Raw genomic sequence first — 115343 nt, forward strand, 5'->3', positions numbered from 1 at the left:
TGGAAGCATCACCGTATGTGAGCTCTTTTACCAAACCTGATTCCCGGAACACACGCAAATTGTTATATACTGTCGCTACGCTCATGTTAGGAAATTTCCCTTCCAGAGCTTTATATATATCGTCCGCTGTTGGATGAGCCATAGAGTTAACGAGATATTCCAGAATCGCATGACGTTGAGGAGTAATGCGAACTCCGGTTTCCTTCAACGTTTCTAAGGCTTCTTTTAGTTCATGTGCAGCCATCCGTCATGCACCTCTCTTCTAAAAAAAATTCTTACATTGTAATGTTTATAATTAGTGTAACTCTTCCTACGATAATTTGTCAATTGATATCAGGGTAAAAGTAAGCATAAGCTCATAGAGATTTACTTTTCCGACATATCTTTGAGGGTTTGAAGCGCTTCGGCTACATGGTCCTTTACTTTTACCTTTCTCCATTCTTTAATGACCCGGCCTTCTTTATCAATTAAAAAAGTGGAACGCTCGATTCCCATATACTCTTTTCCGAAGTTTTTCTTCAGCTTCCACACATCAAACGCTTCTGCCAGCTTATGCTCGTCATCAACAAGAAGCCGAAATGGCAGGTTATGCTTCTCTTTAAATTTTCCGTGTTTTTCCTGGCTGTCCGGGCTGACGCCGATAATGACGGCATCCAGTTCGGCGAAGCTTTCGTGACTGTCCCGAAAATCGCATGCTTCAGTTGTACATCCCGGTGTCATGTCTTTTGGATAAAAATAAAGCACGATGTACTTTCCTTTATAATCCGATAATTTTACTGTTTCCCCATGATCGCCTTTTAACTCAAGATCAGGCGCTTTTTGTCCGATTTCTATAGTCATTACGTTACCTCCGGATGTTTTTTTATTAAGCGTATCCAATTCTTGTCCAGATTACAACCATCTCAGCTGAATCTGAAGCCCGAAGCCATTGTTCTTGTTCGGAAGCATGCTACAATAGAAAGGACGCATGGAGATATAGGAGGTTTTTATTCTTGCATACAAAATCAATTGAACTTCACAATGAGGCATTACAGCACATTGTCGGCGGTGTAAACAGCCCGTCTAGATCATATAAAGCAGTCGGCGGCGGTTCTCCTGTTGCAATGGAGAAAGCAAGCGGCGCTTATTTTTGGGATGTGGACGGCAACAAATACATCGATTATTTAGCGGCGTACGGTCCGATTATTACAGGACATGCCCACCCGCATATTACAGAAGCGATTAAAAAAGCGGCAGAGAACGGTGTATTGTATGGAACACCAACGAAACATGAGGTTACATTTGCAAAGATGCTCAAAGAAGCCATTCCCGCTATGGACAAAGTAAGATTCGTCAATTCGGGAACAGAAGCCGTTATGACGACCATCCGCGTGGCTCGCGCATATACAGGCCGGACAAAAATCATTAAATTTGCGGGCTGCTATCACGGGCATTCGGACCTTGTGCTTGTCGCCGCAGGCTCCGGCCCGTCTACTCTCGGCACACCAGACTCAGCCGGTGTACCGAAAAGCATTGCAAACGAAGTGATCACAGTTCCATTTAATGATATCGATAGCTATAAAGCGGCTCTTGATAAATGGGGCAGTGAAATCGCGGCGGTTCTCGTTGAACCGATTGTCGGCAACTTCGGTATCGTCGAGCCGAAAAAGGGCTTCTTAGAAAAAGTAAATGAATTGACACACAATGCAGGCGCTCTCGTTATTTACGATGAAGTCATTACGGCTTTCCGCTTTATGTATGGCGGCGCGCAGGATCTCTTACAGGTGAAACCGGATTTAACAGCACTCGGAAAAATTATCGGCGGCGGACTTCCAATTGGCGCCTATGGCGGCAAACAAGAAATCATGGAGCAGGTAGCTCCGCTAGGGCCTGCTTATCAGGCAGGAACAATGGCAGGGAACCCCGCTTCCATCCTATCAGGCATCGCTTGTCTGGAAGTGCTCAAAGAGGAAGGCGTGTATGAAAAGCTTGATCACCTTGGCGCTATGCTGGAGGAAGGCATATTACAGCATGCAGAAACACACGGCATCACGATTACTGTCAACCGGTTAAAAGGCGCACTCACGGTTTATTTCTCTGATGAGAAAGTCGAAAATTACGAGCAGGCTGAACGTAGTGACGGAGAAACGTTCGCGACGTTTTTCAAACTGATGCTGGAACGCGGAATTAATTTAGCACCTTCTAAATATGAAGCCTGGTTTATTACAACAGCACATACAGAGCAGGATATTAAAGACACGCTTGCAGCGGTCGAGGATGCTTTTAAACACCTTAAAAACTAGAATCAGACAACTTGGACAGGAGCATTGAGCTCCTGTTTTTTTATGGATTCAAACAGTGTGTAAGATTTTGGTCTTTTTCTAGAAAAATAGCTTGAATATTTGTGTTGATCCCTGTATATTACTTAATTGTTTAGCAAATAAACTTACCGGGAATTTTAAGGATTAGCCATTTGCTATGTTACACAATTTACTATAGAAAGGAATGCACGCACAAACCAATGAAACTTGGTGCCCGCATTTTCAAAACCGGGATTGCGATTACACTTGCCCTTTATTTGGCTTCGTGGATCGGGCTTCCCGCGCCGATTTTCGCTGGGATTGCAGCGATATTTGCGATCCAGCCGTCGATTTACCGCTCTTTTCTCATTATTATTGACCAGGTTCAGGCAAATATCATCGGAGCTGTGATTGCCACAGTGTTCGGCCTTATTTTCGGACCCAGCCCGATTATGATCGGGTTAACAGCAGTTATTGTCATTACAATCATGCTGAAACTTAAAATTGAACATACAATTTCGATTGCTCTTGTAACAGTTATTGCGATTTTAGAATCCGCCGGTGACGACTTTTTAATGTTCGCGCTGATCAGAACAAGCACTGTGATCTTAGGGGTGCTTTCTTCCTTTATCGTCAACCTTGTGTTTTTGCCTCCTAAGTACGAAACAAAGCTGATTCATAATACCGTCGAAAACACCGAAGAAATTATGAAGTGGATAAGGCTGTCCATGCGGCAGTCAACAGAGCATTCGATTTTGAAAGAGGATATTGAAAAACTGAAAGAAAAAATGATCAAGCTTGATCAGACATATCTGCTATATAAAGAAGAGAGAAGCTACTTTAAGAAAACGACTTATGTAAAATCAAGAAAGCTTGTCTTGTTCAGACAGGCCATTATTACTGCAAATCGGGCGCTTGATACATTGAAGAAACTGCATCGTTTGGAAAACGAGATCTATCATATGCCGGAAGAGTTTCAGGAAACACTGACTGAAGAGCTTGATTACCTGCTTTACTGGCATGAACTGATTTTGATGAGGTTTGTCGGCAAAATCAAGCCGCATGATGACGCAGATGAAGAAGGCATTCGATATAAGCAGCTTTTAACAAAGTCATTTTTAAAAAATCAGCAGAATACGGATGAGGAGCTTATTGATTACAACATGCTTAATATTATGGCAAGTGCCGTTGAATATCGCGAGCAGCTTGAACATTTGGAAACACTTATCACAAGCTTTCAAACGTATCATCCGAAAGACTGCGAAATAGAAACAGAAGAGTAACCCGGTTAAACAGCCGGGTTTTTTTATATACAAAAAAATCTTATATCCTTCGTTAAAAGGATATAAGATTGATGTTTTAGTTCAAATTTTGAATGGTAAATAAGTGCTTGTACTGGCTCTCATAGTCCATGAGTTCATCATGGGTTCCGATTTCAATGATTGTGCCGTTTTCCATGACAACAATCTTATCCGCATGGGTGATTGTCGATAAACGGTGGGCGACAACAAAAGTTGTTCTATCCTTCGCCAGTTTGTCCATCGCTTCTTGAATGTAATGCTCACTTTCCAAATCCAGAGCTGATGTAGCTTCATCTAAAATGAGGAGCGGTGGATTTTTCAGGAATACCCGCGCAATTGAGATCCGCTGCTTTTGTCCGCCTGAAAGCTTAACGCCTCGTTCTCCCACCCGGGTCTCATATCCTTCTGGAAAGCTCATGATAAATTCATGGGCATTTGCAGCTTTGGCGGCTTCGATTATCTCTTCAAGTGTGGCATCAGGCTTGCCGATCGCGATATTTTCCCGAATCGTTTCACTAAATAAAAAGGTATCCTGAAGCACCATACCAACCTGGTTGCGAAGGCTCCTTGCTTCATAATCGCGAATATCCGTCCCATCAATCAGCAGTCTGCCGCTTGTTACATCATAAAATCTTGGGATCAGGCTGACGAGCGTTGATTTTCCTCCTCCGCTCATGCCGACGAGAGCTACAGTTTCTCCTCTATTTACTTTTAAGGATACATCATGAAGAATATTTTCTTTGTCCTTCTCATATTGAAACGAAACGTTTTGAAACTCCACTCCTCCGCGAATCTGATCGGCCTTTATCGCATTTGGTTTGTCAGTGAGTTCATAGGGCTCGTCAATAAATTCAAACACCCTGTCCATTGATGCGATTGACTGTGTCAAAGTTGTAGAGGAATTGATCAGCCTTCTAACAGGGTTGTACATTCTGTCAATATATCCGACAAATGCGACCATTGTTCCGACTGTCAGCGGTCCATTAATGACAAAATACCCGGCGCACGCTATGACGATGAGCGGCGCCAAATCTGTAATGGTATTGACCACCGCAAAGGTTTTGGCGTTCCAATTCGTGTGGCGGATGGCTTTATCTAAGAAATGGCTGTTTTTCTCATTAAATTGAGCCTGTTCATGATCTTCTATCGCAAAGCTTCTGATGACAGGCATGCCTTGAATGCGTTCGTGCAAATGCCCCTGCACTTGAGCAAGAGCCTGTGAGCGCTCCCTTGTCAGCTTTCGTAAACGGCCGTAAAAATACTTCACTGAGATTCCGTATAATGGGAATAATACGATAGAGATCAGCGTTAATTTAACGTCCAGTGTGAGCATGATAGAGATTACAATCAAAATCGTCAGCATATCGAGCCATATATTCATCAGCCCTGTGATGACGAAATCCTTTGTTTGTTCTACATCATTAATCACTCGGGAAATGACTTCCCCTGTTCTTGTATTCGCGTAAAAACGAAGGCTCAGTTTTTGTATATGGTCAAACAGCTTAGCTCTTATATCAAAAAGCACCTTGCTGGCAGTCCACTGGGCAAAATATTGCCGATAATATTCAACAGGCGGGCGCAAAATTAAAAATAAGGCGAACATGATCGCCATAATCGTGAACAATGACGTGGTTTTGTCACTGGCCGTACCGCCTCCTTGAATAATGTCGTCAACTACGTACTTCAGAAGCAATGGGAGAGCAAGCGGAATGGAGAATTTTACGATCCCGATTAACACTGTAACGAAAATTTGCTTCTTATAAGGTTTGACGAATTGCATGTAGCGTTTCATAACCCCCACGTTGATTCCCCCTCTCTCTTTATCATGATGTGTGTAAGCCCATGTGAAAAACCTGTTGTACCCCGCAACAGGTTTTTACGTAACCATTATTTTGTATAGCGCAAATACCGTTCATACCACATATCGACAAACTCGGGCGCAAACGGTCCCTGACGCTGGTGAATCCAATGGAGCAGCGTATTTAAGTAGTCTCTTAAAATACTGTCGATTTCTTTTGGATAATTCATGGCTTTCCGATGATCATCATATTCGTCTTCATCGAGAATATTGTAGGTCATGTCAGGAAAAACCTTAACATCTAAGTCATAATCAATATATTTAATTGCTTCGCCATCATAGGCAAACGGAGAACTGATGTTGCAATAATAATGAACCCCGTCTTCCCTCAGCATCCCGATGACATTAAACCATTGTCTTGCGTGAAAATAACAGATTGCGGGCTCTCTGGTTATCCATGTCCGGCCGTCTGATTCGGTTACCATCGTCCGGTCATTGGCTCCGATGACACACATTTCTGTACTTTTTAAGATTGTTGTCTCATTCCAAATTCTATGAATCAGCCCGTTGTGCTTATAGCTGTGAATTTGAATGGTTTCTCCTTCCTTGGGATAGCCCATATTTCTCCCCTACTTTCTATAAAGCCCTACAGTTAGTATGTCCAAATTTGCTTACCGACAACGTCTTTTACCTATTATAACGTTACAAATTGAAAAATGAAAATAAAAGAGCCATTCCGGCCGGGGAATGGCACATTCCTGCACTACACAAAGGAAGACGGCTTTTCTGAGCTGCGATATGAACGAATGACCTGCTCTGTCTGCTTTTGAAACATATCCTGTATATCGGCAAGGTGTTTCCGTTTTACCGCAATTTCAGCCTGAATCCCACGCAGCCTTGCATCCCTTTCCAAATGCCGGAGTTCCGCCTCAATTTGTTTGCAGCGGTCGAGCTCTGATTGGAGATCGAGAAGCTTATCCATCGTTTTCATCTGTTCACTTACCAGCTTTTCAAATTCCGTCATCGGTTCCTCCTTCAGCCTGATGAAAGTATAAACGTTTCCTCCTTTAATCATTTCGATCTCCATAAAGCAAACCCTTTGACTCATTCTGTAGACCTTCCACAAGTTTTGTCGTTTTTCAAACAGAAAAAAGCACTTCCACCCGAAGATGAAGTGCTTTTTTCTGTTTCAGTGATTAGCTGTTTTGTTGTTTGTTTTGTTCAGCAGATTGGTTTTGCTGTCTTACCTGCTGTACGTCAGTTTCACTAGCGAATTCAGTGCCGAATTGACCTTGTTGTCCAGCTGATTGCTGGTTTTGTTTTCTGACTTGCTGAGCGTTTGTTTCGCTAGCAAATTCAGTGCCAAATTGACCTTGACCAGCAGCTGATTGTTGGTTTTGTTTTCTAACTTGTTGAGCGTTTGTTTTGCTGAAGTTATTTGAGTTAGCCATTGTTATCACCTCCACGGTCATTAGAATGTGCAGGTGATCGTATAGCTATTCCTCTTTTTTAAAAATTTTTAAACCAGCAGTGAGCGTCCGCCGTCAACGATAATTGTCTGTCCGCGGATCATGTCAGCCTTGGAAGACACTAGAAACTCAACAGTATCAACCATGTCTTTAATTTCGACCATGCGTCCCGCCGGCGTGTTTTGGCGCGCATCCTCAAGCAGATCTTCTCTATTCGGGAAGTGTTTCAGCGCATCTGTGTCGATCGCTCCGCCTGAAACAGCATTGACGATAATTTGTTTTGGTGAAAGCTCAACCGCAAGATAACGGGTTAAAGCCTCTAACGCTGCTTTTGATACACCGACCGTGGTGTAGTTTTCAAGATAGCGGATAGAGCCTAATGAACTGATGCTGACAATATGCCCGCCTCCGTTCTTCTCCATTAGCTTTGCAGCTTCCTGAGCGCAGAAAAGCAATGCTTTCGCATTAATGTTCATCGTCCAGTCCCAGTGTGTTTCTTCTAATTCCATGACAGGTCTTAGTACTCCTGAAGCGGCATTATTGACAAAAACATCAAGTCTGCCGAACGTTTCATCAATTTGCTGAAACATTTCTTTGATTTTTGCAGGCTGTCCTACGTTTGCTTTTACGACAAGCACTTTAACGCCAAGTTTTTCGATTTCTTCCGCTGTTTCTAATGCTGCTTTTTTGCTGCGTGCATAGTTAATGACGATGTTATAGCCGTTCTCAGCAAGTCTGATCGCGGCCGCTTTTCCGACACCGCGGCTGCTTCCTGTTACGAGTGCACATTTATTTTGTTCCATTTTTCCTCATCTCCTTGTAGCGTATAGTTCTTTTATTTCCACAAACAATAATGGCAAGAACTTTAAAGGGGGTCTTCTGTTATGTATGTCGGACGTGATATGAGCGAATTGAACATGGTTTCCAAAAAAGATTGGAAGAACAGTGAACTCGCTTATTTTCATCATGCCTTTCAGCAAATTATGCCTTATTTGAACGAAGAAGGCCAATCAAAATACCGGGAATTAACGCAAGAAATTGAAGCGCGCGGCGGAATGAAGCGCAATGAAGCGGACTACAGCCACGGCACGCGCGTCTCTTACGATTAAGAATGGTTTACGGAGCAGCCGAGATAGCGGCTGCTTCTACTGCCATCTTCCAGATTTTTTGATGTGACACCGGGAACGCAAATTGTTCGAGCTCTTCTTTCGTTACTATTTTCAGCTCGCTGGTATCCGACACTTGTTTTACTTTACCGAAAAACACTGAAATATTCCATACCAGGTGGGTGAAAACATGCTCGACTACACCTTGCAGATCACTGATATCAGCTTGTATTCCATATTCGTTTTCTAAGAAAGCAATGAGCTGTTCACGCTCAGTTTTGATCCCTTTTTGTGTTTCAAGATTAGGGAATTCCCACAGGTTGGCGAGCAAACCTTTAGACGGCCGTTTGTGGATATACACTTGTCCGTCTTCATCAGTCAGTACGATCGCAGCCATGGTTTTGATCCCGGGCTTTTTCTTTTTGCTTTTTACCGGAAGCTCCCGTTCAGTGCCTTCTTCAAATGCTGAGCAATGCTGCTGAACCGGGCATAGCAGGCATGAGGGTGATTTTGGCGTACAGATCAAGGCTCCAAGCTCCATCAAGCCCTGATTAAATTCAGATGGTTTTTCTTTGGAAATAAAAGCTCGTATGGCGTCTTCAAAGATCGTTCTTGTTTTTGGTTTGGCAATATCATCCCAAATAGAAAGAATTCTGGACATGACACGCATCACATTTCCGTCAACCGCGGGAATGGGTTTATTGTAGGCAATGCTGAGCACCGCTCCCTTTGTATAAGGGCCGACGCCTTTTAACCCGCCAAAATCTTTCTCGTCTGGAGGGACAATGCCGCCGTATTCCTGTTTCACTTCTTTTACCGCGCTTTGCAGATTTCTGACTCGCGAATAATAGCCGAGCCCTTCCCATGCTTTCAGCACCTTTTCTTCATCAGCATCAGCGAGCGCTTCCACTGTCGGGAATTGTTCCACAAACCGGAGAAAGTAAGGAATCACTGTCTCTACTCTCGTTTGCTGTAGCATCACTTCAGATACCCACACCTTATAAGGATCTTGGTCCTCTCTCCACGGCAAAACGCGCTGCTCTCGTTCAAACCATGAGATTAAATCATCGCGAAATTGCTGTATGTCTTTTTGTTTTAATTTGTCTTCAAGTACGTTCATATGTGTTTCTCCCCAGTCTTTCGCGCCCCGCTTTTCTTTAGACTGTTTTTTGTTGTACACTAAGGGCACAGTACGATAATATGTTACATTAAATAGTAATAAAGAAAAAGCGGAAACATATGAGAACGATTGAATCAGTTTAAAAATTGGGTATATGAAAATGGGGAATTTCTTACAAAGTGAATGTGCAGGATCATCCTGCAAGGAGGTCACCTATGGATACGGGCACACATGTCGTTATGGGCATCGCACTGGGCGGTATTGCGACGCTTGATCCTGTTGTCGGATCAGATCCGGCAATGGCTCACGCTGTTATGATCGCAACGCTTGCGGGCTCTCAGGCTCCGGATATTGATACTGTGTTAAAGCTTAAAAACAATGCTGTTTATATAAGGAATCACAGAGGATTTACCCATTCAATTCCCGCCGTTTTGTTTTGGTCTGTCATCATCCCGGCGATTCTGTATTTATTTTATCCTCAGGCCGATTTTCTGCACCTGTGGCTGTGGACACTGCTGGCAGTCGTTCTGCATGTCTTTGTTGATATATTCAACGCCTATGGAACACAAGCCATTCGTCCGTTTTCGAAAAAATGGGTTGCGCTCGGGCTGATTAATACGTTTGATCCGTTTATTTTTATCAGCCATCTGGCAGCTATTGCGATTTGGTATGCAGGCGGGAGTCCCGGCATCACGTTTCTCAGCTTATATATCATATTGGCAGGCTACTACTTGGTGCGCCTGATCATGCAGCTGAGAATTAAACGGAAGCTTCATGAGATGATTCATGATGAGATCGAAAGCATTATTATTTCTCCAACGATGAAATTCAGGCAATGGCGAATCGCAGTGACGACAGCACATGCTTTCTATGTAGGAAGAAGCATGGAAGGACATGTCGTGATTCTGGATACATTTAATCGGGTGCCTGTTCCTGAAACCGATGTAATGCATGCGGCAAAGCAGGATGATAACATCGCGGCGTTTCTGTCCTTTTCTCCGGTTTACCGGTGGGAAGTGGATACGTTTAAAGATCATTATGAGGTGAGATTTATCGACCTGCGCTATCGGAGCAAAGGCCATTATCCGTTTGTCGCAATTGTTCACATCGGCCATGATCTCACGATTCGTTCGTCCTATACGGGATGGATATTCAGCGAAGAAAAACTTCAGAAAAAATTAAAGCTCGGCTCTATATAGAGCCGGGCTTTTTACGTCTTATATAGAAAACAGCAAGCAGCAGACTGACAAGAGATATGAGCGCCGATATTTTGAAGTATGGCGGATAGTAAGTCAGCTCAATGTGATTGTCTCCCTTTTGCGCCTTGAAGCCTATAAAAGCATAATCCGCTTTTTCGATCTTCTGTGTTTTTCCGTTGATCTTCAGCTCCCAGCCTTTTTCATATGGGATCGGAAGCATGATGTACTGGTCTTTTGACAGATGATATGCAAAGGTCAGTCGATTTTTGTTCCAATTCAGTTTGTCTGCTGTCTCTGTTTTATTTTGCATTACAGCGTTTTTCAGCGTTTGGTAATTTTCTTCATAGAGCGCTATGTTTCTCAGCTCATAGGTTCCTTTCGGAAGATGGATTGAGATATGTCCTGATTTAGGCACTCTTACCGTTATATTATTTACTCCGGTTTTATATATCGATTTGTTCGATTTCCTTGTTGTGACATAATCATTTACCTTTAACGTAAATCCTTTGTCTTTTGCTTTGCTTTTCAAATAAAAGCTGACATAGTAGTCTCCCGGAGCGGATGATGGCTGTTTCGGGGTGATGATCAGCTCTCCTCCGTTTTCTCCAGTTACGGTTAGCAGCCCGTTTTGATACTGGGCTTGTTTTGCGGTAATGTCCGACTTGGTGATCAAATTGGACGGTTTTGGTGTCTGCTCCGTTTTTCCTGATGGATCTTTTAATATGATTCCTTTCAGCATCGCCTGTTCTTTCGCAAGAGCGGGCAATCGGTCCAGCTCACTTTCGCTGTATATGGCATCGGCTGTTTTGACGAATGGAAGCATGTACTGATTCTCATAAACTGCATAATGCTCTGTTTCTAAATGCTTTTTGAAGCCGTACGGGACGCTGGCTTCGTTTGTTTTTTCGGTCATATAATATTTGCCGTAAAGCAGGCTGTATAAATTCGCCCTGTCTCCCAATGACGCGTAACGGCTAACGCTTTCCCTGCCCATATCGATACTTAAATCATTCCAATAGAAGGCCAGCAGATCTTTGTTTAAAATGCTGGAATACGCGCTGAAGCCATTAAACCCGTAAATGATTGGCGTATTATTGCGGACCCCGTTCATCCAGTCGATTCTCATGAGCGGATCATCGTCTTCCTTCTGTAAACGTCTAATGAGCTCAGATGATTCCCGCCCTCTGTATTCCTCACTTGTAAGATATTCTTTTGTCACACTGTCCAAATCGCCGCCTTCTGAGAGTGCGTATTTTTGATAGGAGTTGGCGACAAACAGTGAAGAAAGAATGATTATACCGTACACAGCCATTTTTGCCCGTTTTTTCGCAAAAGCTGCAGCAAACAAGGCTGCGATTGTCATGAGTAAGAGCAATAGAATACTTTCATTCGCAGGCTTCCATATATCGAGCTTATACCTTTGAATATGATACAAGTAAAGAAGCAGGACGACAGCTGCGGCCGGGAGCAGTTCTTTCCGTTTCAAATCAGACAGCTGTGACAAACCAGCCGCAGCTGCTCCCGCAATGGTAAAGGCCAGAACATATTCAAACCGGTTTTGCGGGGCGGAAAAGCCGTTAAAGACGCTTGCCGCATACGGACTGAAATGAAAAAGAATAAACAGCAGGCTCAATCCGGCAAAGAGACGAAACACACGGTTTTTGTAAAAAGAAATAATAAACAAAAACAGCAGAAAAGCGGCCGGCACAATGATGATCCGGCTCGAAAATAAGATATTATCATCGAAATTGAGCCACTCTATTTTCTGGCTGTATGGAGGGCGCAGGTTGTTTAAATAACCGTATACCACCGGCACAAACGCCGCCGCACTGATGCCAAAAGAAATGAAGCCTGAAACCAGAAATAATCTGATTTGAATCCATCTTTTCTCTTCATGTGGTTCCAAACGGATCAGCCATCTGAACAGCACATAGATTCCGATGAATATAAGGTTTATGTATGCAAAGTAAAAATTATTGATTAACGTCAGCGAACACGCAACGATAAACCACGCCGGGCGCCGCTCTCTAATAATTTTTTCTGCGCCAAGCACAAGCAGCGGAAGCCAAACCATTGTATCGGTAAAAAATTCCCAATATGCTTCGTGACGGAAATAAATAATTGAGACGCCGTATAACACAGCTCCCGTGAACGATGCCGCCCTGTGCTTGAGAAGATAATGAAAAACAGAAGCGGACGTAAAGATGATCAAACTCAATTTGAAAATACTGATAAAAACAGCTGACTCAGCCCAAAAAAGCGTATCCGCTTCTCCGATCAGCTGGACGGCTTGAAGCAGCCAAACAGCGGCGGACGCAGCAAGAAAAAGAAAAGAAGCAGAAAAATAATAGCCGAGTTGACTGAATGTGCCGCCGCCAAGTCCGAATGAATAATTGTAGAAAAGATTCCCGTTTGTATATTGGTCAAATAATAATTTTTTAAATACGATCATTTGCGCAAGCCCGTCACCCGGACCTGTCATATACCTGCCTTCCGCCCATTCTTTCACAAAAAAAGCGTGTGCCAGAACGGACACCAGCAAACTGGCCGCATAGATCATGATATGTTTTCTTTTCATATGAATTCTCCAGTCTTGCTTTTAAGATAATAGACACGCAAAAAAAGCACTGCCAATGGCGCTTGGTATTTTCAGTGCATTTTTGTCAGACGCCGCATGCTTTTTAATTCGTTCGTTTCAGGCAGGTCTTTGTTCGGGATATTCGCTTCTTTGATCAAATAATGCGGGCGTTTTTTTGTTTCATAATAGATTCGGCCGATATATTCGCCTATAATTCCGAGGCTTAACAGCTGTACTCCGCCAAGAAATAACACTGCTGAGATAATGGTAAAATACCCAGGCACAGAAATACCGTTAGTCAGAATTTTAACGAATGTGGCAATGATATAAATGATGGAAAGCAGCAGGATGAAAATGCCTGTATAAAAACATAATCTCAGCGGCTTATGATTAAATGAAACGACGCCGTCCATTCCGTAGTTAAACAGACTGCTGAACGACCATTTGGAGGTGCCGTTTTTTCGTTCGACATTTTCATAAAATACAATTTTCTGATCAAAGCCAATCCAGCAAAAAAGGCCTTTTGAAAAGCGGTTTCCTTCGCTCAGCTTCAAAAGTGCATTCACAGCTTGGCGGCTTAACAATCTGAAGTCACCGACACCGTCACGCAAATCGACTTCCACCGCTTTATTAATGAACTTGTAATACATAGATGATAAGAGTGAGCGGACAAAGCTGTCCCCTTTTCTGTTCCTTTGGGCAATGACTTGGTCATACCCTTCTTCGTAGCCTTTGATAAATTCCTTCAGCAAATATGTCGGATGCTGCAGATCGGCATCCATTACAATAACCGCCTCGCCCTGAACATGCTCAAAGCCCGCCAAAATTGCGGCTTCTTTTCCAAAGTTTCGAGAAAAAGATATATATTTTACCCGGCTGCACGTCGCTGCCAAGTCTTTGATCTGCTGAAGCGTGTCATCAACACTTCCGTCGTTTATGAAGAATATTTCATAGTCATAATGAATGTTTTTAAATTCCTTTTTTAAAGATTCATGAATGAGTTTGACATTATACCCTTCATTGTAAGACGGGATAATAATCGAGATTAATCCTTGCTTCATTAAGGCACCTTCTTTTTATTATTCTTTTTAAGTATTGCCTTAGGGGAGTTTTACACAAATCTTCAGTAAGGCTATTCCTTTTTTTAAAGTCGTTTAAACCTGTTTTTTGTTACAATTTTATGGTGACATTCATGATTTTTAATGTTATTTTGTCATGTTTAAAACAGACTATGAAAAAAACGCACAGAAAAAGTCTGCCATTATGACAGACGGATGGAGAGAAATTTTGGCTTATTGGTTCTTAAGATATTCCAAAATCAGCTGATTGACGATGGCTGGCTTTTCGTGGTTAATCCAATGGGAAGCTTCATCAACAAAGATGAGATGTCCATTCGGGCAATGCCTTTCCGTCTCTTTCGCAAGCTTTCTGCTCAAAAAACGGTCTTCCATTCCCCAGATCATTCGGTAAGGTACTGTTTCGTAAGAAGGTTTCTCTGCCAAGCTTCCTTTTCTGATGGCTCTGTACCAGTTCAGCATAGCTGTCAGCGCGCCCGGCTGTTTCCACGCTTCTTTGTATCTGCTGACATCCTCGGATGTAAAAAGCGCGGGACGGTCGGATAATCCAATCGCTTTATCTAATGTTTCATAATCATTTTCCCTTAGTGATGTCTCCGGTATATCGGGGAGCTGGAAGTATGCGATATACGAGCTTTTCAGCCATTGCGGCGGATAAAGCGGCGTTACGGTTTTCATGACGTGCGGGTGCGGGATATTGATCGCGATCAGTTTTTCAAGATATTCCGGGCATGTGGAAGCCAAATGCCATGCAACAGCCCCTCCCCAGTCATGCCCGATGACAATTGCTTTTTCATCAGTGAATTGCGTAATAAGCCCGATGATATCATCTCTTAATGTATCAATCCGATACGAATCAATTCCTTCCGGTTTGTCACTGAGATTGTAGCCCCGCTGATCAGGAGCAATGACCCGGTAACCCGCATCAACAAGCGGTTTGATTTGATTTTTCCAGCCGTACCAAAACTCAGGAAATCCATGGAGCAGGACAATTAACGGGCCATCTTCCGGTCCTGCGGCTGCAACGTGGAGCGTGATTCCGTTCGTATTGACAAACTGGCATTTAACTCCGTCCACTTCTATCTCCTCCTTGACTGTGCGTCATGATTTTCAGCCTTTTCTCCGTCAGCATAAATGTTACGGCACAGGCGGCAATCAGCAGGATAAGCTGAAGAATAAACAAGTTTGATCCCAGCAGCAAACCCATTCCCGCAATCACCAAGCCTGACAGGATCATTAATGATGCACTGTAACGGTTCGCTTCATTCCATAATCTTTGATCTGACATTGATCGTCTCGTTCTGTATCCGTACACACTGTTGATCGATTTGGGAGGAAACAGTTTGATCAGTATGCCCGCAATGATCATAAGCCCTCCGCCGACTAAACCCGTCATATCATCATCTCCTTTCTCATTGTTACGTGCAGAAAGGAGAAATGTTTCATGCATAGGCAAAAAGACAAGCCTCGGCCTGCCTTTTTATCGCATTTGTAAATCCTTTGTGTGAATATAGCCTTTAACTCCGCCATAATCGACGAACGCCCAAGTGAAGTCAAATCCTCCATTTTCACTGAATCCCCACCCAAGTATTGTCACCTCTGTTCCAGATGAGAGCTGTTTAGCTTTTCCATTTTCGGGCGTCGGTGCATAGAAGGCTGTCTGTTTCATTGTTTTCGCTTGGCTTGCGGTTTTCATTAAAAAGTGGGTTGAAATATACGCTTTTTTTCCTTTGAAATGAATTTGAGCCCAATCGGCATTTACAAATCCATAGACTTTTACTTTTTGTTCTGATGATACAGTGCCGAGAATGTCACCTTTATGATTTGGCTCAGTCCGGACATTCAGCTTTCCTGTTTTTATGATGTAAGAATCGGATGATGGCATGCTGACAGATATGTCGTGAAGGGGCGCAGCTTTTGCTGCGGGAGCGGAATGAAGTGCTGTCAAACCCAGTCCTGCGGCAGCTGTTAAAGCGAGCATTACTTGTTTCTTTTTCATATAAAGCTCCTCCTCGCATTTTGACAAGATATTAGTGGTATTCCCTGATTGACAGGCTGGTGAAACATGTTTTGTTTATGATTTCTTCCTGTTAAGGTAATTTTAAGAAAATGAAAAAACCTGCCGGTCGTTAACGGCAGGTTTTTAATGCAAAAGGCCTCTGCTTTGATTTAAGTAATCATTCACGTCGTTACGGGAGCTTTGAAAAAGGTGGAGCTGGCCGCCATAGTTTTCAATCCATTGTGTGACGATTTTTTCAGTCATTTTTTCACCTTGATAGGCGTGTCCGGCTTTTGCATAGGTTGCTTCGAAATCGCTCCATAACAATTCCACCCACGTTTTTGCCTGTATATAGCTGATCATCTCGTTCTTTTCCAGAAGCAGATTAGTCAGTTTCTCAATGTACATATTCATGTGTGCAGTCTCCTTTCTTCAGGAAAAAAATAACGCTTTATTACGTGGTGTTCTCCATATACTAACCTTACGTCTTCATCTTGAAAGACGCAACTTTTTGATCTCGAACCTAGGGGGATATGACATGGTCCGAAATAAAGAAAAAGGATTTCCTTACGAAAACGAAAACAAATTTCAGGGTGAACCGAGAGCAAAGGACGACTATGCTTCAAAGCGTGCTGACGGATCTATCAATCAGCATCCTCAAGAAAGAATGAGAGCCTCAGGCAAACGGTAAAGAAGAACAGCTGCATACACTGCAGCTGTTTTTACCCTTTATTGACTTGATATTCGTAGACGCTTTTCTTTTCTGATAAGTGTGCGAAGGTAGAAAGCACAAGTCCGCATGCAGTCATAAGCGCACCTCCTGCAAACAGCCAGGAATAAGAGCCTGTTCCGTTTAAAATCATTCCCCCGATCCATGCACCAAGGGCATTGGCAAGGTTAAATGCTGATACGCTGACAGCTGCGGCAATGGTTGTGCCGCCCTCAGATGAGGAAATGACCTTTGTTTGCAGAAGAGGCGGCGTGCCGAATGCGCATGCCCCGAATAGGAACGTTGCCACAATGGCTGCAGCCGGGTAAATGGTGATGTAAGGAAATACAGCCAGAACACCGATTAAACCGATCATTACGCCGATCATCGTCCGAGTCAGCAAAGGCAGCGGTACTTTTCCCGCAAAGAAATTCCCGGCAACGCCTCCCAATCCATACGCAAAGAGAGCACCTGTAATGCCAACCGTGCTGAATCCGGCTGAATGCCTCAAAATGGGTTCGATAAAGGTGTAGGCGATAAAGACACCGGAATAGCCTAAAATGGTAATCGCGAAGGAAAACAGCACTTGTTTGTGTTTAAAAACCCCCCACTCATTCATAAGCATTGGGATCACCTTTGGTTTTCTGTTCGGCACTGCAGCCATAAGGCCTAAAAATCCGATGACACCAAGTGCCGTAATGATGGAAAACACCGCTCTCCAATTCAGGACATCTCCAAGATAAGAGCCGAATGGAACACCAAGCATTAGAGCCACTGTCAGTCCGCCGTTCATTGAAGCAGCAGCTGCAGCACGCTTTTCCGGCGGAACCATTTCACTTGCGAATACCATGGCAATCGCGAAGAAAGCGCCGTGTATGGATGCAGATAAAATTCTTGAAATGGCCAATACCGTAAAATTCGGCGCCAGTGCGCTCATCAGGTTTGAAAGGATAAATATCGCCATCAGCCCAAGAAGCACAGGCTTTCTCGGAAGCTTGACGGAAATGATGGTGACGAGCGGTCCTGTCAAACAAACGCTTGCCGCATAAGCCGTGACAAGAAGCCCTGCTGATGAAACTTGTATTTGAAAGTCATTGGCAATCGACGTCAAAATACCCATCACCGCGTATTCTGTATAGCCGATTGAAAATGTACAAATCATAAGAACAAATATAATAAATTTTACAGATGGGTTTTTGATACTCAACGTCATCGCCTCCTTTGATTTTAAAAAACAACGAGTTTCATCTTAAAAGATTTTTCAAGTGAATTCAATGATTTTTTCTTTAAGAAGTCATGTAAATGTGCTGCAAACAAAAAGAGGCTGATCATCAGCCTCCTGTTACGCTTTATTCTTTTTCTTTCAATACTGAGATTGGCAGCGCTTCCTCTTGCTGAGGGGAAGAGGTCCTGTATCCCCATGCGAAAACGCCATTTAAATAACTGATAGTAAACTGGTCCTCAGTGTCCTCTATACGATATGTTTCTCCCGGTGAGTAATCTTCCGGGTTCAGCAAATATGCTTTTGCCATCGTAATTTTCCGTTCGAGCACTGCCAGTTCGTTTATGATTCCATGCTGTTCGGCTTTTCTTGCTTTTTCAGAAAGTAATGCGATTTCGGTATTGAGTTCGTGCGGTGTCATTTGACTGTATCGTTTCTCCATTTTTTCAGCTACTCCTCTTCCTGCAGAAATTGCTCGATTAAATCGAGTGAGAATCCTTTGCGGAATAAAAATTGTTTGACCTTCATGGCGCTTTCATATGAGCCGTCGTAGCGGTATTTTCTAAACGCTTTTTCCGCGTGAAGGCGCAGCGCTTCTTTCTCTGTGTCTTCATCATTTTCATATTCAATCTGATCCATCGCCGCGCTGATAACATCAAATGAGAAGCCCTTGCGCTGAAGCTGCAGCTGGGCGCGCTGTTTGAGTTCTTTCGTCGAAAGCTTTTTATCTTTTTTGAGAAGCTTTTCAACATGCTTGACCGCTTCCCTCGTCTGATCTTCAAAGGAAAAGGAACTTAGCGCCTCCTTAATTGTATCGTCATCAATTCCCTTCGCCCTTAGCTCTCTGAACAAAACATCAGGGCCTTTTCCGTTTGTTTTTTTGTGAGTGCTGACATAGGCTGCGGCAAATTCCTGGTCGTTTAAGTACTTGTAATCGTTAAGCCTATGGATGACTTCCGCAATGACGGGGGGCGAGGTTTCTTTTTTCTTTAAGTGCTCCTCGACCTCTTTCGTCGACCGCATTCGATAGGATAAAAAGTCAAGCGCACGGTTGAAGCCTTTCTTCACTTCATCGCCGTATTGAATCTCAATGATGTCAAGATCATCGAGTTCTTTTCCCTTCTTGAGCTCAAATTTCACGAGCACATCCGCGTCCACGCTGAAGGCGTATTTATCATCCAGAAAAATATTGAAGCGTTCCGTATTCTTTTTTTGCGTTGATATTTTTGTAATAAACGGCATCTTAATCTCCCTTCTCTGGCCTGAAACGCGTTTTCTTTTATTACAATGAGGTAAAGTATATTTATTAGAACGATGAGGAGAGATGTTCATGAATATCGCAATGACGGGCGGAACCGGTTTTCTCGGCCAGCATCTGACAGGCGTTCTTATCCGCCAGGGACACCATGTTTATATTTTATCAAGAAACGCAAGGGAAACTGAACAAAAAAATATGACATATGTCCAATGGCTGACGGAAGGAGCCGCCCCGGAGCAGGAACTTCCTCATATTGATGTCTGGATAAACCTTGCGGGAAAATCGATTTTTGGCCGCTGGACAGAAAAAACGAAGCAGCACATTCTCTCCAGCCGTATCAATGCGACGCGTGAAGTGCAGCGGCTTATTCAGAAACAGAAGGAGAAGCCGAAGACATTGATCCAAGCCAGTGCCGTGGGTATTTACGGCACAAGCCTAGAGAAAACTTTCACAGAGGATTCTGCAACGTCAGATGAGGATTTTCTCAGCCATACTGCACACCTGTGGGAAAAGGAAGGACAGCATATTGAAGCGATGGGCATCAGGACGGTTTATGCAAGATTTGGCGTGATGCTTGGAGAAAAAGGCGCTCTACCGCTTATGGTTCTCCCCTATAAGTTTCTGGCCGGCGGAACGATCGGAACGGGAAGGCAGTGGCTGTCATGGATTCATGTCGAGGATGCGGCCCAGATGATCCGATATGCGGTGGAAAACGCCGGCATCTCAGGCCCAATGAATGTCACCGCGCCCAATCCTGTGGACATGAAGCAATTCGGAAAAGCGATTGCACGGGTGAAGCACCGCCCGCACTGGCTCCCCGTCCCGGAATTCTTTTTATCAAAAGCATTGGGTGAAATGAGTCTTTTGATTGTGAAAGGACAGCGCGCTCTTCCTAAAAAAGCGATAACCTCTGGATTTCGTTTTACATATTCGGATCTTGAATTTGCACTCTCACAGCTGATAGCGGACCGAAAGACTGTATAAAAACAGCAGGAAGCGTCAAACTTAAGAATAACATGGTTGAAGGAGGTCCTTTTTATGGAAAAAAAGAGGGAGAAGCATCAGCAAGGCGCCAACCTGAAAAAAATGCAGGAAGTTCTTTATTCAGGCGAATTTAAAAAAGCGGAAAAAGCTGCTAAGCGGAAGTAGGAATACATAGCCCCTTAAAACCAAATACTATATTTGTTTGATATCACTTTTTAGGGGGAATTTGATATGGGCAGAAATCATATCCACAAAAACCGTGATAAAAACAAACAAAAGCTTCCACAAGTTCCCGATGCATTAAAAAGGGAAACTGACGGCGTTTACGAAGAATATTCAACCGAGCTTGCTGATGCAGATGACCGCGAAGCGCAAGAGCGTGCGAAAGCAGCCGACAACAGAGCGAAAAAGAAATCTCGTTAATGAAAAACCCCTTGTCTCCGTTTGAGACAAGGGGCTTTTTACATTTCAGTGAACCGGTCGCGGATCGGTGTGCGTTTTTTCACTTCCGGCGCCTCGTCAGGATAACCTGTTTGTATGATGGCGGCGAAACGCTCATTATCCTGCAAACCAAAGGCCTGATGGACTTCTTTGTCATAAAGGATTTTTCCGCTTTTCCAAACCATGCCGATTCCTTTTTCGCAAGCAAGAAGCTGAAGATTTTGAATCAACGAGCTTGTTGCCGCAAAATCGTCGTCCCGCGCTCTTTCGTTTTCATCTTCCTGAAACACGACGAGGAGAAATCCCGGAACGCGCCCAAGTGTGTTTTTGAAATTTTGAAGCTTTTCCTCTGTCATATCCGGCTTGGATTTCTTAGAGAACGCTGCAAATGTATTGATGAGGTTCGCTTTACCTGTCTCACTGGAAACGTAAATAAATCTCCATGGCTCTGTCACTCTGTGATTTGGCGCATATTTTGCCGTTTCAAGCATGTCAAGAATGACTGCTGAAGGTACTGGCTCTTGTTTAAACTTTCGAATCGATCTTCTGCTGCGTATGATGTCCCGCAGTACTGAATGCTGATGTATTTGTTCGGTTTGAGGCATACCGTCTCACCTTCCTATGCAATTGAAAATGATTATCATTTCATAATGATAACGGAAAGTGCATCTTTTTGTAAACCATCATCCGTATTAGATTTTAAGAATACGGGTTTCTGAGTAAACGGCTGTTCCTGTCATGTTCACTTTCACATGGCCGCCGGCTTCGTTCATTTTGATCTCCACTTTTCCGTCTTTTCCAATTTCCTGCCCTTGTTCAATGATAAATTTATACTGCTTGGCATTGCCATATTGTTTCATATAAGCCCCCATCACGCCGGATGCTGTGCCAGTCACGGGGTCTTCAATCGTTCCCGAATACGGGGATGAAAAGTGGCGTCCGTGCAGGTCGCTGTCGGGATGGACGGTTTCAAAGGTAAACGGATGGACTGAAGCTTTTGGCAGATCAACTAACACTTCCGGAAATTGTTTGTTATCTGGCACCATTTTTTTGGAAGCCTCCAATGATTTAAGCGGAACGATGGCTGTCCATATGCCAGTGCTGCCAAACACAATCGGAAGGTCTTCATGAAAATCCTCTTCGGTGATACCCAGTGCGTCCGCAAGTTTTTTCCGATCGCCTGTAAATGGTTTGAATTGCGGAGAGGCCTGTTCAAGCGTGATATGAATACGGCCATCTTTTTCAGAAATCTTCACAGGCAGGATACCCGCTTTCGTTTGGATGCTGTACGTTTTACCGCTCTCCAGCATTCCTTTCTCACATAATGCGTAAAGAGAAGCAACTGTCGCATGACCGCACAAATTCATTTCGTGTCCAGGTGTAAAGTAACGGAGTTCAAGATCGGCCGACTCGCTTTTTCGGATAAAGGAAGTTTCTGAATACCCGGCACGCTCAGCTATGATCTGCATCTCGTCTTCCGTATAATCGTCTCCCTGCAAAACGACGCCTGCAGGGTTTCCTTTGCCGGGACTGCTTGTAAATGCTTCATATTTTAATACCTCTGCTTCTTTCATTCATCTGCCGCCCTTTCTTTATCAATGTCTCTGTCAGTATAGCAAAAATAATTACGAATCTTCAGTCATTATCAAAAAAACCCATTTTCTTTTTTAAGAAAATGGGTGTAACGATCAAGAATTTCTTGTTTTATAGAGCAAATAAATAAAATAAGGTGCGCCGATAGCCGCTGTAAAGACGCCGGCCGGCACTTCCACCGGGGCAAATAAGGTTCTGCCGACGATATCAGCTGTTAAAACGAGCAGAGCTCCAATAAGTGCCGACGCTGGGAGCAGGGCGCCATAAGATGAGCCGACAAGCCGTCTTGCAATATGGGGCGCCATCAGCCCGACAAAACCGATTGTGCCGGCAACTGAAACTGCACAACCAGTAAGAGCCGTACTCAAAAGGAGCAAGAAAAAACGATTTCGCTGCACAGCGCTTCCTGCACCCGCCGCAATATCTTCACCCAGCACCTGTATATTCATATTTTTTAGCGCGACAAAACAAATGAATAAGAGAATGACAGATAAGATAATAGCTATTTTTACATGCTGCCAGTTTGACCCATAAACTGACCCAGTGATATATACATTGGCTTGTGATGCCCGGTAAATCGGACCTTTGATCATCAGCAGGGTAGTCATCGCCTGCGCCGACATTGAAAATCCGATTCCGATAAGCACCAGCCGAAATGTGGAGGCGCCATTTTTGTATGCCAGTAAATAGACGATGAGCCCGACAGCCGATGCGCCGATAAATGCTGCTGCTGGAAGCCATGACAGACTGATCGTAAGTGAACTGCTGCGGTCTGAGAAGAACATCATTAAAAGCACGACCGCTACTGCCGCTCCTCCTGTTATTCCGATAATATCCGGAGATGCGAGAGGGTTTCTGACGAGCCCCTGCAATATCGCGCCTGCCGCTGCCAAGCAGACACCGGCGCATAAAGCCGTCAAAATTCTTGGCATGCGGAACGACATGATCATCAGTTCATCCAGCTTGGAACCTGCACCAAAGAATGTTTTTGCTACATCCCAGGGAGGAATAAACCTTTGTCCGAGACCAGCGCTTATGATGAGTACAGCAGCTGTTAACCCCAGTAAAACCAAAAAGACGATCCATGCTTTCTTTTCAGCCGCAGTAACGCCAAAACGAAGTTTCATAGCTTCGCCCCCCTTCTTGCTATGTACACAAACACAGGCATTCCGATGATGGCGGTCATGACCCCGACAGGAACTTCCTGAGGCATAATGATATATCGCGCACCGATATCCGCGCAAACAAGCAAAATGGCACCCAAAACAGCGGAAAATGGCAGAACCCAGCGATAATCATTACCAACGACAAAGCGGGCAAAATGCGGAATAATGATGCCGATAAAAGAAATCGGCCCGGCAATGGCGACAGCGGACCCTGCAAGCATGACAACACAAAGCGCCATCACAAATTTTAACAGGCCTGTTTTTTGGCCGAGTCCTTTTGCCACATCTTCTCCCATAACGAGGAGATTAATTTTTTGGCCGAGAAAGAAGCAGATTACCAGCGCTGCCGCTGCATATGGAAACATCGTCATCAACAGATCCAGACTCCGGCCCTGCACAGAGCCAGTCAGCCAAAAAAGCACCTGGGCAAGCTCGAGTTCGTTGACAGACAGCAAGCCCTGTGTCAGAGAAGAAAACATGGCTGCCATGGCAGCTCCCGCCAGCGTCAGTTTGATTGGCGTCAGCCCTTCCCTCCCAAGCGAGCCTGCTGCATAGACGATCGCGGCGGTAAATGCTGCCCCCAGAAACGAGCTCCATACTAATGCCTGAGGTGACTGAATATGCAGAAAAAACGATCCGGCAACAATAAAAAAACCTGCACCGGCGTTAATCCCGAAAATCCCCGGTGACGCAAGCGGATTTTTTGTGAGCGCCTGCATGAGAGCGCCTGCGGCTGCAAGCGAGGCGCCGACGACTGTCGCAACCAAAGCGCGCGGAAGCCTGACATCCTTGATGATGACATGCTCATTTGTTCCGTTGAAGGAAGTAAACGCCTGATAGACCTGTCTCCATGACGTACCTGTATAGCCATACACGACGCTTGCGCAGACAGCCGCCAGTAAAATGAAAATCAGACATACTAACACAATCCATTTTGAAGATGCCTTTTTGCAGATCATGATCTAATTCTCCTAGTTATTCACTATGTAATGTTTGTTTTTGAGAATAATCCTCAATTAGGGATTGACACTCTTAACACTGCTTATTATGATCTAAATGATAATGAATTTCAATATTGGGAGGAAAAAGATGAAAAAGCATATCAGCATGCTATTCGTATTTTTAATGGCCGTTATGGTACTTTCTGCCTGTAATAGTTCAGAAAGTTCAAGCAACAGCGAGGGGTCAAGCAGCAAAACAAGAACGGTCAAACATGCAATGGGGACATCAGACAACATCCCCGCCAATCCAAAACGGATTGTTGTTTTAACTAATGAAGGAACAGAGGCGCTCTTAGCGCTTGGCATTAAGCCGGTCGGAGCCGTAAAGTCATGGAAGGGCGACCCGTGGTATGACTATCTGAAAGATGACATGAAAGGTGTTAAAAACGTCGGTCTTGAAACGGAACCGAATGTGGAAGCCATCGCAGAATTAAAGCCTGATTTGATTATTGGAAACAAAGTGCGCCAGGAAAAAATTTATGATCAGTTAAATGCGATTGCGCCGACTGTTTTCGCTGAATCTTTGGCCGGGAACTGGAAGGATAACCTGACTCTATACGCCAACGCGGTGAATAAGGCGGATAAAGGCAAGGAAGTCATTGCCGATTTTGATAAACGCGTTTCTGATTTAAAAAACAAGCTGGGCGACCAGACTAACAAAACAGTTTCAGTCGTACGCTTTTTATCCGGTGAATCAAGAATCTATTATACCGATTCATTCTCAGGGATTATTTTAGACCAGCTTGGCTTCAAACGCCCTGAAAAACAAGTAGAACTGTTCAAGAAACAAAAGGACCAATTTACGTTCTCAACCGACAGTAAAGAATCTATTCCTGATATGGATGCTGATGTGCTGTTTTATTTCACTTATAAAGCCGATAATGCAAAGGAAAATGAAAAATGGGCCAATCAGTGGACAAGCAGTTCACTATGGAAAAACCTAAAGGCCGTGAAATCAGGTAATGCACATGAAGTCGATGACGTCGTGTGGACAACCGCAGGCGGAATTAAAGCCGCAAACTACCTGCTTGATGATATTGAAACCTACTTCTTAAAAACGAAATAAAAAAAAGACTCCGTCTTATTAGACGGAGTCTTTTTTGCTTTTGCCAATCAGACGTGTAACGAGGAACATGGTGACAGAAAGAGATCTGTTTTTCCGATACGCCAAGTATTTCCCTCGCCACTCCGGTTTGTATTTTTCTTTAAAGGCTCTTAGGCCGCTGAAGCTGTACATGTATCTGACATTATTAAAAATGACAGCAGCAAACCTTTCGGACCAGAAGGATGTAAAGGCAGTGCCGACATTGGCCAAGGGTGCCATCCCCATATTAAATGACGTGCAGCCCTCTTCCTTTGCCCATAAAAACATACGGATAAACAATGCGTCCATAATGCCATTTGGAGCGTCGCCGCGATAGCGCATCAGATCAACCGATATCTCTCCTTCCTGGTACATCGGCATGACATTTGCGAATGCAACGATCTCTCCTTCTGCATTTTTCATATAGGCGATCGGCGCTTTCTGTAAATAGGAAGGATCAAAAAATCCGAGCGAGAATCCCTTCTCTTTTTTCGAGCCGAGCCATTCGTCTGAGATTTGCTTCAGCTCCTCCAAAAACGCATCAGAAAATGGGGGATGATCCACATGGAAAGTATACTCCTCCCGCTCAAAGCGGTTATTGATTGCCCGAAGGCCGGCTTTTTTCTTCCCAGTCAAGGTAAATGTATTTAAATCTACATATGCTTCCTCGCCAAGTTTAAAGAAGTTGTAGCCAAAATCGTGATACAGCGCCATGTCCTCTCGTTCAATTTGATAGAACAAAACACTGAATCCCTTCTGATGCGCTTCGTTCAGAAATTCTTCCAGCACGAGCGGGAATGATTCTCTTTGGCCAGACGGATCGCCGAGCACGACCAGCCTTCTGGCGATTTTCCCAAACAGAAGCAGTGCATTCCCATCACTAGAAAAATAAAACCGCTTATCTCCAAGAAAACCAAGATGGCTCAGCGCGTTGCCGCCTTTTTCATTGAGAAACGCAGTAAGACGCTCAGGGTCAGCTTTCTCTCCGATCGGTTTCGTTCTCTTATGATAGACCACTGTAAATATCAAGAAGAACAGCGGCACAATAATGATCGCCATGATGGTTGCATGTGTAATATGCGAGGTGCTGTGGACGAAATATTCGTGACGCAGCACCTTCTTCATCCGGTCCCAAATAAAGCCCGCGATCAGATTGTAGTTAAAGAGCGCCACAGTAAACAGCGCCACAGCGAATATCAATTGTCCCAGTGTATAGGATGCCTGTTCGCGGACAAATTGTTTTTTCAATAGCACAAGCAATACGATAATCATCGGCAGTACGAATATCGCGCTGATGTTAAGCCCTTTTAAAAAGCTGAACACAAAGCCGCCGACAAGCGCTGTAATGGCCATCGTATAGGAACGTTTTGTCCGTTTATAAAGCTCGATCGGCAAAATCAGCAGAATGAGCGCTGAGCTTAAGGACAGACCGTTGAACAGCAAAAGCGCCGGGCGCGGAATGTGCGGTATAACCGTCAGCCTGTCAATCGGCAAGGAAACTGAGGCCAGGACAATCAGACCTGCTACGAACACAATAAGGGAAAGCGAGCCTTGCAAAATTCTCACTAATACCGCACGCTGAACAACAAGCAGAACGTTTGTCGTCTCAATTGCCGGTGCGATGCGCGGGTTCGTTTCGAGCCGCTTCATTGTATTTTCCGTCAGGTCGCCTGCGGCAAAGAACAGTCCTAAGATAAATGGGATAAATGAATAGGCGAGCCTGTACAACACAATAGAAGTAACGATGGCCTCCTGATGATAGCCAAGCTGCTCCATCCCCAGCAAAAATAAAAGGTCAAACGAGCCGAAGCCGCCCGGCACGAGGCTGATCATTCCTCCGATCGCCGCAATGACGAACACCCCGAACACATACCTGATATCTGCATGAATGCCCATAGCGAACAAAGCAAAATAGATGACGGTCCCGGCCATGAGCCATTCAACAACTGAAGCTCCAATATATGCGAAAATCGGATTTTTCACTTTATCCGCATTCTCTTCGTCCCCAGCTTTGCGGTCTTTTATTTTGGACACCGCCAAAGACAGCGGCAATATCAGCGCAAAACCGATAACGACCGCCCATAGCCAAGGCTTTTCATGAATCACTTCATCCACTGGCAGCACTCTCGCAGCGACGAAAATGCTGAAAACAGATAATCCGAGCAGCATAGATGATGTGAGCCAAGCGATTCCTTTCACGAGTGCCTTATGGTCTTTCGTATGCTCCTTATAGAACATCATTCTTAACCCGACTCCGGCTAAACCGCCGAATCCCAGCACATTATTAAATGAGTTGGCGATCCAGGAAACCCTGAATACTTTTCCATTTGTGATCGATAGGCGCAGTGAGTATTTCAGGACGTAATCATACAGCGACATGGCCGCAACAGCCAGCAAGCCAATCAACACAAGCATGAATAAGTCCGTTCGTTCCAGTCCGTTGATGACCATGAGCGTACGTTTGAATGACAGATTTGTCAGTTCTTTTTTCGATTGATAAATAACAAATAGCAAAACAGCAATAGGAAAAACGATTTTTAATATTGATATAGCATTCTTTTTAATCAGCAATGGTCTCTCCAATCATATTCTAGTTCGATCCTCTCCCCCAATAATCTCCAACTCATTATACACTACCGTTATTTTTCGAACAAAGTCCCGCATGCGGTTTCTGCTCACTTTCTTTCAGGAGTGAAAATCGAGTAATATGGTAAGAGGAGTGAATGATGAGGAAGTGATGAAATGGAATATAATTTACACGATACAACAGTATTAAACGAAAACATTCTTTCATCGGAGGAACGGGAAATATGGGTGCTCTATATGAAAGTCTTAACTTCCGCCGGGCTCGGTGATGTGTCCGAGTGGATGAAGCTGGATATGAGCATGCCGCAAATGAAGGTGCTGATGCTATTAAACAACCATGGAACATTAAAAGTGAGCGACATTGCTGAAAAAATGGGGGCTTCCCTGTCCAATACAACTGGGCTGCTTGACCGGCTTGAAAAATCAGGATTTGTCAAACGCTCACATTCTGAAGAGGACCGCCGCTCTGTAGTTGTTCAGTTGACAGAGAATGCGAAAAATATTTTCCGGGGTTTGTATGAAAAAGGCCACCTGAAATTGAAGCGTTCATTAGAGCTGCTGTCCCCTGAAGAAAAACAGGCTGTTTCCGAAGGGCTGTCTATCCTTTCAAGAGCATTAGAGAAAGCAAAAAAAGAATAAATCTGTAAGTCTGTCATCCGCAAACTGCGGGAGCAGGCTTTTTTTATTTGACATTTAGTTCATTTAAAATGAATAATATACTTTGAGTGAACAAAAAGGGGGTTGATAAATATGTCTGAAGCATTAACAGAGCAGAAAAGCCAAAAGTGGGCGATCAGCCTGTTTACGATTGGTGTGTTTATGGCTGCGCTGGATAACGGAATTATTTCAGCTGCTTTAACAACGATAAACGAGTCGTTTGCCGTTTCACCTTCCTGGGGATCATGGGGCATTACCCTTTATACGCTAGGTCTTAGCGTCAGTGTGCCAATCGTCGGAAAGCTTTCCGACCGCTACGGCAGAAAAAAACTCTTTCTCATTGAGGTTTGCCTGTTCGGATTTGGTTCTTTGCTTGTTGCTTTGAGCCAAAGCTTCCCGCTCTTTCTGATATCGCGGCTGATTCAGGCGCTTGGAGGCGGCGGGATTTTCATCATCGGCAGCTCTCACATTCTCGCGACCCTCCCAAAGGAAAAACAGGGGAAGGCCCTTGGGCTGCTTGGCGCAATGAACGGGATGGCCGCTGTGCTCGGGCCAAATATCGGAAGCTTTCTGCTTGATTGGACCGGGTCTTGGCATTGGCTATTTTTGATTAATTTGCCGATTGCCGTGCTATTGGTTGTACTCGGCGCATATTTTATCGCGGAAACAAAAGCACCTGAAGCTAAGCGCCTCGATGCGGCCGGAATCTTCCTTCTATCACTGTCGATTTTAGCCGTGATGTACGGCATGACGAACCTTGATGGGGCAAATCTCTTACACAGCTTGGGGAATCCGGAGGTTTATGGATGTATTATTTTTGGCATACTTTGTTTTGCAGCGCTTATCTCGTATGAAAAGAGAGTTGAAATGCGAGGAGGCGATCCGATTTTGGCGTATTCTCTGCTGCGAAACCATATGTTTCAGCGCACGCTTATCATCGGTTTGTTATCCGGGGGGCTCTTGGCGGCAGTCATTTTTATCCCGTCATATGTCGAACAGTATTTGGGTGTCCCTGCCGCAAAAGCAGGCTATTGGATGACACCGCTTGCGTTGGCTTCCGGAATCGGCGCTTGGCTTGGCGGAGCGCTTACCGACAAAAAAGGTCCTGTAAAAACCGTTATTCTTTCGGGAATCATCTCATGTGCGGGGTTTGCTTTATTTCCGCTCTGGGTGACGGAAAAATGGGAGTTTGTGATCGCAAGTGTGGCAGCTGGGATCGGTTTTGGCTTTCTGTTAGGCGCTCCGCTGAACGTCCTTGTATCAGAAGCGGCAAAAACAAATAAGGGTACAGCTCTTGGCACGCTTTCATTAGTAAGGCAAATTGGACTGACCTTGGCGCCTACTCTTTATGCAGGTTTTATCACAGCCGGGTTTGACCAAATAGGTGATGAGATCAGCAGCCGCTTATCGGACAGCGGATATTCAGAAAAGGCGATGCAGATGATTCCGGAGATCGACAGTTCTGATGTTTCTTCTTTACAAGAACAAATCGAACGCATTCCCGTTCCTGAAGTCAAAACCGCGATAAGCGACGCCATTCATGCGAGTGTCGCCAGCGGCTATGATCATTTATATGCAGCGGCTGCTGTGATCTCACTTCTGGTGATTGCTGCTATCAGTATTCCGGCTTTCCGCCGGCAAAAGCGTTAAGACCACCCCATCCGTCTGGAAAGCTCCGTAATATGAGCGATATGGTGATGTGAGTGCCAGACATACAGGCCGAGCGCGTTCTCCAGGGTAATGATTTCCTTTGTATCAGGGTGATAAAACCCGCGCTTAAATTGCTGATCCGTCAGAGTGCGGAGCAGAGCCGTCCATCTTCCGTGAAGCTCCTGCAAAAGCGCGAGTGAGCCGCTCGGATCTGCCGTTTTCGAGTCTTTTAGCTCCGACCATGCTTTTTCATCATACGGACGGATAGCCGGTGTCTCTTCCGTCAAGCTCAATTTAAAACGAATATAGCTGTTCATATGACTGTCAGCCAGATGATGAATAACTTGCCGAACGGTCCATCCACCGTCCCGGTACGGTGTGTCAAGCTGGCTGTCCGTCATGCCCTCTACAGCTTGCTTCAATTTTGCCGGCACTTCTTCAAGCACTTGAATCCATTTATCTTTTTGCTCCTTCGATACCGATTCCCTCGGCTGGTATTCTCCTATTGGATAGCTTAGATTGGCTGTTGTCATGTATGTTCTCCCTTCTGTTCAATCTTCTCCTTTATTTTACAAGAAAAAGATTGTATATTGTGTCTTTTTCCCATACAATAAAAACGACACAAGTGTCATTTTAATGATCAGGAGGATGAATCATGGAAAAACCGTTGTTTCGCAATCAAAAAGGACTGATGACACTGTTAGCCTCACAAACCATTTCTTCACTTGGAGACTGGCTTCACATTTTGGCCGTGCTAACATTAGCCGCTTTTCAGCTTCATGCTTCACCATTAGATATGTCGCTTTTAATGATGTCGTTTGCTTTGCCTGTCATTGTACTCGGACCTGTATCGGGTCTGCTTGCCGACCGTTTTGACAGAAAAACGATCATGTTTCTGTCTGAAATCGGCCGTGCCCTCACTGTTATCAGCTGCGTTTATGTCAGTGAGCTTTGGCAGCTTTATGTATTGCTATGCCTTCAGAGCTGTTTTTCTTCACTTTTTTCACCTGCTAAAAACGGAAAGCTTAAGGAATTGGCTCCGGAAGCACACATTCAGCAGGCCGTTTCCGTCAGCAGCATCATTGATAACAGCGCAAAAATCTTCGGCCCTGCCCTTGGCGGCATGCTGATCGCTGCTGTCTCTATACATTCTGTTTTCTATATCAACGCCGGCGCCTTTCTTCTTTCCGCTGTCATTTTGTTTTTCCTCCCCAAAGATGCTTTTTTACAAAAAGCAAATACACCTCAAGAAAAAACATCAGCACTTGCTTCTATCAAAGAAGGCCTTCAGTATTTGAAACGGATGCCGCTTCTTTTAACAGGCTTACTCACAGCTTGCGTCGTTCTCTTTGTTTTGCAGATTGGTGATTCCCAGGCTATCATTCTTATCCGTTCTTTTTCAGGCGCTCCGCCTGAGCTTGCAGGCTGGTGCATGGCCGTAAGCGGAGCCGGCATGCTCCTTACGGCGGCAATTGCCGGCAGACGGCGAATCACATCTTATTTTCTTTATTTCTCATCTGGGACCTTTCTGCTTGGACTAGCAACTGGAGGTATGCCATTTCTGAGCGGAATGGGAATAGCCGGCATTGCTCTTTTTATTTTCGCTTTTTTCATCATGGGAGCGGCTTTCGGTCTCGTCCATATTCCATTTCAAATTCTCGTGCAAACAACAGTGCCTGTCGATTACAGCGGCAGGGTGTTTGGCGCCATTCAGAGCGCGACAACCCTCGCCTCCATCCTCGGCATGGCGGGCGGGGGCGTGCTGGCGGAATGGATCGGTGTATCACTTGCTTTTCTTGTCTGTGGCTGCTTGCTGATCATGGTCGGGTTGATTACACTTGTAGGTAAGAAAGTTGCAGAAAGCAGGCGATATCTTGTCACCGAAAGTAACAAAGGAGCACAAGGATAAACGGCAGGCAGAGATTTTAGAGGCTGCCAAAACGGTTTTTAAACGAAAAGGATTCGAATTAACGACAATGAAGGACGTTGTGGAAGAGTCAGGTTTCAGCCGAGGCGGTGTCTATCTTTATTTTTCAAGCACCGAGGAGATGTTTCGGCGAATCATTGAAGCAGGGCTAGATGAAGGGCTCCGAAAGCTTGATGACTCAGCTGAACACCGAAGTGTTTGGGCCGCCATCTCCAGCTATTTGGATGAACTGGCTGAAGGCCTGCGTGATGCAGCGGATACACTGGCGCCGGTGCAGTTTGAATATTTAGTGACGGCTTGGCGCAATGAAGAACGGCGGAAGTATTTGGAAAAGCGGTATGATCTTTTTGTGGCAAGGTTTTCAAAGCTATTGCAAAAAGGAATCGATCAGGGGGAATTTCAGCCTCTGCAGCCTTTGGCGACGATCGCGAAATTTTTCCTCAATATGAATGACGGCATCATCCAGAACGCGCTATATTTCGATGAAGAAAAGGCTGATGTATCTGGACTTGCTGAAGCTGCAAAACTGTATTTAAAAACGGTACTGCAAGTAGATGAGAAATAAAGAAATGCGGCAGGAACCTCTCTCCTGCCGCTTGTTTTCACCCTGCGTGATCACGCACTTCTAATGTGGCTTTCTTCTGTTTTGGCTGATAAATCTTCCCCACAAATAAATAACCGTATTTGAATTTATTCAGTGCCCATGAGGTCAGAATCGGGCCGGCTGTGCACACGGCAAACAACAGGAGAACAGCCGGTACGGCAGGAATCCCGGGCATATTTAAAAGCAAAACGTAGCCTATGATCATAAAATAAGCATGAAGCAGATAAATCGAAAAGGAATAGTTGCTGATAAACATAATGATTTTCGGCACATGCTTCATTTTAGAAAACAAGTGAAAGCACAGGAAAATCATGCTTGTCGAATACAGCATGATATCAGGCCGTTTCGAGCTGATCATGCCGATTTCACCGACATAAGAAACAGTGACAACCAGCGCAGCAGAAGCTAGCGCGGCGCCGTATATCACTAAGCGGTATTGGTTCAGCAAGGCTAAAAAGCGCTTATACTCCTTTCCGCAATAGTAGGCAAGACAAAAGTAGAAAAGCCAGCCTGCGAACGGAACCCAGAAGAACGGAAACCCACCGCCCTCTTCTGAAGCGGGAGCCGGGCTGACTGCTGAAAAATAGCTTAAATAGGCGGCTGTCACCACAAATGAGATGGACAGCACCCATTTCGGCGATGCTTTTTTCAAATACTCATGAAACATCATATGCAGCATGTAAAATTGAAAGATGACGAGAATGAAGTATCCGATAAAGTTTCCTAACAATACGTTCGCCAAATACTTTTGCACGATCGCGAGAAAGGTGATCTCTCCCCCCATCGCACTGGTCATCAGCAGTGCATCGATGGCCGCGATAAATAAAAAAGGAACGAAAATCACTTTTCCCCGCTTCTTTAAAAAACCGTTTGGCACCCCGTCAGGATAAGAACGGGCCAGCAAAAATTCAGAGATGAAAATGAAGGCAGGCGTGCTGAACATCAGGAGTGTGCGGAAAGAATCTACGGTGTGAGAAATATCTGCGAGAGCTTCTGCCTGAAGCATCAGGACCATTGAAATGATATGGAGCAAGACGACACTTAAGCACGAAATGCAGCGGATCATAAAAATTTCTTTAATTTGCATAACAGCGCTCCTTTTATTTCAAATTTTTAGAAATCGATGGTTGTACCTTAACACACACGATTCATTTTAAAAAAGAGACTGATGTCTTATCTTTCTCTATGCATGAAAGACTAGCAGCCATTCATATCCATGATTTTTTTAATAGACATTCTCCAGCCATTTGTCCCGAACATTCAGAGTGCGATGTTTAACACGTGAAAACAAAGTCCTATTCATATATTTGATCCCGCAAAAATTGCAAAATGCCTTTCTTGATCATAATCCAATCAGCATCACGTTTCACCCGTTTCATGTACCAGGCGGGCGCATCAGCCGTATAAAACACGTGAGCCGATTTTGCTTTTCATAACCCTTTAGGAAGCAGCCCTCGGTTTCTCGTTCATGTTTGATATCAGACCTCCTGATCTCACCGCCATACCTCAGAGTCCACCAGTGTATATGACTGACTGGCTTTCGAAATTTGGTGAACTTTCCCTTTTAAGCTTTTTCAAATACGATATTCTTCATTTTGATATGAGTGATTACTCACTTTACAACCTTCCCTGTCCGTGGTAATTTATTGATGAGTGATTACTTACTTTAATAAATAAGGAGGCAGATCAATATGGACGTAATAGAAATGCGAGATGTCAGCAAACGATTCAGCAGCAAAACTGTTTTAGAACCGTTTACCTTTTCTGTGAATCAGGGAGAAATCTTTGGATTGCTGGGCCCCTCCGGATCAGGAAAAACAACACTGATTAAAATGATGATCGGGATGCTGAAGCCATCCACCGGCACAGTTGCTGTGTGCGGAACACCGATGCCAAATTTGAACATGTTTCATCGGATCGGTTATATGGGCCAGTCTGACGCGCTTTATGAAGACTTGACCGCAAAGGAAAATCTTTCATTTTTTGCCGGGCTGTTTGGAATGAAAGGAAAACGAAAGCGTGAACGGATGGATCAAGTTCTTCACTTGGTTGACTTGACTGAACATGCCGAGAAGAAAGTAAGTGCTTTTTCCGGAGGGATGAAAAGAAGGCTGTCCCTTGCGATAACACTCGTTCACGAGCCGGACGTTTTTGCTCTTGATGAGCCCACTGTCGGAATTGATCCCGTTTTGCGCCGGTCGATCTGGGGTGAACTCGGCCGTCTGAAAGAAAACGGAGCCGCCATTCTTGTGACGACACATGTTATGGATGAGGCTGAAAAATGCGACCGCCTTGGACTGATCAGGGATGGCCGAATGATTGACAGCGGTTCGCCTAAAGAACTGATGAATAAATACAAAGCAGCATCTATTGAAGATGTCTTTCTTCTTTCTGGAGGGAGTGCAACATGAGAGTGACTGTACTTGCCGTAAAAATCATTCTGCAATTTTACCGGGATAAACGAACGCTGCTTTTGATGCTGCTGGCTCCGCTTTTGGTCTTGACTTTGGTTCACCTCATCCTTGATCATAAGGAGGACTCATTTCATGTCGGAGGGTATCATCTGCCGGACGAAATGACGCAGCAACTGGAGAAAAAAGATATCAAAGTGACAGAATTTTCGAATACCCATGCAAAACAGCATATAGATGATGAACAGCTAGACGCATTTATTTCATTCACAAATCAGCATATGAAAGTGACACTTGATGGCAGCCAGTCTAAGAACAAACAATTGCTTCAGATCATTACAACTGGAGGCAGTCAGCAAAAACAGCCAGCAGAGGTCTCTTATGCCTACGGCAAAGAGGATTTGAGCACGTTTGATTATACCGGTCCGACACTAATCGGCTTATTTATTTTCTTCTTTGTTTTTTTAATCGCAGGGATTTCTTTTTTAAGAGAACGGACGAACGGCACGCTTGACCGGATCCTCTCAACACCTCTGCGCCGCTGGGAAATTGTCGCCGGATACGGATTAGGCTTTGGCTTGTTTACAACCCTCCAATCTGTGTTGATCACTTGGTATGCTGTTCAAATTCTTGGATTGTATCAGGGCGGATCGTTCTGGCTTGTGTTAATCGTAACGGTAATGCTTTCTTTGACGGCTTTAACGCTTGGCACATTTTTATCAGCGTTTGCCAATAACGAGCTTCAGCTGATTCAATTTGTCCCTCTCGTCATTGTGCCGCAGGTGTTTTTCTCAGGTCTTTTTCCGATGGATAGTCTGGCCGGCTGGCTTCAGTCACTGCAGCAGATCATGCCTCTGTACTACGGAGCAGACGCCTTGAAGCTGATTATGATGAAAGGCCAAGGCATGTCAGAGATCGCAAATGATCTTCTTATCTTGGCGGGCTTCACCATTTTATTCGCATTCTTAAACATTCTCATACTGAAAAAATATCGAAGACTGTAAAAGAGGTGTTTTATGATTGACAAATCATAGTAAAAAAATCGCCATTATCGGAGGGACGGGTAAAGCAGGCCGTTTTATAGCCAGCCAGGCTCTTGCAAAAGGCTATCAAGTCCGTATGCTCGTCAGGCAGCCGGAGCGGCCCCCTCACATTGACGAGAGAATTGATGTCATTCGCGGAGATGCCCAGCACCCGCAAAGCATCCGCACGCTGCTGGAAGGATGCAGCGCCGTCGTCAATACGTTCGGACAGCCTGAAAGAGCCGTCCCGTTATACAGTACAGTGACAGAACTCATCGTTACTGTCATGAAAGAATACAACATAGACAGATATATCGGAGTGACTGGCGCTTCGTTAGATATTGAAGGTGACAGAAAATCATTGGTTTATAGAATAGGCGCGCTTCTCTTTCGCCTCCTCTATCCGCAAATGATTGCCGATAAAAAGAAAGAGCTTCATATATTATCACGCAGCGGATTGGATTGGACGCTTGTCCGACTTCCTTTTGTAACAGATGCTCAGACTCAGGACGCTGTAAAAGTTGATTTCTTCAATTCGCCGGGAATGAGAATCACCAATTTAGATATTGCAGCATTTTTAGTTCAGCAGATTGAGGGTCATTCCTTTTCACAAAAAACACCCTTTATCTCAAATTAACAGCGGGATTGGTTGTGTTCCCTGTCCGCCTTTTCTATAATAAAGGGAACAGGCTTTCAGAAGGAGTACGAACAATGGATGCGAAATCTCTTGAAGAATTATTGCATATAGAAGGCGAACAAATAAAAATGAGCGAAAAACAGCGGCACATTCTGAGTGCGGCTATTGAAATGTTTGCTGAAAAAGGATTTGCCTCGACATCCACAAGCGAAATAGCCAAAAAAGCCGGCGTTGCTGAAGGGACGATTTTCAGGCATTATAAGACGAAAAAGGATTTGCTGCTGTCAATTGTGATGCCAACGGTGACAAAGGTTGTTGCCCCTGCTTTCGCCAAAAATTTCAGCAAAGAAGTGTTTGAGCAGGATTATCCGTCATATGAGGTCTTCATTCGGGAAATGCTGAACAACCGCTTTGAATTTGTTAAAAAGCACTTCCCCGTTTTGAAGATCTTTATTCAGGAAGCCTTCTACCAGGAAGAATTCAGAAAAGTGTACAAGCAGGTCTTCAATGAACATGTGTACGATAAGTTCAAGCACATTATCGAGCATTTCCAAAGCACCGGCGAACTGCGGGACCTTCCGGCGGATACCATCATCCGCACGACGATCTCTTCTATCATCGGACTTATCATTACCCGGTTTTTGCTGATGGGAGAGGAAATGGATGAAGAGCTTGAAAAAGAGCGGACGATTCAATTTATTTTGTACGGGGTCACACAAAAAAGATGAGCACTGGCTCATCTTTTTTTGAGAATTACGATATACAATTAGGATAGTATTAGAAGGTATTTACCTCATATAAGAGCCTGCAAAAAATCAACTCAGTTTTCGTTCTATCTTCCTCCTCATTTCAATCGATCAGAAAACAATAAAAACCTGCTGTATTAACTAACAGCAGGTTTCAAATCACCCGTAGATTTTCAAGCATTAGTTTGTATTTAGTCCCCCGCCATTCAATCCTTCTTTGATATAGCCGTTAACTTGGCTATTAGAAAGCAAGCCAATATGGCCGATGCCATAAAGCTGAATATTTCTTGCTCCTTGTAACCGAGACAAGCTATTGATTACAATTTGATCATTGAGACTGTAAATAGATGTATAGAGGATCTTTTGGTTAGGATCTGTACCCGGCAGCGCGGTTGATGACACTAAACCATTAGCCCCTCCAAGCGTTACGACATTTTGAATCTTATTGCCCCCGCCTAAATATTTAATATAGTACAGCGTATTGGCGCCTCCCATACTATGAGCCACAATATCTACTTTTTTTGCCCCCGTCTCTTTTAAAACACGGTCAACATATGAAGCAAGCTGCGGGCCGTTATTTAGGTTGTTTCCTGTTTTATCATAAAAATCAATTGCGTACAGTTTGTTGCTTTGCCAGCCTTGAGAAATTAAGTAGTTTTTAATAGCGAAAAAGTTGTATGATGCACCACTTATTCCATGAACAAGAACGACAGGATTATGTACTGATTCAGCTTTTGCGCCAGACGGCGGAGCGGCTAAAACAGATAGAATCAGCGATAAACAAATAATGAATGCCATAAGTACTTTTTTCACGTTTATTCCCCCTTAAATTGTTGATACCACCAATTTCCTATTATACATAAAAAATCAATATAGTTACTATTTTTTCTGAAAATTAAATTTAAATCTCTTTTATATTATCGACGGAGATAAATCGGATTCCTTCTGACATCCCTTTTATTTTCATTTCCAAAGTGGCCCGGTTGTGTTCCCTTCCTCCCTTTTCTATAATAAGGGGAATAGGCAGTTAGAATCACAGTTGAGCACCGGCTCATCTGTTTTGCGAAACAGCCAGACACGGAGGATAGCATGAGAGTATTAAAATACGCCATATTAGGGCTTTTGCGAAAAGGCGAATTGAGTGGATACGATATTACGAGTTATTTTAAAGAGGAGCTCGGCCAGTTTTGGAGCGCCAAGCACAGCCAGATTTACCCTGAGCTCAAAAAGCTGACGGATGAAGGATTTATCACGTTTCGGACAACGATTCAGGGCACAAAGCTGGAGAAAAAGATGTACACCCTGACAGACAGCGGAAAGCAGGAGCTGCATGCCTGGCTGATCCGCCACCAGCCGATACCCGAGACGGTGAAGGATGAATTTATGCTGAAGGCTTATTTCATTTCTTGTCTATCGCGCCAGGAGGCTTCTGATTTGTTCAAAGACCAGCTGCAAAAACGCCAGGCCAAGCTTTCTGACTTACAGGGAAGCTATGAAAAGCTTATGGCTTCAGCAGAGCCGATGTCATTTTCTTCACCGGACTTCGGCCACTATCTTGTGCTGACGAAAGCACTGGAGCGGGAGAAAAATTACGTTTCATGGCTGGAATCAATTTTAGCTATGATAGATAAGGATTAACCGGGAGCGGCCTTCAGGCTGCTCCAATACGTAATGCGGGGGGAGAACGATGAATGTGACATTGCACGAATTAACAGGGGAACTGATTCGAGTGGTGCCGATGGACAAAAGCCATATTCAAGGTTTATATGAAGCGGCAAATGATGAAAACATCTGGACCCATTTACCGAAAACGATCACAACACTGCGTGGTACGGAGGCTTTTGTTGAGGAGGCGCTGCAAACGAAAGAAACAGGAACAGAATGTCCATTCGTGATTATTCATCGTAAGACTGGAAAAATGGTCGGCACGACACGTTTTCTGTATATGTCATCCGCTTCAAGGAGCCTTGAGATCGGCTGGACGTGGTTTCACCCTTCAGTGTGGGGCACCTCAGTCAACACTGAATGCAAATATTTGCTGTTACAATATTGCTTTGAACAGCTGAAGACGATTCGGGTGCAATTCAAAACGGATGAGCGGAACATCAGATCACAAAAGGCCATTGAACGGCTGGGGGCAATTAAAGAAGGCATATTGCGAAACCAAATGATCAGAAAAGACGGAACATTCCGCAATTCGGTATTTTATAGCATCATCGACAGTGAGTGGCCATCCGTGAAACAGCATTTGGAACGGAGGCTGCATCTGTCAGAAAAAGAAACAAAATAATTGCAAAAATCATCTGTCCGAGGGACAGATGATTTTTTTTAGGCTCGGAGCGCCTTAAGCCCCGCTGCGAAAGTGATTGCTGCAAAAGCAAGCAAGATGCCGCAGATTCCGAGAATATCTGTGACGCTGGCACCGTTAGCGATAATCTCCGTCAGCCCGCTCATCGCCCACTTTTGCGGAAGAAATTCAGCGATGGATTGCATAAATTTCGGTTCAATGTCGATCGGCCAATACATCCCGCTAACCATACATGTTGCGATGACGAACAAGTTGCCGAACGCAAGCTGCTGTTCTGGCGTTCTGACATTGGCCGCAATCATCAATCCGATGCCGACAACGGTCAATAGAAAAAGTGACACTAATACAATAACCGCAGCCGGATTCCCCCAGTTGATGCCAAACAGCCAATGGGTTGAAAGAAGCAATATGCCAAATTGAATCCAGCCAATGACAAAGAAGGAAAGCACATACCCAGCACCGATTTCAGCTCGGCTGACAGAGGCTGTAAGCAATCTGGACCAGATGCCGTTTTTTCTTGCTTCTAAAATGGTTCCAGCCGCTCCCATCATGGTCAGCATGACAAACAGGATGGAAAAACCTGCTGCTCTGGAGGCTGTGTCACTTGCTTCCGCACCCTCTTTTTTATCACTGAGCGTCTGTCGTTTTACAGCCGGAACTGTATCTTCATGTTTTTTGGCGAAAACCGTTTTATACGCCGCCTTCCAGTTCTCTCCCGCTGTCTGAGATGCTGTTTTCGCCGCGGTCACCTGAATATTGAGCGTTGCCAATGTGCTTTCTGCATATTGTTTGACCATAGGCGCTTCAGACAGCTCAGGGCCGTGACGGAAAATCAGCTCAGGTTTTTTGCCTTTTTCCAGATGTGTCTGGAACGAGCGGGAAATGACGATGATCCCGGCAATTTTCTTTTGTTTCAGCTTTTCTGACGCTTTGTTTTCAGGCACGTTTTCGAATGTATACATATCATCGTGTGCCTTCAGCTGCCGAATATAATGCTGTGAGAGAATCGTATCGTCCTGATCAACGATTGCAAGCCGCACCTTATCATCATTGCCGCCGAGCATACTCCCAAATACAAAGGTAAGCAAAAGCGGGGCAGCAAACATGATCAAATAGTTCTGCGGCTTCTTAAAAATGAGAGAAAGCTCAATGCCGCAAATGGCTATGATTTTTTTCACCCTAGTGTACCTCCTTATCTTGTATGAAGCCGTCTGATACCAATTACAAGTGAACAAAGGCCAATCGCCGCAAAAAGAAGCACAGGCTTTTGAAGGTCAGCCCAGCCTCCCCCTTCCATTAAAGAAAGAAAGCCGTCAAGCGCCCAGCGATTTGGCACCGCTTTGGATATAGACTGCAAGACGTCCGGAAATTGGTACAGCGGCAGCATGGACCCGCCGAGAACCGCAAGCAATTGAATGCCGAAGCCGCCTATCGCATCTGCAGATTTCATATCGCTGATGCACGACGCAAGCAGCATTGAAATGCCGGATACAGCTGCGGCGTAAGAAAGCCCGAGTACACTCACAAACAGCAAATTGCCGCCCCAGTCCACACCAAAAACATTGATTGTAACGATCAGAAATATGAAAAATTGCATGATGGCAAACAGATACGTCCCAAGCCATTTTCCGAAGAGAATGACGGATTTTTGCGCAGGCGTCATCAGCATTCTGGCAAGCGTCTCCGTATCCTTTTCCTGTAAAAACGATTTCGCCCCGACTGTCATATGAAACAGCATAAACATGCAAAGCATTGCCGCCGAATAGTATTGAAAACTGGTAACGGCCTTGCTGCCGACAGATTTTTCTGCAATAGTCAGCTTGTCACCTGTTTCTTTTTCAAGCGTCTTTGCCAGCTTTTCTGCAAACTGTGCAGGGTCAAGTTTTCCTTGTTTTACAGCTTCCGTTTTGCTGATGTAGTCCATCGAGGCTGACGCGGCTTCCTTTACCGCTTTATATTGCTCTATAAAAGAGCTTGCAGCTGTTTCGATGATGGAACTTTTCAATGTTTGATCAGGAGCGGCATAAACAACAGCTGAGGTTTTGCCGGCTTCCCAATGGTTCGGGATGACGATACCTACATCAACTTTCTTTTCATCAAGCAGTTTTTTCATCTTGTCTTCGCTGCCGGCTTTTGTGACCTTTATTGACTTTATTTTTTTAAGCACATCTTTCGTAAACATGTTCGCTGCATCTGACTGGTCTGGTTGAACGTAGCCGACTTTGATGTCATCAATCCCGCTGCCTCCGTCAACAACTGATCCGAGCGCCGCGCCTAAAATACAGGTTAGGATCAGCGGCATTAGGATAAGCATCATAAACCCTTTTCTGTCCGTGATTCTGATTTTGACATCTTTCCATGCGATCCATATGCTTTTTTTCATGGCCGTCCCTCCTAATCCCGCAACGTGCGGCCGGTCAGATTCAGAAACAGGCGCTCTAGATTCGGTTCCTGCACCTGAAGAGACAGCAGGTTTGTATGATGGGCAGCGGCTTCCGCAAGCAAACTGGTGACGACTTTCTCATGATGGGCCGCAGAAATGTCAATTTTGAGCTCTGACTCCTGGACTGTTACATCATTGACATGAGCCAGGGAACGGATCGCCAAAAGAAACGTTTCATCAATCTCGCTGACCGTGAGCTGAATGATGGTATCGCCCCCAAGACGGCTGCACAAATCAGTTTTTGTACCGATTGCAATCATTTCCCCCTGATCAATAATTCCGATCCGATCGCATAAAAACTCAACCTCTTCCATGTAATGACTCGTATAGATCACCGTCATGCCCGTTTCGTTGAGCTGTTTGACCGTTTCTAAAATGTGATTTCTCGATTGAGGGTCAATACCGACAGTCGGTTCATCCATAATCAGCAGCTCGGGCTTATGCATTAAAGCCGCACCGATGTTGATTCTTCGTTTCATCCCCCCGGAGAACGTTTCAATCTTATCTTTAGCCCGCTCAGCCAGACCGACATATTCAAGGACCTCAGCTGATCTTTTTTTGGCCTCACCGTGCGTAAGTCCGTACATTTTCCCCCAAAACATAAGATTCTCATGAGCCGTCAGCGTCGGATATAATGCAATTTCCTGCGGAACAATGCCGATTTTTTGTTTCGCTTTGGCCGTTTCTTTTCCGATGACATAGCCGCCCACCGTGATGTTCCCGCTGTCATGCGGCACAAGGCCGGAAATCATCGAGATGGTTGTGGACTTCCCCGCACCGTTTGGCCCGAGCAGACCGAACGACTCCCCCTTTTGGAGGGAAAAAGAAATACCTTTCACGATTGTTTTTTTTCCATATGCCTTTTTGATGTTTTCTGCTTGCAGCACGTCGTCTCACTCCTTTTTTTGATCCATTGCCATTGTAGAAGAAAGAAAGGCGTGCGGCATGTAGCGGCAGATAGAACATAGGGCATGAAAAAAAGGCCTGTAAAAGGCCTTTTCAGAGAAGCGTATATGCAAAACGTCATATGTCAAAAGACAGATACACCATATCTGACCGAGTAAATGGCTGCTTGGGTTCTGTCCCTGACAGCCAGCTTGCTGATGATATTTGAAACATGATTTTTGACTGTGCCTTCTGTAATGTAAAGCTTTTCGGCAATTTCTTTGTTATTCAGCCCGTACCCCAGCTCAGCCAGAACTTCGAATTCGCGCTCGGTCAAGTCGAGCAGCTCCTTAGGTTTTTCTATCTCATTTATTCCTTTCAGCTGTTTTTCACGTTTCCATTCGTTCAGCATTTGGGCAGTCAATTCCGGAGGAAGCACCATTCCGCCAGAATGAACAGTCATCACCGCTTTTACAATCGTATCTGCCGACATATCCTTCAATAGGTACCCGCTTGCTCCTTCTTCAAGCGCTTCAGCAATCAGCTCTGAGTCCTTGAAGGTTGTCAGCATCAAAACCTTTACGCCGGGCAGTGAGCTTGTGATTAATTTTGTTCCCTCCACCCCGTTGGAAACCGGCATGCGGATGTCCATTAACACGATATCCGGCTCCAGCTCTTTCGCCTTTTCGAAGGCTTCCTGTCCGTTTCGCGCCGTTGCGATCACATCGAGCTCTTCTCGGAGCTGTAGCAAGGATGCCAGCCCTTCTCTGACGATATCCTGATCGTCGGTAATGATGATCTTAATCATGATAAACTCTCCTTTTGCTGCACGGGTCTGAAGCTCCATTTTTTATTGGCAAGTGAAAATTCTGCATTCACAGTAAATCCTTGATCCCGTTCGCTTTCAAAGCGGATCATACCGCCATGTTCCGCTGCCCGCTTTTTCATATTCAAGAGACCAAATCCAAGTGCTGCCTCGGGATTGCCTTTTCCGTCATCCTTAATGACAAGGCTGATGCTGTCCGTTGTGCAGGCAAGCTGTATCGAACAACCTGCGGCGCCGCCGTGCCGTTTGGCATTGGTCAGTGCTTCCTGCACCGTTCTGATCAGGGTCGGATGGAGAGACAGCGGGATAATTGCAGGATCACCGCTGACCGCAAATTCTGTTGTGACTCCTGCATTTTTGCAAAAGTCCTCTGTCAGCTGTTTCAGCGATTCGATTAGCGAAGGATCGTTTTCAGTTTGCAGAGTGCGTACTGATAAGCGGACATCATCAAGCGCTTCACGGGCAAGTGTTTCACAGACACCTACTGTCTCATCCGCTTTTTGGCTGTCTCTTTTTTGCCATTCACGCAAAAGCTGCAGCTGGACGAGAAGGGCCGTCATTTTATGCCCCACTGTATCATGGATTTCCCTTGCCATTCTGTTCCGCTCGTAAATGGCGGTCAGCTCTTCAACCTGCTTCGCATATAAATGCAGCTCCTGATGTGCGGAAGACAGCGCCAAGTGGGATTCTGTCAGTTCCCGGTACTGCTGTTTTGCCGTTTCCTGCGCATCCGTCAGCTTGCGGATTAATTTGCCCACGACACCGCAGAAGACAACGAATGTCATGCTGATGCAATGATCCATCACATATTCATCACCAAGCATATGATATGTGCGTAATAGAACAATCAGCCACATCATAAAACAAAAACACAGGACAGACCATACAGTTTTCCGGTCAAATCCCTTCAGAAAAAAGGTAACTGCAACCGGGCTGAGCAATGTAATATATAAACCTGTACCCGGAAACATGAAACCGAACGAAAAGCCAACTGCAATATCAATTAGACAAAAAATAATTGCATATTTCTGTATCCTTAATAAGAGATGATTTGCTAAGAATACACTTGCACCGCCAGCGATGAACAAATACTCAAACCAGCTGTCATCCTCTACAAGAAAAAAATAAACCGAACAGCTTACCATTAAGGTGAAAATCCTAGTAAAAAAAAGAGCCTTCACGCTCATCACTCCCGATACCCAATTCCCTTTTTATCATACCTGCCTGAGGGCATTTTTGACAGGAGTTTCTGGAAAATAAAAAATCCCCCTGCCGTTTTTTCGGCAAGGGGATTGCAGTTAAATCACAAATGTAATATAGGCGCCGGAAACAGGGTCTTTCACACGAAAGCTGTTTTCCTTCTCTTCAATCGAATACCCGGCATGTTTGACTCGGTTTGCCACTAAGTCCAGCTCCTCTTGGTGAGGCAGGACAACAGTGTAATAGTCTAGTCCGCTGGCATTTGTCGGTTTAGGCGGCGCATTTCTTCCCGCCCAAATGTTTAAGCCGATATGATGGTGGTACCCCCCGGCTGAAACGAAGAGGGCGGACATGCCCGCATAGTTTCCGACAATGTCAAAGCCCAGTACATCTGTATAAAACGCCTTTGCTTCTTTCAAATCACTGACATGCAGATGAATGTGTCCGATGATTGTATCGTTCGGAAGCGATGTTTTCCGCTCATCTCCTGCCTCTTCCAGAAGGCCCTCAATGTCAACAGCGGTTGTCGTCATGACGTAGTTTCCTTCCAGATCACGCTGCCACGTGCTGCGGGGGCGGTCAGCGTACATTTCAATGCCGTTTCCGTCAGGATCAGACAGGTAGAGCGCTTCGCTGACAGCATGGTCTCCATGTCCGATAGCAATGCCGTGTTCAATCAGGCGGGCGAGTGCGATCCCAAGTTCTTTCCTGTCCGGAAGAAGAATCGCAAAATGATAAAGGCCTGTCACAGACCGTTCAGGCAAGACGACAGCGCTCGGATTTTCTTCAAGAATAAGCAGGACGCGTTTTCCGTCAGCCGTCAATTCAGCTTGGCGATCCGTCTTTTTTAAGACTTGAAAACCGATGACGTTACAGTAGAACTGAAGGGAACGCTCCAGACTGCGAATTGTGAGTTTGGCGTAGCCAATGTGTGTATCCTCATGAATGCTGGTCATGCTGTATGCCTCTTTTCTTATGCTGAAACGTTTTCGTTCTTTTTTCCTTTAAACACAAATGGGTCCAGCGCCAGGAATCGACTTCCAGTAAGCGCCAGGTGAATGGATGTCAAAAGCAGAAGGTAATCAAATTCTGCATTGCCCATGAATGGCGCTTTCAGCTTAACAGTGATGATGGCGCCGATCAGTGTAAGAGCGAACAGGACACCGACAATACGTGTAGCCAATCCGAAGAAGACAAGCACTCCGCCAATGAGTTCAATCGCTGCGATGACATACGCCATAAAGCTTGGAAGGCCTATGCTGCCGAAAAATTGGATGGTGCCCTCCATCCCCTGAAACTTTGATAAACCGTGAACAAAAAAGATAATACCTGTAATAACTCTTAAAAGTAATGTGCCAATTTCAAATGATTTATTCATTTTATCCTCCTTGATAAATGTTATCACTTACTTAATGTAAGCTAGTATATATACATAACTTGTTTACGTCAAGTAATTTTGTTACATTTCACGAAAATGAAATAAAAGTACTATAAAACTGTAACAAAAAAGACCTCTGTGCAGGACAAAGGTCTATTTCTCAAATTGGCTTTCAGATAAGTCACTGTAAAATCCTTTTTGCCGAATCAGCTCGTCATGGCTGCCTTTTTCAATCATTTCACCGTCTTTAAGCACCACAATCTGGTCCGCTCTTTGAATGGTGTTCAGCCTGTGGGCAATGATGACGCTTGTTCTTCCTTCCATTAAACGGGCGAGCGCTTCTTGAATGTTGACTTCTGTAACGGTATCAATGTTGCTTGTCGCTTCATCCAAAATGAGAAGAACCGGATCGGCAAGCACCGCCCTCGCTATAGAAATCAACTGCTTCTGTCCTTGACTGATGCCCGAACCGTTTTGCGTCAGCACGGTGTCATACCCTTTTGGCAGCCTTTCAATAAAACTATGGGCATTCGCTGTTTTTGCAGCGGCTTCGACTTCCTGATCAGAAGCATCAAGCCTGCCGTAGCGAATGTTTTCTCTGATCGTTCCCTGAAATAAGAAAGAATCCTGAAGAACAAACCCCATGTTTTTTCTCAGGCTCGCTCTAGTAAGGGTTTTAATATCTGTACCGTCGATTAAAATTTTTCCTTCGTTAGGCTCGTAAAAACGGGCGAGCAGGTTGGTGACGGTTGTCTTCCCCGCCCCCGTCGGTCCGACAAACGCAATGGACTGCCCCGCAGGCACGGTAAACTGTAAATGCTTCAGTGTCTGCTGCCCTTTATCGTAACCGAAGGACACATCCCGGAATTCAATGCTGCCTGTTTGGATGGGCTGATGCACGGCGTTCTTTTCATCCTCGCGCTCTTCTTTTTCATCAAGCACGTCAAACACCCGTTCAGCGCCGGCGATTGCGGACAGCATCGTATTAAACTGGTTGGCCAGATCGTTTAAAGGGCGTGTAAATTGCCTTGAATACTCGGCAAAGACGACGATGGAGCCGATCGAGATCCAGCCTTTCAGCGCAAACAAACCGCCGATTGCCGCTATCATTGTAAAACTTAAGTTATTCAAAGAGTTCATGACCTTCGGGATAAACCCGGAAATCGTCTGCGCCCAAAAGCCCGACGTCTTGAGTGCAGCGTTTTTTTCGAGAAATTCAGCAGTAATCTGCTTCTCACGTGAATATGCTTTGATGACCTTTGCGCCTGAAACAGATTCCTCAATATACCCATTCAGATCACCAAGGTTTTTCTGCTGTTCTTTAAACAGCTTTCCCGTTCGGTTGGTGATCCATTTCAGGCTCGCTGCCATCACCGGAATAATGGTCAGCGTAATCAATGTAAGGAGCGGGCTCATGTACAGCATCACCGCAATCGTCCCGACAAAGGTGATCACGCTTGACAAAATTTGAATGACTGACGTGTTTAAGGTAGAACTGACATTTTCGATGTCATTCGTCACCCGGCTCATCAGCTCGCCGTGCCGCTGTTTATCAAAAAATGGAATCGGCAGCTCATGCAGATGGGTGAACAATTCGCTTCTCATTCTGAAAACCGTGCCCTGCGAGATCGTAATCATCCAATAGTTTTGAAACCAAAGCGACAGGGACTGAATGATATAGATAGCAAGCAGAAGAAGCAAAACGGGAATCAAGCCGCTGACCGTTTTCCCGACGATAAAATGGTCGATGGCCTTTCCGATCACAAAGGGGCCAAGGAGCCCGAATATGGCGCTGATGACAACCATCAGCATGACAAGGATGAGCAGTCCTTTTCTTTCAGCCAAGTAAGACCAGATTCGTCTCAGTGTGCCCTTTGTATCCTTTGCTTTCGCCCGCTTTTTCGCGCTTTCTTTTTTGTCAATTGGCAGTTTGGGATATTGGAAAGGCTTGCGGATGTCTTTTAGCATGACTCGCTCCCCTCCCTTCCGAATTGTGACTCGTAAATGCGCTTGTATAACTGAGATTCAGAAAGCAGCTCACTGTGAGTGCCTTTTTCAATCAGTTCGCCGTCCTCAAGCAGCAAAATCTGATTAGCTTTCATCGCCGTGGTTATTTTTTGTGTAATGATCAAAGTTGTGCAATGGTATGTGCTGATTGCTTCAAGCAGCTTCGCCTCCGTTTGCAGGTCAAGCGCGCTTGTGCTGTCATCTAATAGAAGGATAGCCGGTTTTCGAATCAGTGCCCGCGCAATGGAAATTCGCTGTTTCTGGCCGCCGGACAGGTTGACGCCTCTTTGCCCCAAAACAGTGTCATATCCATTTGGGAGCTTCAAAATCGTTTCATGAATTTGCGCATGTTTGGCCGCATCCATTATTTCATCTAGTGAAGCATTTTCTTTGCCCCAAGCGATGTTTTCTTTGATTGTGCCGGAAAACAAGAGGACTTCCTGCGGTACATATCCAATTTGCCTGCGCAGCCCTTCAGCCGGAAAATCTTGAACCGGCTTTTCATCTATGTAAATGCGGCCTGAATCCGGCTGATAAAGCCGCGGAATGAGCTGAAAAAGCGTGGACTTGCCCGAGCCCGTCGCACCGAGAATCGCGATCGTTTCTCTTGGCTTTGCGGAAAATGAGACATTCCTGAGCGCTTCTCTGTCCATTTCAGGATAGCGAAAGGATACATGCTGAAACTCAATCCGTCCTGACAAACGATCAGATATGATGCCTTCCTCCCGCTCGTCGCCTTCTGTTTCAAGCACCTCACCGATTCTATCCCCTGAAGCCTTCGCCCGGGTGAAAATCATAATCAAAAACGGAAACATCGAAAGCGCGCCCGTAATTCGTGTTGCGTAGTTAATAATCGCAACAACATCGCCGACCTGAGTGCTTCCGCTCGTAATACTGTAGGACCCCGCCCACAAAATCAAAAGGATGCAGAGATTCATTAGCAGCATCAGTACAGGCATCGTGAATTCCACAAGCTGAAAGGCCGAAACCGTTTTTTCCATCAGCCTTGTGTTGGCTTTGATAAATCGTTTGACTTCGTGGCTGCCGCGAAGCAGCGCTTTGATCAGCTTGATTGCGATTAAATTTTCCTGCATGATGGTGTTCACTTGATCCAGCCTTTTCTGCACTGAGCGGAACAGTGCTCCGCCTTTCCTTAATACCCATAGCAAAAACAAGATCAGGATCGGAATGGTCACAAGCAGAAAAAAGCCGAGTTTCACATTAACGGCAAGCGACAGCACAATGCCGCCTGCAATCATTAAGGGAGCCCGCAGCATAAACCGCAAACTCATAAAAATCATATTTTGAACCTGTGTGACGTCGTTTGTCAGCCTTGTAATATAAGAAGAGGACGAAAACTGTCCAAATGTGGGATAGGAGAAGGACTGGATTTTTTGAAAAAGCCCTTTTCTCGTATCATAGGAAAAGCTTTGGCTGACATGGGCGGCATAAAAGGAATTCAGCATCCCCGCCGCAAAGGATAACACGGTCAGCCCGATCATGACCGCGCCCCATATCCATACATGCCGCAGATCTTGCTTCAATATCCCATCGTCGATGATTTTTGCAATCAATAAAGGCTGCATCAGTTCAACTGCAAGCTCCGTCAACATAAGAATCAGAGCGATTCCCGCCAGCAATGAATATGGTTTTAAAAACGACAAAGCCTTTTGCATGTAAAAGCCTCCAAACCCCTTTTTACTCGATTGTCTCTTTCTTTACTTTACTATGGCGGTCTTTTTGACGGCAAACAAAAACCCTCCCGAAAAGGAGGGCTGTCTTTATTGATTCAATATTTTTTCCACACGCTCCCGCATCTGCGGTACGCTTAATCCGATAATTACCTGAAACGCCTTCCCGTTCCTGACAACGCCGTGTGCGCCAAGCGCGCGGAATACGCTGTCGGGCTCAACCTTTGTTTCATCCTTGACACTGACTCTGAGGCGGGTGGCGCAGTTTGTGACTTCAGTGATGTTGTCTTTTCCGCCCAGCGCTTCAATATACAGAAAAGCGGTGTCATCAGCCGTTTCAGCAGCGGAGGCCGTTTCCTCCTTGTTTTTTCGTTCTCTATATTCCTTTTTCGAATATAGCTTTGTTTCCTGCTGTTCATCCTTTTCCCGTCCTGGTGTAGCGATATTGAATTTGAGGATTAAAAATCTGAAGACGAAAAAATAAATTGCTGTAAACGAGAGCCCGATCAAAATTTGATACACATATGTCATACCGTGGCTGCCAAAGAGCGGAATCCAGTTCAAGGTTACCGCCTCAATCAGCCCGCCTCCCATATTTCCTACGACGCCGGCCATATACATAACTGTCGACATTGTGGCGGCAAGCACGGCGTGAACCGCAAATAAGAAAGGTGAAATGAATAAGAACGTAAACTCAATCGGCTCTGTAATCCCGGCGACAATCGCTGTCAGTGTGACAGGAATCAGCAGCCCTGCGACGAGTTTTTTCTTTTCCTTTTTGGCTGTCACATAAAAAGCCAGAGCGATACCCGGAATACCGAAGATTTTCGAGTTGCCGTGAAGCGCGAATCCGCCTTGCGGAAAGAGCTCCTTCAGCGGTTTGGCGCTTTGCGAATATTCGCCAAGATGCTGTGCCCAATACGTGACGATCCCGCCTTCCGCTACAGCCGGGCCATAAATAAACGGCGTGTAAATAAAGTGATGAAGGCCAGTTGGAATTAAAATCCGTTCCAAAAACGTGTATATCCAAACGCCCACCGCCCCAGAAGCAACCAGGAAGCTTTGAAGCGAGCCGATTCCCGATTGAACCATCGGCCAAATATAAGACACAGCCAAGGCAATCGGAATCATAATAAAGAAGGAAATCATCACGATATATGTTGAGCCTTGAAAGATGCCGAGAAAATCGGGCAGTTTTTTATCAAAATAGCGATTATGCAAAAAGACGACAATCGAAGAAATAAAGATGGCCCCGATAATGTTGGTGTCGAGCGTTTTAATGCCCGCAATCATCGTTAACCCGCTCGTTCCGCCGACCTCTTGGTTCATGTCGACGCCAAATGCTCCTCCCCATACCGTCAATATCGCGCTGACAAAATAGTTGAATGTCAGGTAAACAGTAAGCGCTTCCAAACAAGCGCGTGCCTGAGCTTTCTTCGCCAAAGCAACCGGGATGCCAATGGCGAATAAGAGCGGCATTTGGTTAAAGACAGTCCAGCCGCCCTGCTCAATGATATACCAGCACTGATACCAAAAACCGTCAGGATCGGCGAGCGGGCCCATGAGGGTTTTATTTTTAAAGAGCGTGCTGATACCGACGATAATGCCGGCGAACGCGAATAATAAAACAGGCACAAACATCGCGCTTCCAAAGCGCTGAATTTTTTGCATCATACCAGAACCCCCTGCTACTCATTGTCATTTTTTTCTGCCTCTTTGTAATCAACATATGCGCGGAACAATGCTTCGCCAACGAGAAAAAACGGTGCAAAAGCGACAATTTCCGTTTTATCGCTTAATGTCACAGGTTTACTTGTCGCATAAAGATTATGCGGAGTCAGCTGGGCGAGGACATTGTTTTTTAAATTCGTAATGGAAATAAAGGGAATACCCTTTGCAGAAAGCATTCTTGCCTGAGGAATCAGCTCCGGTGTTTCTCCGGAAAGAGAAATGATGATAAACAGATCGTTTACTTTAAAATCATCGCGCATCAAATTAAATTCATTTGTGTCTTCAATCAAAATAAGATAGCGATGGCGCGGAATAAACATTCTTTGCAGGTCGCGGGCGCATATCTTTTGCGCATTTCCTGAACCGTAGACGAAAATGCGGTCCGCTGCATCAATCAGCTGGCACATGTCCGTCATGTCCTTTGTCCGTAAGAACTTCAAATTTGCTTCAATATCATCAAGCAGCTTTTGAAAACTCATACTCTCGCCTTCTTCCGGCTGATCTTCCCACTTTAAAAAGACGCGAAATTCACTGTAACCGCTGAAACCGAGCTTTTGGGCAAGCCGTAAAATTGAGGAACGCGATACACTGCAAGCTTTGGCCAGCGCGTCGATTCCAAGGTGATAGCATGTGTGCTTATGATTCAATATATATTTTAAAATATGAAAATCGTTGTCATTCAATTTGCTGTAGTGCTGATTGATCAGTTCTTCGAGCTGCATATCAGATCCCCCCATTTTCTTTCTATTATATACAATTACAGATTCGAAAATGGGGGAATTTCAGTTATGATATGCGGGTCGGACTTTGATCAAGCTCAGGCCAGAAGTCTTTGTTGGCCTCCATTAAATCCTCGAGAATGAGTCTTGCCACACGCGCGTTCGGCACTGTTTTTGACAAAATTAGCGCCTGCCACAGCTTTTGGAACGATTTCTCCGCCCACGCTTCAACAGTCAGCTTCTCAACGGATACCTGCTGCTCCATAAGCCCTTTTTGGAATTGCGGAATGGTGCCGACGGTAATCGGTTCAGGCCCATTTGAGCCGACAATGCATGGCACCTCGACCATCGCAGTCGGGTCAAAGTTCGCAATTGCGCCGTTATTTTCAACGATCAACAGCATTCTTTCACCTGTGTTGTAGGCAATCGCCCGGGCAAGATCAACGATATATGATGCGTGGTCATCGATTTTGATTTCGCTGTTTTCCGTGGACTGCTCACGTGTAATCATGTCACATTGGCTGAAAATAAAAGCTTCGCGCCCTTCCATCACTTCATTTGCCCGCGTATGATTCGGATTTGATTTTTTCACCATATCATCCGGGAACAAATAATATTGCAAATACGTATTCGGCAGTGTGTCAGGATCTGCGGCCTGCACGTCACGCGCTTTGGCGAATGTGTCATTCCAGCTCGCCTCCACCGCTTCAGCCTCTGTTTTCGGAATATAGCCGTATTGAGATACATGCTCCTTCAGCTTCGGCATTAAATCGTTGCCCTCTTGATCCTGAATTGATGTCCACCAGCCGAAGTGATTTAATCCGTAATAGCGGACCTTCATTTCTTTTCTTGAGGATAAGCCAAGAATTTGCGCCATCCGGTCTTCGATCCCAACCGGCATATCACAGATATTGAGAATTTTAGAATTCGGTCTAAGGCGTCTCGTAGCTTCAGCCACAATCGCCGCCGGATTGGAATAATTGAGCATCCACGCATCAGGCGAGTATTTTTCCATGTAATCTAATATTTCAAGCACACCGCCGATCGAACGCATACCGTATGCGATCCCGCCCGGCCCGCACGTCTCCTGGCCGACAACTCCATACTTCAACGGAATTTGCTCATCAAGCGCACGCATCGCGTATTTCCCTACTCTGATGTGCGCCATAACAAAATCGACATCTGTAAAAGCTTCTTCCGGGTCAGTCGTCGCTGCAAATTCAATATCCGGCGCTTTTTCTCTGATAAAAACGTCACAGGCACCTGCAATTCGATCCTGTCTCTCCTTATCATTATCATACAGCTTCAGCTTTCTGATCGGAAACTCCTCCAAATGGTCCAAGAGCATGAGTACGATCCCTGGAGTGAAAGTGCTCCCTCCGCCCGCTATTACGATTGAGAATGATTTTTTCTTCATATGACGACCTCCTTGATAACGTTTACAATTCCATTTATACCATGAGATAGCCCGTCCCGTAACACGTTTGGCGCACTTAGGTCATTTGATCAATTTTAGTGTTTTTTCCCATAGAGCGGGAAATTTCTCATTTGCCTTATGTCTGAGAGATTTGTTTTTTTTACCTTTTTTGTAATCTTAAAGTCTCACCAACTGTGAATTTTAAGTGAATATACGCCCTTCCAATTCTTATGAAAAGGTTCTTTTGTACGATTCGGATGCATGCCGAATTATTTATAATCATTTATATAAAACATCCAATTGTGCGTGAATTTAGAAAAGGCAGGGGACAAAAGTTGGACTCATATAAAGTCATTGAGCTGGCAAACAAGTACAGTGCGGCCGCAGAAGAGGTCAGAAGCTCCAAAATGCTGCTTGAATCCCGGTTATCTGCATTGGGAGATGCTTGGCAGGGAAAAGCAAGAGATTCATTTGACCAGGATTTCGAGGAAACGAAAGCCGCCTACGATCAATTCGAACAGGAGCTGCTTGAAACAAGCCAAGAGCTGAAGGCTGCCGCTGTCAAAATAGAAGAACGAAAAGCTGAAATTGCCAGAATGGAAGAACTGGAGCGTAAAGCAAGAGAGGAAAGACATAAACTCGGGAGGTGAACGGTGTGTCAGGAAACATTGCAGTTGATCCGGATAAGCTCGAACAGCTTGCAAATGATGTAGTCACTGAATTAACTGATATGGAAAACAAATATAAGGACCTGCATGTGGAGCTGGGGCAGATGATTTTGCAATGCGATCCCCGCTACAGCAGCTGTTTTTCCGGAGTCGGCGATGCGTGGAGCTCAGGAAAAGCGCTCGTCACTAAGCTGAGTGACAATGAGATTTTCATCAGAAAAACGGGCGATAAATTTGTGGAACAAGATGATATTTTGCGAAAGCTCTACAATGCCTACGACAAATACGGTACGATGACAAGCTTAACCGCTCTTATGCTGACACAGGGAAAATATTACGGGTTAGGGCTTACAAAATTTGTGAAACAGCCAAGCGGCTTGCATACAGCCCAGCACTCAAAACTGCTCTTGGATATTTCCAGGGCTGTTGACAGCTCACGTTATCAAAAAGCGGCAAGAGTGCTTTTGAATCCTAAATATTTGTTGAAAAAGACAAACCGTCCATTTTCAGATTTGGTACATAAAAAGTTTACAAAATACTTCCCTCAGGACACGGTGGATTTTTCAAACAGCGTCAGAAGCTACACAAAAGGATTTCTTAATGAAGCCGGCGTACGCTCCACTTTGAAGGATGTGGGAAAAACGGGCTTGAAATTCGCGAAAGGAAATGCCATTACCGCCACACTGATTACCGGTGCGACCGAAACATTCGGAGCAGGCGTGAAAATTGCTGAAAATTATGCAAAATACCAGGACAAACCCGAAGTTCTCAAGCGTGAAAACGCCAAGGCTGTCGGGAATGCTGTGAATAATACGATTTTTGTTGCCGGCGGTGCCACAGCTGGTGCTGTCATCGGCGGTGCAATTGGAAGCTTTGCAGGACCTGTGGGTACTGTCCTTCTTGGGGCAGCAGGTTCATACATTGGCGGAGTCGTCGGAGAACAAATCGCCAAATATACAGCCGGTTTTGCCGAAAAAGCAGCCTTAAAGCTGAAAGAACCGATCCATGCTGTCGTTGATACAGCCAAAAAAGGGCTGGAATCCGCCGGCAAAGTCGTCAAATCAGTGAATGACGGCATAGATGCGGCGAATAAATCGATACATAAAGGGATAGACAGCGCGAAAAAAGGAATGGAAAAAGCAAAGAAAACAGCGGATTCGCTTATACACGGCGCAACCCATTTCCTTAAAGGGAAATTTTCATTTGGATAGGAGAATAAACAATGAAGCAGTTTACAATTAGCATAGAAGAACTCTTGTTTTGCTTTTACAGCGAAGGGTTTTTTGAACAGGGGATGGCCTTGAAGCAGGCCTATTTTCCGGAAATAGAAGATGAACAGCTCGGCGCTTTGTTCGAAGCAGCTTGCCGCTCACTCTTAGCTAAGGATGCAGCGGAATATCGGAACCATCAATATCGGTTAAAGGACGAGTACTGTCCGTTTATCCATGTATTAAACGACGCTGACTATACAGTGAAGCTTTCTAAATTTAACGGGCAAGGCGCCGAACAGAATGTGTCCTGCCATGTATCAAAATTCGGCACCTACTCTCACGAACTCCTTTTTGATGAACAAGTCCATCGCATTACAAAAATGGAATCAAGTGAAGGGTTACTTGCTAAGACAGATGAGTTTTTACATATAATAGATATAGAGGATAAAAGAGAATCGATTGTGACATTGACATCAAATGAATTTGAAAAACTCTTGGAGGGCGCTTCAGACAACCCTTCATATCTAAAAGAGTTCCTTGAAAAACATGACCACCAAGAGGACGTTACCCGATTTGCAAATGATCTGGCTTTGCGGAAAGGGAAAATGGATACACTTATGCGTCTGGCATATGGCAAAGATAACACTCCTGAAGTGGCTGACATGGCATTTGTCCTGCCGGGGGCCCACCATACTTGGCTTGTCACAGGCATCACCCAGAATGAATTTTCTATCCTCCCTGCTCATAAAGATGTTGTAAATCAAATCATTTCAAAATGATAAGAATTGAATTAACAAAAGGAGAAAAGCATTGAAAAACCAAGAAATCATTGAAGTCAAAAGCAAAATGTTCCTGAGAATATGGGCTTTTGTCGGATCTGCCGGTATGGGATTAGCATGTTTGTGGCTCTTTTATATGGGTATTACGTTTCAAACGAAATATTACCTATTAGCCATTCCTGCTGGCTTTCTGTTCACCTTGTTTTGTTTATATTTATTTATCATCTTCTTTCCGGCTTTCACCCCGCGGGGAAATACCATTTTCCGCATCAAGACAGGAAAAAATGGAGAAGTGTTCACTGACAAAGTGTCTGTTACGTTTACTGATATCAAGAAAATTGAGATGAGCCGCCATAAATTTAGTCTTAAAGGAATTTTCCAGGAAGATATATTGATCCAAACCGTTGATCAGAAGACCATTCGCATTCCCACTTGGAACATCATTCCGAATCCGTTGTTTTTCGAAGCGGTTGAACGCTATATCCTTCCCCATCTGAATGAAGAGGCGAAAAGCAATTGGATCGGACAGTTTACAGACATCCAACGCAGTGCGTATTTGAAGGAATTTGAGAATCATCCGAAGCTTTAAAAGCTCTCCTCCTCTATAATGAAAGATAAATGCAAATTGAGGAGTGCTCATGATGCTGATTACCATTCTTTTATTTCTCGCGGCAGGGCTTGCCGAAATTGGCGGCGGATATCTGGTTTGGCTATGGCTGAGAGAGGCAAAGCCAGCCGGCTACGGAATCGCCGGGGCGCTGATCCTCATTGTATACGGCATTCTTCCTACGTTTCAGTCCTTCCCATCCTTTGGCCGTGTATACGCCGCTTATGGCGGAGTATTCATCGTGCTTGCGATCCTGTGGGGATGGCTTGTTGACCGGAAAACACCTGATCTGTATGACTGGATCGGCGCATTCATTTGTCTCATCGGTGTCTGTGTTATTTTATTTGCGCCGCGCGGATAACAAAATGGCCTGCTTATGAAGCGGGCCATTTTTGTTTAATCCTCTTTTAAGTTAGTCAGCTGCACTTCATGCTCCTCTTGCGGTTCGTCAAGCGGATAAATTCTTGCTGTTCCGTTTTCTTCATTCACGTGCTGAATGTATATAGGAACGCCGTTATATGTTACTTTCTTCATGTCGGGAGATTCTACAATTTCTTTCGCCCTTTGAATATTCATCGTAACACCCTCCTTCAATACATAACGTTTCCATTTCCTGAAGGAAGTATGCTTTATGATTCAGCGGACAAGTTGAATTTTTTTAGGCGTTTGTAGAAAGTGCTTCGGGGGATCCCGCTGATTTTTGCGGCTTGAGAGACGTTTCCTTTTGCAGATTCAAGCGCTTTGATCATCATATCCTTTTGGATTTGCTCACGAAAAGTAAGCACGCCGGCAGCAGCTGGCTTTTTTTCTGCAGAGCTGGCCGGCAATCCAGCGGCTTCCAGTAAAGCAGGAAGCGATTCATCCCTCAGCCGGCCGTCCGGAAATCTGATAGAAAGACGTTCAAATACATTAAACAGCTCGCGAATATTTCCCGGCCACTTCCATTGCTTCAGCACATTACAAAAATCAGAAGGAAGTTCGCCTGGCCAATGATTCTTCTGTTTGTAGTACTCAAAGAGATCCGGGATATCCTCGGTGCGATCGCGTAATGGAGGGAGTTCAATTGGATAGACATGAAGACGGTAAAACAAGTCCTCTCTGATTTTTCCGTTTTCGGCAAGCTCGCGTAAATCACAATGTGTGGCGGCAATAACTCTGATATCAACTGGAATTTCTTTCGTCCCGCCGATTGGCGTTATCTTACGTTCCTGAAGCACCCGTAAAAGCGCAACCTGCATCGAGTGGGAAATTTCTCCGATTTCATCTAAAAATAATGTGCCTTGATTCGCTTTTTGAAAGGCGCCTTTATAGCCATTTCGTTTCGCTCCCGTAAAAGCGCCCTCTGCATATCCGAACAGTTCGCTTTCAATCAAATCAGACGGAATCGCTCCGCAATTGACAGCAACAAACGGACCGTGCCGTCTCTCACTGTTCTCATGAAGCGCGCGAGCCGCGACTTCCTTTCCCGTACCAGTTTCGCCCGACAAACAGACCGTTGCATCTGCCGCAGCTGCACGTTCAAGGTTCATCAGCATCGCTTGCGATCGGCCGCTTTTCCCGATCACTCCATTGAATCGAAACACCTTCTTTTTCTTTTGTTCCGAAAGATAAAAACAAGTGCCGCCATCTCCTATGGTGACAGCTTTTTCGATTGAGTAGCCCCGTTCCTTCAACTCATACAGGTGCCGGCCCTGCCAATCCGGCATAGAGGTTCGAATCGGTATGCTCGCACTGATGATGTGCTGCTTGATATTGCATAGCACCATCGGCACACTGGATGCAGCCCTCTCTCCAAAACGGCTGATCAGCTCGAGCTCTTTCTCACGGCTTTTAGCTGCGAGTTCCCGTTCAGCTGCATAGGCGATCGCAGTGGCAATACCTAGCATATGAGGATGCGCGCCTGCAGCCGGACACGATATGTCAATCACACCCGCAAGGCTGCCATCCTCATGGTGAATCGGAGCGGCTGAACAGTTCCAAAGATGGGAAGCAATGGAGTAATGCTCTGATCCTTGTATCGCAACCGGCTCGCTGATGTGGAGCGCCGTGCCAATCGCATTTGTTCCGACAGCCGTTTCCGTCCAGCATGCCCCTTCGACAAAGTTGATGCGTTTGGCTTCATAGAGCGCGCGGGGATGGCCGTCCAATGCCAGAACAACACCGTCTGAATCAATTAACAGCGCCATCATTTCCATTTCTTTTATGGCAGGCAGCAGTTTTTCGAGGTAAGGCTTTGCGGTCGTCAAGAAGAATGAATGTTTTTTTGACTGATGATCCAGCTCCGTTTGCTGTAAAACCTTCGGGCCTTTTTCTAAATAAGGATTGACCTCAGCTTTTTTGCAGCGATGCCATGACTCGGCAATCCGTTTTCTTAATCGGGCTTCGTCAAGCACACCGTCTTTCACAAAACGTTTCCAGGTTTGCAAATCGTTTGGGACCGAATTCATTTCCTTGATCGCTCCTCCCTTACACGCCGTTTTCATCTATTGTAGGGGAAAAATAAAGCGCTTTCAACAATAAAAAAGCAGGCGCCTTATATCCATGCGCCTGCTTTTTCCTTTATTATGCATGTACCGCAAGGCCGATCGTGCTTAACAGCGCCTCATGCAATGTTTCCGATAAAGTCGGATGGGCGGCGATAAAATGCTCCGCCATATCTGCCGTCATCTCACCATTCATGATCGCTGCCGCTTGGCCGATGAGCTCGGTTACATCCGGGCCAATCATCGAGACACCCACGATTTCGCCGAATTCCGGTTCAGCCATGATTTTGACCTTTCCTTCCGCTTGCTGTTTAATGAGCGCCTTGCCGTTTGCGGAAAAAGAAAATTCGCCGATCTTCACATCCCCGTATATGCTTCTTGCCTGTCGTTCTGTCATTCCGATACACGCGATTTCCGGGGACGTATAGATGCAGCGCGGCACATGTTTCTCATTGATTTTGACATCCCTTCCGGAAGCATGAGAAGCAGCGATGATGCCCTCATGGAAAGCGGCATGCGCCAGCTGAATGCCCCCTATAGCATCTCCGCACGCGTAAATATGAGGCACGTTCGTCTGCATGTGCCCATTCACTGGAATGCCCTTTGGAGAAAAATCAACTCCGGCCTGTTCCAGCTGTAATCCGTCAAGACGGGGTTTTCTGCCGATCGCCACCAGCACATAATCGGCCTTCGTTTTAAACTCTCGCTGACCGCTTTTCCATATTGCCGTTTTGGCCGTTTGATCCACCCGCTCTAATCTGGATGAAGTATGCACTTCGACACCGTCTTCCTCAAGTTTCTCCTGAAAGAGACGGGCAATATCTTCATCTTCAGCCGGGATCAGCTGGTCCGCTGTTTCAATGATGATCACCTTCGATCCCAATCTGGCGAACAGCCCTGCATACTCACACCCGATGACACCGCCGCCGACAATGACTAGTGAAGACGGAATCTCGGAAAGAGAAAGCGCGTCTTTGCTGTCGATGATCCATTCGCCGTCAAACGGGGCGAAAGGCAGCTCGATTGGCTCTGATCCGGAGGCAATCAATACTTGGTCCGCCTCTCTGATTTCTTTTCCGTTTTCTCCTTCGATCAAAAGCTTTCTTTCAGAAAGAAAGGAGGCTGTTCCCTTTACAACCTGTATTTGATTTTTCTTCATTAGGTACTGAACGCCTTGGACAAGCTGACTGACAACCTGTTGTTTTCGGCTTTGCATTTTACTCCAATCGACTGATATCGCACCTGCCGGAAGTTCGATTCCAAAGCTGTCGGCATGCTTGATTTTATCAAGAACGTTTGCGCTTTCTAACAAAGACTTTGTCGGGATGCAGCCTTCATTCAAGCAGGTCCCCCCAAGCTTGCCTTTGTCAATGAGCAGCACGTTTCTGCCCTGCTGTGCCGCGGAAACCGCAGCCGCATAGCCTGCAGGTCCGCCGCCGATAATGGCTAATGTCATGTCGTTTTCACCTGCTTTTCCTATAAAATTAATGCTGCGGGTTCTTCCAAATATGTTTTAATCGCCTTCAGGAATGCAGCGGCTGGGGCGCCGTCACACGCTCTGTGATCAAATGTCAGGCTGAGCGGCAGGATCGTGCTTCTGACGATCTCCTCCCCTTGATACACCGGCGTGTCATAGCTTGCTCCGATGCCGAGAATGCCTGTTTCCGGCGGATTTAGTATCGGTGTGAAATGCTCAACTCCAAACGAGCCAAGGTTTGTAATGGAGAAGGTAGAGCCTTGCAGTTCTTCGCTTCCCGCACGTCCCTCGCGTGCTTTTTTGGCATTTTCTGAGATGGATTGAGCCAGTTCTATCAGCGTTAGCTTTTCAGCATGGCGGATTACAGGCACCACTAAGCCATTTTCCAAGGCTACAGCCATACCAAGGTGTACATGGGGATGTGTGATGATGCGCTCATTTTGATAAAAGCTGTTCAGCACAGGGTGAGCTTGCAGAGCGAGAACGGCGGCTCTTGAGACAAAATGAGTGATCGTCAGTTTTGTGCCGTATCTCTCTTCCGCAGTTGGTGAAAGCTGTTTTTGAAGAGTGGCAAGCTTGGTGATATCAGCTTTCATCGTGATCGTCAGCTGCGCGCTGTTTGCCAGGCTTTCCTGCATTCGGGCAGCGATGACCTTTCTCATGCCTGTCACCGGGATTTCCTGCGCATTCTGCTCCGACACAGGCTTTGCCTGATCTTTTTTCTGTTCAGCAAGGGCCTTTGTTACGTCATCCTTCACGATTCGTCCGCCTGGTCCAGTTCCTTTCAGTTGTTTTAGGTCTAATCCTGCTTTTTCTGCTATTTTCCTGGCGACTGGAGATATTTTCATTCGATCTTTTTTGGAGGCTGCGGGTTTGTTTTCTTGTTTGACGGGCTGAACGGCTTGCGCCATATTGTCTTCAGCAACAGGCGCCCCCGCCTCTTCCTGCACCGACTCATTGGCGTCCCCGATATAGCAGATAGCTGTGCCGGGCGGAACCTCTTCCCCCTCTTTCACTTTGATGTCGATCAGCGTTCCTTTTTCAGGCGCTTCGATCTCCATTTCAATTTTCTCCGATTGAATGCTGGCAATGCTTTCTCCCTTTTCAACCGGGTCGCCTACTTTTTTATTCCATATCGATACTTCCCCTTGTTTCATGGCCATTCCCAATTTTGGCATCACTACTTTTACCGCCATTTGTGTCCCCCCTTTAATTCATTGCCGGCTCGCCAAGCAATTCAAGCGTGACGCTGACAATTTTATCTGGTGTCGGCAAATATTGATCTTCAAGCACTGGTGAAAACGGAACCGGTGTATGCGGCGCTGTAATCCGTTTAATCGGCGCATCAAGCAAATCAAAGCCCTTGTCAGCAACAAGCGCAGCAATATCCGTGGCAATGCTGCATCGCGGATTGGCTTCATCAATAATGATCAGCCGGTTTGTTTTTTCTAACGATGTGAAAATCGCATCCTCATCCAGAGGAGACAGACTGCGGGGATCAAGGACCTCGGCTTCGATGCCCCTCTCTGAAAGCTGTGCAGCCGCTTCAAGCGCGGTATTGACCTGCTTGCCGACTGCAAAGAGCGTGACATCATTGCCTTCGCGTTTGATATCCGCTTTTCCGAGGGGAATTGTATAATAATCTTCCGGCACCTCGCCCTTCATGTTGTAGGACGTTTTGTCTTCAAAGAAGAACACCGGATCATTATCTTCTATTGCTGCAAGCAGAAGACCTTTGGCATCATACGGATTGGATGGAACAACCGTCTTCAGTCCAGGAATGCTCGTGAAAAGGCCATACAGCGCTTGTGAATGCTGGGCAGCGGCCCGGAACCCTGCTCCGTATGTGGTGCGGACGGTAATCGGTACTTGCGCTTTTCCGCCAAACATATAACGGAATTTCGCCCCTTGGTTGATCACCTGGTCAAAGCACGTGCCGATAAAATCGTTAAACATTAGCTCGGCAATCGGTCTCAAACCGGTTGATGCCGCAGCCATAGCCGCACCCATGTAGCCCGCCTCAGAAATCGGTGTGTCCAGCACTCTTGTGCGCCCGAATTCCTGTACGAGTCCCTTTGTGACCCCTAATACACCGCCCCATGCTTCATCATCCTGCAAATGATCGACCGCCGCTCCCCCGGCGACATCTTCACCGATCAAAAGCACATTTTCGTCTCTTCTCATCGCAAGCTTCATTGCTTCATTGATCGCGTCTGACATGCTTATGACTCTCGCCATCTCTTACATTCCTCCTTTTTCATATGACACGTACACATCTGTCAGCAGCTCCGAATCTTTTGGATATGGGCTGTCTTCGCTGAACGAGACGGCTTTTTCAATCGATTCGCTGACACGCTGTTCAATGTCTGACAGCTTATTAGCATCTGTTTCTTTTAAAAGGTAGTTTTTAAAACCTTGAATGGCATCTTTTTCTTCAAGATGCTCAACTCTTTCATCCTTCGTTTTATAGGTTTGGGCATCTCCTTCGAAATGGCCGTAGTTTCTGTAGGTCATACATTCAATCAAAGACGGGCCGCCGCCGTTTCTTGCTCTTTCTATCGCTTCCTCGGCTGCCTGGTAAACTGCTAAAATATCTTTGCCGTCAACTGTCACCCCCGGCATGTTATAAGCAGCCGCCCGATCGGCGATTGAATCACAGGCTGATGCGTACTCAAATGGGGTAGCTTCGCCATAGCCGTTGTTTTCAGCAACAAATACGACAGGAAGGTTCCATACAGCCGCTAAATTCAGCCCTTCGTGGAAGGTGCCTTGGTTATTTGCCCCGTCCCCGAAAAAGCAAACGCTTACATTTTTAGTCTGTTTATATTTAGCCGTGAGCGCTGATCCGCATGCGAGCGTAAAGCCGCCCCCGACGATTCCATTTGCGCCTAACATGCCTTTATCAAGATCCGCAATGTGCATAGAACCGCCCTTGCCTTTGCACAATCCGGTCGCTTTCCCGAAAATTTCCGCCATCATGCCGTCCAGATCACAGCCTTTGGCGATACAATGTCCATGTCCCCTGTGGGTGCTTGTAATGCTGTCGCCATCATGTAAATGAGCGCACACCCCTACAGCCACGGCTTCCTCACCGGCATATAAATGAACGAAGCCGGGAAGCACTCCCTGGGCGAACAGTTCATGCACTTTGTCTTCAAAGCCCCTGATCTCCAGCATCTTTTGGTACATCCACAGCGCTTTTTCCTCAGTTAATGACAAGCCCTCTCGTTTTAACAATTCCATTTTTTTGTGCGCCTCCTTCTATTTAGGGTTCACCATTATAAATGCAAGAAGTGTGCCAGTCTTTTGAGCCCGTAAAATCAGTCTTCTCGTCTTCACCTTGGAGACAGTTTGAGACGTGTGTCTCGTTTTGTCTCAAACTGATTCATTTGTCTCGTTTTACAGCATGCAAAAAAGACCGGATATCACCCGGCCTTTGACAATGATCGACGTATTTATTTCCTTGGAAATCTTTTTAACTTCCTAGTTCCTCTGCATCGTTTGACTGAATAGCTGCTTTTGAAAGAAAATCAATTGAATATTTGACATATCCAATACCGGCGTCCCCGTCCTTCTGCATACAGTCTATCGTGCCGTTTGAGTATGTATATCCCTTTTCATAAAGCGTTTTTCTGACCGTTTCCGCCATCTTTGCGGCATCTATTTTTGATAACCCGCTGGCACACAAGTTTTTTCATGTTCCCACTCTTTTCCACATATGTACGTGCTACAGTTCATGCTTTTCTTCTACAGCCCGGTTCAGCGCTTGGAGCATGTAGCCTATGCCTTTGTATGATGATAGCGGCCAGCTGATATGCTGGTGCTCTCCGATGACGGCGTTTAGAACGCTTCGATATTTTTTTCCGCCAAGCATGACTAGCTCTTCGATATCAGAAAAGCCTTTTTCGTGAAATTGGCGGCGCAGCTCGTCCGCTGTCATGATTTCCGGATGACCGGTGCCAAAAGTGACATCGTAATTTCCCGAAACGAGATCATCAGGGCGAAGAAAGCCATGCTTCGCCGACAAAATCACCCACTCATCGAAAAATGCTTTCGCATACCGCTCGCACGCCTGATGAAACGGGCTGAGATAAGCGTCCTCTGCTCTTACCGGCCCGGCATCAGGCTGGACGTCCCAGAATTTTTTCTTGCCGCAGGGGATGATGCATAGCCGTTTCATTTTTCTCTCCCCCTTTATAAGATATCTCTACTAAATATACCATTATTTTCTGACAATAAATTAGAGAAAAGACAGGCTGAGTAAAAGCTGCGTACAAAAAAGACCCGGAAATCGGAATTGTTTATTTTACCGAAAATCCAGGTTTATTTTAGTCAAGAATGGTGTAAAAATCCCTTTATTTTGTTAGCCTTTTTTGAATCAAGCACTGCTGTTACTCTATCCCATCAAGATACTTTCTCTCAAAGTCGTCGAGCAATGCACGCACTTCATCTGTTGACTTTGTGTTCATGCATTGATTTCTTAATTCACTTGCCCCTCGGAACCCGCGGAGATAAATTTTGAAAAAGCGAGGAAGAGGCTTGTACGGACGGGCTTCTAATGCTGAATATTTATCATGAAGATCCAGATGCAGCCTTAAGAGATCAAGCAATTCCTTGCTGTTATGCTCTTTCGGCTCCTTTTCAAAGGCAAATGGATTTGTAAAAATACCACGCCCAATCATAATTCCATCAACACCGTATTGTTCAGCAAGTTTTAAGCCAGTTTGGCGGTCAGGGATATCACCATTGATCGTCAAAAGTGTATCTGGTGCCACCTCATCACGAAGTTTCTTAATCTCTGGGATGAGCTCCCAATGCGCATCTACTTTGCTCATTTCTGCTCTTGTACGCAGATGAATAGAAAGATTGGCAATATCCTGTTTCAAAATGTGTGTCAGCCACTCGCGCCATTCGTCTACATCCGTGAAACCAAGTCTTGTTTTTACGCTTACGGGCAATCCCCCTGCTTTTGCAGCTTGTATTAATTCTGCTGCAACTTCCGGTCGGCGGATAAGACCGCTTCCCTTACCGTTCTGTGTCACATTAGGCACAGGACAGCCCATATTGATATCTAGCCCTTTAAATCCTAACTCTGCCATGCCAATACTCATTTTACGAAAGTTTTCAGGCTTATCTCCCCATATATGGGCCACAATTGGCTGTTCATCCTCTGTAAAAGTCAAACGGCCGCGCACGCTATCTTTCCCATCCGGGTGGCAATAGCTCTCTGAGTTTGTGAACTCTGTAAAAAACACATCCGGTCTGCCTGCTTCACTTACTACATGCCGGAAAACAACATCTGTCACATCTTCCATTGGTGCCAGTACAAAAAATGGCCGTGGTAGTTCACGCCAGAAATTTTCTGTCATAACAAAAATCAAATCCTTTCATTAGGGGGTACGGCTATACCTGTATCTCCAATATTAAAAAACTGACCATGCTTTCTTTTTACACTTATCGCATGCGAAAGCATTTCTTATCAATCTATAGTAAATTTTGAACATTTCACGTGGGATGATTATCTACACCATATATTGTGGTTAACACTGGCGCTGACCTTCGTCTTTCTTAGTGGCCTTACTTTTGAACTTTTTGGATAAAAAGAATTCCAACCTAAATAGAATATCATATGAGTTCTCCATATTACCAACGCAAAATAATTGCCCTGTTATTGAAGATAAGATATTTAACACTACACCATATCCGTATCTCTATATCATATTTGCGGAAAAACTAATTTCAAGAGATAAACTTTGATTAAGCAAATTGAGTGGTATAACTGAGTACTCGAGAGAATGAAAAAAACTACTTAAGCTGCTACCACTTGTGAATCACATGGAGTACAGAGGATGAGAAGAGAAAATAAACCCTTATTTAAAAGAATTCAAGAACTTCAATCTGAATCATTTGGGATTTGCTCATGACTTAGAAAATAACCAACGCAGCAAGTGGCAACCTACTATATATTTGTATAGGGTTATAATTCGGTAATCCTGATCCAGAACCAATAAAATAGACTGCTGACTAAGTGTCGCAGTCTTCACTCATAAGATAATTAAGAAAGTGTTCATTTTCTTTCATCATTAAATAAGGCATCAGAAGTTATTGCTTTAATTTCGAATATCCTTTGTTATCCCTGTAATTATTTGTATAATAGTGAAAACTCCCAAGAAAACAGTAATAATATTAAACCATGGATTATCATAGAATGAAAGATATGTTTGAAAGAAATCCAGTTCAACTATGTTTGCTGGGAATCCATTCATTTCTCTATACTTAGGACCCCATCCCGTTAATTCTACAAAATTAAAATAAAGCTGAGATACTAAAAATGCCACAAATGTTTGAAACCAACTTCTTTTATATAACGGTCGTTTTTTATATACTTTATCCATTTAGTTATCCATTTCCTTCTCTGCAATACTTTTTAGCCAAGTGTCAATCTAAAATTTATATTATGAAGCATGATTGTCGCAAGGATATAACCATTGTAGGTATTACTGTAATAGTTGTTATCGTCTCGGCACTATTATTTATTTGTTGTAGTGCTCATACGTTATTCATTTTAAAATGGGGTTGGCCATCATTTTCACCTCTTTCGTTTATTACAATGTTTCAACTTTTTAAATCGAATGACTCTTGAAATGATATACGCCATACCTTTCCTTATATTCCTATAATCAATATTTCACACGTCATAACTGCAAGTCAATATATAATTTTACAAATTATGAAAAAATATCTATGATTTTACATCATTCTACTCATGTATTTTAATCATACTGGAAGGAAATTTTTCCGGTTAAATAACGCTGTTTTTCACCCGCTTTTCAACACGTTTTTTCAACTCTTTTCGCCAGTTAAAATAAAGATCTCCGCGAATAGAAGGAAGATAAAATTGGGAAAAGACAGTCAGGACAAGGGCTGCACATGAAAAAGACCCGGAAATCGGAATTGTTTATTTTACCGAAATCCAGGTCTGATTAGGTATTTCTTATTTTAGTTAGACGATTTCAATACAAGTCTCGCCACTGCTTCAACATGCGCCGTCTGCGGAAACATATCGACAGGCTGAATATAGTCCACGCGATAGTCCTTCGACAGCGTCTGCAAATCCTTCGCAAGCGTGGATGGATTGCAGGAAACGTAGACGAAGCGTTTCGGTTTGACTTTTTTGATCGTGTCCAGGAACGTGCTGTCACAGCCGGTTCTTGGCGGGTCTACGATGACGACGTCCGGGCGGAAGCCTTCTTTCGTCCATTTCGGGAGCCAGTGCTCGGCTGTTCCTGTTACGTATGTGGCATTTGCCATGCCGTGTTTTTTGGCGTTTTTCTTGGCATCGTCAATTGATTCCTTGATGACGTCCATGCCGCGGACTTCCTTCGCTCCGTCCGCCACCCACATGCCGATCGTGCCGACGCCGCAATACGCATCAACGACTTTTTCTTTTCCGGTCAGCTGCGCCGCTTTTTTCACTTCATCATACAGCTTGACGGTCTGTTCCGGATTGAGCTGGAAGAAAGCGCGGGCGCTCAATTCAAAAGATACGTCGCCGAGCACTTCTTGAATTACTGTTTTTCCGGCGAGCTGTTTTGTTTTCTCACCAAAAATCACTGAAGTTTTCGCCCCGTTTACATTCTGAATAATGGATGTGACCTCTGGCAATCGCTTTTGAATCGCTTTGACGATTTCTTCCTTGTGCGGAAGCGTTTCTTTTGCGGTTACAAGCACGACCTGCACTTCACCTGTTTCAAAGCCGACTCTCGTCACGATCGTGCGAACGTCGCCTTTTCGTTTTCTTTCATTATAAACAGACACATCGAAGTCCTCTAATATGCGGCGGACGATGCCTGTTGTTTTGTTCGTTGCCGGATGCTGAACGATACAGTCTTTAATCGGCACGATGTCATGAGAATCAAGGCCGTATAAGCCGGCGATGATGCTGCCGCTTTGCGAGCGCCCGATCTGGAATTGGCTTTTATTGCGGTAATTCCATGGGTTGTCCATGCCAATCGTTTCTTTGATTTCCATGTTTTCAACTTTAAACTTCGTATGGCGTTCAAGAGACTGAATGACGATATCGCGTTTTTCCCGAAGCTGCTGGCTGTATGCAAGGTGCTGAAGCTGACAGCCGCCGCATTGTTCATAAACAGGGCAAGGCGGTGCCACTCGGTGCTCAGATGCCTTGCGGATTTTCTTAATGCGGCCCTCCGAAAACTTCGGCTGGACCTTTGTGGCCTGCACAACAACTTCTTCGCCAGGAAGCGCGCCGGGCACGAAGACGACTTTTTTCTTAAAATAGCCGACACCTTCTCCGTTAATGCCGAGACGCTTAATCGTCAGCGGAAAGGTTTGTCCGACCTTCAGTTCGACGGGCGCCTGTTTCTTTTGTTGGTTCACGTTGTTCTCTCCGTTTCTATATGAAGCTTTCTGCAGAAGGCAGAAAGTGAAATGTTTTTTTCACATCTTTCTAGTATAACACGTTTGCAGAATTTCCTTCATTGTCAGATGAATTATTCTATACTCCTCCACAAATACAAAGACGCATAGCTTAAATAAGGCTCCCACTCCTTGCTCATCGCCAGCATGACATCCTTTGCCGGCTTATCGTCCAGCTGAAAGTGGCGTTTGATGGCATTCTGGAGGCCGATATCGGCAAGCGGGAATAAATTGGGACGGCCAAGTCCGAACATGAGGACGTTTTGCACGGTCCACGGGCCGATACCCCTGATTTTGATCAGTTTCTTCATAATGTCTTCATCCGCCATATGCGGCAGCTCTGACAAGCTGAGTGTGCCTTCTGCGATCATCCTTGATGTATCAATGGTGTATTCCGCTTTTCTCATGCTGAATTGCAGATCACGCAGATCCTGATAATCGAGTTCTGCAATCGTTTCCGGCTTTGGGTAGCACCACACGCCATCCTTCTGCTCGCCAAACGCATGAACAAATCGTTCTGTTAGCGTGTAAGCGAAGGAAAGATTGAGCTGCTGGTGGATAATGCATTTCATCATGCAGTTGTACACGCTGTAGTCCAGAACAAGCGGCGTCCCGGCATGCTCTTCAAAAATGGCGGACAGGCTCGTTTTTGAAAAGTGATCCAGAACGTGCTGCAAATGATTTTCCCATTGAAAAATCCGCTTGATTTCCTTCATCATTTCTCCCTGATCCGTTTCCCCGCTGACGAGGAACTCAGGCTCACCCGCATGGCCTAACGCCTGTACCTTTACAATACATACGTCCCCCGCTTGATTTCTGATTGGCACACGGACTTCCCTCGCCTCTCGATCAACAGCATTGAGGGGGTCTAAAGACAGCCTGTCCAGCACGCGGTCAAAATGATACGGAGGCGTGACAGATACTTTTTCCTTCCACATGAGATCCACCCTTTTTCCGTTTTTGTTCAGTATAACATGCCGCTTGAATTAGGCAGAGAGTACCGTATACTTTTCTCATAAAGACCGCATGATATAATGGCAGGTGGAGGGTTGTTTATGATCAACATTACCGCAATCACAACAGAGCATCAGCTGCTGAAAAATATACCGATCGAACGAGTGGAACAGCCTGATATTGCATGGTACTGGGTTGATTTTTACGGCCCGGAGGATACGGAAACGGCGTTATTGAGAGATTTTTTTCATTTTCACCCGCTTGCCATTGAGGATTGCTTCCAGCATATGCAGCGGCCGAAGCTTGACCATTATGACGGCTATCGTTTTTACGTGATTCATGCGCTGAATAAGGAAACACTTGAGACGGAGGAAGTCGATATCTTTCAAGGCGAAAAATTTGTCGTCACCTTTCATTTACACGAAACGCCCGGTATCGCTAAAGTCCGGGAGCGTTTGTATGCTTCACCGGATATATTGAAAAAAGGGCCCGGACATATTTCTTATATGATCATGGATCAGCTTGTTGATGAATATTTTCCTCTCGTGTACAAAATCGAAGACCGGCTGAATGAAATTGAAGAAAGCCGTCCCCACAAAACGTATGGAACGCTGATGAACGAGGTGTTTGATCTCAGAACAGACCTATTGCATTTGAGACGGACAATTATCCCGATGCGTGATTTGCTCTACCGGATTTTAAGCCTTGACCATGTGAAAGAGCAGCGGGAAACGAAAGCCTATTTCAGCGACATATATGATCATTTGTTAAAGTTGTCTGAAATTGTGGAATCCAACCGTGACATGACGTCCGACTTGCGTGACAGCTACGTGACGCTAAACTCAAACCGGATGAATGCGATTATGATGACACTGACGATCGTATCAACTATTTTCATCCCGCTCACGTTTATTGCCGGTGTATACGGTATGAACTTCGACTTTATGCCGGAGCTGCATTGGAAATACGGATATTTCGCTGTACTTGGCCTGATGGCCGCGCTTGTGATTGGAATGCTGATTTGGTTTGTACATAAAGGATGGTTCAATATTTTTAAATGAGGACAGCGAGCAGCTGTTCTTTTTTGTTGTAAGCCGATCGCTATGCATATTCTGTTCATATTGTTTATAATGGAAAAAATATTCAGGGAGTGATCAGATTGAAAATTGCTGTTATCGGACTCGGCAATATGGGACAGCCCATTGCCCGAAATGTTCTTCAAGCAGGCTACGAATTGACTGTCTATAACCGGACGAAGCAAAAGACGGAAGACCTTGTCACAGAAGGCGCACAGGCAGCTGACACGCCACGGCTGGCGGCAAAGTCCGCTGATATTGTCATCACAATGCTTGCAGATGATGATTCTGTCAGCGCCGTGACATTCGGAGAAGACGGGCTGCTTGAAGGATTAGCAGAGAACAGCATTCACATCTCGATGAGCACAATCAGTGTTGAGTTTTCAGAAAAGCTCGCAGCAGCTCATGCAGAGAAAGGACAATTTTTTCTCGCCGCTCCTGTTCTTGGCAGACCGGATGCCGCAGCCAAAGCCGCGCTCCGTATCATAACAGCCGGACCGGCAGAAGCAAAGCAAGCTGCCAAGCCTCTGCTCGACAGCCTGAGCCAGCAGGTATTTGATGTCGGCGAAGAAAGCAAGACGGCAAATGCAGCCAAAATCAGCATCAATTTCTTGCTTGTGTCCATGCTGGAGGCGTTATCTGAATCCTTTTTAATGATGGAGAAATACGGCTTAGAACAAAAACAATTTTTAGAAATCGCCAGCGCGCTCTTTGGTTCTCCAGTCTATCAAAATTACGGAACCATTATGGCCGAGCAGAAATTTGAGCCGGCCGGCTTCAAAATGTCTTTAGGGCTGAAGGATACCAACCTGGCACTCGCCGCCGCAAAACGGGTTTCTGCAAATCTTCCTCTTGCCGAGCTGGCCAAGAGCCATTTTGAAAGCGGGATTGAGAAAGGCTTCGGGGATCTGGACTGGGCCGCACTGATTAAATGTATAAAATAAAGAAAAACCTCTCCGTTTAAGGAGAGGTTTTTCTCTTTTACAAAGACGGCAGCCTCATTTCTTTCTCAAACATCAAATCATCAATGCTTTTAAATGTGTAGCCCTGTTTTTTCAGATCTGTAATCGCGTCATCCAGCGCTTCTGCATTGTCCCTCGATACGGTGTGAAGCAGGTAAATGGCTCCCGGGTGCGCCTGCTTGATCATATGATCGTAGGCATATTTCTTTCCCTTTTGGTTGTTGATTTTCCAATCAACAAAAGCGACCGACCAGAAAACGGTTTGATAGCCGAGGCGTTTCGTTTCTTTCAGTACGTACTCACTGAACACGCCGCGCGGCGGACGCAAGTACAGATTGTCCTGCTTTCCCGTAATTTTATAAACCTCTTCGTTGACTGAATCAAGTTCATCCTGAATCTGATCAGCTGTTTTTGTCGTTAAATCCGGATGGTGAAAGGAATGGTTGCCGATAATATGGCCCTCATCTGACATACGTTTGATCAGCTGAGGCTGGTCCTTTACGAAATGCCCGGTGACAAAAAACGTTCCTGTTACGCGATGTTTTTTTAAGACATCAAGAACTTTTGGCGTATAGCCATTTTCATATCCGTTATCAAACGTTAAGTAAATCGTTTTTTCCTTTGTATTCCCTAAATAAAACGCGTCATATTTTTCAATTAAACTGTTCAGCTGCTTCCCGGCATCTGGCGGCTGATGATTGACACTTCGTTTAAAGCCCCAATTAATCGGCTCATTCGGCACCGCTTCCGCCATTGCTGCACCTCCGGCAAGCAATACGGCGGCGCAGCATATTGAACACATCCACTTCATGGCCAGCGCTCCTTCTGCATTTTTTCTTATTTTACAGATAGAGACTTTGTTTTATACTGTTGCTTTATGCCAATAAAAAAACCGCGGCGGGCGCGCGGTTTTATTCCCAATCTTTTTTAAAACGTTCGTATTTGGCTTCCAGGTCATCAAGCATGCTGATGAGCCTATCTATATCTTCAACGTCGGTTGCTTCAGGGTCTAATGAATCGATGACGTTCATAAACATGTCAAGTCTGTTCTTTAAATAATCAATCTGCTGATCTTTATTGTTTACGGCGTTCCCCATTCTGTTCCTCCATTCATTTTTTATTATGGTAGCTCATTTTTTGCCGTTTTTCAATCGCCGCGCTACTTGCGATCTTGGCAAATCAGGTCTAAAATTAACTGTTGGCAGCGTTAGTATGCCCATTTATAAAGGAGTTAGATAGTCATGACACAAAACACGAAGCTGCGTCCGATTACGCCCGAGTTTGACCCTTGGGAAGCCTATATGGATGTTGACCAATACGGAGACATGCAGCTGACAAACGTTGAATTCACAACGACGACACTGTGCAATATGAGATGCGAGCATTGTGCTGTAGGATATACATTGCAGCCTAAAGACCCGAATGCTCTGCCAATAGATCTTCTGTTAAAACGGCTGGAGGAAATCCCGCGCCTCAGATCCATCAGCATCACAGGCGGAGAGCCGATGCTTTCGTTGAAATCAGTAAAAGAATATGTTGTTCCTTTATTGAAATATGCCCATGAACGGGGTGTGCGGACACAAATTAATTCAAATCTGACCCTCGACATCGAGCGGTACGAATGGATCATTCCGTATCTCGATGTGCTACATATTTCTCATAACTGGGGTACAGTTGAAGATTTTGCTGAAATCGGCTTTGCCATGATGGACAGAAAACCGACCTTCGAACAGCGTGCGCGCTATTTTGAAAAAATGATCGAAAACAGCCGCACGCTCGTGGATGCCGGAGTAATGGTATCTGCGGAAACGATGCTGAACAAACGAACACTTCCTCATATTGAGCATATTCACCGCCAAATCACAGAAGATATGAAATGTCAGCGTCACGAGGTCCACCCAATGTATCCAAGCGATTTCGCAAGCGCTCTTGAATCCCTCAGCCTCAAAGAGATGAGACAGGCCATTCACCGCTTGCTGGATATTCGTGATGAAAATACGTGGATGCTGTTCGGAACGCTGCCGTTTTATGCCTGCAGTCCGGACGAAGACGACCAAAAGCTGCTTCGCCGGCTTCGCGCGGCGAAAAACGTCACAGTGCGAAATGACCCTGACGGCCGGTCCCGCCTGAATGTGAACATTTTCGACGGAAACATTATCGTGACCGATTTCGGTGATACCCCGCCGCTTGGCAACATTCAGACGGACAGCCTCCCTTCCGCCTATGAAAAGTGGAGAGAGACCAAGCTTGCGAAAGAACTAAGTTGCCACTGCCCGAATGTCCGGTGCCTCGGACCGAATGTTCTTGTCAAAAATAGTTATTATCAGGATACAGACTTCACAAAACGTCAAGCCAGGAGTTAGATGCGGATGAAAGAAACACTTACGGAGATTTTTCAAAATAAAATCGTCGATATTCTCCTCGTTGCCGTTATCCTTTGGATCGGTGTCTTTATCATCAACCGGCTGGTACAGCTATTTTTTAAACGGACGGATTTTATTGAAGAAAAAAAGGAAAAAACGATTGAAAGCCTTGTCCGTTCTGTCACCCAGTATACGGCGACAATTGGTTTTATCTTTTACGTTATTTCTTTATTTGTGCATGATTTCGGCAAGATATTGGCCGGGGCGGGCGTAGCAGGTATCGTGATCGGTTTTGGCGCCCAATCGCTGATCAAAGATGTGCTGGCTGGTGTGTTCTTAATATATGAACGCCAGCTGCACAAAGGCGATTATGTCACCGTCAACAACTTGTTCAACGGGACAGTGGAGGAAATCGGCCTCCGCTCGCTGCAAATCCGGGAATGGAGCGGGAAGCTGCTCACCATCAGCAACGGCGAGGTCAGACAAATAGAGAACTATAATATTGATTTTATGCGGATTACCGAATCCTTTCTTATCAGCTTTAAAGAAGATCCGGACCGCGTGTACAGCGTGTTGGAAGAGGCATGTGACATGCTGAATGAAGAGCTTCGTGATTCATTGAAGCGGGATGAATTCGGCAATCCGACAGAACCGTTTCAAATCCACGGCATCACCGCATTGAATAAAATCAATCGCGGCGTCGAATTTACGGTTAAAGGCATGGTGAAAGATGATGATTATTTCAGTGCCAGCCTTGCAGTCAGGCGGGTTCTCGTTCGCCAGCTCTACCAAAACAATGTGCAAATGCTTGAGGAAGCGGTCCGAATCGAGAGAACCCAATAAACAAAAAAACTGATTCCGAGTTGGAATCAGTTTTTTATTTATCTTGGCAGTGAGGAAAGCTGAAAGCCAAATGTGACATGATCTTGAACCGGAATCCACGCGCCGATGCCCTGTGACGTGACATTTTTCACGACGAGTTTTCGTTTATTTCCTTTCAGCACTAAGTACACTTCTCCGTAAGTCACTTTTCCTTTTTCATTCACAGCCGGTGCATATGCATGTAAATAACCGATTTTTTTAGGAGCAACTTTATAAATCTGATCCCGTTTTGTGCCAGCCCCAATGACCGTCTCAAATGCAAGCGGAAGGTTCGTTTTCTTCATTGCTTTTTGCATCATCATGCTTTTGACATCTTCCGCATTTGGAACTTTAGCTGTCAGGCCGCCCTTCACTCTGTACTGCTGTTCCTGGGCATAATGCATTTCAGCCGTTTCTTTCCCGCCGCGGTTATCCGCACGGTTTGTATTGATTTTTTTATATTCCCAGTTTGCGACTGTTTCATTTGATTCATAGCCGAGCGCCCATTTCCCGAGAAATATTGTCGCCCGGTACCCTACTGCAAGCGGTGTGCCGGATATGTTGGATTCATTCAGCATTTTGATGAGATGCGGATTTTCAATCTTCACCTCAGAATGATCGAGCAATTCCTTTGCCAGCTTGCTCGGCTGAAGCATTGGCTGATCCTGTGAAGCATTCGGATACGTGTTTTCCTTTGAAATGCTTGCGACAGAATTAGGAACCTTAAACTGCTTTTTCGCGTGGATGGGCTGAACGCCGAAAAAACTAAAGAATAACAACACGATAAGTGTGGAATGAAATAGCTTTTTCATCATATCACTCTTTCTATGGCATTTTCCCTTAGTCTTTTCATCCCGCTTTGTTGTTATCCATCATTTTTTCAGGTTAAAGAAGGAAAAAGCCGATCGCCATAATGACATATGCAGCAAGCAGTGTCGCCCCTTCAAACCAGTTGGAATCCCCGTCATTCGAAATCGCGATCATCAAGAGAACCGCTGATACCATCGCGACGAGCTCAGGCAATGTAAATACAAGCGGCATGCTTGTCGGAAAAAAGATAGAACAGATGACGAGAACCGGTGCGACAAACATAGCGATCTGCAGCGTAGAGCCGACTGCAATTTCAACCGCAATGTCCATTTTATTTTTGAAGGCCATAATAATCGCTGACGCGTGCTCCGCCGCATTTCCTACAATCGCCACGATGATGACCCCGATAAACAGCTCGCTCCACCCGAACTGTTCAGCCACCGAGTGAAAGGTATGGACCAGGTTTTCGGATATGTATGCAACCACAATCGTTGCCGCAAACAAGACAATCGTCGCAACCTTCCCTGACCATTCCGGCTCTTCCTCTTCTTCAGTCTGAGCGGCATTATTCGGCTGATAAACGCCCCGATGCGTGACAAGTTTAAAGTACAGCGCCGCCACATACAACAGAATCATAATGATGCTGATGCCGATGCTTAAATTGAGCTTGCTGGCGTTTCCCATACCAACAGAGAATACCTCCGGAATCACAAAGGCGACAATGATGGCAAAAATCAGAAGCCCGGAGTTATGGCGGGCATCATGGATATTAAATTCCTGCCGCTTATATTTTAAACCGCCGACAAAAAACGATAGGCCCGCTACCAGCAACAGGTTCCCCAGCACTGAACCGGTTAAAGAGGCAAGCACGATTCCTGTCAGGCCTTCTTTTAATGCAAAAAGGGAAATAATCAGCTCCACCGCATTCCCGAAGGTTGCATTCAACAAACCGCCGATACGCGGTCCTGCAATGATGGACAGTGATTCTGTCGCCCTCCCCATATAGCTTGCAAGAGCGATAATCGTCACGCAATAAACGGCAAATAGAACCGCGGAAGGCCAATGCATCAAACTGCCAATCACAGAAAGCGGAACACCGGCCGCCACTAAAATAAAAAAGATACGATTCATGGTGAAATAGCTCCTTTTTTATGACTTGTTTTATTTTTATTCTTCACAAAAACCTTCATGATTACACGAGGGCAAATGTATAGCGTGATATAGGCTTTTTTCAGGTTGCCTGCTTTTGGAAAACATTGTACGATCAACATAGATTCCACATAAGGAGAACTGACACGATGTCACGATTTCATTTCTTTATCCTTGTCTTGCTCGTTTCCATTTCCGGGTTTTCACAAGGCATGCTGCTGCCTGTCATTTCAATCATTTTTGAAACAAATGGAGAATCCGCTGCTATCAACGGCCTGCACGCAACCGGGCTGTATATCGGTGTGCTTTTGGCTTCGCCGTTTATGGAAGCGCCGCTCAGAAAGCTCGGGTTCAAGCCGCTGATCGTCATGGGCGGAAGCATTGTCATTTTAAGCTTATTCGGATTTATTTGGCTTCAGTCAGTTTGGGTCTGGTTCCTGCTTCGCCTGTTCATTGGAATCGGCGACCACATGCTTCACTTTTCTACGCAAACGTGGGTGACCTCCATGTCATCAAAACAAAATCGCGGAAGAAACCTGTCTATTTATGGGCTTTCCTTTGGCCTTGGCTTTGCCGCAGGCCCGTTCATGGTGCCGCTTGTCAAACTGAGTCCGTCGCTTCCTTTTATCGTATCCGGCTGCATCAGTCTGTTTGCGTGGCTTTTTGTTTTCTTTCTACAAAATGCATACCCGGAAACCAGTCCTCATGAAACCAAATCAGACAATAGTTTCAGGCGATTTTATCAGGCCATGCTGTTTGGATGGGTTGCCTTTATGCCTACATTTGGCTATGGCTTTCTGGAAACGGCGCTGAACGGAAGCTTTCCGGTGTACGCGCTCCGTTTGGGGATATCAGTAGACGCAGTAGCGATCATCCTTCCCGCATTTGCGATTGGAAGCATTATCTTTCAGTTTCCGCTCGGCATCCTCAGCGATAGATACGGCAGGCGGAATGTGCTGCTGGTGATTTTACTGACTGGGGCTCTTTGCTTTTTCATCGCCGGTGTATTTCCTTCGCCCTACGTGATCGGCGGCTGCTTTTTTATTGCAGGAATGGCAGTCGGATCAACCTTTACACTTGGCATCAGCTATATGACAGATCTTCTCCCGCCTCATCTCCTGCCGGCGGGGAACCTGCTTTGCGGCATTACATTCAGTCTCGGCAGCATCCTCGGCCCGGTTGCCGGCGGCTGGTATATGCACACATTTGAAAGCGCAAACTTGTTCTACTTCATTACTCTCACGCTTAGCGCTGTGTGGCTGGCCCTTGTGCTGGGCAAACCGAAAAGCTGGTCACCGGCTGAAACCTATTCTTCATCTTCTTAATCAAAAAGCCTCCTGACATCATGTCAGGAGGCTTTTATGCTAATGGTAGCCGTTTTGTCCGTTGGCGCTTCCGCTTGTTTTATGGCTCGATTTGCTTTTCGAATTTTGTTTGTTATGGCTTCCGCCTTTTTTCGTATGCTTGGTCATCACGATATCCCCCCGACTTCTTTTTGAACCGAAGTTCGTTTATAGGGTGCGCTAATGGTAGGGATTTTCATCAGGAAGCTTTTTACGTTTATGTAAAAGAGCGTTGATTTCTCCGCCTAGGATAATTAAAATGCCGCTCAAGTAAAACCAAATCATCAGAACGATGATTCCCCCGATGCTCCCGTAAGTGGCGCTATAGTTCGCAAACGTGCTGACGTAAAATGAAAACAATGTGCTGACAACGATCCAGCCGATGGTCGCAAAGACCGCACCCGGCATGACAAACCGGAGAGACAGCTTTTTGTTCGGCGCAATCACATACAGCGCGGAAAAAACAATCAACAGCACAAGCGGGCTGACACCCCAGCGAATGGCGGCCCAGACGGATAAAAACAGATCCGACGCGCCGACAAAGTCAGAAGCGAGCCTTCCAATCTCCCGGCCAAATACCGGCAGAAGCAAAGCCACTAAAATCGTAAATACCATGGCAATCGTCAAAAAAATCGAGGTTAGACGAACAATGATAAAAGAGCGGTTTTCTTCCACATCATACGCGTGGTTTAGCGACCGGACGATCGCGTTCATTCCATTAGACGCAGACCATAATGCGGCGATAATCCCGAATGACAGCAAACCGCCATTTCGATTATTTAAGGTTTGATGGGTAATGGATTCAACGAGTGACATCGCACTGGCGGGAGCATATTGTTCTATGACTCCTAAAACATCATCGGTAGAAAGCGGAAGATACGCGGTGAGCGTCAGCATAAAAATCAAAAACGGAAACAGTGACAATAGAAAAAAATACGCCAGCTCCGCTGATTTACTTTGTCCTTCATGAAGGGTGTATCTGCTGAAAAGCTCTTTCAAAAAACTCATGTCGTCTCACCTCGCATGTTTGATCATTTTTTTGAAAAATGCTCTTTCGTTTCTTGCACAAGTTCCATCACTTGCGGTGTTGTTTTCTTCAGCTCTTTCACCTGCTGATTCACAAAGTCGACTTCCTTTGAAAGCGTTTGGGCGAGCTTCTTGGCCTCATCCACTTTTGTGATGACAGTGTTTTTTAACAGCTCTGGGTTGCTTTTGTACAGTGAAAGTTTATGCTTGCATGTTAGCCATCTCATGCCGCACGCCTGTCTTGTCGGTTTATGGAGCAGTGATAACGCCGCGCCTGCCGCAGCTCCGAGAAATATTCCTTTCAGCATTAAACGTTCGTTGTTCATGCAAATTCTCCTTTCACTCACAATTGTTTTTCTTTTTGAATAGACGCAAGCAGATGCTCACAGCCCGATTTGATTAATTGGCAGACTTCTTCAAAATTCCCTGTGTAGTAAGGATCGGGAACGTCGGCAAGATCTGAATCTTCAACATAGTCCAAAAGCCTTTTGATATGCGAGGTGTTTTTAAATCCCGCCATGCTTCTGAGACTTCCGATATTTTCTGCATCCATTGCAATGATGTAATCAAAATCGTCCAGATCCTGTTCGCTGACTTGACGCGCCAGCATGCCATCAAAGCTGATTCCTTCTCTGCGCAATATCTCCTGCGTTCCCTCATGCGGCGGATTGCCGACGTGCCAGCCGCCGATTCCCGCTGAGTCCGCCTTAATTTTCCCCTCTAATCCTTTTTTGGCTGTCAGGTCACGAAAAATCGCTTCCGCCATCGGAGATCGGCAAATGTTTCCTAAACAAACAAATAACACGCTTATCATGTTGTCCAACCTCCCTATTCTTTGCCCCTATTTCTCTAAAAAGAAACCTTCATGAATATCTTAGTAGGATGTTCATTTCCTTTTCAACTGATGTCTTCACTTTTTTGGAATTAAAAGCCTCCTTTTAGAATAGGGTTTTTTTCTGATGGAATTCTGTTAGAATAAAACATACCTATATTGCGCATAGAAAGGATGGAACCATTTGTCCAGCCCAAATACAGAAACATTAACTCAAATGATTGAAGAAATTTCCCAAAAGCTGAACATGCTGAACGTCGGCGTAATCAAAGCGGAGGATTTCAGTGATGAGAAGATTGAAGACCTCACGTACCTTCACAGCATGGTGATGAAAAAAGAATCATTCAGCCCAAGTGAAATGCAGGCGATTGCTCAAGAATTAGCCTCGCTTCGTAAATAATGGAGACTGGCCGGAAACTCGGCGAGTCTTTTTTATCATTTCCCCAAACCAATTTTCCTTAGAACAGTAAACAGTAAAGTGTTCGAATAAGATTTGAAGGAGTACAAGCATGCAAACGACATCTATTAAAACAGCATCCGGAATGTATATCAACTACTTCTTTCTGGGGATGGTCAACATCATTCTCGCATCCAATATGTCCTCATTAACAAAACAGTGGAATACCGATCCGACCGGCATCAGTTATGTCATTGCCGCTATCGGGTTTGGCAAACTGCTGACATACGGCATTTCCGGCGTTCTATCAGATAAAATCGGCAGAAAGCCGCTTGTTGTCGCTTCTGCGGGAATTATGGCCGTCTTTTTAGTCGGTATTCCTTTATCACCAAGCTATGAGCTGGCGTTTGTGTTCGCCTTATTAGCCGGAGTCGCAAATTCAGCGATGGATGCCGGAACATATCCGGCCCTAACCGAGCTCTTTCCGTCTGCTTCCGGTTCGGCGAATGTCTTGGTCAAAGCCTTTATGTCTGTCGGGGCCGCACTTTTGCCGCTTTTGATCACATTTTTAGCAGACCACAGCATGTTTTACGGATTTGCTTTTTATCTGCCGGCAGCGGTCTATCTCCTGAATATTATTTATTTATCAACGCTTTCGTTTCCTAAAAAACATAAGAAACCAACGAATAGCGGCCAACAGGAATCTCCCGTTTTCTTGTCTGAACCCGTTTTTCAGAAAGAAGGCACCGCACTGATTATCATCGGTTTTACATCCACGGCTTTATTTACGGTTTCTCAAATCTGGCTCCCGAGCTACGCGCAAAAGGCAGCCGGTTTAGCTGAATCAGCATCCGTACAATTGCTGAGCTATTATAGTATAGGATCTCTGGCATCTGTTTTATTATTAGCCGTTTTGCTGAACAGATGGGTCAAACCTGTCTTCATAACGCTCTTATATCCTATTATTACTTTATGTACGCTCGCAGTCATGCTGACCATTCATATCCCAGTTGTGCTGGACATCACTGCCTTTTTCTTAGGCTTTTCAACTGCGGGTGTGTTTCAAATTACCATTACGTTAATGACAGAGCTTTTCTGGAAGCGAAAAGGAACCGTTACCGGAATTGTAGCGACCGCTTCAAGCCTTGCATCGATTCTGATGCCGATTGCAACAGGGCTTATCGCAAAAGCGGGGGGCATCGCCCATATTTTCATATTCGACTTCGGCATTGCGGTCATCGGAACGGCTGCAGCTGCTTTCTTGTATTACAGGTACAAGAAACTGACGGCTGTTCAAGCTGATGCCACGTTATGATCAAAAAACGGACGCCCGCGGGCGTCCGTTTTTTCTTATTTCGCAAGCAATGCCAATGACTCGCGGTTAAATGCCGGTATATCGTCCGGTGTGCGGCTAGTGACCAATTGATCTTGGCAAACAACCACTTCCTTGTCCACAACGTCGGCACCGGCGTTTTCCATGTCAACACGAATGGACGTATAGCCTGTCGCTTTTCGGCCGTCGAGCGCTTTCGCATTGATTAAAAGCTGCGGGCCATGGCAAATAGCGAATACCGGCTTTTTGTCAGTCATAAACGCTTTTGCAAATTGGACGAAACGATCGTCAGCGCGAAGCTGGTCTGGTGAAAATCCTCCGGGAATCAAAAGCGCATCAAAGTCTGAAGGGTTTACGTCGTCAATGGATGCGTCAACCGTCACTTCCGCTTTTCCCTGCTTGCCTTTTACTGTTTTTCCTTTTTCATTTTCGATGACAGTCAGTTCATGTCCCGCTTCTTTAAAGGCTTTCGCAGGCTCAGTGTACTCGCTGTCCTCAAAATAATCTGTTAAAACAACTGCAATTTTTTTCCCCATGATTCATAACCTCCCGCTTTATATGTCTACATAAAACACTCTACCCCAGCCACACTAAAATAAACATTCCGCGATTGTGATAAACGATAAGCATAAATACCCAGTATTTGTCGCTTGAAGCTGCTACATAGTACTCATTTTTCTCCCTTTTACAATAATCATAAAGAAACACCTACAAATAGTTACAAAATATTCTTACAATAGGAGCTGTAACACAAATTTCGTTGAAAGGTGGAGAACTGGTGAGAATACAGAAAAGACGAACACACGTCGGAAACATTCTCCGTATTCTTTTGCCCCCAATTATGATACTTAGCCTAATCCTCCCAACACCACCCATTCATGCAGAAGAAAGCGCGGCTCCTCAGGTGCATCTGAGTATTTTGGCTACGACTGATATTCATGCCAACATGATGGATTACGATTACTACAGCGACAAAGAAACGGCGGATTTCGGTCTGGCGAGAACAGCGCAATTGATCCAAAAGCACCGCGAGCAAAACCCTAACACTCTGCTTGTGGATAACGGCGACTTGATTCAAGGGAATCCGCTGGGTGAATACGCGGTGAAATATCAAAAAGACGACATTATCTCCGGCACGAAAACCCATCCGATTATCAGCGTCATGAATGCGCTGAAATACGACGCCGGAACGCTTGGCAATCATGAATTCAACTACGGGCTCGACTTTCTCGACGGCACAATCAAAGGAGCCGATTTCCCGATTGTAAATGCCAACGTCAAAACAACTAGCGGTGAAAACCGTTATACGCCGTATGTGATTAATGAAAAAACCCTCATTGATGAAAACGGTAATGAGCAAAAAGTAAAAGTCGGCTACATAGGCTTTGTCCCGCCGCAAATCATGACATGGGACAAAAAGAATCTCGAGGGGCAGGTGCAGGTGCAGGATATCGTAGAATCCGCCAATGAAACGATCCCGAAAATGAAGGCGGAAGGCGCAGATGTCATTATTGCCCTCGCCCACACCGGCATTGAAAAGCAGTCACAATCAACAGGTGCAGAAAACGCCGTGTTTGACCTTGCCACCAAAACGAAAGGCATTGACGCGATTATCTCGGGCCATCAGCACGGACTCTTTCCTTCCGCCGAGTATGCGGGTGTTGCTCAGTTCGATGTGGAAAAGGGAACAATTAACGGCATTCCTGTCGTCATGCCAAGCAGCTGGGGCAAATATTTAGGCGTGATTGACCTTAAGCTTGAAAAGGCGGACGGCTCATGGAAGGTAGCAGATTCCAAAGGAAGTATTGAATCCATTGCCGGCAACGTCACATCAAGAAACGAAACCGTTACAAACACCATTCAGCAAACACACCAAAACACACTGGAGTATGTCCGAAAGCCAGTCGGCAAAACCGAAGCAGATATTAACAGCTTCTTTGCACAGGTCAAAGATGATCCTTCCATTCAGATCGTGACTGACGCGCAAAAATGGTATGCCAAAAAAGAAATGAAGGATACCGAGTACAAGAACCTGCCGATTTTATCCGCTGGAGCGCCGTTTAAAGCAGGCGGCAGAAACGGAGCCAATTACTATACAAACATTCCAGCCGGAGATCTTGCGATTAAAAATGTCGGTGACTTGTATCTTTACGATAATACTGTTCAAATCGTCAAGCTGACAGGCAGCGAGGTCAAGGACTGGCTGGAGATGTCAGCAGGCCAATTCAACCAAATTGATCCAGCCAAAGGCGGCGATCAGGCCTTGCTGAACGAGAATTTCCGCTCCTATAATTTTGACGTGATTGACGGTGTCACATATCAGGTCGATGTGACAAAACCGGCTAAATACAATGAGAACGGAAAAGTGATCAATGCGGATTCATCCCGGATCATCAACCTTTCCTATGAAGGCAAGCCGATCAGCCCAAGCCAGGAATTTCTCGTAGTCACCAATAACTATCGTGCGTCCGGAGGCGGCGGGTTCCCTCATCTGACAAGCGATAAAATTGTCCACGGCTCTGCAGTTGAAAATAGGCAGGTGCTGATGGATTACATTATTGAACAAAAAACAGTCAATCCAAAGGCAGACAACAACTGGTCAATCGCGCCTGTTTCCGGCACGAATCTGACGTTTGAATCCTCGCTTTTGGCCAAGCCATTTGCCGATAAAGCAGACGACGTCGCTTATGTAGGCAAGTCTGCGAATGAAGGCTATGGTGTGTATAAGCTGCAATTCGATGATGATTCAAATCCAGATCCTCCTAAAGACGGACTGTGGGATCTGACCGTCATGCACACCAATGATACGCACGCACATCTCGATGATGCAGCGAGACGAATGACGAAAATCAACGAAGTACGCAGCGAAACAAATCACAACATTCTCCTTGATGCGGGAGATGTGTTTTCCGGCGATCTGTATTTTACAAAATGGAACGGATTGGCCGATCTGAAAATGATGAACATGATGGGCTATGACGCCATGACCTTCGGGAACCATGAATTTGACAAAGGCCCGACAGTGCTTTCTGATTTTCTAAGCGGAAACAGCGCAACCGTTGATCCGGCGAACCGCTATCACTTTGAAGCACCGGAATTTCCGATTGTCAGTGCAAACGTAGATGTGTCAAATGAGCCCAAGCTGAAATCATTTGTCAAAAAGCCGCAAACCTTTACCGCAGGTGAAAAGAAAGAGGCCGGCATCCATCCTTACATTCTGTTAGACGTTGACGGGGAGAAAGTCGCCGTATTCGGCCTGACAACGGAAGATACGGCCACCACATCAAGCCCGGGCAAAAGCATCGTATTCAATGATGCCTTTGAAACAGCACAAAACACCGTCAAAGCGATTCAGGAAGAAGGACAGGTAAATAAAATTATTGCTTTAACCCACATCGGTCATAACCGGGATCTTGAGCTAGCCAAAAAAGTAAAAGGCATTGACTTGATCATCGGCGGACACACTCACACCCTCGTAGACAAAATGGAGGTCGTACACAACGAAGAACCGACGATCGTGGCGCAGGCAAAAGAATACGGCCAATTCTTGGGGCGCGTTGATGTCGCATTTGATGAAAACGGCGTTGTGCAAACAGACAAATCAAATCTGAGCGTGCTGCCAATTGATGAGCATACAGAAGAAAACGCAGAAGCAAAACAAGAGCTTGATCAGTTCAAAAGTGAATTAGAAGACGTGAAAAATGAAAAAGTCGGCTATACGGATGTGGCGCTTGACGGCCAGCGTGAGCATGTGCGCACGAAGGAAACAAATCTCGGAAACTTCATTGCGGACGGTATGCTGGCAAAAGCGAAAGAAGCAGCCGGTGCCAGAATAGCGATAACAAATGGCGGCGGCATCAGAGCCGGCATTGACAAAGGGGATATCACACTCGGCGAGGTGCTCAACGTGATGCCGTTCGGCAATACGCTTTACGTGGCCGATTTAACCGGAAAACAAATTAAAGAGGCCCTTGAACAAGGCTTAAGCAATGTGGAAAATGGCGGCGGCGCTTTCCCTCAGGTGGCCGGAATCGAATATACCTTTACATTAAACAACAAACCTGGACACCGTGTGTTAGAAGTGAAAATTGAATCGCCTAACGGAGACAAAGTTGCTATAAATACGGATGATACCTACCGCGTGGCAACAAATAATTTTGTCGGTGCCGGAGGAGACGGATATTCTGTCTTTACAGAAGCCTCCCATGGTGAAGACCTTGGCTACGTTGATTATGAGATTTTCACCGAACAGCTGAAAAAACTAGGAAACAAGGTCTCTCCTAAGCTTGAAGGACGGATCAAAGAAGTATTCCTGCCGACAAAGCAGGAGGACGGCAGCTGGACACTTGATGAAGACAAATTTGCGATTTACGCTAAAAATGCCAACACGCCGTTTGTCTATTATGGAACACATGAAGGATCTCAAGAGAAGCCTATCAATCTTAAAATGAAAAAAGATCAGGTCAAACTTTTGAAAGAAAGAGAATCAGATCCTTCATTGACGGTGTTCAACTACTGGTACAGCATGAAGATGCCAATGGCGAACCTTAAATCAGCAGACACTGCAATCGGAATCAAGTCGACGGGAGAATTGGATGTGTCACTGGCAGATGTATATGACTTTACAGTGAAGCAAAAAGGAAAAGAAATAAAATCATTCAAGGAGCCCGTTCAGCTTTCGCTTCGCATGTTTGATATTGAAGAAGCCCATAACCCTGCCATTTATCATGTCGACAGGAAAAAGAAAGCTTTCATAAAGACAGATCACGGATCAGTTGACGATGATATGGTGACAGGATATACAAACCACTTCAGCGAATACACGATCTTAAATTCCGGAGAGAACAACAAACCGCCTGCATTCCCGTCAGATCAACCGACAGGCGGTGATGACGGCAATCATGGCGGCGGCCCCGACAAACCAGGCGGAAAACAGCCAACTGACGGAAACGGAGGAAATGATACGCCTCCCGGCACACAACCGACTAACGGCTCTGGAGGAAACGGTTCGGGCGGATCAGGAACAGACGGTCCGGCTGGCGGCCTGCTTCCGGACACAGCCACATCCATGTACTCGATCCTGTTGGCCGGATTTCTGATCAGCGCACTCGGCACCGCAATGTACTTACATCAGAGGAGAAAACAGAATAGAGCGAATCAGGCATAAAAAAGAGCTGCTCGCTAAGCGAGCAGCTTTCTTTATTTAAACCCACTTCACAACATCTTCAACAGCAGATCTTGTTTTCGGACGAGGGTCTCTCACTCGGTAGCCAAATGCCACCATCACAGAAATATCAAAGCTTCCGTTTTCCAGAAGGCCTTCTTCTTCAAGAATACGGTGAATGTGATCGTACTGGAAGCCTTCGATCGGGCAGGAATCAACACCGATTTGCGCAGCGGCAGTCATCATGTTGCCAAGCGCGATATAGGTTTGTTTTGATGCCCAGTCAAACAATGTTCTGTCACTTTCAAGCAAATGCAAATCGTTTTTCTGGAATTCTTCTGTTTTGCTTAAATAGCCTTCGTATACGTCTTGAGGCATTTGTTTTACTTCTTTTAAATGACGTTTGATGTAGTCCGCATTATATTTGATATCCTTCGCTGTACGCGCAAGAATCAGGACGAAATGGCTTGCGGTCGGCAGCTGCTTTTGCGCGCCCCATGTGTATTCACGAAGCTTCTCGCGGAATTCCGGATTTTGGACGACGACAAATTTCCAAGGCTCAAGGCCGAGTGAGCTCGGAGACAGTCTTCCTGTTTCTAAAATAAATTCAAAATCGCTGTCTGACACTTTTTTATTCGGGTCAAATTCCTTAGTCGCATGCCTGAAATTGTATGCATCCAGAATTTGTTTCTTTAGATCTGCCATGTAAAACACCTCTCCTTTAGGTTACTCTCATCTCTATTGTAGCCATTATGATAAAAAGTAAAAGTACGCACATTTTTGTTGGATAGTATCAATTTTGATACCAAACAAAAAAGCGCGCTGCCGCAGGCAGGCGCCTCTCTCATTTCCCCCGCCGCGCAAAATCAACAAATCGGAATTTGTCGAGACGGTGTCTGCTTTCCGTATATTGAAACAAACTGGTATCCTCCAAAAAGACGTAGTTTCTCACCACGACCATATGGTCATAGCCGCGTAAATCGAGCAGCTCTCTGTCCTCGTCCGTACACGGCTCGGCGACAATTTCTTTTTGGGCGTAACTGATCGAAAGACCGAGCTCTCCTTCTATATATTCATATATGGAGTTTTCACAAATTTCTTTCGTCAGGTGAGGGACATGCTTTCTGAAAAAGTAATCCTTGTCCAAAATCACATGTTCCCCGTCAATCTTTCTAGACCTGATGACTTCCCAGATGTCGTCATCCAGATTGGCCCGGAGCTGTTTTTGGATCAGCTCTGACGGAGGCTCCAGCCCGAATTTGTGTACAGTTGTTTTCGTTTCTTTGCCAAGCGTTTGCGCGAGCTCCTTGAAGCTGACAAGGCCCGAAACGGGAAACTGCATTTTTTCACGATTGAGCACGACGGAGCCTTTTCCCCTGATTTTCTGGATATAACCGTTTTGCGCGAGCATATGAAGCGCCTTTCGGACCGTTTCTCTTGATGTACCGTACTGTGCGGTCAACTCATGTTCAGACGGAAGAATCTCCTCCGCTTTCCATCGGCCGCCTTCAATTTGCTGTGCGATGTCTTTATAAATTGTGATGAATTTATTCACCTTCATTATGGACCACCCAGCTTAGTTTAACACGGTTTTGTTAAACGATAAACAATGGACTCATACGGGCGAAGCGTCATGTTCTGAAGCCCTTCCCTTTCTTCATCGTTCGTCAACAGCACCTCTGCCTTCCATTCGTCGTGCGCTAAAGAGTCCGGCAGTGTAAAGGCCGCCTCTGTCCCGTAAAAATTATTGATCACGAGCAGCTTTTCATTGCTGCCGTGTCTGAGATACGCAAAAATGTTCGGATCATCCTTTGCAATTAACTCATACGTTCCCTCTGTCACAATGTCATACATTTTGCGAATCCGAATCAATTTTTGATAATGGTAAAACACCGAATTTTGATCTCTTAGCGCCGCTTCAGCATTGATTTCCCGATAATTTCCGGCAACCGGTATCCACGGTGTGCCCGTTGTAAAACCGCCATTCTCCGTAGCATCCCACTGAACGGGGGTTCTGGAATTGTCACGGGATTTCGCCTGTAAAATGGCTGTGATCTCTTGATCAGCCATTCCTTTGTCCTTAAAGGCGTGATACATGTTCAGCGATTCGACATCCCGATAGGAGCTGATGTCAGTAAACTTCGGATTCGTCATCCCCAGCTCCTCGCCCTGATAAATATAAGGCGTGCCCTGCATCATATGAATGGCCGTAGCAAGCATTTTCGCCGATTTCACCCTATATGCGCCATCATCTCCATATCTTGATACAACGCGCGGCTGATCATGATTGCACCAGAACAGAGCGTTCCATCCCCCTCCTGCGTGCATCCCCGTTTGCCAGTCGGATAGGATCTCCTTCAGCTTCAAAAAGTCAAACGGCGCCAAGGCCCATTTTTCGCCGTTTGGATAGTCAACCTTGAGATGATGGAAGCTGAATGTCATATCAAGTTCTTTATTGTCAGGATTCGTATACCGGATACAGTGGTCTACGGTTGTTGAAGACATCTCACCGACCGTCATGCTGTCGTAATGCGAAAACACCTTTTCGTTCATTTCATGCAGAAATTCGTGCACCCGCGGCCCATCAGTGTAAAAAGAGCGGCCGTCGCCTTCCTCCGCATTCGGAAAGCGCTGATCTTTAGAAATCAGGTTGATGACATCAAGCCTAAAGCCGTCTATTCCCTTTTCAAACCAAAAATGCATCATGTCATAGACATGCTTTCTGACCTCTTCATTTTCCCAATTCAAATCAGCCTGCGTCACATCAAACAGATGCAAATAGTATTGGCCTGATGCTTCGTCAAGCTCCCATGCCGAGCCGCCGAATTTCGATTCCCAGTTCGTCGGAACAGAACCGTTTTCCTGCGGGTCTTTCCATATATAAAAATCACGGTACGGGCTGTCTATTGAAGAGATCGCCTCGCGAAACCATTTGTGCTCTGTTGACGTATGATTGACAACAAGGTCCATGACGACTTTCAGGTCTCTTTTATGTGCTTCGGACACTAGCCGCTCAAAATCCTCCATCGTACCATATTCAGGATAAATCGAGTAATAATCACGAATATCGTACCCATTATCATGCTGAGGAGAATCATAAATCGGTGTCAGCCAAAGCACATCCACCTGAAGTGTTTTTAAGTAATCAAGCTTTTCAATAATGCCGTTCAGATCGCCGACACCATTTCCTGTCGTATCGTTAAAGCTTTTCGGATAAATTTGATAAACCACAGCTTTTTTCCACCATGGCGTTTGTTCTGTTTTCATCTGTTTCCACCACCATATTTAAATTGAAAACGGGAAAAGGGAACGTTCAACACGTCCCGCTCCCCATTTGTTATTTATGTTTGAATCTCGCATACGCGTATGTTCCGGCAAACGGCACGATTAATACAATAGCCATCCCGATTGCAAACGCGCCCCAGTACTGGCTCATGATTGAGAAAATCCCCGGCACACCGCCGACACCGACGGAGCTTGCCAGCACACCTTGAGAAGAAATATACATTCCGGCCAGGCCAGAGCTGACCATTGCAATGATAAACGGGAATCTGTATCGCAGATTCACCCCAAAGATGGCAGGCTCTGTAATGCCAAGATAAGCAGAAATCCCTGATGTGAGGGAGAGGCCTTTTTGTTTCTCATCCTTCACGATAAACATCATGGCCAGAGCCGCCGAACCTTGTGCGATATTAGAAAGCGCCAGCATCGGCCATAAAAAGGTGCCGCCGAGCTTTGAACCGATGAGCTGCAGGTCGACTGCAAGAAACGTGTGGTGCATACCGGTAATCACGAGCGCTGAGTAGAAACCGCCATATAACAGACCGCCCACTGCGGCAAAAGAACCGAACACCGAGATAAGCCCTGAAGTCAGTACATTACCGATCGCAAATGTAATCGGGCCGATAATGATAAAAGAGGCAAATCCTGTTAAGAGAAGCGTAATTGGTGCGACAACGAGCAGCTGTATGCCCTCAGGTGTGCGTTTTGTTAAAAATACCTCAATCTTCGCCAGCATATAAGAAGCAAGCAAAATTGGGAGCACCTGGCCCTGATAGCCGACTTTCTGCACCTCTAGACCGAATAGATTCCATACCGGGATCTCTCCGCTTTGTTCTGCAGCGCCATATCCCCACGCATTCAGCAAATCAGGATGCACGAGCATAACCCCGAGCACAATGCCGAGAAGCGGATTGCCGCCGAACCGCTTGACGGCAGACCATCCGATTAACGCAGGCAAAAACGTAAAGGCCGTGCCTGCAATCAGGTTAATCATATTAGCAAGATCCGCCCACTGCGGATAAACCTGCACAATCGATTTTGTGCTGAAGAAAATGCCTTCCGCCGTTAAAATGTTATTGATCCCCATTAAAAGACCCGCCGTGACAATCGCAGGCAATATTGGAATAAAAATATCTGCAAGCGTTTTCACGGCACGCTGCAATGGATTCATATTTTTTTCTGAGGCCTTCTTCACTTCATCCTTTGTTGACTCGCCAATCCCCGTTTCCTTAACCAGTTCAGCATATACTTTATTGACAGTTCCCTGGCCGATTACGACCTGAAACTGTCCGTTTGTCGAGAATGATCCCTTTACCACATCAATTTGATCAAGCATCTCTTGGTCAACCTTGCTTTCATCTATTAAAGCAAAACGCAAACGTGTAACACAATGAGTTGCCGCTGCAATATTTTCAGCACCGCCGACTGCTTCGACAATCTGACGTGCCGATTTGTTCAGTTCCCCCATGCCAACCCCTCCGTAACCGTTTTTATAACTTGTATATACAACTTATAATCATATTGTATTCCTGTATATACAGGTAGTCAACACTTTTTTATAGCGCTTTCATCCTAGTCTGGAATATATGAAACAGACAAGGTTACCCTAAAAGTCACAAGCACTTATTGTGACATTAAAAAGCAGGGTGAGCCTCTATGAATAAACGCGACAAAGCGCTTCAGCTCATCAAAGAGCTTGAAGACAATCAGGACAGACCGATCTCTCCTGATTTGAAGGAAAACCTCGATAATCTGACCTTATTAACAGAAGGCTGCTCAGACATCGTATTTAGACAATTTGACTTTGGAAACGGGCTGTGCGGATTTATTGTTTATGTCGAAGGAATTGTAAAATCTGAACATATTCAGGATCACGCCCTCCGCCCTTTCTTAATGCATTTGACGGATCAAATAGATGAACATGAAGCGGCGCTGCAAAATACTCTATCCATTTCAAGTGTTGCAATAGAAACGAGTATGAGCAAAGTGGCTGCATCCATCATTGAGGGGAACGCGGTTTTATTTGCCGACGGGCACTCAAAAGGCCTGATCTTAAATATAAAAGGCGGACAAAGAAGAAGCATTGAAGAGCCGATAACAGAATCGACCATCAGAGGGTCAAGAGAGGGCTTCACTGAAAGCCTCAGGGTCAATACCGCTCTTGTGCGCTTTCGCGTCAAAACGTTTCAGCTTAAAATGATCTCGTTTAAAATTGGTACCAAAACCAAAACCGATGTTGTCTTGGCCTATATTGACGGGCTTGCCGATCCAAAGGTCATTGACAAAGTAAAAAAAAGAATCAAAAAGATTAAGATTGATGCTGTCTTAGAAAGCGGATATATTGAAGAGTTTATCGAAGACGACACGTACTCACCATTCCCCCAGCTGCAATACACAGAAAGGCCGGACACCGTCGCCGCCCAGCTTCTCGAAGGCCGATTTGCCATTTTCACAGATAATACGCCCTTTGTCTTAACAGGCCCGATTACGTTTTGGCAGCTTATGCAGGCCAGTGAAGATTACTATGAGCGTTATTTGATGTCTAACTTAATCCGCTGGCTTCGCTATATGTTTTTATTCGTTGCTTTATATTTGCCGGCTATTTATGTTGCCGTTATTACATACCATCAGGACTTAATGCCGACAAACTTAATGTTCAGTGTGGCCTCTGCGCGTGAACCGATTCCTTTCCCCGCCATCATAGAAGCATTGATTATGGAAATTTCTTTTGAGGCTCTCCGTGAGGCGGGAGTGCGCCTGCCGAAAACCATCGGCCAGACCGTCAGTATTCTCGGGGCCCTTGTCATTGGGACAGCCGCTGTTGAAGCGGGAATTGTGTCTGCCCCCATGGTGATCATCGTATCGTTAACAGGGATCGCGTCATTTACAATTCCGCGATTTAACTTAGCTATCTCCATCAGGATGCTTCGTTTCCCGCTTATGTTTTTGGCGAGTATTTTCGGGATTTTCGGCATTATGCTCGGCACGATTATCTTAGTGCTTCATTTATGCAAGCTGCAATCTTTCGGCATTCCTTATTTATCCGGGATTTCTCCGTTTAAACGAGATGAAGTAAAAGATATTTTTGTCAGGGCGCCTTGGTGGACGATGACCAGAAGGCCGGGCACGTATTCGCGCGGCAACGGACAGAAGGGAGCGAAAAGAGAGGACCCAAAAGATGAAGAAAACAATATATAAGTGTGTTTTGCCGCTTCTCATTTGTATCCTTCTAACGGGGTGCTGGGACCGGACAGAAATCAATGACATTGCATTTGTTGTCAGCTCAGCCATTGATAAGAAAAAAGATCAGTATCGAGTGGCCATGCAGATTCCCTTGGTCGGTCAATTAGGCGGACAAACAGGGGGCGGCGGCGGAACTGCCGGTTCAAAAACATGGTATGTTGATTCAGCTTCCGGCACTACGATCAGAGAAGCGAACAACAAGCTGCAAACCTCCTTGTCACGGACAATCAATACGTCCCACAGACGTACAGTCATTATTGGAGAGAATATGGCGAGAGACGGCGTTGCCCCAGTCTTTGATATTTTAACGCGAAATCCGCAGAACAGATTAACGGCGCTCATTTTAGTCAGCCGGGGAGAAGCTCGGGACATTTTAAACACCGATGTTCAGCTTGAACAGTTTCCGGCGGAAATGATTCGGGAGCTGGCCATTATCGCAACGAGCCGCCCCGTTTTCTTAAGCAGATTCATGTCTGATCTAGTAGAAATAGGCAGTGATCCGTATGCACCAGTCATCTCTGCATCTAAAACAAAACCTGGAGGGAAAGGCAAATCTAATTTGAAAATTGACGGGCTTGCGATCTTTAAAAAGGACAGATTGATGGATATTTTCAAAGATGAACACATGACAGCAGCCCTGATGTTGCTGAATCAAGCCCGCCAGCCAGAATTCATAGTAGACCTGCCGAATCAAATGGGGCAAGCATCCATTCAGCTTCAAAAGTCCAATGCATCCTTTCATGCCGCTGAAAAAAACGGAAAGCTGTCAATGACAATCGAGATCAGAGCTAAAGGAATTATTATGGAAAACCAATCAACCTATGAGACGAGAGAAAATGACCAGTATTACATCATTCAAAAAGCACTAAACAGAACCATAAAGAAGGACGTGACCAGCACCGTTCATCGTTTGCAAAAGCTAAAGGCGGACCCGGCCGGCTTTCAAGACCGGACTATTAGAAGCACGGCAACCACGAAGAATCTGCTGAAAAAGGAATGGGAAGAGGTATACAAGGATATGGAGGTTCACGTCGTCCCAATTGTGACGATTGAGCAGGGCGGTGTCCTATACAAAACGATCAGCCATTAATGGAGGTGCGTCAGCATGATCAGCTATATCGTACAGACATTGATTGTGTGCATTGCCATATACGCATATGAATGGAAGAATTTTCGTTCCGCTAACAATCTAACAAAATGGGCCTTCAGCCTGCTGATTACAGGAAGTGCTTTTCTATGGATTTATATGAGAGTGAATCCCCTGCTTCCGCGGCTGGGGCACCTGTTTAAATATATTCCGTTTTGAACATGACAGAAAGGATGTGCTTTATGGACAAGACCTCTGCATACCAAGGATTATTTTTCGGAGCTCTGTATACGTTAGCGGTCGGATTAAAGCATGCTCCGATTCTCATGATCGAATCAGCAAAACAAAATGCCTGGCACAGCTACATCCTCGGCGTTGTCATCGTGATTCCGGCACTCTGGCTCATGCATAGGCTGATGAAAAAGCATCAGGATAAAAATATCTATGAGCTGCTGAGCGATTCCTCACCAATCGCAGGCCGGATTATCATTTTACTGTTTTCTTTGTATTTCCTGTTAATCAATGCTCATGATTTACGTTTTTTCATCAATTTGATTAACATTTTATTTCTCCCGAGAACACCAATGGCTGTTCTTGGCGGTGTTATTATCTTTGTGGCGATCTGTATTGCCAGAGAGGGAAAAGAAACATTGACCAGAATGGCGCAGATATTCCTATTTCCATTCGGCATCCTGGTCTTGTTCCTTCCATTTACGCTGGCCACACAAATTGAGCTTCAAAACTTGACGCCTGTTTTTGAAGGTCTAATCCCATACCTTCAATCAGGCTATTACGCGTTTGGGACAATGGGGGAATTGATTATCCTTCCGCTTCTCTTCTCAAACCGGAGTGTCCCGCTAAAATACACCATTTTCGCGATACTGTTGGGCGCTTTATTGCTGGCCGTGATGTTATTTTCTTCAATTTCTGTCTTTGGTCCCAACCTGACATCTACTTTCTTTGATCCTGCTTATATGGTCATCAGGCAGATCCGCATTACGGATTTTCTGGATCGCTCAGACCTGATCATCGCGGCCTTTTGGATTCCGGTCATTATGGTGAAGATAGCAGGTTCCCTATATATCGTGGTATACGGCCTTTCGTTTTTACACTCAAAAATCGACCCGAAAGCCATGTATACACCAACCGGCATGTTCTCAGTCGTATGCGGCTTTTGGTTCTTTTTAAATACAAATCAGCTAATCGACTTTAACAGAATCAAACCAATCATTAATGTAGTGATTTCTCTTTTGCTGCCTTTACTCATTTATTTGATCATAAAAAGCAAAGCGTTGTTCGGCGCCAAAGCTAAACACTAGGAATTTTTAGCTTCTTTTGTTTGATAAACAGGATTCTGTTTTGTTTTTCTTATATCTTTCAGGTAGTACTGTTCCGATGTAAAGAATTCGGTGTACAGCGCTTTTACCTTTCTGCTCAATAACAACAGCGCAATCACATTTGGAACGAGAATAAAAGCCAATGCTAAGTCCAAAAAGCCCCAAATGGCTTTTGCTCCGCCTGCGGCACCAATGATAATAGCCGCTAAATAAACGAATTTGATTACGTGTCCTGCCAGCCGCCCGAACAGAAATTCAGCTTGCTTTACGCCGTAAAAAATGACAACCATAATGGTTGATACGACAAAGAAGACTAGGGAAACCGAAACGAAGTACCCTCCGCCAGAACCGAAATAATGCTGAAATGCAGCCGTCGTCAGTGCTGCCGGGTCAATTGAGGCGTTCTTCCCTGTCCAGACACCAGATGCAAGAACGACAAAAGCGGTGGTCGTGCAGATGATCAAGGTGTCAATGACAATGCCGATCACAGACCAAAACCCTTGCCGAACAGGATGATCAGTCATTGCTGCCGCATGTGCAATCGGGGCTGTTCCCATTCCGGCTTCATTAGAATAAAGCCCGCGGGCAAATCCCCAGCGAACGGTTTCCGCCAACGCAGCACCTGCGAACCCTCCAACTGCTGAAGAAGAGGTAAACGCATTTGAAAAGACGAGAGAGAAAAACGCCGGCACTGATGATAGATTCATGAGAACAATCAGGAGACCGGCACCCGCGTATGCCCCTGCCATAAGAGGCACGACAAACTCTGTTACTTTTCCGATCCGCTTTACCCCTCCTATCACCACTAACCCAATCAAAAATGCAATTCCGATTCCTGCGTATATTTTATTGAAAGAAAACGTTTCGGCAAGCGAGACTGAAACCGAATTTCCCTGAACCATAATGCTGGGGATCAGCTCCACAATCAGCGCAACAGAGAAGAATACGCCGAGCCATTTCATGCGCAGCCCTTTTGTTATGTAATACATCGGTCCCCCGACGTATTCACCCTGCTCATTTTTTTCTCTGTAATGAACAGCAAGAACACTTTCAGAAAACTTAATCGCCATGGCAAATAAGGCAATAAGCCACATCCAAAAAACCGCTCCTGGTCCTCCAAACATAATAGCGGCGGGCACACCGACAATGTTCGCTGCACCGATCGTTGAACTGAGGGCTGAGGTCAATGCCTGAAGCGGTGTGACTGTGCCCTCTCCCTTCGGCTTTTTTCCTACGCTGCCGATTGTCTGTTTGAAAATGTATAAAGGATAGCGAAATTGAAAACCTTTCAGCAAAATAGTGAAATACAACCCCGTCCCCGTCAGCAGGATGATTAGCGGCGGACCCCACAGCCAATCAGATATATGCTCTATCCATACCAATAGTCGTTCCATCCCATCACCCTTTTTTCGTTTATGGGTCATTTCCCATAGATGGAAAAACATAAACCTTTTGACATAGAACTTGGAACATAAAAAGGATGGCTTTTATCAATCGCCATCCTGCAGACAAGACAAATCAGCTGGAAGAAGGTCTGTTTCGTCCAAGCCGGTCATATACTTTATTCTTATAAAAAGCGGATGCTGGCTTTGAAAACATGCCTTTTTTGTCGACAAGCTTATCAAGCAGCAATTGCTTTTCAGATTTTTTTCTGATTAATTGCTCGCGTTCTTTTTCGTCATAGCACTTTTCGATTAAATGGTCGATGGTCATAAGCTCTTTTTTGAGCGCGCCCTCGTCCTCTGCCATTCCCGCGTTTTTCAAAATACGATAGCCCATGCGCAGCGATTCCGGCAAGTGTGCCGCGTCATCCTTCGGCAGCGGCTTCCCCATTCCCGGGAGGTTTTGAAAGTCCCCGTCTTTGATGGCGCGCTTAATTTTATCTTCAGACACAATATGGGAAAAATCCATCATTTCACCTCTTTTTATCTATACCTTATATTTTATCATACAATTCTCGATGTACCATTTTATTCCTTTATTTCTAGAAAGATACCTTGTTTTACATTTGGTAATATCAAAGCGAAACGTTGATTCGACGGCGTTTTTCGCCACTTTCTCCATCATACGATTTTCACTTTTCTAATCTGCTGATTCGTGTTATATTGGATACGTTCGTTTTTTCTATCGTTTCGCTCGAACTGGATCGGAAAAAAGGAGTGTAACAATGAAAACATTTATAAAAGAAAGAGGACTGGCCTTCTTCTTAATCGCGGTCGTCCTGTTATGGATCAAAACGTATGTCGGTTATGTCCTGAACTTCAACTTAGGAATAGACAACACGATACAAAAAATATTGCTTTTTGTGAATCCTCTTAGCTCAAGCTTGTTCTTTCTTGGCTTTGGACTCTTGTTCAAGAAAAAATTACAGCAGACAGCCATTATAGTGATTCATTTTTTAATGTCTTTTTTACTGTACGCAAACATTGTGTACTACAGATTTTTCAATGATTTTATTACAATTCCGGTCATTATGCAGGCTAAAACAAACGGCGGCCAACTCGGTGACAGCGCATTTTCGCTGATGAGACCGACTGACGCCTTTTACTTTATCGATACGATCATCCTGATCATCTTGGCGATCAAAGTAAACAAGCCTGCCGAAACGTCAAGCAAAAAATCGTTCCGAATTATTTTTGCGTCTTCAATTCTTGTGTTCTTGATCAACCTGGCAGTTGCGGAATCAGACCGTCCTGAATTGCTGACAAGATCATTCGACCGGAACTATCTTGTGAAATACTTGGGAACATACAATTTCACGATTTATGACGCTGTACAGAATATCAAGTCCAACAGCCAGCGCGCGCTTGCCGATTCCAGCGACGTGACGGAAGTAGAAAACTACATGAAAGCCAATTACGATGTGCCGAATAACGTGTATTTCGGCAAAGCGGAAGGAAAAAACGTCATTTACGTTTCACTTGAATCTTTGCAGTCATTTATCATCGACTATAAAATTGACGGCAAAGAAGTGACACCGTTCTTAAATAAACTGGCACATGATAACGAAACGTTCTACTTTGATAACTTTTTCCACCAAACGGGACAAGGTAAAACATCGGATGCTGAATTTATGATGGAAAACTCTCTGTACCCGCTGGCTCAAGGTTCAGTTTTCGTAAACAAAGCGCAAAACACGCTGCAATCCGTTCCGGCGATTCTGAAGTCTAAGAATTACACATCTGCTACTTTCCACGGGAACACGCAGACGTTCTGGAACCGTAACGAAATGTACAAAGCGGAAGGCATTGATAAATTCTTTGATTCTGCTTACTATGACATGAACGAAGAAAACACGAAAAACTACGGCATGAAAGACAAACCGTTCTTCAAAGAATCAATGCCGCTGCTGGAAAGCCTGCCGCAGCCGTTCTATACGAAGTTCATTACCCTGTCTAACCACTTCCCATTCGGAATGGATGAGGGGGATACAGACTTCCCGGCTGGAGACTTTGGTGACTCTGTCGTCGATAACTACTTCCAGTCAGCCCATTACCTTGATCAGTCCATTGAACAATTCTTCAATGATCTGAAAAAAGACGGGTTATATGATAAATCGATTATTGTGATGTACGGAGACCACTACGGCATCTCTGAAAACCACAATAAAGCGATGGCGAAAGTGCTTGGCAAGGATGAAATCACTGATTACGACAACGCCCAGCTTCAACGGGTGCCGCTCTTTATCCACGCTGCCGGCGTGAAGGGCGAGAAAGTTCATAAATATGCCGGAGACGTTGATGTGGCTCCTACCATTCTGCATCTGCTCGGAGTGGATACGAAGGACTATCTGATGTCCGGTTCTGATATTTTATCGAAAGAACACCGTGAAGTGATTCCGTTCCGCAACGGAGACTTTATTTCACCGAAGTACACGAAAATATCCGGTAAGTATTACGACACGAAAACCGGAAAAGAACTCGATGAATCCGAAGTCGACAAGTCAGAAGACTCGCTCGTCAAGAAGGAACTTGAAATGTCCGATAAAATCATAAACGGAGACCTGCTGCGGTTCTACGAGCCGAAAGGTTTTAAGAAGGTGAATCCTTCCGATTATGATTACACAAAACATGGCGAAGATTCTTCCGAAACGTCAACGGATAACGAAGATAAATAAGAAAAAGCGGAGAGGTTGCCCTCTCCGCTTTTTTTATTTGACAGCAGCTCTCAATTCTTCCGCCGCAAATTCCACATTCGGGCCAATAATGACTTGAACCGATTGCCCGCCCGATTTGACAACCCCTTTTGCGCCTGCTTTCTTTAGCAGCGCTTCATCCACCAAAGCGGTATCCTTCACAGTCAGTCGCAGCCTTGTGGCGCAATGATCAATGGTTTGAAGGTTTTCTTTTCCGCCGAGCCCTTTCAGCATGATGTTTTCATTTACATCCTGAACAGTATTTTCATCCAGCACTTCATCCACATCATTGTCTTCCCGTCCAGGCGTTTTTAAATTCAAAGCCTTAATCAGTACATAAAACACGATAAAGTATACTGCCGCATAGCATATACCTACCAAAAGCAGAAGCAGCGGTTTTTCTGCGATTCCATAGCTGAGCACATAATCGATAGCACCGGCTGAAAAAGAGAAGCCTGAGCGGATGCCGAGCCAGTTGACGATAAATAAAGATAACCCGGTTAAGACCGCGTGAACAGCGTATAAAAGCGGAGATAAAAACATAAATGCAAACTCAATCGGCTCCGTAATCCCTGTGATAAACGCCGTTAAAGCAAACCCAATCATCATTCCAGCCGTCGCTTTCCGTTTAGACGGCTTCGCAGTCACAACCATAGCCAGACACGCCGCCGGAAGACCGAACATCATGATTGGGAAGAATCCGGTCATATATGTGCCCGCTGTCGGATCTTTCGCGAAAAAGCGCGCCAGATCCCCTGTCACTCCGTTATATTCTCCGAATTGGAACCAGAAAATATTGTTCAGCACATGGTGAAGGCCAAGCGGAATTAACAGCCTGTTGAATAGGCCGAATATGCCTGCCCCGATGCCGCCGAGCCCGAGCATCCACTCTCCAAACGAGTTTATACACGATTGAATCGGCGGCCAGACGACTCCGAATATGCCCGCTAAAATGATCGTAATAATGGCTGTTATAATCGGCACAAGCCGTCTGCCGCTGAAGAATCCGAGATATTCAGGCAGCTTGGTATCCTTGAAGCGGTTATAGGTGTAACCGGCAATTAAACCGGCAATAATTCCCCCAAACACCGCCATGTTATTTGTTTTATCAATTGTCTTTGTTGCCGCGTCAAGCATCAGATACGATATCGCCCCTGATAAACCCGCGGCCCCATTGCTGTCTTTTGAAATGCCGATGGCAATTCCGATCGCAAAAATAAGCGGCAGATGATCAAAAACCGCCGTCCCCGCCTGATAGACAAACGGGATATTAAATACATCCTCTCTGCCAAGCGCAAGGATAATTCCAACCGCAGGCAGAACCGCAATCGGGAGCATAAATGACTTCCCGAGTTTTTGTAAAAATGAAAGCATACCCATCCCCCTCATACCCTTTTTTTTCAAATATACCATATAAGATATCTAGTGATCTATACCAATTTTCCCGGGGGTATTTCTTTTTTCCCAGGTCCGTGTGTTTCCTATTTTTAAGACAGTTGTGGTAAGCTTAATCTAGATTATTTAAAAAGAAAGCGGGAATGACAGATGATTGTAACAAACGATCAAGAATTAGAAGGCCTGAAAAAAATCGGAAGAATCGTCGCGCTTGCGCGTGAAGAAATGAAGCGGAAGGCAGAGCCCGGCATGAGCACAAAAGACCTTGACCTTATCGGAAAAGCTGTGCTTGATGAGCACGGCGCCGTTTCAGCTCCTGAGAAGGAATATGATTTTCCAGGCGTGACATGCATCAGCGTAAATGATGAAGTGGCTCACGGCATACCAAGCACATCCAAAATTTTAAAAGCAGGGGACCTTGTCAACATCGACATCTCCGCTGAATTTGGCGGCTTCTATTCCGACACAGGCATCTCATTTGTGCTCGGTGAAGGAGAAGAACGCCTTCATAAGCTTTGCCAATGCGCGGAAAACGCTTTTCAAAAGGGGCTTCAGCAGGCAAAAGCGGGCAAGCGCCAAAACCAGATCGGAAGAGCCGTTTATCATGAAGCACGCTCTCAAGGCTTTACCGTCATCAAAACCCTGACTGGCCACGGAATCGGCCGAAGCCTGCATGAAGCGCCGAACCACATCATGAACTATTATGATCCGTTTGATAACGCACTGTTCAAAAATGGCACAGTCATCGCGCTTGAACCGTTTATTTCAACGAAAGCAGAAACGATTGTTGAAGCTGGGGACGGCTGGACGTTCAAGACACCGGATAAAAGCATGGTTGCCCAAGTTGAACACACGATCGTCATCACAAAAGATGAACCGATTATCCTGACGAAACTGTAAAACACATTCCGGGCTTCTGGCAGGTTTAACCTCCTCCAATAGCAGGTAAAACATCATTATTCTGCACGAGGAGGTCTTGCAATGAACAGAGATCAAGAAAAAATCCAAATTGAAAACGAAATGAACGCGATGCATGGCACAATAAAAGAAGACATTTTAAAAGACTTTGAAGAATTTAAAGGCTACCTGAAAAAACAAGTCAACCGAGGCAAAAAGCTTGGATTGAATGACGGCAAGCTTGTAAAAAGCGCTGCGATCCTGGGAGACTACCTCGCAAAGCATGAAGAGCCGCAAAACGGTGAAGAAATGCTGCTGCAAGAGCTTTGGAGCGTTGCGGACGAAGATGAGAAAGAACATTTGGCACAGCTTCTGGTCAAATTGGTTGATAAACAATAAAACATGAGCCGGGCGATATGCGCCCGGCTTTCTTGATATTGTCACAGCCCGGCTCTATTCAGATATGCTACACTACTATTATGTCTGTGAAAGGAGCCTTTATCTGCATGTGGTTTATTATTTTCGGCATCATTTTTTTCATTGAAGGCATCATTATGACCGTTTACGGCGTTAAGAAAAAAAACGGGATGCTCACATATATCGGCATTGTTTTCGCCATTATGACATTTGGCGTTGTCATGATCAAACTAACCGGTCATTAAATCATATTCGGCTTTTGCTCCGCATATACATACAGAAGAACATTCGTACATCTAGTGCGAAAGGCTCAGTTTTCCCCGCATCTCTTTTCAGCATCTTTTTATAGATGTTACAATGCCAATCGTTTCGAAATCAGATAGGGAAAGGAGTTTTCTGACATGCATTACGGCAGTAAAGGCTGGTATGTGGCAGAACTAAAAAAGCAGGGGATCACGCACCATGAGGGAAGAAAGCTTCAAAGCTATAAAACCTATTTTCTTGCCAACCTGCTTGAAACAAAGAAAAAACAATCTTAAATATGGCAAAGCCGCGCACGTTGATATGCGCGGCTTTTTCTATTCAACCGGCAGCAGCCTGTCCTTTTTTTTCATAAAGGACGCTCTCCAGCTTTCCGATAGTGCAGCCTCACTTAAAATCAGTTCAATGGCGGTGAGATTTTTTGCATCATGGTAGTTGATGCGGTTGGCGAACTGGACGGAGATGCCCTTCTCTCCTCTGGACAGCAATTCAAGGTTCGCGCCGGGAGACACCCTGCCCTCCTCCAGCACGCGAAAATAAAACCCTGTATAGCCAGTTTGCTGGACCTTCAGCACCATTTCTTTTACACCAAATTTTTTCGCCAGCTTTACACACGGCTGGCGCGGCTGGCTGACCTGAACAACAGCTTCATCAAGCCTGAACACATCCCCGATGCAAACATTCTCCTCAGTCAGGCCCGCGACCGTCAGATTTTCTCCAAATGCGGCATTTGACAGCGGTCTTGAGAGGAACTCTTCCCAAAACGGATAATGCTCCGCCGGGTAGACACAGACAGCCTTATCAGGTCCGCCGTGGTTGACGAGGTCCGCCTGTCCGTCTCCTTCAAAATTCTCCCGATACAGCATGACGGCTGATTCAGCCGGCCGCTTCATGATGCCGGTTTCGATTTTCTTTCCGTCATATTCGAGCGTCTGCGGTTTTCCCAGATTAAGAGAAAGAACTGAATAGCGCTCTGGTTTCATACAAACACATCCCCTTTACAGGTTGTAAAATGATTGATTATCATAAAAAGAAAAGGTGGTTTTTACATGCTTCAATACCGAATCATTGTAAACGGCCGGGTTCAAGGTGTGGGCTTTCGCTATTTTGTTCAAATGGAAGCTGATAAGCGAAAACTGGCCGGCTGGGTCAAAAACCGTGATGACGGGCGTGTCGAGATTTTGGCAGAGGGTCCGGAAAACGCCCTGCAATCGTTTGTTGAGGCTGTAAAGAACGGAAGCCCTTTCTCAAAGGTTACCGACATCTCTGTGACTGAATCCCGCAGCCTTGAAGGCCATCAGCGATTTTCTATTGTTTACTCATAAGGCTTATCTTGATAAAAGTAATTCGGCTTAACGATTGAGTTATCATAGGATCGGTGGAAGATATGAGTGGCAGCGGGTGAAATTGGCGGAATCAGCCACGTCCAATCCCCCGTCAGCTTTCTGCCCGCTTCTTCCTCCTGTTCTTCAAACCGTTTAAACTGGCTTGCCGCTGTATGATGGTCAACGATGCTGACACCCTGCTTTTTATACGAGTACAGCACAGCTTTATTCAATTCAACTAGCGCTTGATCCTTCCATAAATCCGTATTGTAATCAGCGGCGATGCCGATCACGGACGCTACTTTTTTGAGCTTGTCGTACCGCTTTTCATCTGCGAGGTTTCTCGCTCCGATCTCCGTGCCCATATACCAGCCGTTAAATGGCGCGGCATTATAATGAATGCCCCCGACCTCAAGCTTCATATCAGAGATGATAGGCACGCCGTACCACTTCAGCTCCAAATCAGAAAACGCCTCGATGTCCGGATGTGTGATTGGAACCTCGATCACAAGTGAACGCGGCAGCTCATACCAGACAGGCTGTTTGTCGCCTTTCATGCGAAAAATGAGCGGCAGAAGGTCAAAATCCGTTCGTTCTCCGCGCCAACCGAGCTCTTCGCAGGCTGCTGTCAGGGAACAGGAAGCCGGGTCTCCGATTCTTTCTCCGTCTGACTCATATCCAGCGTACCGGATCAGTTGATGATTCCAGATCTCGACTTGCTTTTCACCCTTCTCTTCCGGAGGGAAAATCGTAATGGTCGGTCTGATTTTCCCGTTATTGGTGGCGGTTTCAATATGGTGAAAGAGGGCATCACGCACCTCCTCCTTCGTCCGGACGTCTCGTCTGTCGATAACATTCAGCGAATTCCAGAACAATCTGCCGATGCAGCGGTTGCTGTTTCTCCAAGCCATTTTCGCTCCGTGCTCCAGCTCTTCCTTCGTATGTACATAGCTTCCGGTCAGGTCAATTTCGCTTTTAATGTCCTCGAGACGGTCTTTCACTTCCTCCTCCTTTCCCAATTCCTGATAGCATGCGGCAATAAACGCTTTCGCTTCGTTCCAGAGTATTTCTTTTTCTTCCAACAAACTCTCCCCTTCACATCACTTCATGCTTTTCATTGTATCGTTTTTAAGCGGCAAGACAAATGATTTTTCTGCAACTTCCTGGAAAACAATAAAAAACACCCGCGTGGTGCGGGTGTCAAATAGACGATAACCGATTTGCCAATTCAGTTAAGTCACTTCGAAAGTTTTTGCCGGTCATCGGTATGCCGTGCCCGGTCAATAACGCTTCCGGTTCAAGACCGGCCAGCTTTAGAATGGACTCCGCGGCCGTCTCTGTGTCAGGCGTGAAATAAGCCGGCGGACCGTGAAGCTCCTGTTTTTGTATCAAGACGTCAGCCATTTTCTCCTGTTCCACTGTAATAACAGCATCACCTGCCACAAGCACGCGGCCGTCATCGCGGAATAACGAAATATGGCCCGGCGTGTGTCCTGGTGTCGCAATCCACATCCACTCGTCAAGAAAAGGGACTGAACCGTCTTCCGGCAGTGCCTGGACATGTGAGGAAATATCGATGGAGTGCCGCGGAAACAGCGGCGACAGCTTGGCGACCAGCCCGCTCTTGCTGTCAGGACGAGCCGGAGGATAATCTTCTTTACCTGTTACATAGGGCATTTCCCGAGAATGGACATAAACAGGTACATCCCAATGTTCAAGGATCTCTTCGATTGCCCCAATATGGTCAAAGTGCCCGTGTGTGAGGATAATCGCCTTCAGCTGAAACCCTTCACCGAATCTTTGTTTGGCTTCATTGACAATCATGCCGGCTGATTGAGGCATGCCGGCATCAATTAAAACAAATGAGTGAGGTTCAGAAGGCAGCTGAATAAAATAGACATTCGCAATTTGCACAGTCAGGCCGTGCACACCTTTTGCCGCTTCGAACCCCGTTCCGCTTCTGACTGAAGTCAGCGGCATATAAGGATCACTCATAATGACACCTCCGGAATGTTGTATGCCGTTAGTGTGTGTCATTACGCCTGAATTATCATACGGAAATAGAGATCGCACCGATCAATAGAGCGATAGCCGTCATGACGATCACTGCGAGAACCGCCCATTTCAATGCGAATTTTTGATGGTCATCAATAGAAACTCCGACGAGTCCGACAAGCAAATGAGTGGATGGCACAAGCGGACTCAGCATATGAATCGGCTGGCCGATAATAGAGGCTCTGGCAATTTCCACTTTATCCACACCGTATGCGACAGCTGTTTCTGATAAAATCGGCAGCACCCCGTAGAAATACGCGTCATTCGGCATCAAGAATGTGAAAATGCCGCTTGTTAAAGCAACAATCGCCGGGATCAATCCGCCCATTTGTTCCGGTATCATGGACACGAGCGAGATCGCCATTTCATCAACCATTTTCGTGCCTGTCAAAATCCCCGTGAACACCCCCGCGGCAAAAATCATTGAACCGATAGCCAGCACGTTGCTGGAATGCGCCGCGATGCGCTGTCTCTGATGCTCGAGATTGGGATAATTCACAATCAGTGCAATACAAAACGCAATGACAAACAGTACGGTTAAACTGACTTTACCCGATACTAAACATCCTATTAAAGAAAGCGTTAACAATAAATTGAACCACCAAAGCTTCGGCCGCTTCCACTCATCTTCAACCGCTGCCGCAGGTTCATTGGCATTGGCCGGCTGTTTCAGTTCAATCACACCAAGGCGCTTTCGTTCCGCTTTTCCAAGCACATACGCAACCGCCACCATACAAAGCATCCCGCTTGCAATGACAGGAATCATCGGCCCTGTAAGCTCAGCTGGATCAACCCCCAGCGCACTCGCCGCCCTCGGCGTCGCACCACCCCATGGAATCGTGTTCATGATTCCCATGCCGACTCCCGCGATTCCCGCCAAGATAATTGGCCGGATGCCTAGCAGCAAATAGAGCGGAAGCATGGCGCTTGTCGTAATCATGTACGTTGTCGAGCCATCTCCGTCCAAGGCGACGAGCATTGTAAGAACCGCTGTCCCGACAACAATTTTTAAAGGGTCTCCTTTGACCATGCTTAAAATTTTGCCAACCATTGGATCAAACAGGCCTGTATCAATCATAATTCCAAAATATAAGATCGCAAACATAATCATGACCGCAGTCGGCGCGACTTGTTGAATCCCCGAAATCATCATGTCCCCAACTTCAGTAAATCCAAATCCGGCGATAAGCGCAAACACAATCGGCGTCAAAACCAATGCTGTTAAAACAGAAAGCCGTTTTGTCATGATCAATGCCATAAACACAAGCATCATGAGAAAGCCTAAGATTGCTAACACATCCATTCCCCCTTAATGAATCCGCTTACATTTTTTTCTCCCTTACTCCCCTTTTTGTCTTGCCTTTTTGCCATCGTATGGGAAAACAAATCGCAAGTAAATAATTTGGTTTTTTTGTATTTTTAATTTTTTAAAACCGTTTTGTTCTTTTTGATCAATTTTCGGCATGAAAAAAATCCCGGGATGCCGGGATCTTAATTTCCTGTCATGATGCTTTGATAAAAAGCAGATTGCTCTTCTAAAAACCGTTTCGTTTCCCTGCTGTTTAAATAAAAGCTTTCCCAGTCCTGTTCGTTTATTTTCCGCTTCCATTCAGGTGAAGAGGTGACCTCCTTTAGCGCTTGATCCCAGTAAGAAATCTCTTCCTCAGACATATTTTTCGGGCCCAAAATCCCTCTCCAATGAGAAAAAACAAACGGGATTCCCTGCTCCTTCCACGTCGGTACATTTGGAAAACCGGGAAGTCTTTTATCAGACGTTACAGCGGCTAACGTGATATCGCCGTTTCGTTCATATGGTTTCGCTTCAGAAAGTGTCATGGAAGCCGCTTCTATCTCATGTCTGATCAGCGCCTGAATGAGCTGTTCACTGCTGTCATACTGTGAGAATTGAATGTCAAACGCGTCAATGCCGTACATATCTGCCGCTCTGACGAACGAGAGCTGATCATCATTGCCAAACCCCGGGGCAAAGCCGATTCTCACCTTGCCAGGATGCATGTTGATCTCATTCAGCACATCCTTGCCATTTGTTAACGCTGATCCTTTTGGCAATGCAACCGTCTGCCATTCCTTGGAGAGAATGGCGAGCGGCGTAAAATCGGCCATTTTTAATTTACTTTGCCCGAGAAGATCATTGCTCAATATTAGGCTGGACGTCATGCTGATGGTTTGTTTGCTGCTTTTGTTGACATATTTCCAGCCTTTCTCTCCCCCGCCGCCGGGTTTATAGACGATATGAACATCACCCTTCACGATCTGCTTCTGCCTCAAAACAGATTGGATCGCCTGCGCTGTGACATCCCAGCCGCCAGAAGGCTCAGCGGGGACGACAATTTCTATCGGCCCGTCCGGCAGGCGCGGCGCAGCCGCCTGCCTGATATCACCCTGCATAAAGATCAATAGAAAAATCAATAATATTATAGATTTTTTCATATCTAATCCGCCGCCAAATAATATTTTCTCTCCGGCCTGCCGATAATCCCGTATTCAAGCTCGGCTCTTGCTTCTTCCTTTGACACAAGGTACTCGGCATAACGGCGGGCAGTTGTTCGTGACGCCCCCATTTTTTCCCCAAGTCCCTCCGCTGTCAATCCTTCTGACGCAGTCTGAAGCGCTTCCTTAATTTTTCGCAGTGTAATCGAATTAATGCCAGTCGGCAAATCCTCTGCCGGCAAAGCTGTCTTCACACCGTTCCCAAAAATATGGTCGATCATCGATTGGCTGACCTCCGGCTGAGACATGAGCAGCTTCCTTTTTTCTTTATACTGAAGCAGCACCTGCCTGAACTTGTCAGCCGTTACGGGTTTGATCAAATAGTGGGCAATCCCCGCTCTTAGCGCTTCCTGCAAATGCCGGGTTTCTGTTGCCGCTGTGATAATCATAATGTCCACTTCAGGAAATCGGCTTCGTATATCAGGAATCAACGCGGTCCCAAGCTCGTCCGGCATATAAATATCCAGCAGAAGCAAATCAGCCTTGTGTTCCTTCAAAAGCGCCAATGTCTCTTTTGCGTTAGCCGCCTTGCCGATAATCTTGAATCCATCAAGCTGTTTAATCAATCTCTCATGGATTTGCGCAACTCGAAAATCATCCTCCGCAATCGCGATGTGAATCAAATGGATTCCCCCTTTGTTTCTCCTTCGGTATAAACACAGTGAATACCGCCCCGCCAGTTTTTTGATTCGCCAGTTCGATCCAGCCGCCCAGTTCACGCACTGAGTCTTTCACATTGGCCAGACCGTAGCCTCTCTTCATCCCCTTTGAAGAATAGCCTCTCTCAAACACTTCTTCCATCTTATCTGGCGGCACACCGGGCCCTGTGTCTGATACTTCAATGACAATGTCATGGCCCATATCCGTGATAAAAAACAAAACTTCCTTCACGCTTTGCTCCGCTACAGCTTCGAAAGCGTTATCAATTAAATTGCCGATAATTGTAATAAGATGGGACAAGCCGATATGTGCAGGAAGAGGCGCGAGTGAGCTGTTCTCATCAATCATCAGCTTGACCTTCTTTTCCGATGCCTTGCTTATTTTCCCTAACAAAATGGCCTGCACCTGTTGCGAATGAATGTTATGGAATAAAAGATCATGCTGTTCATTTTGTATCGCATATTCCTCTTTAATCAGATCAATGGCTTCATCATACTCCCCAAGTTCAAGCAGCCCTAAAATCGCATAAAGCTTATTTGAAAATTCATGAGTCTGCGCCCTGAGATCCTCAGAATATTTGCGAACCTCAGTCAATGTGTCGATCAGCTTCTTCAGCTCTGTTTTCTCCCTGAAGCTGACGACAATCCCATATGCCTGCCCGCCTTGATTCATCACTTTCGTATTGATAATAAACACTTGATCGTTGACGCTTACCTCTTGGTTCGGCAGCATTTCTCCTAGTTCAAGCACAGACATCAGCCCTGCTCCCGGCATGACGTCATCTATAGGAAGATGGATCACAGGCTCGGGCAGCTTCAGCATCTCGGCCGCCGATACGTTCATCATGGTGACGACGCCTTCACGATTGGTGGCAATAATCCCTTCTCGAATCGCGAAAAGCATTGCGTTCCTCTCACGATATAGAGCCGCGATCTCATGCGGTTCAAGCCCAAGCGTATCCTTTCTGATGCTTTTCGCCAGCACGGCGGCGCCAATAAATCCGAGCAGCAACACAAGCACAGCAATCACACTCAAATTTCTCAAATGCTTTTTGATGCTTTGCTCTGTCTCCGTTTGCAGAAAATCAACAGATACGCTGCCGATCACTTGGCTGTATCCCTTTTGTTCTTTTATAATCGGCGCGCTCCCTCTGATCACTCTTCGTCCATCCGCTTTTGTTTCAGAAACATGCGAACCGCCAAACAAAATTTCTCTGCTGCGCTCCAGTTTCTTTAATCCGCTTTTTAAAGAGGCGCTGCGAATGTCTCCTTTTTCGTCCAAAACATAAATGGCAAACGCGCCAGTCTGTTCTTTCATTTGTTCAATGACCTCTTGCGTCTCAGCCGCATGTCCGCCTTTTCTCTCAATGAGCTCTTTAACCGGCGGCATATAGGAAATGGTTCTCGCCGTTTGAACCGCCAGCTGCTCTGCCTGTCTCCGTTCTCCCTGTGTATGCTGAACGGCTAACGTAATAGTCAGCACACCAATGACAAAGACCAGCAGAGCCGCAATCAGCCCCATTATTTTTGTTTGCAGGGAAAAATGGAACCGCTTTTTCACCACAGCACCAGCCGTCCTTTCTACCTAGATCATATCATTTTTATAGGGAATTTTCTCATTTTTCAAAATCCGTTTTCTTGCGAAGGAGTGAAAATAAAAAAAAGGCAGACCGCGTCTGCCTTTTTCTTTCTACCATATTCCTAGTACTTTCCACCATAATCCGCCGATCACAAGCCATACGATGATATGAACAATCGACAGGATAAATCCGATGGACCACCATTTGCCTTGTGGGATGTAGCCTGCTCCGAAGAAGACCGGAGCCGCTCCAGAACCGTAGTGAGTCGTTGACCCGAACAGGTTGCTGATGAACGCGAGGCTCAGCGCTGCTAAAAGCGGCGGTGCGCCCGCTGCCACGACGACAGCCAAAAATGCTGAATACATCGCACTGATGTGGGCTGTCGCACTTGCAAAGAAATAGTGAGAGTAATAATACACAACAATTAAAATGATGAATGCCACAATCCAAGAGAACCCTGATACGGATGATTTCATGGCATTACTGAACCAAGACACCATGCCTAATTCATTCAAGAAGTTGGCGAGCATGACAAGCGCCGCAAACCAAGTGAGCGTATCCCAAGCGCCCTGTTCTTTCTTGATATCATCCCAAGTCAGAACCTGTGATAATAAGAGAACGGACAAACCGATCAATGCGGTTGTGGTTGCGTCGATGTTGAAGCTGCCGCCAAAAATCCACAGCACAAGCACCAAAAGAAACACGATAACCATGGAAAGCTCTGATTTTTTGAATGGTCCCATTTCTTTCAGTTTTTCTGTTGCGATTTTCGCCGCATCCGGTGTTTCTTTGATTTCCGGCGGATACAGCTTGTAAATCACAAGCGGCGTGATGATTAAGCTTACAAGTCCCGGTACAATCGCGGCAATTGCCCAGCTTGTCCATGTTAAGTCCACCCCTGCGACATCATGGGCCAGCTTGGCAATCAGCGGGTTCGCCGCCATCGCTGTCAGGAACATAGCAGATGTGATCAGATTCCCCTGAAAACCGGTTTTTAATAAGAATGCACCGATTTTTCTCTCTGTTCCATTTGCCGGGCTTGATCCGAATGTTTCGGATAATGATCTGATAATAGGAAATATAATGCCTCCTGCACGCGCCGTATTACTTGGAATAGCAGGTGAAAGTATTAAATCACTGAATAGCAGTGAATAAGAAAGTCCAAGGGTTTTTTTCCCGAATTTCTGAACGAATACATACGAAATTCTCGCACCGAGCCCGGTTTTGATAAATCCCCGGGAAATAAAGAATGCGATAACGATAAGCCAAATGGTCTTATTCCCGAATCCGCTTAATGTATCCTCAATTGATAGTGTTCCAGTTAGTGCAGTAACCGCCAATGCAAAAATTGCAATTGCACCCATTGGCAAGGGCTTGGAGATAAAGCCGATAATTGTCGCGACAAAAATCGCAAACAAATGCCAAGCTTTAGGTTCAAGTCCGGACGGAGCGGGAATAAACCAGATGATTAGTCCCACAGCGACAGTAATAAGCAATGGAACAAGCTTTACTGCTGACTGTTTTCCTGCGTCTTTTTCTGAAGCCATAAATAGGTCTCCTCCTATATACTTGTTTTCCGATCCCCTTTTCCATTCTACTCCTTAACTAAGTTAATAAACATTTTAATTAATTAAAAAACACAAAGGTTAGCACCCTTTGTGTTTTTCACTTTCTTAATTTAATTTACCCGCACCCGCTTGATTTATAACATTTGATTTCACATTAGCAGAAGCATCAATCGATCCATGCAGAGACGGCGTCCAGCCGACAGAAGAGCTCAACCCGTTTGCAGCCGATGCGTTGATCTGTGTGCCGTTCAGCAACGTGCCGGAGTCATATAAAGCCGTTCCCCCGCTGAATACGCTGATCGTTTTAGCAGCTGACAGTCCCGGTACGTCAATGACATTGTTTTGGGCATAGATTTTAGATGACTTTCCGATTCCCCATGCATAGCTGAAAGGATAACTTGAAGAGCTTGTGCTTCCTTCATAATAGTTGTTGTATACGTGCACTTGCCCGAAGCGGACTCTCGGCGCGCGCTGGACAATATTTTTATAGCGGTTATGATGCAGCGTAATTTTTAATTTGCCGTCATCGGAGGTTTTGCTGTCACTTGATCCGAAAATGGAGCTTTTATCATGATCGTGATAATAGTTGTAAGACATCGTGATATAGTTAGCACCGTTGGAAGCATCCGTTTGGCCGTCATGGTGCTGATATTTTCTTCCATAATATTTTGGCGATGTGCTGTCCGGACGCGAACCGTCATTAAATGTACAGTGATCAATCCAGATGTGTGTGCCGCCGTTTATCGTGATGTTGTCGTATTGTGAGTTCCAGTTCCCTGAGCTTCCGTCAGTCGGATCCCATTGCGGAAAATAGTCATAGGCATCCTGGAATTCAATGTTGCGAATAATGACGTTATCACTCTTGATTTGGAAGTTTCCGCCCACGACTTTAGCGTTAGTCCCTGAACCGACGATCGTCGTGTTTGCAGGAATATCCACCATGACCCGTGCTTTTTGGTTTTTCTGAGAGCGTGCTCTCGCTTCTTCTTGTGTTCCCGACGGCTCTTTTTTGCCCCATGTGCTAGGATCATAGGCTTTCAAATATTTGTCCAAATCATACTCCGGATCTTTATAGTCATTTAGACCAAGCGGCTTCAGATTGTCATCTACGTTCATGTCAATCGTTCCCTTGATATAAATGATTTTTGGCGTTGTGTTCGTTTCCTTCCCTAATGCCGAGACAAGCTGGTTTCTGTTGCTGACGGTATACACATTTGAGGACGATGCTTTTGACCCGCCTGTCGTGCCGGTCGAGTACGCGCCCCATCCATCATTGGATCCCAACGTCTGGTGGCCTAAATCAGCTGCGTTCGCGCCAGCTGGAGTCAATCCTAAAAACAAAGCCGTAGCTAACATCATTTTTTTCATCCACTATGTACCCCCATTTTCTATTTTGTGAGATTTTATTCCAATTTATCACAAAAATATA

Annotated in this window: 116 protein-coding genes and 1 pseudogene (1 of these 117 running past the window's edge); 42 read left to right on the top strand and 75 right to left on the bottom strand. The window is 45.4% G+C overall.

What is annotated here, in order from left to right:
• Together perR and bcp are read right to left on the bottom strand one after the other, a co-directional pair.
• Positions 1 to 244, bottom strand: the 5' portion of a protein-coding gene (perR, locus tag ACQVGT_RS16065) for a peroxide-responsive transcriptional repressor PerR (protein ID WP_003223285.1). The gene continues 194 nt to the left of window position 1, outside the view; only the first 244 of its 438 coding nucleotides appear in the window; it begins with the start codon at positions 242 to 244; the stop codon falls past the left edge of the window.
• 122 nt (positions 245 to 366) lie between these two features.
• Positions 367 to 840: a thioredoxin-dependent thiol peroxidase gene (bcp, locus tag ACQVGT_RS16070; protein WP_015482979.1), complete on the bottom strand. Its 474-nt coding sequence runs from the start codon at positions 838 to 840 to the stop codon at positions 367 to 369.
• A gap of 152 nt (positions 841 to 992) precedes the next feature.
• Between bcp and ACQVGT_RS16075 the strand changes: the two genes are divergently transcribed.
• Together ACQVGT_RS16075 and ACQVGT_RS16080 are read left to right on the top strand one after the other, a co-directional pair.
• Positions 993 to 2282 carry a glutamate-1-semialdehyde 2,1-aminomutase gene (locus ACQVGT_RS16075; RefSeq protein ID WP_015383155.1) on the top strand — a complete coding sequence of 430 codons (1290 nt, stop codon included), beginning with the start codon at positions 993 to 995 and terminating at the stop codon, positions 2280 to 2282.
• A gap of 218 nt (positions 2283 to 2500) precedes the next feature.
• Complete coding sequence (locus ACQVGT_RS16080; protein WP_014663280.1) at positions 2501 to 3562, top strand: aromatic acid exporter family protein; 1062 nt, start codon at positions 2501 to 2503, stop codon at positions 3560 to 3562.
• Between the two features lie 76 nt (positions 3563 to 3638).
• Here the strand turns inward: ACQVGT_RS16080 and ACQVGT_RS16085 are convergent, their stop codons facing one another.
• The 5 genes from ACQVGT_RS16085 to fabL all read right to left on the bottom strand — a co-directional run bounded on the left by ACQVGT_RS16085 (position 3639) and on the right by fabL (position 7650).
• On the bottom strand, positions 3639 to 5381 hold the full coding sequence (locus tag ACQVGT_RS16085; protein WP_015482978.1) for an ABC transporter ATP-binding protein: 1743 nt from the start codon (positions 5379 to 5381) through the stop codon (positions 3639 to 3641).
• An 86-nt stretch (positions 5382 to 5467) separates the two neighbouring features.
• Entirely contained in the window at positions 5468 to 5998 is a 531-nt protein-coding gene (gene ntdP / locus ACQVGT_RS16090; protein ID WP_003223272.1) for a nucleoside tri-diphosphate phosphatase, read from the bottom strand.
• A gap of 143 nt (positions 5999 to 6141) precedes the next feature.
• Positions 6142 to 6402: a YgaB family protein gene (locus ACQVGT_RS16095; protein WP_003242708.1), complete on the bottom strand. Its 261-nt coding sequence runs from the start codon at positions 6400 to 6402 to the stop codon at positions 6142 to 6144.
• 172 nt (positions 6403 to 6574) lie between these two features.
• Positions 6575 to 6829, bottom strand: coding sequence for a gamma type acid-soluble spore protein SspE (gene sspE, locus ACQVGT_RS16100; RefSeq protein WP_014476214.1), 255 nt, complete (start codon positions 6827 to 6829; stop codon positions 6575 to 6577).
• Between the two features lie 68 nt (positions 6830 to 6897).
• Entirely contained in the window at positions 6898 to 7650 is a 753-nt protein-coding gene (gene fabL / locus ACQVGT_RS16105; protein WP_003223262.1) for an enoyl-[acyl-carrier-protein] reductase FabL, read from the bottom strand.
• 81 nt (positions 7651 to 7731) lie between these two features.
• Here fabL and yfhS point away from each other — a divergent pair, with 81 nt between their 5' ends.
• On the top strand, positions 7732 to 7956 hold the full coding sequence (gene yfhS, locus ACQVGT_RS16110) for a mother cell protein YfhS (protein WP_003233542.1): 225 nt from the start codon (positions 7732 to 7734) through the stop codon (positions 7954 to 7956).
• A gap of 7 nt (positions 7957 to 7963) precedes the next feature.
• On the opposite strand, the gene mutY is transcribed toward yfhS, so the two are convergent.
• A complete protein-coding gene (mutY, locus tag ACQVGT_RS16115; RefSeq protein WP_015482977.1) occupies positions 7964 to 9073 on the bottom strand; it encodes an A/G-specific adenine glycosylase in 1110 nt (369 codons plus the stop codon).
• A 215-nt stretch (positions 9074 to 9288) separates the two neighbouring features.
• Here mutY and ACQVGT_RS16120 point away from each other — a divergent pair, with 215 nt between their 5' ends.
• Positions 9289 to 10272 carry a metal-dependent hydrolase gene (locus tag ACQVGT_RS16120; RefSeq protein ID WP_014476212.1) on the top strand — a complete coding sequence of 328 codons (984 nt, stop codon included), beginning with the start codon at positions 9289 to 9291 and terminating at the stop codon, positions 10270 to 10272.
• On the opposite strand, the gene ACQVGT_RS16125 is transcribed toward ACQVGT_RS16120, so the two are convergent.
• The 6 genes from ACQVGT_RS16125 to ACQVGT_RS16150 form a co-directional block, all read right to left on the bottom strand.
• Complete coding sequence (locus ACQVGT_RS16125) at positions 10265 to 12850, bottom strand: YfhO family protein (RefSeq protein ID WP_015383152.1); 2586 nt, start codon at positions 12848 to 12850, stop codon at positions 10265 to 10267. The two genes, ACQVGT_RS16120 and ACQVGT_RS16125, sit on opposite strands and share 8 nt — an antisense overlap.
• A gap of 71 nt (positions 12851 to 12921) precedes the next feature.
• Positions 12922 to 13911, bottom strand: a complete 990-nt coding sequence (locus ACQVGT_RS16130) for a glycosyltransferase family 2 protein (RefSeq protein WP_003244113.1) — start codon at positions 13909 to 13911, stop codon at positions 12922 to 12924.
• 231 nt (positions 13912 to 14142) lie between these two features.
• Positions 14143 to 15003, bottom strand: coding sequence for an epoxide hydrolase EphM (gene ephM / locus ACQVGT_RS16135; protein WP_015383151.1), 861 nt, complete (start codon positions 15001 to 15003; stop codon positions 14143 to 14145).
• Positions 14990 to 15322 carry an SdpC immunity protein SpdL gene (gene spdL / locus ACQVGT_RS16140; protein ID WP_041517766.1) on the bottom strand — a complete coding sequence of 111 codons (333 nt, stop codon included), beginning with the start codon at positions 15320 to 15322 and terminating at the stop codon, positions 14990 to 14992. Before spdL ends, ephM begins: the two co-directional genes overlap by 14 nt.
• A gap of 84 nt (positions 15323 to 15406) precedes the next feature.
• Positions 15407 to 15925, bottom strand: coding sequence for an SH3 domain-containing protein (locus ACQVGT_RS16145; RefSeq protein WP_015252515.1), 519 nt, complete (start codon positions 15923 to 15925; stop codon positions 15407 to 15409).
• Positions 15926 to 16069: 144 nt separating this feature from the next.
• Positions 16070 to 16339, bottom strand: coding sequence for a YfhJ family protein (locus ACQVGT_RS16150; RefSeq protein ID WP_003243789.1), 270 nt, complete (start codon positions 16337 to 16339; stop codon positions 16070 to 16072).
• A 124-nt stretch (positions 16340 to 16463) separates the two neighbouring features.
• On the opposite strand from ACQVGT_RS16150, the gene ACQVGT_RS16155 reads away from it, so the two are divergent.
• Complete coding sequence (locus ACQVGT_RS16155; protein WP_003223241.1) at positions 16464 to 16616, top strand: small, acid-soluble spore protein K; 153 nt, start codon at positions 16464 to 16466, stop codon at positions 16614 to 16616.
• Positions 16617 to 16647: 31 nt separating this feature from the next.
• Here ACQVGT_RS16155 and ACQVGT_RS16160 read toward each other — a convergent pair whose 3' ends face one another.
• The 3 genes from ACQVGT_RS16160 to recX all read right to left on the bottom strand — a co-directional run bounded on the left by ACQVGT_RS16160 (position 16648) and on the right by recX (position 19098).
• On the bottom strand, positions 16648 to 17841 hold the full coding sequence (locus ACQVGT_RS16160) for an MFS transporter (protein WP_015482975.1): 1194 nt from the start codon (positions 17839 to 17841) through the stop codon (positions 16648 to 16650).
• Between the two features lie 142 nt (positions 17842 to 17983).
• Positions 17984 to 18298 carry a YfhH family protein gene (locus tag ACQVGT_RS16165; protein WP_015383147.1) on the bottom strand — a complete coding sequence of 105 codons (315 nt, stop codon included), beginning with the start codon at positions 18296 to 18298 and terminating at the stop codon, positions 17984 to 17986.
• Positions 18299 to 18306: 8 nt separating this feature from the next.
• Positions 18307 to 19098 (bottom strand): recombination regulator RecX, encoded by a 792-nt coding sequence (recX, locus tag ACQVGT_RS16170; RefSeq protein WP_015383146.1) that lies wholly within the window; start codon positions 19096 to 19098, stop codon positions 18307 to 18309.
• Between the two features lie 88 nt (positions 19099 to 19186).
• Between recX and ACQVGT_RS16175 the strand changes: the two genes are divergently transcribed.
• From ACQVGT_RS16175 to ACQVGT_RS16185, 3 genes are all read left to right on the top strand, one after another.
• On the top strand, positions 19187 to 20098 hold the full coding sequence (locus ACQVGT_RS16175) for a TIGR01777 family oxidoreductase (RefSeq protein ID WP_038428645.1): 912 nt from the start codon (positions 19187 to 19189) through the stop codon (positions 20096 to 20098).
• A gap of 54 nt (positions 20099 to 20152) precedes the next feature.
• Complete coding sequence (locus ACQVGT_RS16180; RefSeq protein WP_003223230.1) at positions 20153 to 20263, top strand: YfhE family protein; 111 nt, start codon at positions 20153 to 20155, stop codon at positions 20261 to 20263.
• Between the two features lie 66 nt (positions 20264 to 20329).
• Entirely contained in the window at positions 20330 to 20521 is a 192-nt protein-coding gene (locus tag ACQVGT_RS16185) for a YfhD family protein (RefSeq protein WP_003233561.1), read from the top strand.
• 38 nt (positions 20522 to 20559) lie between these two features.
• Here the strand turns inward: ACQVGT_RS16185 and ACQVGT_RS16190 are convergent, their stop codons facing one another.
• The 4 genes from ACQVGT_RS16190 to ACQVGT_RS16205 all read right to left on the bottom strand — a co-directional run bounded on the left by ACQVGT_RS16190 (position 20560) and on the right by ACQVGT_RS16205 (position 24257).
• Positions 20560 to 21144: a nitroreductase family protein gene (locus ACQVGT_RS16190; RefSeq protein ID WP_015482973.1), complete on the bottom strand. Its 585-nt coding sequence runs from the start codon at positions 21142 to 21144 to the stop codon at positions 20560 to 20562.
• An 87-nt stretch (positions 21145 to 21231) separates the two neighbouring features.
• The gene (locus ACQVGT_RS16195; RefSeq protein WP_015383143.1) at positions 21232 to 22113 is read right to left on the bottom strand and encodes a PhzF family phenazine biosynthesis isomerase; all 882 of its coding nucleotides are present in this window, start codon (positions 22111 to 22113) and stop codon (positions 21232 to 21234) included.
• A gap of 114 nt (positions 22114 to 22227) precedes the next feature.
• The gene (locus tag ACQVGT_RS16200) at positions 22228 to 23259 is read right to left on the bottom strand and encodes a FecCD family ABC transporter permease (RefSeq protein ID WP_003243057.1); all 1032 of its coding nucleotides are present in this window, start codon (positions 23257 to 23259) and stop codon (positions 22228 to 22230) included.
• Positions 23256 to 24257, bottom strand: coding sequence for a FecCD family ABC transporter permease (locus ACQVGT_RS16205; RefSeq protein ID WP_003233570.1), 1002 nt, complete (start codon positions 24255 to 24257; stop codon positions 23256 to 23258). Before ACQVGT_RS16205 ends, ACQVGT_RS16200 begins: the two co-directional genes overlap by 4 nt.
• A gap of 130 nt (positions 24258 to 24387) precedes the next feature.
• On the opposite strand from ACQVGT_RS16205, the gene ACQVGT_RS16210 reads away from it, so the two are divergent.
• Entirely contained in the window at positions 24388 to 25365 is a 978-nt protein-coding gene (locus tag ACQVGT_RS16210) for an ABC transporter substrate-binding protein (protein WP_014476203.1), read from the top strand.
• Positions 25366 to 25383: 18 nt separating this feature from the next.
• Here the strand turns inward: ACQVGT_RS16210 and mprF are convergent, their stop codons facing one another.
• Positions 25384 to 27954 (bottom strand): bifunctional lysylphosphatidylglycerol flippase/synthetase MprF, encoded by a 2571-nt coding sequence (gene mprF / locus ACQVGT_RS16215; RefSeq protein ID WP_015482972.1) that lies wholly within the window; start codon positions 27952 to 27954, stop codon positions 25384 to 25386.
• A gap of 171 nt (positions 27955 to 28125) precedes the next feature.
• Here mprF and ACQVGT_RS16220 point away from each other — a divergent pair, with 171 nt between their 5' ends.
• Both ACQVGT_RS16220 and ACQVGT_RS16225 read left to right on the top strand, forming a co-directional pair.
• Entirely contained in the window at positions 28126 to 28608 is a 483-nt protein-coding gene (locus tag ACQVGT_RS16220) for a MarR family transcriptional regulator (protein WP_014663255.1), read from the top strand.
• Between the two features lie 111 nt (positions 28609 to 28719).
• Entirely contained in the window at positions 28720 to 30276 is a 1557-nt protein-coding gene (locus tag ACQVGT_RS16225) for an MFS transporter (RefSeq protein ID WP_015383140.1), read from the top strand.
• On the opposite strand, the gene bstA is transcribed toward ACQVGT_RS16225, so the two are convergent.
• The gene (gene bstA, locus ACQVGT_RS16230; protein WP_015383139.1) at positions 30273 to 30809 is read right to left on the bottom strand and encodes a bacillithiol transferase BstA; all 537 of its coding nucleotides are present in this window, start codon (positions 30807 to 30809) and stop codon (positions 30273 to 30275) included. The genes ACQVGT_RS16225 and bstA overlap by 4 nt on opposite strands.
• 122 nt (positions 30810 to 30931) lie before the next feature.
• On the opposite strand from bstA, the gene ACQVGT_RS16235 reads away from it, so the two are divergent.
• Positions 30932 to 32185, top strand: a complete 1254-nt coding sequence (locus tag ACQVGT_RS16235; protein ID WP_015383138.1) for an MFS transporter — start codon at positions 30932 to 30934, stop codon at positions 32183 to 32185.
• Complete coding sequence (locus ACQVGT_RS16240; RefSeq protein ID WP_015482971.1) at positions 32151 to 32768, top strand: TetR/AcrR family transcriptional regulator; 618 nt, start codon at positions 32151 to 32153, stop codon at positions 32766 to 32768. Before ACQVGT_RS16235 ends, ACQVGT_RS16240 begins: the two co-directional genes overlap by 35 nt.
• Before the next feature lie 37 nt (positions 32769 to 32805).
• On the opposite strand, the gene ACQVGT_RS16245 is transcribed toward ACQVGT_RS16240, so the two are convergent.
• The gene (locus ACQVGT_RS16245; RefSeq protein WP_015383137.1) at positions 32806 to 33894 is read right to left on the bottom strand and encodes an acyltransferase family protein; all 1089 of its coding nucleotides are present in this window, start codon (positions 33892 to 33894) and stop codon (positions 32806 to 32808) included.
• A gap of 604 nt (positions 33895 to 34498) precedes the next feature.
• On the opposite strand from ACQVGT_RS16245, the gene ACQVGT_RS16250 reads away from it, so the two are divergent.
• The 4 genes from ACQVGT_RS16250 to ACQVGT_RS16265 all read left to right on the top strand — a co-directional run bounded on the left by ACQVGT_RS16250 (position 34499) and on the right by ACQVGT_RS16265 (position 37605).
• Complete coding sequence (locus ACQVGT_RS16250) at positions 34499 to 35218, top strand: ABC transporter ATP-binding protein (protein WP_015383136.1); 720 nt, start codon at positions 34499 to 34501, stop codon at positions 35216 to 35218.
• Positions 35215 to 36222 (top strand): ABC transporter permease, encoded by a 1008-nt coding sequence (locus ACQVGT_RS16255; RefSeq protein ID WP_015383135.1) that lies wholly within the window; start codon positions 35215 to 35217, stop codon positions 36220 to 36222. Before ACQVGT_RS16250 ends, ACQVGT_RS16255 begins: the two co-directional genes overlap by 4 nt.
• A 16-nt stretch (positions 36223 to 36238) precedes the next feature.
• Complete coding sequence (locus tag ACQVGT_RS16260) at positions 36239 to 36877, top strand: NAD(P)H-binding protein (RefSeq protein WP_015383134.1); 639 nt, start codon at positions 36239 to 36241, stop codon at positions 36875 to 36877.
• Positions 36878 to 36951: 74 nt separating this feature from the next.
• Positions 36952 to 37605: a TetR/AcrR family transcriptional regulator gene (locus tag ACQVGT_RS16265; RefSeq protein WP_015482970.1), complete on the top strand. Its 654-nt coding sequence runs from the start codon at positions 36952 to 36954 to the stop codon at positions 37603 to 37605.
• Between the two features lie 198 nt (positions 37606 to 37803).
• Here ACQVGT_RS16265 and estB read toward each other — a convergent pair whose 3' ends face one another.
• Complete coding sequence (gene estB, locus ACQVGT_RS16270; protein WP_003243184.1) at positions 37804 to 38436, bottom strand: esterase EstB; 633 nt, start codon at positions 38434 to 38436, stop codon at positions 37804 to 37806.
• A gap of 276 nt (positions 38437 to 38712) precedes the next feature.
• On the opposite strand from estB, the gene padR reads away from it, so the two are divergent.
• Positions 38713 to 39261, top strand: a complete 549-nt coding sequence (gene padR, locus ACQVGT_RS16275) for a transcriptional regulator PadR (protein ID WP_015482969.1) — start codon at positions 38713 to 38715, stop codon at positions 39259 to 39261.
• Between the two features lie 49 nt (positions 39262 to 39310).
• A complete protein-coding gene (locus tag ACQVGT_RS16280; protein WP_015482968.1) occupies positions 39311 to 39913 on the top strand; it encodes a GNAT family N-acetyltransferase in 603 nt (200 codons plus the stop codon).
• Between the two features lie 38 nt (positions 39914 to 39951).
• Here ACQVGT_RS16280 and lnrN read toward each other — a convergent pair whose 3' ends face one another.
• The 12 genes from lnrN to glvA form a co-directional block, all read right to left on the bottom strand.
• On the bottom strand, positions 39952 to 41109 hold the full coding sequence (lnrN, locus tag ACQVGT_RS16285; RefSeq protein WP_015383132.1) for a linearmycin resistance permease LnrN: 1158 nt from the start codon (positions 41107 to 41109) through the stop codon (positions 39952 to 39954).
• Positions 41110 to 41123: 14 nt separating this feature from the next.
• The gene (gene lnrM, locus ACQVGT_RS16290) at positions 41124 to 42314 is read right to left on the bottom strand and encodes a linearmycin resistance permease LnrM (protein WP_015383131.1); all 1191 of its coding nucleotides are present in this window, start codon (positions 42312 to 42314) and stop codon (positions 41124 to 41126) included.
• Between the two features lie 11 nt (positions 42315 to 42325).
• Complete coding sequence (lnrL, locus tag ACQVGT_RS16295) at positions 42326 to 43261, bottom strand: linearmycin resistance ATP-binding protein LnrL (RefSeq protein WP_015383130.1); 936 nt, start codon at positions 43259 to 43261, stop codon at positions 42326 to 42328.
• A gap of 143 nt (positions 43262 to 43404) precedes the next feature.
• Positions 43405 to 44067, bottom strand: a complete 663-nt coding sequence (gene lnrK, locus ACQVGT_RS16300; protein WP_015383129.1) for a two-component system response regulator LnrK — start codon at positions 44065 to 44067, stop codon at positions 43405 to 43407.
• Positions 44064 to 45266: a sensor histidine kinase gene (locus ACQVGT_RS16305; protein WP_041517763.1), complete on the bottom strand. Its 1203-nt coding sequence runs from the start codon at positions 45264 to 45266 to the stop codon at positions 44064 to 44066. Before ACQVGT_RS16305 ends, lnrK begins: the two co-directional genes overlap by 4 nt.
• Positions 45267 to 45383: 117 nt before the next feature.
• Complete coding sequence (catE, locus tag ACQVGT_RS16310) at positions 45384 to 46241, bottom strand: catechol 2,3-dioxygenase (RefSeq protein WP_015383127.1); 858 nt, start codon at positions 46239 to 46241, stop codon at positions 45384 to 45386.
• 17 nt (positions 46242 to 46258) lie between these two features.
• Positions 46259 to 46663 carry a DoxX family oxidoreductase CatD gene (gene catD / locus ACQVGT_RS16315; protein WP_015252533.1) on the bottom strand — a complete coding sequence of 135 codons (405 nt, stop codon included), beginning with the start codon at positions 46661 to 46663 and terminating at the stop codon, positions 46259 to 46261.
• 153 nt (positions 46664 to 46816) lie between these two features.
• A complete protein-coding gene (locus ACQVGT_RS16320) occupies positions 46817 to 48631 on the bottom strand; it encodes an ABC transporter ATP-binding protein (RefSeq protein WP_015383126.1) in 1815 nt (604 codons plus the stop codon).
• Complete coding sequence (locus ACQVGT_RS16325) at positions 48625 to 50346, bottom strand: ABC transporter ATP-binding protein (protein ID WP_015383125.1); 1722 nt, start codon at positions 50344 to 50346, stop codon at positions 48625 to 48627. Before ACQVGT_RS16325 ends, ACQVGT_RS16320 begins: the two co-directional genes overlap by 7 nt.
• Before the next feature lie 105 nt (positions 50347 to 50451).
• On the bottom strand, positions 50452 to 52035 hold the full coding sequence (gene malP / locus ACQVGT_RS16330) for a PTS maltose transporter subunit IIBC (protein WP_015383124.1): 1584 nt from the start codon (positions 52033 to 52035) through the stop codon (positions 50452 to 50454).
• A gap of 14 nt (positions 52036 to 52049) precedes the next feature.
• Positions 52050 to 52814: a MurR/RpiR family transcriptional regulator GlvR gene (gene glvR / locus ACQVGT_RS16335; RefSeq protein WP_015482966.1), complete on the bottom strand. Its 765-nt coding sequence runs from the start codon at positions 52812 to 52814 to the stop codon at positions 52050 to 52052.
• A gap of 64 nt (positions 52815 to 52878) precedes the next feature.
• Positions 52879 to 54228, bottom strand: coding sequence for a maltose-6'-phosphate glucosidase (gene glvA / locus ACQVGT_RS16340; RefSeq protein ID WP_014476180.1), 1350 nt, complete (start codon positions 54226 to 54228; stop codon positions 52879 to 52881).
• Positions 54229 to 54563: 335 nt separating this feature from the next.
• On the opposite strand from glvA, the gene ACQVGT_RS16345 reads away from it, so the two are divergent.
• The 5 genes from ACQVGT_RS16345 to ACQVGT_RS16365 are packed head-to-tail and all read left to right on the top strand — an operon-like array spanning position 54564 to position 57854.
• Positions 54564 to 54878, top strand: a complete 315-nt coding sequence (locus ACQVGT_RS16345) for a WXG100 family type VII secretion target (protein WP_003243177.1) — start codon at positions 54564 to 54566, stop codon at positions 54876 to 54878.
• Between the two features lie 5 nt (positions 54879 to 54883).
• A complete protein-coding gene (locus ACQVGT_RS16350) occupies positions 54884 to 56107 on the top strand; it encodes a hypothetical protein (RefSeq protein WP_015482965.1) in 1224 nt (407 codons plus the stop codon).
• Between the two features lie 11 nt (positions 56108 to 56118).
• Positions 56119 to 56886, top strand: a complete 768-nt coding sequence (locus ACQVGT_RS16355) for a YfjC family protein (protein WP_015383121.1) — start codon at positions 56119 to 56121, stop codon at positions 56884 to 56886.
• Between the two features lie 31 nt (positions 56887 to 56917).
• Positions 56918 to 57475: a YfjD family protein gene (locus tag ACQVGT_RS16360; protein WP_003244496.1), complete on the top strand. Its 558-nt coding sequence runs from the start codon at positions 56918 to 56920 to the stop codon at positions 57473 to 57475.
• A 49-nt stretch (positions 57476 to 57524) separates the two neighbouring features.
• Positions 57525 to 57854, top strand: a complete 330-nt coding sequence (locus tag ACQVGT_RS16365; RefSeq protein WP_015383120.1) for a YnfA family protein — start codon at positions 57525 to 57527, stop codon at positions 57852 to 57854.
• 35 nt (positions 57855 to 57889) lie between these two features.
• Here the strand turns inward: ACQVGT_RS16365 and ACQVGT_RS16370 are convergent, their stop codons facing one another.
• The 12 genes and pseudogenes from ACQVGT_RS16370 to ACQVGT_RS16425 all read right to left on the bottom strand — a co-directional run bounded on the left by ACQVGT_RS16370 (position 57890) and on the right by ACQVGT_RS16425 (position 70830).
• Positions 57890 to 58069 carry a small acid-soluble spore protein H gene (locus ACQVGT_RS16370; protein WP_015383119.1) on the bottom strand — a complete coding sequence of 60 codons (180 nt, stop codon included), beginning with the start codon at positions 58067 to 58069 and terminating at the stop codon, positions 57890 to 57892.
• A gap of 53 nt (positions 58070 to 58122) precedes the next feature.
• On the bottom strand, positions 58123 to 59940 hold the full coding sequence (gene acoR, locus ACQVGT_RS16375) for an acetoin dehydrogenase operon transcriptional activator AcoR (RefSeq protein WP_041517761.1): 1818 nt from the start codon (positions 59938 to 59940) through the stop codon (positions 58123 to 58125).
• Positions 59941 to 60055: 115 nt separating this feature from the next.
• Positions 60056 to 61432: an acetoin dehydrogenase complex dihydrolipoyl dehydrogenase gene (gene acoL / locus ACQVGT_RS16380; RefSeq protein ID WP_015482962.1), complete on the bottom strand. Its 1377-nt coding sequence runs from the start codon at positions 61430 to 61432 to the stop codon at positions 60056 to 60058.
• Positions 61433 to 61452: 20 nt separating this feature from the next.
• The gene (gene acoC, locus ACQVGT_RS16385; protein ID WP_015383116.1) at positions 61453 to 62649 is read right to left on the bottom strand and encodes an acetoin dehydrogenase complex dihydrolipoyllysine-residue acetyltransferase; all 1197 of its coding nucleotides are present in this window, start codon (positions 62647 to 62649) and stop codon (positions 61453 to 61455) included.
• A gap of 13 nt (positions 62650 to 62662) precedes the next feature.
• On the bottom strand, positions 62663 to 63691 hold the full coding sequence (gene acoB, locus ACQVGT_RS16390; RefSeq protein ID WP_014476166.1) for an acetoin:2,6-dichlorophenolindophenol oxidoreductase subunit beta: 1029 nt from the start codon (positions 63689 to 63691) through the stop codon (positions 62663 to 62665).
• Between the two features lie 3 nt (positions 63692 to 63694).
• Positions 63695 to 64696, bottom strand: coding sequence for an acetoin:2,6-dichlorophenolindophenol oxidoreductase subunit alpha (gene acoA / locus ACQVGT_RS16395; RefSeq protein ID WP_015383114.1), 1002 nt, complete (start codon positions 64694 to 64696; stop codon positions 63695 to 63697).
• A 232-nt stretch (positions 64697 to 64928) separates the two neighbouring features.
• Positions 64929 to 65141: pseudogene (locus ACQVGT_RS16400) on the bottom strand (hypothetical protein); the annotation flags it as partial.
• Positions 65142 to 65180: 39 nt separating this feature from the next.
• Positions 65181 to 65633 (bottom strand): DUF6884 domain-containing protein, encoded by a 453-nt coding sequence (locus tag ACQVGT_RS16405; protein WP_015383112.1) that lies wholly within the window; start codon positions 65631 to 65633, stop codon positions 65181 to 65183.
• 211 nt (positions 65634 to 65844) lie between these two features.
• Positions 65845 to 66822, bottom strand: a complete 978-nt coding sequence (locus tag ACQVGT_RS16410) for a tRNA dihydrouridine synthase (protein WP_015482959.1) — start codon at positions 66820 to 66822, stop codon at positions 65845 to 65847.
• A 741-nt stretch (positions 66823 to 67563) separates the two neighbouring features.
• The gene (locus tag ACQVGT_RS16415) at positions 67564 to 67848 is read right to left on the bottom strand and encodes a YfzA family protein (RefSeq protein WP_015482958.1); all 285 of its coding nucleotides are present in this window, start codon (positions 67846 to 67848) and stop codon (positions 67564 to 67566) included.
• A 604-nt stretch (positions 67849 to 68452) separates the two neighbouring features.
• Complete coding sequence (gene rlmD / locus ACQVGT_RS16420) at positions 68453 to 69853, bottom strand: 23S rRNA (uracil(1939)-C(5))-methyltransferase RlmD (RefSeq protein WP_015383110.1); 1401 nt, start codon at positions 69851 to 69853, stop codon at positions 68453 to 68455.
• A 113-nt stretch (positions 69854 to 69966) separates the two neighbouring features.
• Entirely contained in the window at positions 69967 to 70830 is an 864-nt protein-coding gene (locus ACQVGT_RS16425; RefSeq protein ID WP_003233646.1) for a DNA-3-methyladenine glycosylase family protein, read from the bottom strand.
• 117 nt (positions 70831 to 70947) lie between these two features.
• Here ACQVGT_RS16425 and corA point away from each other — a divergent pair, with 117 nt between their 5' ends.
• Together corA and ACQVGT_RS16435 are read left to right on the top strand one after the other, a co-directional pair.
• Positions 70948 to 71907, top strand: coding sequence for a magnesium/cobalt transporter CorA (corA, locus tag ACQVGT_RS16430; protein WP_003233650.1), 960 nt, complete (start codon positions 70948 to 70950; stop codon positions 71905 to 71907).
• Positions 71908 to 72005: 98 nt separating this feature from the next.
• The gene (locus ACQVGT_RS16435) at positions 72006 to 72866 is read left to right on the top strand and encodes an NAD(P)-dependent oxidoreductase (protein WP_015482957.1); all 861 of its coding nucleotides are present in this window, start codon (positions 72006 to 72008) and stop codon (positions 72864 to 72866) included.
• Positions 72867 to 72903: 37 nt separating this feature from the next.
• On the opposite strand, the gene pdaA is transcribed toward ACQVGT_RS16435, so the two are convergent.
• The gene (gene pdaA / locus ACQVGT_RS16440; protein WP_015383107.1) at positions 72904 to 73695 is read right to left on the bottom strand and encodes a delta-lactam-biosynthetic de-N-acetylase; all 792 of its coding nucleotides are present in this window, start codon (positions 73693 to 73695) and stop codon (positions 72904 to 72906) included.
• Between the two features lie 100 nt (positions 73696 to 73795).
• Positions 73796 to 73981: an SE1561 family protein gene (locus tag ACQVGT_RS16445; RefSeq protein ID WP_003223132.1), complete on the bottom strand. Its 186-nt coding sequence runs from the start codon at positions 73979 to 73981 to the stop codon at positions 73796 to 73798.
• A gap of 144 nt (positions 73982 to 74125) precedes the next feature.
• Between ACQVGT_RS16445 and yfkAB the strand changes: the two genes are divergently transcribed.
• Both yfkAB and mscC read left to right on the top strand, forming a co-directional pair.
• A complete protein-coding gene (yfkAB, locus tag ACQVGT_RS16450; protein WP_003233655.1) occupies positions 74126 to 75247 on the top strand; it encodes a radical SAM/CxCxxxxC motif protein YfkAB in 1122 nt (373 codons plus the stop codon).
• A complete protein-coding gene (gene mscC / locus ACQVGT_RS16455) occupies positions 75248 to 76090 on the top strand; it encodes a mechanosensitive ion channel protein MscC (RefSeq protein ID WP_010886444.1) in 843 nt (280 codons plus the stop codon).
• A 38-nt stretch (positions 76091 to 76128) separates the two neighbouring features.
• Here mscC and ACQVGT_RS16460 read toward each other — a convergent pair whose 3' ends face one another.
• Together ACQVGT_RS16460 and cax are read right to left on the bottom strand one after the other, a co-directional pair.
• Positions 76129 to 76923: a YfkD famly protein gene (locus tag ACQVGT_RS16460; protein WP_003233657.1), complete on the bottom strand. Its 795-nt coding sequence runs from the start codon at positions 76921 to 76923 to the stop codon at positions 76129 to 76131.
• Between the two features lie 70 nt (positions 76924 to 76993).
• Positions 76994 to 78049, bottom strand: a complete 1056-nt coding sequence (cax, locus tag ACQVGT_RS16465) for a calcium/proton exchanger (protein ID WP_003242902.1) — start codon at positions 78047 to 78049, stop codon at positions 76994 to 76996.
• A gap of 167 nt (positions 78050 to 78216) precedes the next feature.
• Between cax and ACQVGT_RS16470 the strand changes: the two genes are divergently transcribed.
• Positions 78217 to 79392, top strand: a complete 1176-nt coding sequence (locus ACQVGT_RS16470) for an MFS transporter (RefSeq protein WP_015383104.1) — start codon at positions 78217 to 78219, stop codon at positions 79390 to 79392.
• Positions 79393 to 79590: 198 nt separating this feature from the next.
• Here the strand turns inward: ACQVGT_RS16470 and ACQVGT_RS16475 are convergent, their stop codons facing one another.
• Genes ACQVGT_RS16475 through yfkJ form a run of 3 tightly spaced genes read right to left on the bottom strand, consistent with a single transcriptional unit; the run spans position 79591 to position 81250 of the window.
• A complete protein-coding gene (locus ACQVGT_RS16475) occupies positions 79591 to 80418 on the bottom strand; it encodes a YihY family inner membrane protein (protein ID WP_014479170.1) in 828 nt (275 codons plus the stop codon).
• 23 nt (positions 80419 to 80441) lie between these two features.
• Positions 80442 to 80762, bottom strand: coding sequence for a hypothetical protein (locus ACQVGT_RS16480; protein ID WP_003233665.1), 321 nt, complete (start codon positions 80760 to 80762; stop codon positions 80442 to 80444).
• 17 nt (positions 80763 to 80779) lie between these two features.
• On the bottom strand, positions 80780 to 81250 hold the full coding sequence (gene yfkJ / locus ACQVGT_RS16485) for a protein-tyrosine-phosphatase (RefSeq protein ID WP_015482953.1): 471 nt from the start codon (positions 81248 to 81250) through the stop codon (positions 80780 to 80782).
• A 202-nt stretch (positions 81251 to 81452) separates the two neighbouring features.
• Between yfkJ and ACQVGT_RS16490 the strand changes: the two genes are divergently transcribed.
• Positions 81453 to 81668, top strand: coding sequence for a DUF1128 domain-containing protein (locus ACQVGT_RS16490; protein ID WP_010330293.1), 216 nt, complete (start codon positions 81453 to 81455; stop codon positions 81666 to 81668).
• 109 nt (positions 81669 to 81777) lie between these two features.
• Positions 81778 to 82980, top strand: coding sequence for an MFS transporter (locus tag ACQVGT_RS16495; protein ID WP_015383100.1), 1203 nt, complete (start codon positions 81778 to 81780; stop codon positions 82978 to 82980).
• A 35-nt stretch (positions 82981 to 83015) separates the two neighbouring features.
• On the opposite strand, the gene yfkM is transcribed toward ACQVGT_RS16495, so the two are convergent.
• Positions 83016 to 83534, bottom strand: a complete 519-nt coding sequence (yfkM, locus tag ACQVGT_RS16500; RefSeq protein ID WP_015383099.1) for a general stress protein 18 — start codon at positions 83532 to 83534, stop codon at positions 83016 to 83018.
• 242 nt (positions 83535 to 83776) lie between these two features.
• Between yfkM and ACQVGT_RS16505 the strand changes: the two genes are divergently transcribed.
• Positions 83777 to 88165, top strand: coding sequence for a multifunctional 2',3'-cyclic-nucleotide 2'-phosphodiesterase/3'-nucleotidase/5'-nucleotidase (locus ACQVGT_RS16505; RefSeq protein WP_080109030.1), 4389 nt, complete (start codon positions 83777 to 83779; stop codon positions 88163 to 88165).
• Between the two features lie 36 nt (positions 88166 to 88201).
• Here ACQVGT_RS16505 and ACQVGT_RS16510 read toward each other — a convergent pair whose 3' ends face one another.
• From ACQVGT_RS16510 to treP, 4 genes are all read right to left on the bottom strand, one after another.
• Positions 88202 to 88867, bottom strand: a complete 666-nt coding sequence (locus tag ACQVGT_RS16510; protein ID WP_014476144.1) for an NAD(P)H-dependent oxidoreductase — start codon at positions 88865 to 88867, stop codon at positions 88202 to 88204.
• A gap of 139 nt (positions 88868 to 89006) precedes the next feature.
• Positions 89007 to 89723, bottom strand: a complete 717-nt coding sequence (treR, locus tag ACQVGT_RS16515; protein ID WP_003233679.1) for a trehalose operon repressor — start codon at positions 89721 to 89723, stop codon at positions 89007 to 89009.
• A 20-nt stretch (positions 89724 to 89743) separates the two neighbouring features.
• On the bottom strand, positions 89744 to 91429 hold the full coding sequence (gene treC / locus ACQVGT_RS16520; RefSeq protein ID WP_015482951.1) for an alpha,alpha-phosphotrehalase: 1686 nt from the start codon (positions 91427 to 91429) through the stop codon (positions 89744 to 89746).
• A gap of 70 nt (positions 91430 to 91499) precedes the next feature.
• Entirely contained in the window at positions 91500 to 92912 is a 1413-nt protein-coding gene (gene treP / locus ACQVGT_RS16525; protein ID WP_015383096.1) for a PTS system trehalose-specific EIIBC component, read from the bottom strand.
• A 188-nt stretch (positions 92913 to 93100) separates the two neighbouring features.
• Between treP and ACQVGT_RS16530 the strand changes: the two genes are divergently transcribed.
• The 4 genes from ACQVGT_RS16530 to ACQVGT_RS16545 are packed head-to-tail and all read left to right on the top strand — an operon-like array spanning position 93101 to position 97093.
• On the top strand, positions 93101 to 94642 hold the full coding sequence (locus ACQVGT_RS16530) for a spore germination protein (protein WP_015383095.1): 1542 nt from the start codon (positions 93101 to 93103) through the stop codon (positions 94640 to 94642).
• Positions 94623 to 95777, top strand: a complete 1155-nt coding sequence (locus ACQVGT_RS16535; protein WP_015482949.1) for a Ger(x)C family spore germination protein — start codon at positions 94623 to 94625, stop codon at positions 95775 to 95777. The genes ACQVGT_RS16530 and ACQVGT_RS16535 overlap by 20 nt, the downstream gene beginning before the upstream one ends.
• Positions 95778 to 95792: 15 nt before the next feature.
• Positions 95793 to 95993: a hypothetical protein gene (locus ACQVGT_RS16540; RefSeq protein ID WP_015383093.1), complete on the top strand. Its 201-nt coding sequence runs from the start codon at positions 95793 to 95795 to the stop codon at positions 95991 to 95993.
• Between the two features lie 23 nt (positions 95994 to 96016).
• Entirely contained in the window at positions 96017 to 97093 is a 1077-nt protein-coding gene (locus ACQVGT_RS16545; protein WP_015383092.1) for an endospore germination permease, read from the top strand.
• Here ACQVGT_RS16545 and ACQVGT_RS16550 read toward each other — a convergent pair.
• From ACQVGT_RS16550 to ACQVGT_RS16560, 3 genes are all read right to left on the bottom strand, one after another.
• Positions 97090 to 98505, bottom strand: coding sequence for an alanine/glycine:cation symporter family protein (locus tag ACQVGT_RS16550; RefSeq protein WP_015252561.1), 1416 nt, complete (start codon positions 98503 to 98505; stop codon positions 97090 to 97092). The genes ACQVGT_RS16545 and ACQVGT_RS16550 overlap by 4 nt on opposite strands.
• Positions 98506 to 98629: 124 nt before the next feature.
• Positions 98630 to 99022, bottom strand: a complete 393-nt coding sequence (locus ACQVGT_RS16555; RefSeq protein WP_003233692.1) for a DnaJ family domain-containing protein — start codon at positions 99020 to 99022, stop codon at positions 98630 to 98632.
• 18 nt (positions 99023 to 99040) lie between these two features.
• On the bottom strand, positions 99041 to 99178 hold the full coding sequence (locus ACQVGT_RS16560) for a hypothetical protein (protein ID WP_072557053.1): 138 nt from the start codon (positions 99176 to 99178) through the stop codon (positions 99041 to 99043).
• 100 nt (positions 99179 to 99278) lie between these two features.
• On the opposite strand from ACQVGT_RS16560, the gene ltaS reads away from it, so the two are divergent.
• The gene (gene ltaS, locus ACQVGT_RS16565; protein WP_015383091.1) at positions 99279 to 101228 is read left to right on the top strand and encodes a lipoteichoic acid synthase; all 1950 of its coding nucleotides are present in this window, start codon (positions 99279 to 99281) and stop codon (positions 101226 to 101228) included.
• A 33-nt stretch (positions 101229 to 101261) separates the two neighbouring features.
• On the opposite strand, the gene nagE is transcribed toward ltaS, so the two are convergent.
• Positions 101262 to 102620 carry an N-acetylglucosamine-specific PTS transporter subunit IIBC gene (nagE, locus tag ACQVGT_RS16570; RefSeq protein ID WP_015383090.1) on the bottom strand — a complete coding sequence of 453 codons (1359 nt, stop codon included), beginning with the start codon at positions 102618 to 102620 and terminating at the stop codon, positions 101262 to 101264.
• 171 nt (positions 102621 to 102791) lie between these two features.
• Between nagE and map the strand changes: the two genes are divergently transcribed.
• The 4 genes from map to ACQVGT_RS16590 all read left to right on the top strand — a co-directional run bounded on the left by map (position 102792) and on the right by ACQVGT_RS16590 (position 104494).
• On the top strand, positions 102792 to 103541 hold the full coding sequence (gene map, locus ACQVGT_RS16575; RefSeq protein ID WP_003233698.1) for a type I methionyl aminopeptidase: 750 nt from the start codon (positions 102792 to 102794) through the stop codon (positions 103539 to 103541).
• Between the two features lie 81 nt (positions 103542 to 103622).
• Positions 103623 to 103937, top strand: coding sequence for a DUF3243 domain-containing protein (locus tag ACQVGT_RS16580; RefSeq protein WP_015383089.1), 315 nt, complete (start codon positions 103623 to 103625; stop codon positions 103935 to 103937).
• 107 nt (positions 103938 to 104044) lie between these two features.
• The gene (locus ACQVGT_RS16585; protein WP_003244572.1) at positions 104045 to 104200 is read left to right on the top strand and encodes a hypothetical protein; all 156 of its coding nucleotides are present in this window, start codon (positions 104045 to 104047) and stop codon (positions 104198 to 104200) included.
• Positions 104201 to 104356: 156 nt separating this feature from the next.
• On the top strand, positions 104357 to 104494 hold the full coding sequence (locus tag ACQVGT_RS16590) for a YflJ family protein (RefSeq protein ID WP_003239885.1): 138 nt from the start codon (positions 104357 to 104359) through the stop codon (positions 104492 to 104494).
• 39 nt (positions 104495 to 104533) lie between these two features.
• Here the strand turns inward: ACQVGT_RS16590 and ACQVGT_RS16595 are convergent, their stop codons facing one another.
• Positions 104534 to 105199: an MOSC domain-containing protein gene (locus tag ACQVGT_RS16595; protein WP_014479155.1), complete on the bottom strand. Its 666-nt coding sequence runs from the start codon at positions 105197 to 105199 to the stop codon at positions 104534 to 104536.
• A gap of 66 nt (positions 105200 to 105265) precedes the next feature.
• Between ACQVGT_RS16595 and ACQVGT_RS16600 the strand changes: the two genes are divergently transcribed.
• Entirely contained in the window at positions 105266 to 105541 is a 276-nt protein-coding gene (locus ACQVGT_RS16600) for an acylphosphatase (protein WP_015383088.1), read from the top strand.
• Here the strand turns inward: ACQVGT_RS16600 and nosA are convergent.
• The 9 genes from nosA to ACQVGT_RS16645 all read right to left on the bottom strand — a co-directional run bounded on the left by nosA (position 105532) and on the right by ACQVGT_RS16645 (position 115282).
• The gene (gene nosA / locus ACQVGT_RS16605; protein ID WP_015383087.1) at positions 105532 to 106623 is read right to left on the bottom strand and encodes a nitric oxide synthase; all 1092 of its coding nucleotides are present in this window, start codon (positions 106621 to 106623) and stop codon (positions 105532 to 105534) included. The two genes, ACQVGT_RS16600 and nosA, sit on opposite strands and share 10 nt — an antisense overlap.
• Before the next feature lie 118 nt (positions 106624 to 106741).
• Entirely contained in the window at positions 106742 to 107536 is a 795-nt protein-coding gene (locus ACQVGT_RS16610) for an MBL fold metallo-hydrolase (RefSeq protein ID WP_015383086.1), read from the bottom strand.
• Between the two features lie 55 nt (positions 107537 to 107591).
• A complete protein-coding gene (citM, locus tag ACQVGT_RS16615) occupies positions 107592 to 108893 on the bottom strand; it encodes an Mg(2+)/citrate complex secondary transporter CitM (protein WP_003242978.1) in 1302 nt (433 codons plus the stop codon).
• 42 nt (positions 108894 to 108935) lie between these two features.
• On the bottom strand, positions 108936 to 109061 hold the full coding sequence (locus ACQVGT_RS16620; RefSeq protein WP_015383084.1) for a hypothetical protein: 126 nt from the start codon (positions 109059 to 109061) through the stop codon (positions 108936 to 108938).
• A 26-nt stretch (positions 109062 to 109087) separates the two neighbouring features.
• Positions 109088 to 110047 carry a tripartite tricarboxylate transporter substrate binding protein gene (locus ACQVGT_RS16625; protein WP_015482948.1) on the bottom strand — a complete coding sequence of 320 codons (960 nt, stop codon included), beginning with the start codon at positions 110045 to 110047 and terminating at the stop codon, positions 109088 to 109090.
• A 2-nt stretch (positions 110048 to 110049) separates the two neighbouring features.
• Positions 110050 to 110730: a two-component response regulator CitT gene (gene citT, locus ACQVGT_RS16630; RefSeq protein ID WP_015482947.1), complete on the bottom strand. Its 681-nt coding sequence runs from the start codon at positions 110728 to 110730 to the stop codon at positions 110050 to 110052.
• On the bottom strand, positions 110702 to 112330 hold the full coding sequence (gene yflR, locus ACQVGT_RS16635) for a two-component sensor histidine kinase CitS (protein WP_015383081.1): 1629 nt from the start codon (positions 112328 to 112330) through the stop codon (positions 110702 to 110704). The genes citT and yflR overlap by 29 nt, the downstream gene beginning before the upstream one ends.
• Positions 112331 to 112456: 126 nt before the next feature.
• Positions 112457 to 113893 carry an anion permease gene (locus tag ACQVGT_RS16640; protein WP_015383080.1) on the bottom strand — a complete coding sequence of 479 codons (1437 nt, stop codon included), beginning with the start codon at positions 113891 to 113893 and terminating at the stop codon, positions 112457 to 112459.
• A 126-nt stretch (positions 113894 to 114019) separates the two neighbouring features.
• Positions 114020 to 115282 (bottom strand): pectate lyase, encoded by a 1263-nt coding sequence (locus ACQVGT_RS16645; RefSeq protein ID WP_015383079.1) that lies wholly within the window; start codon positions 115280 to 115282, stop codon positions 114020 to 114022.
• Positions 115283 to 115343 lie beyond the last annotated feature (61 nt).

Source organism: Bacillus sp. SCT118 (genome assembly GCF_058566435.1).

What these genes read in the sequence shown, in the direction of transcription:
- bcp (WP_015482979.1), bottom strand. Translation starts at nt 840, where the DNA reads ATGACTATAGAAATCGGACAAAAAGCGCCTGATCTTGAGTTAAAAGGC.
- ACQVGT_RS16080 (WP_014663280.1), top strand. Translation starts at nt 2,501, where the DNA reads ATGAAACTTGGTGCCCGCATTTTCAAAACCGGGATTGCGATTACACTT.
- ntdP (WP_003223272.1), bottom strand. Translation starts at nt 5,998, where the DNA reads ATGGGCTATCCCAAGGAAGGAGAAACCATTCAAATTCACAGCTATAAG.
- ACQVGT_RS16095 (WP_003242708.1), bottom strand. Translation starts at nt 6,402, where the DNA reads ATGACGGAATTTGAAAAGCTGGTAAGTGAACAGATGAAAACGATGGAT.
- sspE (WP_014476214.1), bottom strand. Translation starts at nt 6,829, where the DNA reads ATGGCTAACTCAAATAACTTCAGCAAAACAAACGCTCAACAAGTTAGA.
- fabL (WP_003223262.1), bottom strand. Translation starts at nt 7,650, where the DNA reads ATGGAACAAAATAAATGTGCACTCGTAACAGGAAGCAGCCGCGGTGTC.
- yfhS (WP_003233542.1), top strand. Translation starts at nt 7,732, where the DNA reads ATGTATGTCGGACGTGATATGAGCGAATTGAACATGGTTTCCAAAAAA.
- mutY (WP_015482977.1), bottom strand. Translation starts at nt 9,073, where the DNA reads ATGAACGTACTTGAAGACAAATTAAAACAAAAAGACATACAGCAATTT.
- ACQVGT_RS16120 (WP_014476212.1), top strand. Translation starts at nt 9,289, where the DNA reads ATGGATACGGGCACACATGTCGTTATGGGCATCGCACTGGGCGGTATT.
- ACQVGT_RS16125 (WP_015383152.1), bottom strand. Translation starts at nt 12,850, where the DNA reads ATGAAAAGAAAACATATCATGATCTATGCGGCCAGTTTGCTGGTGTCC.
- ACQVGT_RS16130 (WP_003244113.1), bottom strand. Translation starts at nt 13,911, where the DNA reads ATGAAGCAAGGATTAATCTCGATTATTATCCCGTCTTACAATGAAGGG.
- spdL (WP_041517766.1), bottom strand. Translation starts at nt 15,322, where the DNA reads ATGACGGGTTTAGTCGGCGGAGGGCTTATGATCATTGCGGGCATACTG.
- ACQVGT_RS16145 (WP_015252515.1), bottom strand. Translation starts at nt 15,925, where the DNA reads ATGAAAAAGAAACAAGTAATGCTCGCTTTAACAGCTGCCGCAGGACTG.
- ACQVGT_RS16150 (WP_003243789.1), bottom strand. Translation starts at nt 16,339, where the DNA reads ATGAATATGTACATTGAGAAACTGACTAATCTGCTTCTGGAAAAGAAC.
- ACQVGT_RS16155 (WP_003223241.1), top strand. Translation starts at nt 16,464, where the DNA reads ATGGTCCGAAATAAAGAAAAAGGATTTCCTTACGAAAACGAAAACAAA.
- ACQVGT_RS16165 (WP_015383147.1), bottom strand. Translation starts at nt 18,298, where the DNA reads ATGGAGAAACGATACAGTCAAATGACACCGCACGAACTCAATACCGAA.
- recX (WP_015383146.1), bottom strand. Translation starts at nt 19,098, where the DNA reads ATGCCGTTTATTACAAAAATATCAACGCAAAAAAAGAATACGGAACGC.
- ACQVGT_RS16175 (WP_038428645.1), top strand. Translation starts at nt 19,187, where the DNA reads ATGAATATCGCAATGACGGGCGGAACCGGTTTTCTCGGCCAGCATCTG.
- ACQVGT_RS16180 (WP_003223230.1), top strand. Translation starts at nt 20,153, where the DNA reads ATGGAAAAAAAGAGGGAGAAGCATCAGCAAGGCGCCAACCTGAAAAAA.
- ACQVGT_RS16185 (WP_003233561.1), top strand. Translation starts at nt 20,330, where the DNA reads ATGGGCAGAAATCATATCCACAAAAACCGTGATAAAAACAAACAAAAG.
- ACQVGT_RS16190 (WP_015482973.1), bottom strand. Translation starts at nt 21,144, where the DNA reads ATGCCTCAAACCGAACAAATACATCAGCATTCAGTACTGCGGGACATC.
- ACQVGT_RS16195 (WP_015383143.1), bottom strand. Translation starts at nt 22,113, where the DNA reads ATGAAAGAAGCAGAGGTATTAAAATATGAAGCATTTACAAGCAGTCCC.
- ACQVGT_RS16200 (WP_003243057.1), bottom strand. Translation starts at nt 23,259, where the DNA reads ATGAAACTTCGTTTTGGCGTTACTGCGGCTGAAAAGAAAGCATGGATC.
- ACQVGT_RS16205 (WP_003233570.1), bottom strand. Translation starts at nt 24,257, where the DNA reads ATGATCTGCAAAAAGGCATCTTCAAAATGGATTGTGTTAGTATGTCTG.
- ACQVGT_RS16210 (WP_014476203.1), top strand. Translation starts at nt 24,388, where the DNA reads ATGAAAAAGCATATCAGCATGCTATTCGTATTTTTAATGGCCGTTATG.
- ACQVGT_RS16220 (WP_014663255.1), top strand. Translation starts at nt 28,126, where the DNA reads ATGGAATATAATTTACACGATACAACAGTATTAAACGAAAACATTCTT.
- ACQVGT_RS16225 (WP_015383140.1), top strand. Translation starts at nt 28,720, where the DNA reads ATGTCTGAAGCATTAACAGAGCAGAAAAGCCAAAAGTGGGCGATCAGC.
- bstA (WP_015383139.1), bottom strand. Translation starts at nt 30,809, where the DNA reads ATGACAACAGCCAATCTAAGCTATCCAATAGGAGAATACCAGCCGAGG.
- ACQVGT_RS16235 (WP_015383138.1), top strand. Translation starts at nt 30,932, where the DNA reads ATGGAAAAACCGTTGTTTCGCAATCAAAAAGGACTGATGACACTGTTA.
- ACQVGT_RS16245 (WP_015383137.1), bottom strand. Translation starts at nt 33,894, where the DNA reads ATGCAAATTAAAGAAATTTTTATGATCCGCTGCATTTCGTGCTTAAGT.
- ACQVGT_RS16250 (WP_015383136.1), top strand. Translation starts at nt 34,499, where the DNA reads ATGGACGTAATAGAAATGCGAGATGTCAGCAAACGATTCAGCAGCAAA.
- ACQVGT_RS16255 (WP_015383135.1), top strand. Translation starts at nt 35,215, where the DNA reads ATGAGAGTGACTGTACTTGCCGTAAAAATCATTCTGCAATTTTACCGG.
- ACQVGT_RS16265 (WP_015482970.1), top strand. Translation starts at nt 36,952, where the DNA reads ATGGATGCGAAATCTCTTGAAGAATTATTGCATATAGAAGGCGAACAA.
- padR (WP_015482969.1), top strand. Translation starts at nt 38,713, where the DNA reads ATGAGAGTATTAAAATACGCCATATTAGGGCTTTTGCGAAAAGGCGAA.
- ACQVGT_RS16280 (WP_015482968.1), top strand. Translation starts at nt 39,311, where the DNA reads ATGAATGTGACATTGCACGAATTAACAGGGGAACTGATTCGAGTGGTG.
- lnrM (WP_015383131.1), bottom strand. Translation starts at nt 42,314, where the DNA reads ATGAAAAAAAGCATATGGATCGCATGGAAAGATGTCAAAATCAGAATC.
- lnrK (WP_015383129.1), bottom strand. Translation starts at nt 44,067, where the DNA reads ATGATTAAGATCATCATTACCGACGATCAGGATATCGTCAGAGAAGGG.
- catE (WP_015383127.1), bottom strand. Translation starts at nt 46,241, where the DNA reads ATGACCAGCATTCATGAGGATACACACATTGGCTACGCCAAACTCACA.
- catD (WP_015252533.1), bottom strand. Translation starts at nt 46,663, where the DNA reads ATGAATAAATCATTTGAAATTGGCACATTACTTTTAAGAGTTATTACA.
- ACQVGT_RS16320 (WP_015383126.1), bottom strand. Translation starts at nt 48,631, where the DNA reads ATGCTAAAAGACATCCGCAAGCCTTTCCAATATCCCAAACTGCCAATT.
- ACQVGT_RS16325 (WP_015383125.1), bottom strand. Translation starts at nt 50,346, where the DNA reads ATGCAAAAGGCTTTGTCGTTTTTAAAACCATATTCATTGCTGGCGGGA.
- malP (WP_015383124.1), bottom strand. Translation starts at nt 52,035, where the DNA reads ATGATGCAAAAAATTCAGCGCTTTGGAAGCGCGATGTTTGTGCCTGTT.
- glvR (WP_015482966.1), bottom strand. Translation starts at nt 52,814, where the DNA reads ATGCAGCTCGAAGAACTGATCAATCAGCACTACAGCAAATTGAATGAC.
- glvA (WP_014476180.1), bottom strand. Translation starts at nt 54,228, where the DNA reads ATGAAGAAAAAATCATTCTCAATCGTAATAGCGGGCGGAGGGAGCACT.
- ACQVGT_RS16355 (WP_015383121.1), top strand. Translation starts at nt 56,119, where the DNA reads ATGAAGCAGTTTACAATTAGCATAGAAGAACTCTTGTTTTGCTTTTAC.
- ACQVGT_RS16365 (WP_015383120.1), top strand. Translation starts at nt 57,525, where the DNA reads ATGATGCTGATTACCATTCTTTTATTTCTCGCGGCAGGGCTTGCCGAA.
- ACQVGT_RS16370 (WP_015383119.1), bottom strand. Translation starts at nt 58,069, where the DNA reads ATGAATATTCAAAGGGCGAAAGAAATTGTAGAATCTCCCGACATGAAG.
- acoR (WP_041517761.1), bottom strand. Translation starts at nt 59,940, where the DNA reads ATGAATTCGGTCCCAAACGATTTGCAAACCTGGAAACGTTTTGTGAAA.
- acoL (WP_015482962.1), bottom strand. Translation starts at nt 61,432, where the DNA reads ATGACATTAGCCATTATCGGCGGCGGACCTGCAGGCTATGCGGCTGCG.
- acoC (WP_015383116.1), bottom strand. Translation starts at nt 62,649, where the DNA reads ATGGCGGTAAAAGTAGTGATGCCAAAATTGGGAATGGCCATGAAACAA.
- acoB (WP_014476166.1), bottom strand. Translation starts at nt 63,691, where the DNA reads ATGGCGAGAGTCATAAGCATGTCAGACGCGATCAATGAAGCAATGAAG.
- acoA (WP_015383114.1), bottom strand. Translation starts at nt 64,696, where the DNA reads ATGGAATTGTTAAAACGAGAGGGCTTGTCATTAACTGAGGAAAAAGCG.
- ACQVGT_RS16405 (WP_015383112.1), bottom strand. Translation starts at nt 65,633, where the DNA reads ATGAAACGGCTATGCATCATCCCCTGCGGCAAGAAAAAATTCTGGGAC.
- ACQVGT_RS16410 (WP_015482959.1), bottom strand. Translation starts at nt 66,822, where the DNA reads ATGACAGAAAATTTCTGGCGTGAACTACCACGGCCATTTTTTGTACTG.
- ACQVGT_RS16415 (WP_015482958.1), bottom strand. Translation starts at nt 67,848, where the DNA reads ATGGATAAAGTATATAAAAAACGACCGTTATATAAAAGAAGTTGGTTT.
- ACQVGT_RS16425 (WP_003233646.1), bottom strand. Translation starts at nt 70,830, where the DNA reads ATGTGGAAGGAAAAAGTATCTGTCACGCCTCCGTATCATTTTGACCGC.
- corA (WP_003233650.1), top strand. Translation starts at nt 70,948, where the DNA reads ATGATCAACATTACCGCAATCACAACAGAGCATCAGCTGCTGAAAAAT.
- pdaA (WP_015383107.1), bottom strand. Translation starts at nt 73,695, where the DNA reads ATGAAGTGGATGTGTTCAATATGCTGCGCCGCCGTATTGCTTGCCGGA.
- ACQVGT_RS16445 (WP_003223132.1), bottom strand. Translation starts at nt 73,981, where the DNA reads ATGGGGAACGCCGTAAACAATAAAGATCAGCAGATTGATTATTTAAAG.
- yfkAB (WP_003233655.1), top strand. Translation starts at nt 74,126, where the DNA reads ATGACACAAAACACGAAGCTGCGTCCGATTACGCCCGAGTTTGACCCT.
- mscC (WP_010886444.1), top strand. Translation starts at nt 75,248, where the DNA reads ATGCGGATGAAAGAAACACTTACGGAGATTTTTCAAAATAAAATCGTC.
- ACQVGT_RS16460 (WP_003233657.1), bottom strand. Translation starts at nt 76,923, where the DNA reads ATGATGAAAAAGCTATTTCATTCCACACTTATCGTGTTGTTATTCTTT.
- cax (WP_003242902.1), bottom strand. Translation starts at nt 78,049, where the DNA reads ATGAATCGTATCTTTTTTATTTTAGTGGCGGCCGGTGTTCCGCTTTCT.
- ACQVGT_RS16470 (WP_015383104.1), top strand. Translation starts at nt 78,217, where the DNA reads ATGTCACGATTTCATTTCTTTATCCTTGTCTTGCTCGTTTCCATTTCC.
- ACQVGT_RS16475 (WP_014479170.1), bottom strand. Translation starts at nt 80,418, where the DNA reads ATGAGTTTTTTGAAAGAGCTTTTCAGCAGATACACCCTTCATGAAGGA.
- ACQVGT_RS16480 (WP_003233665.1), bottom strand. Translation starts at nt 80,762, where the DNA reads ATGAACAACGAACGTTTAATGCTGAAAGGAATATTTCTCGGAGCTGCG.
- yfkJ (WP_015482953.1), bottom strand. Translation starts at nt 81,250, where the DNA reads ATGATAAGCGTGTTATTTGTTTGTTTAGGAAACATTTGCCGATCTCCG.
- ACQVGT_RS16495 (WP_015383100.1), top strand. Translation starts at nt 81,778, where the DNA reads ATGCAAACGACATCTATTAAAACAGCATCCGGAATGTATATCAACTAC.
- yfkM (WP_015383099.1), bottom strand. Translation starts at nt 83,534, where the DNA reads ATGGGGAAAAAAATTGCAGTTGTTTTAACAGATTATTTTGAGGACAGC.
- ACQVGT_RS16510 (WP_014476144.1), bottom strand. Translation starts at nt 88,867, where the DNA reads ATGGCAGATCTAAAGAAACAAATTCTGGATGCATACAATTTCAGGCAT.
- treR (WP_003233679.1), bottom strand. Translation starts at nt 89,723, where the DNA reads ATGAAGGTGAATAAATTCATCACAATTTATAAAGACATCGCACAGCAA.
- treC (WP_015482951.1), bottom strand. Translation starts at nt 91,429, where the DNA reads ATGAAAACAGAACAAACGCCATGGTGGAAAAAAGCTGTGGTTTATCAA.
- treP (WP_015383096.1), bottom strand. Translation starts at nt 92,912, where the DNA reads ATGGGGGAACTGAACAAATCGGCACGTCAGATTGTCGAAGCAGTCGGC.
- ACQVGT_RS16530 (WP_015383095.1), top strand. Translation starts at nt 93,101, where the DNA reads ATGAATAAACGCGACAAAGCGCTTCAGCTCATCAAAGAGCTTGAAGAC.
- ACQVGT_RS16535 (WP_015482949.1), top strand. Translation starts at nt 94,623, where the DNA reads ATGAAGAAAACAATATATAAGTGTGTTTTGCCGCTTCTCATTTGTATC.
- ACQVGT_RS16540 (WP_015383093.1), top strand. Translation starts at nt 95,793, where the DNA reads ATGATCAGCTATATCGTACAGACATTGATTGTGTGCATTGCCATATAC.
- ACQVGT_RS16545 (WP_015383092.1), top strand. Translation starts at nt 96,017, where the DNA reads ATGGACAAGACCTCTGCATACCAAGGATTATTTTTCGGAGCTCTGTAT.
- ACQVGT_RS16550 (WP_015252561.1), bottom strand. Translation starts at nt 98,505, where the DNA reads ATGGAACGACTATTGGTATGGATAGAGCATATATCTGATTGGCTGTGG.
- ACQVGT_RS16555 (WP_003233692.1), bottom strand. Translation starts at nt 99,022, where the DNA reads ATGGATTTTTCCCATATTGTGTCTGAAGATAAAATTAAGCGCGCCATC.
- ACQVGT_RS16560 (WP_072557053.1), bottom strand. Translation starts at nt 99,178, where the DNA reads ATGATGGAGAAAGTGGCGAAAAACGCCGTCGAATCAACGTTTCGCTTT.
- ltaS (WP_015383091.1), top strand. Translation starts at nt 99,279, where the DNA reads ATGAAAACATTTATAAAAGAAAGAGGACTGGCCTTCTTCTTAATCGCG.
- nagE (WP_015383090.1), bottom strand. Translation starts at nt 102,620, where the DNA reads ATGCTTTCATTTTTACAAAAACTCGGGAAGTCATTTATGCTCCCGATT.
- map (WP_003233698.1), top strand. Translation starts at nt 102,792, where the DNA reads ATGATTGTAACAAACGATCAAGAATTAGAAGGCCTGAAAAAAATCGGA.
- ACQVGT_RS16580 (WP_015383089.1), top strand. Translation starts at nt 103,623, where the DNA reads ATGAACAGAGATCAAGAAAAAATCCAAATTGAAAACGAAATGAACGCG.
- ACQVGT_RS16585 (WP_003244572.1), top strand. Translation starts at nt 104,045, where the DNA reads ATGTGGTTTATTATTTTCGGCATCATTTTTTTCATTGAAGGCATCATT.
- ACQVGT_RS16590 (WP_003239885.1), top strand. Translation starts at nt 104,357, where the DNA reads ATGCATTACGGCAGTAAAGGCTGGTATGTGGCAGAACTAAAAAAGCAG.
- ACQVGT_RS16595 (WP_014479155.1), bottom strand. Translation starts at nt 105,199, where the DNA reads ATGAAACCAGAGCGCTATTCAGTTCTTTCTCTTAATCTGGGAAAACCG.
- ACQVGT_RS16600 (WP_015383088.1), top strand. Translation starts at nt 105,266, where the DNA reads ATGCTTCAATACCGAATCATTGTAAACGGCCGGGTTCAAGGTGTGGGC.
- ACQVGT_RS16610 (WP_015383086.1), bottom strand. Translation starts at nt 107,536, where the DNA reads ATGAGTGATCCTTATATGCCGCTGACTTCAGTCAGAAGCGGAACGGGG.
- ACQVGT_RS16620 (WP_015383084.1), bottom strand. Translation starts at nt 109,061, where the DNA reads ATGCCGAAAATTGATCAAAAAGAACAAAACGGTTTTAAAAAATTAAAA.
- ACQVGT_RS16625 (WP_015482948.1), bottom strand. Translation starts at nt 110,047, where the DNA reads ATGAAAAAATCTATAATATTATTGATTTTTCTATTGATCTTTATGCAG.
- ACQVGT_RS16640 (WP_015383080.1), bottom strand. Translation starts at nt 113,893, where the DNA reads ATGGCTTCAGAAAAAGACGCAGGAAAACAGTCAGCAGTAAAGCTTGTT.
- ACQVGT_RS16645 (WP_015383079.1), bottom strand. Translation starts at nt 115,282, where the DNA reads ATGAAAAAAATGATGTTAGCTACGGCTTTGTTTTTAGGATTGACTCCA.